The organism is Bacillus sp. FSL W8-1143, from assembly GCF_037965155.1.
In the GTDB taxonomy this organism is placed as follows: domain Bacteria; phylum Bacillota; class Bacilli; order Bacillales; family Bacillaceae; genus Bacillus; species Bacillus pumilus.
In genome coordinates this window covers 1,960,567-2,075,346 of sequence record NZ_CP150182.1, presented here as the reverse complement: position 1 = coordinate 2,075,346, position 114,780 = coordinate 1,960,567, and the positions used below count along the sequence as shown (strand labels likewise).

Annotated in this window: 126 protein-coding genes, 1 other RNA gene, 1 pseudogene and 1 riboswitch (1 of these 129 only partly in view); of the genes and pseudogenes, 104 read left to right on the top strand and 24 right to left on the bottom strand. The window is 40.9% G+C overall.

What is annotated here, in order from left to right; translation table 11 throughout:
• The first annotated feature begins 244 nt into the window (after positions 1 to 244).
• The 31 genes from NSQ36_RS10325 (at position 245) to ypjB (ending at position 27,527) form a co-directional block, all read left to right on the top strand.
• On the top strand, positions 245 to 448 hold the full coding sequence (locus NSQ36_RS10325) for a DUF2768 domain-containing protein (RefSeq protein ID WP_034318888.1): 204 nt from the start codon (positions 245 to 247) through the stop codon (positions 446 to 448).
• An 18-nt stretch (positions 449 to 466) separates the two neighbouring features.
• Complete coding sequence (locus NSQ36_RS10320; RefSeq protein WP_003215852.1) at positions 467 to 1,192, top strand: hypothetical protein; 726 nt, start codon at positions 467 to 469, stop codon at positions 1,190 to 1,192.
• Positions 1,193 to 1,397: 205 nt separating this feature from the next.
• Positions 1,398 to 2,876 carry a stage IV sporulation protein A gene (gene spoIVA / locus NSQ36_RS10315; protein ID WP_003215616.1) on the top strand — a complete coding sequence of 493 codons (1,479 nt, stop codon included), beginning with the start codon at positions 1,398 to 1,400 and terminating at the stop codon, positions 2,874 to 2,876.
• A 374-nt stretch (positions 2,877 to 3,250) separates the two neighbouring features.
• The gene (gene hbs / locus NSQ36_RS10310) at positions 3,251 to 3,529 is read left to right on the top strand and encodes a non-specific DNA-binding protein Hbs (RefSeq protein ID WP_003215863.1); all 279 of its coding nucleotides are present in this window, start codon (positions 3,251 to 3,253) and stop codon (positions 3,527 to 3,529) included.
• Positions 3,530 to 3,719: 190 nt separating this feature from the next.
• Entirely contained in the window at positions 3,720 to 4,289 is a 570-nt protein-coding gene (folE, locus tag NSQ36_RS10305; RefSeq protein ID WP_003215789.1) for a GTP cyclohydrolase I FolE, read from the top strand.
• A 28-nt stretch (positions 4,290 to 4,317) separates the two neighbouring features.
• Complete coding sequence (mtrB, locus tag NSQ36_RS10300) at positions 4,318 to 4,548, top strand: trp RNA-binding attenuation protein MtrB (protein WP_003216082.1); 231 nt, start codon at positions 4,318 to 4,320, stop codon at positions 4,546 to 4,548.
• A 114-nt stretch (positions 4,549 to 4,662) separates the two neighbouring features.
• Positions 4,663 to 5,430: a heptaprenyl diphosphate synthase component 1 gene (locus tag NSQ36_RS10295; protein ID WP_003215666.1), complete on the top strand. Its 768-nt coding sequence runs from the start codon at positions 4,663 to 4,665 to the stop codon at positions 5,428 to 5,430.
• A 3-nt stretch (positions 5,431 to 5,433) separates the two neighbouring features.
• Positions 5,434 to 6,138 carry a demethylmenaquinone methyltransferase gene (locus NSQ36_RS10290; RefSeq protein ID WP_003215527.1) on the top strand — a complete coding sequence of 235 codons (705 nt, stop codon included), beginning with the start codon at positions 5,434 to 5,436 and terminating at the stop codon, positions 6,136 to 6,138.
• A 24-nt stretch (positions 6,139 to 6,162) separates the two neighbouring features.
• Positions 6,163 to 7,125, top strand: a complete 963-nt coding sequence (gene hepT, locus NSQ36_RS10285) for a heptaprenyl diphosphate synthase component II (protein WP_003215649.1) — start codon at positions 6,163 to 6,165, stop codon at positions 7,123 to 7,125.
• A 130-nt stretch (positions 7,126 to 7,255) separates the two neighbouring features.
• On the top strand, positions 7,256 to 7,702 hold the full coding sequence (gene ndk / locus NSQ36_RS10280; protein ID WP_003216015.1) for a nucleoside-diphosphate kinase: 447 nt from the start codon (positions 7,256 to 7,258) through the stop codon (positions 7,700 to 7,702).
• Positions 7,703 to 7,846: 144 nt separating this feature from the next.
• Positions 7,847 to 8,626: a protein-glutamate O-methyltransferase CheR gene (locus NSQ36_RS10275; protein WP_050943841.1), complete on the top strand. Its 780-nt coding sequence runs from the start codon at positions 7,847 to 7,849 to the stop codon at positions 8,624 to 8,626.
• 73 nt (positions 8,627 to 8,699) lie between these two features.
• Complete coding sequence (gene aroC, locus NSQ36_RS10270) at positions 8,700 to 9,872, top strand: chorismate synthase (RefSeq protein ID WP_050943842.1); 1,173 nt, start codon at positions 8,700 to 8,702, stop codon at positions 9,870 to 9,872.
• Positions 9,872 to 10,963, top strand: coding sequence for a 3-dehydroquinate synthase (gene aroB, locus NSQ36_RS10265; protein WP_284907132.1), 1,092 nt, complete (start codon positions 9,872 to 9,874; stop codon positions 10,961 to 10,963). The genes aroC and aroB overlap by 1 nt, the downstream gene beginning before the upstream one ends.
• Positions 10,960 to 11,343, top strand: a complete 384-nt coding sequence (aroH, locus tag NSQ36_RS10260) for a chorismate mutase (protein ID WP_339205639.1) — start codon at positions 10,960 to 10,962, stop codon at positions 11,341 to 11,343. Before aroB ends, aroH begins: the two co-directional genes overlap by 4 nt.
• Positions 11,344 to 11,574: 231 nt before the next feature.
• A complete protein-coding gene (gene trpE / locus NSQ36_RS10255; RefSeq protein WP_137055037.1) occupies positions 11,575 to 13,122 on the top strand; it encodes an anthranilate synthase component I in 1,548 nt (515 codons plus the stop codon).
• Positions 13,094 to 14,116 (top strand): anthranilate phosphoribosyltransferase, encoded by a 1,023-nt coding sequence (trpD, locus tag NSQ36_RS10250; RefSeq protein ID WP_003215742.1) that lies wholly within the window; start codon positions 13,094 to 13,096, stop codon positions 14,114 to 14,116. The genes trpE and trpD overlap by 29 nt, the downstream gene beginning before the upstream one ends.
• Complete coding sequence (gene trpC / locus NSQ36_RS10245; protein ID WP_050943846.1) at positions 14,109 to 14,861, top strand: indole-3-glycerol phosphate synthase TrpC; 753 nt, start codon at positions 14,109 to 14,111, stop codon at positions 14,859 to 14,861. Before trpD ends, trpC begins: the two co-directional genes overlap by 8 nt.
• Before the next feature lie 5 nt (positions 14,862 to 14,866).
• Complete coding sequence (locus NSQ36_RS10240; protein WP_226803634.1) at positions 14,867 to 15,526, top strand: phosphoribosylanthranilate isomerase; 660 nt, start codon at positions 14,867 to 14,869, stop codon at positions 15,524 to 15,526.
• Entirely contained in the window at positions 15,507 to 16,706 is a 1,200-nt protein-coding gene (gene trpB / locus NSQ36_RS10235) for a tryptophan synthase subunit beta (protein ID WP_226803633.1), read from the top strand. Before NSQ36_RS10240 ends, trpB begins: the two co-directional genes overlap by 20 nt.
• Positions 16,703 to 17,506 carry a tryptophan synthase subunit alpha gene (gene trpA / locus NSQ36_RS10230; RefSeq protein WP_050943849.1) on the top strand — a complete coding sequence of 268 codons (804 nt, stop codon included), beginning with the start codon at positions 16,703 to 16,705 and terminating at the stop codon, positions 17,504 to 17,506. Before trpB ends, trpA begins: the two co-directional genes overlap by 4 nt.
• A gap of 10 nt (positions 17,507 to 17,516) precedes the next feature.
• Positions 17,517 to 18,614, top strand: a complete 1,098-nt coding sequence (gene hisC, locus NSQ36_RS10225; RefSeq protein ID WP_003215818.1) for a histidinol-phosphate transaminase — start codon at positions 17,517 to 17,519, stop codon at positions 18,612 to 18,614.
• Positions 18,615 to 18,727: 113 nt separating this feature from the next.
• Positions 18,728 to 19,843 (top strand): prephenate dehydrogenase, encoded by a 1,116-nt coding sequence (locus NSQ36_RS10220; protein WP_137055041.1) that lies wholly within the window; start codon positions 18,728 to 18,730, stop codon positions 19,841 to 19,843.
• A 10-nt stretch (positions 19,844 to 19,853) separates the two neighbouring features.
• Entirely contained in the window at positions 19,854 to 21,140 is a 1,287-nt protein-coding gene (aroA, locus tag NSQ36_RS10215; RefSeq protein ID WP_050943850.1) for a 3-phosphoshikimate 1-carboxyvinyltransferase, read from the top strand.
• A gap of 291 nt (positions 21,141 to 21,431) precedes the next feature.
• On the top strand, positions 21,432 to 22,703 hold the full coding sequence (locus NSQ36_RS10210; RefSeq protein ID WP_034620428.1) for a tetratricopeptide repeat protein: 1,272 nt from the start codon (positions 21,432 to 21,434) through the stop codon (positions 22,701 to 22,703).
• Between the two features lie 75 nt (positions 22,704 to 22,778).
• Entirely contained in the window at positions 22,779 to 23,318 is a 540-nt protein-coding gene (locus NSQ36_RS10205; protein ID WP_003215573.1) for a ReoY family proteolytic degradation factor, read from the top strand.
• A gap of 61 nt (positions 23,319 to 23,379) precedes the next feature.
• On the top strand, positions 23,380 to 23,826 hold the full coding sequence (locus tag NSQ36_RS10200) for a YpiF family protein (protein WP_050943852.1): 447 nt from the start codon (positions 23,380 to 23,382) through the stop codon (positions 23,824 to 23,826).
• 144 nt (positions 23,827 to 23,970) lie between these two features.
• Positions 23,971 to 24,477: a ubiquinol-cytochrome c reductase iron-sulfur subunit gene (locus NSQ36_RS10195; protein WP_007500911.1), complete on the top strand. Its 507-nt coding sequence runs from the start codon at positions 23,971 to 23,973 to the stop codon at positions 24,475 to 24,477.
• Positions 24,478 to 24,479: 2 nt separating this feature from the next.
• Positions 24,480 to 25,154 carry a menaquinol-cytochrome c reductase cytochrome b subunit gene (gene qcrB / locus NSQ36_RS10190; protein ID WP_003215804.1) on the top strand — a complete coding sequence of 225 codons (675 nt, stop codon included), beginning with the start codon at positions 24,480 to 24,482 and terminating at the stop codon, positions 25,152 to 25,154.
• A 42-nt stretch (positions 25,155 to 25,196) separates the two neighbouring features.
• The gene (locus tag NSQ36_RS10185) at positions 25,197 to 25,964 is read left to right on the top strand and encodes a menaquinol-cytochrome c reductase cytochrome b/c subunit (RefSeq protein WP_003215888.1); all 768 of its coding nucleotides are present in this window, start codon (positions 25,197 to 25,199) and stop codon (positions 25,962 to 25,964) included.
• Between the two features lie 100 nt (positions 25,965 to 26,064).
• Complete coding sequence (locus NSQ36_RS10180) at positions 26,065 to 26,658, top strand: DUF1405 domain-containing protein (protein WP_003215758.1); 594 nt, start codon at positions 26,065 to 26,067, stop codon at positions 26,656 to 26,658.
• A 65-nt stretch (positions 26,659 to 26,723) separates the two neighbouring features.
• Entirely contained in the window at positions 26,724 to 27,527 is an 804-nt protein-coding gene (ypjB, locus tag NSQ36_RS10175) for a sporulation protein YpjB (protein WP_044141118.1), read from the top strand.
• 31 nt (positions 27,528 to 27,558) lie between these two features.
• Here ypjB and NSQ36_RS10170 read toward each other — a convergent pair whose 3' ends face one another.
• On the bottom strand, positions 27,559 to 28,431 hold the full coding sequence (locus NSQ36_RS10170; RefSeq protein WP_003215598.1) for a YitT family protein: 873 nt from the start codon (positions 28,429 to 28,431) through the stop codon (positions 27,559 to 27,561).
• Positions 28,432 to 28,568: 137 nt separating this feature from the next.
• Here NSQ36_RS10170 and NSQ36_RS10165 point away from each other — a divergent pair, with 137 nt between their 5' ends.
• From NSQ36_RS10165 to NSQ36_RS10085, 17 genes are all read left to right on the top strand, one after another.
• On the top strand, positions 28,569 to 28,904 hold the full coding sequence (locus NSQ36_RS10165) for a nucleotide pyrophosphohydrolase (protein ID WP_024422788.1): 336 nt from the start codon (positions 28,569 to 28,571) through the stop codon (positions 28,902 to 28,904).
• A 5-nt stretch (positions 28,905 to 28,909) separates the two neighbouring features.
• Positions 28,910 to 29,713 carry a 4-hydroxy-tetrahydrodipicolinate reductase gene (gene dapB, locus NSQ36_RS10160; RefSeq protein ID WP_050943854.1) on the top strand — a complete coding sequence of 268 codons (804 nt, stop codon included), beginning with the start codon at positions 28,910 to 28,912 and terminating at the stop codon, positions 29,711 to 29,713.
• Positions 29,714 to 29,730: 17 nt separating this feature from the next.
• Positions 29,731 to 30,150 (top strand): methylglyoxal synthase, encoded by a 420-nt coding sequence (mgsA, locus tag NSQ36_RS10155; RefSeq protein ID WP_050943855.1) that lies wholly within the window; start codon positions 29,731 to 29,733, stop codon positions 30,148 to 30,150.
• On the top strand, positions 30,137 to 30,847 hold the full coding sequence (gene bshB1, locus NSQ36_RS10150; RefSeq protein ID WP_137055047.1) for a bacillithiol biosynthesis deacetylase BshB1: 711 nt from the start codon (positions 30,137 to 30,139) through the stop codon (positions 30,845 to 30,847). The genes mgsA and bshB1 overlap by 14 nt, the downstream gene beginning before the upstream one ends.
• On the top strand, positions 30,844 to 31,989 hold the full coding sequence (gene bshA / locus NSQ36_RS10145; protein ID WP_050943857.1) for an N-acetyl-alpha-D-glucosaminyl L-malate synthase BshA: 1,146 nt from the start codon (positions 30,844 to 30,846) through the stop codon (positions 31,987 to 31,989). Before bshB1 ends, bshA begins: the two co-directional genes overlap by 4 nt.
• A complete protein-coding gene (locus tag NSQ36_RS10140; protein WP_339205631.1) occupies positions 31,982 to 33,184 on the top strand; it encodes a CCA tRNA nucleotidyltransferase in 1,203 nt (400 codons plus the stop codon). Before bshA ends, NSQ36_RS10140 begins: the two co-directional genes overlap by 8 nt.
• Positions 33,157 to 34,140 carry a biotin--[acetyl-CoA-carboxylase] ligase gene (locus tag NSQ36_RS10135; RefSeq protein WP_253622471.1) on the top strand — a complete coding sequence of 328 codons (984 nt, stop codon included), beginning with the start codon at positions 33,157 to 33,159 and terminating at the stop codon, positions 34,138 to 34,140. The genes NSQ36_RS10140 and NSQ36_RS10135 overlap by 28 nt, the downstream gene beginning before the upstream one ends.
• 197 nt (positions 34,141 to 34,337) lie before the next feature.
• Positions 34,338 to 35,177 carry a 3-methyl-2-oxobutanoate hydroxymethyltransferase gene (gene panB / locus NSQ36_RS10130; protein WP_058014831.1) on the top strand — a complete coding sequence of 280 codons (840 nt, stop codon included), beginning with the start codon at positions 34,338 to 34,340 and terminating at the stop codon, positions 35,175 to 35,177.
• Positions 35,174 to 36,040 carry a pantoate--beta-alanine ligase gene (panC, locus tag NSQ36_RS10125; protein WP_226803628.1) on the top strand — a complete coding sequence of 289 codons (867 nt, stop codon included), beginning with the start codon at positions 35,174 to 35,176 and terminating at the stop codon, positions 36,038 to 36,040. Before panB ends, panC begins: the two co-directional genes overlap by 4 nt.
• Complete coding sequence (gene panD / locus NSQ36_RS10120; RefSeq protein ID WP_034620444.1) at positions 36,033 to 36,416, top strand: aspartate 1-decarboxylase; 384 nt, start codon at positions 36,033 to 36,035, stop codon at positions 36,414 to 36,416. Before panC ends, panD begins: the two co-directional genes overlap by 8 nt.
• A gap of 113 nt (positions 36,417 to 36,529) precedes the next feature.
• Positions 36,530 to 39,322: an ATP-dependent DNA helicase DinG gene (dinG, locus tag NSQ36_RS10115; RefSeq protein WP_339205628.1), complete on the top strand. Its 2,793-nt coding sequence runs from the start codon at positions 36,530 to 36,532 to the stop codon at positions 39,320 to 39,322.
• Between the two features lie 132 nt (positions 39,323 to 39,454).
• Complete coding sequence (locus NSQ36_RS10110) at positions 39,455 to 39,625, top strand: YpmA family protein (RefSeq protein WP_003215469.1); 171 nt, start codon at positions 39,455 to 39,457, stop codon at positions 39,623 to 39,625.
• Positions 39,626 to 39,637: 12 nt separating this feature from the next.
• The gene (gene tseB, locus NSQ36_RS10105; RefSeq protein WP_050943862.1) at positions 39,638 to 40,123 is read left to right on the top strand and encodes a cell wall elongation/penicillin-binding protein regulator TseB; all 486 of its coding nucleotides are present in this window, start codon (positions 39,638 to 39,640) and stop codon (positions 40,121 to 40,123) included.
• Positions 40,124 to 40,238: 115 nt separating this feature from the next.
• A complete protein-coding gene (gene asnS / locus NSQ36_RS10100; protein WP_088001079.1) occupies positions 40,239 to 41,531 on the top strand; it encodes an asparagine--tRNA ligase in 1,293 nt (430 codons plus the stop codon).
• A 98-nt stretch (positions 41,532 to 41,629) separates the two neighbouring features.
• Complete coding sequence (locus NSQ36_RS10095; protein ID WP_034661036.1) at positions 41,630 to 42,334, top strand: DnaD domain-containing protein; 705 nt, start codon at positions 41,630 to 41,632, stop codon at positions 42,332 to 42,334.
• A gap of 17 nt (positions 42,335 to 42,351) precedes the next feature.
• The gene (gene nth / locus NSQ36_RS10090) at positions 42,352 to 43,014 is read left to right on the top strand and encodes an endonuclease III (protein WP_012010351.1); all 663 of its coding nucleotides are present in this window, start codon (positions 42,352 to 42,354) and stop codon (positions 43,012 to 43,014) included.
• Positions 43,011 to 43,520, top strand: a complete 510-nt coding sequence (locus NSQ36_RS10085; RefSeq protein WP_003215857.1) for a YpoC family protein — start codon at positions 43,011 to 43,013, stop codon at positions 43,518 to 43,520. Before nth ends, NSQ36_RS10085 begins: the two co-directional genes overlap by 4 nt.
• Positions 43,521 to 43,754: 234 nt before the next feature.
• Here NSQ36_RS10085 and NSQ36_RS10080 read toward each other — a convergent pair whose 3' ends face one another.
• The gene (locus tag NSQ36_RS10080; RefSeq protein WP_050943863.1) at positions 43,755 to 46,469 is read right to left on the bottom strand and encodes a PBP1A family penicillin-binding protein; all 2,715 of its coding nucleotides are present in this window, start codon (positions 46,467 to 46,469) and stop codon (positions 43,755 to 43,757) included.
• Between the two features lie 43 nt (positions 46,470 to 46,512).
• Positions 46,513 to 47,124, bottom strand: a complete 612-nt coding sequence (gene recU, locus NSQ36_RS10075) for a Holliday junction resolvase RecU (protein ID WP_050943864.1) — start codon at positions 47,122 to 47,124, stop codon at positions 46,513 to 46,515.
• Between the two features lie 46 nt (positions 47,125 to 47,170).
• Between recU and NSQ36_RS10070 the strand changes: the two genes are divergently transcribed.
• Complete coding sequence (locus NSQ36_RS10070) at positions 47,171 to 48,127, top strand: DUF2515 domain-containing protein (RefSeq protein ID WP_251190383.1); 957 nt, start codon at positions 47,171 to 47,173, stop codon at positions 48,125 to 48,127.
• 23 nt (positions 48,128 to 48,150) lie between these two features.
• On the opposite strand, the gene sspM is transcribed toward NSQ36_RS10070, so the two are convergent.
• Complete coding sequence (gene sspM / locus NSQ36_RS10065; RefSeq protein WP_012010346.1) at positions 48,151 to 48,255, bottom strand: acid-soluble spore protein SspM; 105 nt, start codon at positions 48,253 to 48,255, stop codon at positions 48,151 to 48,153.
• Between the two features lie 196 nt (positions 48,256 to 48,451).
• On the opposite strand from sspM, the gene NSQ36_RS10060 reads away from it, so the two are divergent.
• The 3 genes from NSQ36_RS10060 to NSQ36_RS10050 all read left to right on the top strand — a co-directional run bounded on the left by NSQ36_RS10060 (position 48,452) and on the right by NSQ36_RS10050 (position 49,673).
• Positions 48,452 to 48,685: a DUF5446 family protein gene (locus NSQ36_RS10060; RefSeq protein WP_223251159.1), complete on the top strand. Its 234-nt coding sequence runs from the start codon at positions 48,452 to 48,454 to the stop codon at positions 48,683 to 48,685.
• Positions 48,686 to 48,742: 57 nt separating this feature from the next.
• Positions 48,743 to 49,114 (top strand): YppE family protein, encoded by a 372-nt coding sequence (locus NSQ36_RS10055; protein ID WP_137055055.1) that lies wholly within the window; start codon positions 48,743 to 48,745, stop codon positions 49,112 to 49,114.
• A gap of 106 nt (positions 49,115 to 49,220) precedes the next feature.
• Positions 49,221 to 49,673 (top strand): YppG family protein, encoded by a 453-nt coding sequence (locus NSQ36_RS10050; RefSeq protein WP_050943868.1) that lies wholly within the window; start codon positions 49,221 to 49,223, stop codon positions 49,671 to 49,673.
• A 20-nt stretch (positions 49,674 to 49,693) separates the two neighbouring features.
• Here the strand turns inward: NSQ36_RS10050 and NSQ36_RS10045 are convergent, their stop codons facing one another.
• Positions 49,694 to 50,113: an Hsp20/alpha crystallin family protein gene (locus tag NSQ36_RS10045; protein ID WP_339205624.1), complete on the bottom strand. Its 420-nt coding sequence runs from the start codon at positions 50,111 to 50,113 to the stop codon at positions 49,694 to 49,696.
• 167 nt (positions 50,114 to 50,280) lie between these two features.
• On the opposite strand from NSQ36_RS10045, the gene NSQ36_RS10040 reads away from it, so the two are divergent.
• Positions 50,281 to 50,787: a PTS glucose transporter subunit IIA gene (locus tag NSQ36_RS10040; RefSeq protein ID WP_339205622.1), complete on the top strand. Its 507-nt coding sequence runs from the start codon at positions 50,281 to 50,283 to the stop codon at positions 50,785 to 50,787.
• Between the two features lie 52 nt (positions 50,788 to 50,839).
• Here NSQ36_RS10040 and NSQ36_RS10035 read toward each other — a convergent pair whose 3' ends face one another.
• The 4 genes from NSQ36_RS10035 to NSQ36_RS10020 all read right to left on the bottom strand — a co-directional run bounded on the left by NSQ36_RS10035 (position 50,840) and on the right by NSQ36_RS10020 (position 56,012).
• A complete protein-coding gene (locus tag NSQ36_RS10035) occupies positions 50,840 to 51,958 on the bottom strand; it encodes an NADH-dependent flavin oxidoreductase (RefSeq protein ID WP_309216843.1) in 1,119 nt (372 codons plus the stop codon).
• Between the two features lie 607 nt (positions 51,959 to 52,565).
• Positions 52,566 to 53,870: a (Fe-S)-binding protein gene (locus tag NSQ36_RS10030; RefSeq protein ID WP_050943870.1), complete on the bottom strand. Its 1,305-nt coding sequence runs from the start codon at positions 53,868 to 53,870 to the stop codon at positions 52,566 to 52,568.
• A gap of 1 nt (position 53,871) precedes the next feature.
• On the bottom strand, positions 53,872 to 55,281 hold the full coding sequence (locus NSQ36_RS10025; protein WP_050943871.1) for an FAD-linked oxidase C-terminal domain-containing protein: 1,410 nt from the start codon (positions 55,279 to 55,281) through the stop codon (positions 53,872 to 53,874).
• Between the two features lie 23 nt (positions 55,282 to 55,304).
• Positions 55,305 to 56,012 carry a FadR/GntR family transcriptional regulator gene (locus tag NSQ36_RS10020; protein ID WP_050943872.1) on the bottom strand — a complete coding sequence of 236 codons (708 nt, stop codon included), beginning with the start codon at positions 56,010 to 56,012 and terminating at the stop codon, positions 55,305 to 55,307.
• Between the two features lie 287 nt (positions 56,013 to 56,299).
• Here NSQ36_RS10020 and NSQ36_RS10015 point away from each other — a divergent pair, with 287 nt between their 5' ends.
• The 14 genes from NSQ36_RS10015 to pbuX all read left to right on the top strand — a co-directional run bounded on the left by NSQ36_RS10015 (position 56,300) and on the right by pbuX (position 70,800).
• On the top strand, positions 56,300 to 57,631 hold the full coding sequence (locus NSQ36_RS10015) for an MFS transporter (protein ID WP_050943873.1): 1,332 nt from the start codon (positions 56,300 to 56,302) through the stop codon (positions 57,629 to 57,631).
• An 84-nt stretch (positions 57,632 to 57,715) separates the two neighbouring features.
• A complete protein-coding gene (locus NSQ36_RS10010) occupies positions 57,716 to 58,894 on the top strand; it encodes an iron-containing alcohol dehydrogenase (protein ID WP_050943874.1) in 1,179 nt (392 codons plus the stop codon).
• Positions 58,895 to 59,031: 137 nt separating this feature from the next.
• Positions 59,032 to 60,456: an NAD-dependent succinate-semialdehyde dehydrogenase gene (locus NSQ36_RS10005; RefSeq protein ID WP_339207348.1), complete on the top strand. Its 1,425-nt coding sequence runs from the start codon at positions 59,032 to 59,034 to the stop codon at positions 60,454 to 60,456.
• Between the two features lie 72 nt (positions 60,457 to 60,528).
• A complete protein-coding gene (locus NSQ36_RS10000; protein ID WP_050943875.1) occupies positions 60,529 to 60,720 on the top strand; it encodes a hypothetical protein in 192 nt (63 codons plus the stop codon).
• Positions 60,721 to 61,672: 952 nt separating this feature from the next.
• A complete protein-coding gene (gene cotD, locus NSQ36_RS09995; RefSeq protein ID WP_034661015.1) occupies positions 61,673 to 61,912 on the top strand; it encodes a spore coat protein CotD in 240 nt (79 codons plus the stop codon).
• 49 nt (positions 61,913 to 61,961) lie between these two features.
• The gene (locus NSQ36_RS09990) at positions 61,962 to 62,504 is read left to right on the top strand and encodes a DUF1273 domain-containing protein (RefSeq protein WP_199800961.1); all 543 of its coding nucleotides are present in this window, start codon (positions 61,962 to 61,964) and stop codon (positions 62,502 to 62,504) included.
• Positions 62,505 to 62,579: 75 nt separating this feature from the next.
• Positions 62,580 to 62,885, top strand: coding sequence for a cell division regulator GpsB (gene gpsB / locus NSQ36_RS09985; protein WP_003215578.1), 306 nt, complete (start codon positions 62,580 to 62,582; stop codon positions 62,883 to 62,885).
• Positions 62,886 to 62,946: 61 nt separating this feature from the next.
• Positions 62,947 to 63,330: RNase P RNA component class B (gene rnpB / locus NSQ36_RS09980), an RNA gene on the top strand.
• A 110-nt stretch (positions 63,331 to 63,440) separates the two neighbouring features.
• The gene (locus NSQ36_RS09975) at positions 63,441 to 64,595 is read left to right on the top strand and encodes a class I SAM-dependent RNA methyltransferase (RefSeq protein WP_113387103.1); all 1,155 of its coding nucleotides are present in this window, start codon (positions 63,441 to 63,443) and stop codon (positions 64,593 to 64,595) included.
• A gap of 106 nt (positions 64,596 to 64,701) precedes the next feature.
• The gene (locus NSQ36_RS09970; protein WP_050943878.1) at positions 64,702 to 64,899 is read left to right on the top strand and encodes a hypothetical protein; all 198 of its coding nucleotides are present in this window, start codon (positions 64,702 to 64,704) and stop codon (positions 64,897 to 64,899) included.
• Positions 64,900 to 64,973: 74 nt separating this feature from the next.
• Positions 64,974 to 66,911 carry an ATP-dependent DNA helicase gene (locus tag NSQ36_RS09965; protein WP_113387102.1) on the top strand — a complete coding sequence of 646 codons (1,938 nt, stop codon included), beginning with the start codon at positions 64,974 to 64,976 and terminating at the stop codon, positions 66,909 to 66,911.
• Positions 66,912 to 67,039: 128 nt separating this feature from the next.
• Positions 67,040 to 68,545 (top strand): carboxypeptidase M32, encoded by a 1,506-nt coding sequence (locus NSQ36_RS09960; protein ID WP_003216050.1) that lies wholly within the window; start codon positions 67,040 to 67,042, stop codon positions 68,543 to 68,545.
• A 136-nt stretch (positions 68,546 to 68,681) separates the two neighbouring features.
• Positions 68,682 to 68,781, top strand: a riboswitch (purine riboswitch).
• 118 nt (positions 68,782 to 68,899) lie between these two features.
• Positions 68,900 to 69,484, top strand: a complete 585-nt coding sequence (xpt, locus tag NSQ36_RS09955; protein WP_003215672.1) for a xanthine phosphoribosyltransferase — start codon at positions 68,900 to 68,902, stop codon at positions 69,482 to 69,484.
• Positions 69,481 to 70,800, top strand: a complete 1,320-nt coding sequence (pbuX, locus tag NSQ36_RS09950) for a xanthine permease PbuX (RefSeq protein ID WP_003215893.1) — start codon at positions 69,481 to 69,483, stop codon at positions 70,798 to 70,800. Before xpt ends, pbuX begins: the two co-directional genes overlap by 4 nt.
• Before the next feature lie 50 nt (positions 70,801 to 70,850).
• On the opposite strand, the gene NSQ36_RS09945 is transcribed toward pbuX, so the two are convergent.
• On the bottom strand, positions 70,851 to 71,705 hold the full coding sequence (locus NSQ36_RS09945) for a polysaccharide deacetylase family protein (protein ID WP_050943880.1): 855 nt from the start codon (positions 71,703 to 71,705) through the stop codon (positions 70,851 to 70,853).
• 363 nt (positions 71,706 to 72,068) lie between these two features.
• On the opposite strand from NSQ36_RS09945, the pseudogene NSQ36_RS09940 reads away from it, so the two are divergent.
• The 7 genes and pseudogenes from NSQ36_RS09940 to NSQ36_RS09910 form a co-directional block, all read left to right on the top strand.
• Positions 72,069 to 72,699 (top strand): annotated as a pseudogene (locus NSQ36_RS09940) (IS5/IS1182 family transposase); the annotation flags it as partial.
• Positions 72,700 to 72,971: 272 nt separating this feature from the next.
• Positions 72,972 to 74,072 (top strand): 3-oxoacyl-[acyl-carrier-protein] synthase III C-terminal domain-containing protein, encoded by a 1,101-nt coding sequence (locus NSQ36_RS09935; RefSeq protein WP_339205619.1) that lies wholly within the window; start codon positions 72,972 to 72,974, stop codon positions 74,070 to 74,072.
• Complete coding sequence (locus NSQ36_RS09930; RefSeq protein ID WP_003216065.1) at positions 74,069 to 74,578, top strand: isoprenylcysteine carboxyl methyltransferase family protein; 510 nt, start codon at positions 74,069 to 74,071, stop codon at positions 74,576 to 74,578. Before NSQ36_RS09935 ends, NSQ36_RS09930 begins: the two co-directional genes overlap by 4 nt.
• 64 nt (positions 74,579 to 74,642) lie before the next feature.
• Positions 74,643 to 74,750: a Fur-regulated basic protein FbpC gene (fbpC, locus tag NSQ36_RS09925; protein ID WP_306172627.1), complete on the top strand. Its 108-nt coding sequence runs from the start codon at positions 74,643 to 74,645 to the stop codon at positions 74,748 to 74,750.
• A 133-nt stretch (positions 74,751 to 74,883) separates the two neighbouring features.
• Positions 74,884 to 78,483 (top strand): dynamin family protein, encoded by a 3,600-nt coding sequence (locus NSQ36_RS09920; protein ID WP_339205617.1) that lies wholly within the window; start codon positions 74,884 to 74,886, stop codon positions 78,481 to 78,483.
• Between the two features lie 41 nt (positions 78,484 to 78,524).
• Positions 78,525 to 78,788, top strand: coding sequence for a YpbS family protein (locus tag NSQ36_RS09915; protein WP_050943884.1), 264 nt, complete (start codon positions 78,525 to 78,527; stop codon positions 78,786 to 78,788).
• 274 nt (positions 78,789 to 79,062) lie between these two features.
• Positions 79,063 to 79,950 carry a 5'-3' exonuclease gene (locus NSQ36_RS09910; protein ID WP_212045978.1) on the top strand — a complete coding sequence of 296 codons (888 nt, stop codon included), beginning with the start codon at positions 79,063 to 79,065 and terminating at the stop codon, positions 79,948 to 79,950.
• Between the two features lie 16 nt (positions 79,951 to 79,966).
• Here NSQ36_RS09910 and NSQ36_RS09905 read toward each other — a convergent pair whose 3' ends face one another.
• Genes NSQ36_RS09905 through NSQ36_RS09895 form a run of 3 tightly spaced genes read right to left on the bottom strand, consistent with a single transcriptional unit; the run spans position 79,967 to position 81,223 of the window.
• Positions 79,967 to 80,092, bottom strand: coding sequence for a hypothetical protein (locus NSQ36_RS09905; RefSeq protein ID WP_003215584.1), 126 nt, complete (start codon positions 80,090 to 80,092; stop codon positions 79,967 to 79,969).
• A gap of 44 nt (positions 80,093 to 80,136) precedes the next feature.
• Positions 80,137 to 80,532: a reverse transcriptase-like protein gene (locus NSQ36_RS09900; RefSeq protein WP_003215503.1), complete on the bottom strand. Its 396-nt coding sequence runs from the start codon at positions 80,530 to 80,532 to the stop codon at positions 80,137 to 80,139.
• A 1-nt stretch (position 80,533) separates the two neighbouring features.
• A complete protein-coding gene (locus NSQ36_RS09895; protein ID WP_003215661.1) occupies positions 80,534 to 81,223 on the bottom strand; it encodes a queuosine precursor transporter in 690 nt (229 codons plus the stop codon).
• Positions 81,224 to 81,316: 93 nt separating this feature from the next.
• Between NSQ36_RS09895 and NSQ36_RS09890 the strand changes: the two genes are divergently transcribed.
• The 3 genes from NSQ36_RS09890 (at position 81,317) to NSQ36_RS09880 (ending at position 82,524) form a co-directional block, all read left to right on the top strand.
• Positions 81,317 to 81,988 (top strand): ribonuclease H family protein, encoded by a 672-nt coding sequence (locus tag NSQ36_RS09890; protein WP_050943886.1) that lies wholly within the window; start codon positions 81,317 to 81,319, stop codon positions 81,986 to 81,988.
• 1 nt (position 81,989) lies between these two features.
• Positions 81,990 to 82,172, top strand: coding sequence for a zinc-finger domain-containing protein (locus NSQ36_RS09885; protein WP_003215998.1), 183 nt, complete (start codon positions 81,990 to 81,992; stop codon positions 82,170 to 82,172).
• A 169-nt stretch (positions 82,173 to 82,341) separates the two neighbouring features.
• A complete protein-coding gene (locus tag NSQ36_RS09880) occupies positions 82,342 to 82,524 on the top strand; it encodes a hypothetical protein (RefSeq protein ID WP_003215507.1) in 183 nt (60 codons plus the stop codon).
• Between the two features lie 45 nt (positions 82,525 to 82,569).
• Here the strand turns inward: NSQ36_RS09880 and cspD are convergent, their stop codons facing one another.
• Positions 82,570 to 82,770: a cold-shock protein CspD gene (gene cspD / locus NSQ36_RS09875; RefSeq protein WP_003215784.1), complete on the bottom strand. Its 201-nt coding sequence runs from the start codon at positions 82,768 to 82,770 to the stop codon at positions 82,570 to 82,572.
• A 259-nt stretch (positions 82,771 to 83,029) separates the two neighbouring features.
• Between cspD and NSQ36_RS09870 the strand changes: the two genes are divergently transcribed.
• On the top strand, positions 83,030 to 83,731 hold the full coding sequence (locus NSQ36_RS09870; RefSeq protein ID WP_050943887.1) for an AIM24 family protein: 702 nt from the start codon (positions 83,030 to 83,032) through the stop codon (positions 83,729 to 83,731).
• Between the two features lie 33 nt (positions 83,732 to 83,764).
• On the opposite strand, the gene NSQ36_RS09865 is transcribed toward NSQ36_RS09870, so the two are convergent.
• A complete protein-coding gene (locus tag NSQ36_RS09865) occupies positions 83,765 to 84,916 on the bottom strand; it encodes a diglucosyl diacylglycerol synthase (RefSeq protein WP_003215454.1) in 1,152 nt (383 codons plus the stop codon).
• Positions 84,917 to 85,144: 228 nt separating this feature from the next.
• Positions 85,145 to 86,053 (bottom strand): homoserine O-succinyltransferase, encoded by a 909-nt coding sequence (metA, locus tag NSQ36_RS09860; RefSeq protein WP_003215782.1) that lies wholly within the window; start codon positions 86,051 to 86,053, stop codon positions 85,145 to 85,147.
• 138 nt (positions 86,054 to 86,191) lie between these two features.
• Here metA and NSQ36_RS09855 point away from each other — a divergent pair, with 138 nt between their 5' ends.
• The 12 genes from NSQ36_RS09855 (at position 86,192) to NSQ36_RS09800 (ending at position 97,191) form a co-directional block, all read left to right on the top strand.
• Positions 86,192 to 87,874, top strand: coding sequence for a formate--tetrahydrofolate ligase (locus tag NSQ36_RS09855; protein WP_050943888.1), 1,683 nt, complete (start codon positions 86,192 to 86,194; stop codon positions 87,872 to 87,874).
• A gap of 74 nt (positions 87,875 to 87,948) precedes the next feature.
• A complete protein-coding gene (locus NSQ36_RS09850) occupies positions 87,949 to 88,431 on the top strand; it encodes a glutathione peroxidase (protein ID WP_003216059.1) in 483 nt (160 codons plus the stop codon).
• Positions 88,432 to 88,444: 13 nt separating this feature from the next.
• Positions 88,445 to 89,056: an HD domain-containing protein gene (locus tag NSQ36_RS09845; RefSeq protein WP_050943889.1), complete on the top strand. Its 612-nt coding sequence runs from the start codon at positions 88,445 to 88,447 to the stop codon at positions 89,054 to 89,056.
• Between the two features lie 30 nt (positions 89,057 to 89,086).
• Entirely contained in the window at positions 89,087 to 90,223 is a 1,137-nt protein-coding gene (locus NSQ36_RS09840; protein ID WP_003215956.1) for a conserved virulence factor C family protein, read from the top strand.
• 306 nt (positions 90,224 to 90,529) lie between these two features.
• Complete coding sequence (gene ilvD, locus NSQ36_RS09835; protein WP_050943890.1) at positions 90,530 to 92,206, top strand: dihydroxy-acid dehydratase; 1,677 nt, start codon at positions 90,530 to 90,532, stop codon at positions 92,204 to 92,206.
• 81 nt (positions 92,207 to 92,287) lie between these two features.
• Positions 92,288 to 92,722: a BrxA/BrxB family bacilliredoxin gene (locus tag NSQ36_RS09830; protein WP_113387095.1), complete on the top strand. Its 435-nt coding sequence runs from the start codon at positions 92,288 to 92,290 to the stop codon at positions 92,720 to 92,722.
• A gap of 66 nt (positions 92,723 to 92,788) precedes the next feature.
• The gene (locus tag NSQ36_RS09825) at positions 92,789 to 93,577 is read left to right on the top strand and encodes a class I SAM-dependent methyltransferase (protein WP_310024886.1); all 789 of its coding nucleotides are present in this window, start codon (positions 92,789 to 92,791) and stop codon (positions 93,575 to 93,577) included.
• A 435-nt stretch (positions 93,578 to 94,012) separates the two neighbouring features.
• Complete coding sequence (locus NSQ36_RS09820; protein WP_003215665.1) at positions 94,013 to 94,618, top strand: YpjP family protein; 606 nt, start codon at positions 94,013 to 94,015, stop codon at positions 94,616 to 94,618.
• A gap of 18 nt (positions 94,619 to 94,636) precedes the next feature.
• Entirely contained in the window at positions 94,637 to 95,164 is a 528-nt protein-coding gene (locus NSQ36_RS09815; protein WP_003215861.1) for a phosphatidylglycerophosphatase A, read from the top strand.
• A 107-nt stretch (positions 95,165 to 95,271) separates the two neighbouring features.
• On the top strand, positions 95,272 to 96,066 hold the full coding sequence (locus NSQ36_RS09810; RefSeq protein WP_050943892.1) for a thymidylate synthase: 795 nt from the start codon (positions 95,272 to 95,274) through the stop codon (positions 96,064 to 96,066).
• Positions 96,063 to 96,548: a type 3 dihydrofolate reductase gene (gene folA, locus NSQ36_RS09805; RefSeq protein WP_044141173.1), complete on the top strand. Its 486-nt coding sequence runs from the start codon at positions 96,063 to 96,065 to the stop codon at positions 96,546 to 96,548. Before NSQ36_RS09810 ends, folA begins: the two co-directional genes overlap by 4 nt.
• Positions 96,549 to 96,567: 19 nt before the next feature.
• Positions 96,568 to 97,191 (top strand): 1-acyl-sn-glycerol-3-phosphate acyltransferase, encoded by a 624-nt coding sequence (locus tag NSQ36_RS09800; RefSeq protein ID WP_339205610.1) that lies wholly within the window; start codon positions 96,568 to 96,570, stop codon positions 97,189 to 97,191.
• 35 nt (positions 97,192 to 97,226) lie between these two features.
• Here the strand turns inward: NSQ36_RS09800 and NSQ36_RS09795 are convergent, their stop codons facing one another.
• Together NSQ36_RS09795 and NSQ36_RS09790 are read right to left on the bottom strand one after the other, a co-directional pair.
• Positions 97,227 to 97,865, bottom strand: a complete 639-nt coding sequence (locus tag NSQ36_RS09795; RefSeq protein WP_268458287.1) for a hemolysin III family protein — start codon at positions 97,863 to 97,865, stop codon at positions 97,227 to 97,229.
• Positions 97,866 to 97,879: 14 nt separating this feature from the next.
• A complete protein-coding gene (locus NSQ36_RS09790; RefSeq protein WP_322000532.1) occupies positions 97,880 to 98,848 on the bottom strand; it encodes a sigma 54-interacting transcriptional regulator in 969 nt (322 codons plus the stop codon).
• A 181-nt stretch (positions 98,849 to 99,029) separates the two neighbouring features.
• On the opposite strand from NSQ36_RS09790, the gene ilvA reads away from it, so the two are divergent.
• The 7 genes from ilvA (at position 99,030) to ypmT (ending at position 103,858) form a co-directional block, all read left to right on the top strand.
• Positions 99,030 to 100,298, top strand: coding sequence for a threonine ammonia-lyase IlvA (gene ilvA, locus NSQ36_RS09785; protein WP_003215464.1), 1,269 nt, complete (start codon positions 99,030 to 99,032; stop codon positions 100,296 to 100,298).
• 36 nt (positions 100,299 to 100,334) lie between these two features.
• Positions 100,335 to 100,586 carry a YpmP family protein gene (locus NSQ36_RS09780; RefSeq protein WP_003215729.1) on the top strand — a complete coding sequence of 84 codons (252 nt, stop codon included), beginning with the start codon at positions 100,335 to 100,337 and terminating at the stop codon, positions 100,584 to 100,586.
• A 187-nt stretch (positions 100,587 to 100,773) separates the two neighbouring features.
• Positions 100,774 to 101,616: a DegV family protein gene (locus tag NSQ36_RS09775; RefSeq protein WP_003215944.1), complete on the top strand. Its 843-nt coding sequence runs from the start codon at positions 100,774 to 100,776 to the stop codon at positions 101,614 to 101,616.
• 24 nt (positions 101,617 to 101,640) lie between these two features.
• The gene (locus NSQ36_RS09770; RefSeq protein ID WP_322000530.1) at positions 101,641 to 102,231 is read left to right on the top strand and encodes an SCO family protein; all 591 of its coding nucleotides are present in this window, start codon (positions 101,641 to 101,643) and stop codon (positions 102,229 to 102,231) included.
• 69 nt (positions 102,232 to 102,300) lie between these two features.
• A complete protein-coding gene (locus tag NSQ36_RS09765) occupies positions 102,301 to 103,062 on the top strand; it encodes an SGNH/GDSL hydrolase family protein (RefSeq protein WP_339205606.1) in 762 nt (253 codons plus the stop codon).
• Between the two features lie 9 nt (positions 103,063 to 103,071).
• Positions 103,072 to 103,638 (top strand): YpmS family protein, encoded by a 567-nt coding sequence (locus tag NSQ36_RS09760; RefSeq protein ID WP_044141181.1) that lies wholly within the window; start codon positions 103,072 to 103,074, stop codon positions 103,636 to 103,638.
• A 22-nt stretch (positions 103,639 to 103,660) separates the two neighbouring features.
• Positions 103,661 to 103,858 (top strand): protein YpmT, encoded by a 198-nt coding sequence (gene ypmT / locus NSQ36_RS09755; protein WP_144486325.1) that lies wholly within the window; start codon positions 103,661 to 103,663, stop codon positions 103,856 to 103,858.
• 31 nt (positions 103,859 to 103,889) lie between these two features.
• On the opposite strand, the gene NSQ36_RS09750 is transcribed toward ypmT, so the two are convergent.
• The 3 genes from NSQ36_RS09750 to NSQ36_RS09740 form a co-directional block, all read right to left on the bottom strand.
• Positions 103,890 to 104,555 carry a DUF4397 domain-containing protein gene (locus NSQ36_RS09750; RefSeq protein WP_212045990.1) on the bottom strand — a complete coding sequence of 222 codons (666 nt, stop codon included), beginning with the start codon at positions 104,553 to 104,555 and terminating at the stop codon, positions 103,890 to 103,892.
• A gap of 119 nt (positions 104,556 to 104,674) precedes the next feature.
• Positions 104,675 to 104,935: a hypothetical protein gene (locus tag NSQ36_RS09745; RefSeq protein WP_012010293.1), complete on the bottom strand. Its 261-nt coding sequence runs from the start codon at positions 104,933 to 104,935 to the stop codon at positions 104,675 to 104,677.
• A 48-nt stretch (positions 104,936 to 104,983) separates the two neighbouring features.
• The gene (locus tag NSQ36_RS09740) at positions 104,984 to 105,421 is read right to left on the bottom strand and encodes a MarR family transcriptional regulator (RefSeq protein WP_050943899.1); all 438 of its coding nucleotides are present in this window, start codon (positions 105,419 to 105,421) and stop codon (positions 104,984 to 104,986) included.
• 137 nt (positions 105,422 to 105,558) lie between these two features.
• On the opposite strand from NSQ36_RS09740, the gene msrA reads away from it, so the two are divergent.
• Positions 105,559 to 106,095, top strand: coding sequence for a peptide-methionine (S)-S-oxide reductase MsrA (gene msrA, locus NSQ36_RS09735; protein ID WP_050943900.1), 537 nt, complete (start codon positions 105,559 to 105,561; stop codon positions 106,093 to 106,095).
• Entirely contained in the window at positions 106,092 to 106,523 is a 432-nt protein-coding gene (gene msrB / locus NSQ36_RS09730) for a peptide-methionine (R)-S-oxide reductase MsrB (RefSeq protein WP_012010290.1), read from the top strand. The genes msrA and msrB overlap by 4 nt, the downstream gene beginning before the upstream one ends.
• Positions 106,524 to 106,574: 51 nt before the next feature.
• Here the strand turns inward: msrB and NSQ36_RS09725 are convergent, their stop codons facing one another.
• A complete protein-coding gene (locus NSQ36_RS09725) occupies positions 106,575 to 107,603 on the bottom strand; it encodes an SDR family NAD(P)-dependent oxidoreductase (RefSeq protein WP_050943901.1) in 1,029 nt (342 codons plus the stop codon).
• A gap of 243 nt (positions 107,604 to 107,846) precedes the next feature.
• Here NSQ36_RS09725 and NSQ36_RS09720 point away from each other — a divergent pair, with 243 nt between their 5' ends.
• Complete coding sequence (locus tag NSQ36_RS09720) at positions 107,847 to 108,563, top strand: acylneuraminate cytidylyltransferase (protein WP_253622493.1); 717 nt, start codon at positions 107,847 to 107,849, stop codon at positions 108,561 to 108,563.
• 34 nt (positions 108,564 to 108,597) lie between these two features.
• On the opposite strand, the gene NSQ36_RS09715 is transcribed toward NSQ36_RS09720, so the two are convergent.
• Positions 108,598 to 109,560 (bottom strand): DUF3880 domain-containing protein, encoded by a 963-nt coding sequence (locus tag NSQ36_RS09715; protein ID WP_339205604.1) that lies wholly within the window; start codon positions 109,558 to 109,560, stop codon positions 108,598 to 108,600.
• 15 nt (positions 109,561 to 109,575) lie between these two features.
• Complete coding sequence (locus NSQ36_RS09710) at positions 109,576 to 109,977, bottom strand: hypothetical protein (RefSeq protein ID WP_065098203.1); 402 nt, start codon at positions 109,975 to 109,977, stop codon at positions 109,576 to 109,578.
• A gap of 206 nt (positions 109,978 to 110,183) precedes the next feature.
• On the opposite strand from NSQ36_RS09710, the gene cgeC reads away from it, so the two are divergent.
• From cgeC to ablA, 4 genes are all read left to right on the top strand, one after another.
• A complete protein-coding gene (cgeC, locus tag NSQ36_RS09705; protein ID WP_050943905.1) occupies positions 110,184 to 110,504 on the top strand; it encodes a spore maturation protein CgeC in 321 nt (106 codons plus the stop codon).
• A 17-nt stretch (positions 110,505 to 110,521) separates the two neighbouring features.
• Complete coding sequence (locus NSQ36_RS09700; RefSeq protein ID WP_310024907.1) at positions 110,522 to 111,817, top strand: glycosyltransferase family A protein; 1,296 nt, start codon at positions 110,522 to 110,524, stop codon at positions 111,815 to 111,817.
• Between the two features lie 158 nt (positions 111,818 to 111,975).
• Entirely contained in the window at positions 111,976 to 113,352 is a 1,377-nt protein-coding gene (locus NSQ36_RS09695; RefSeq protein WP_339205601.1) for a sigma 54-interacting transcriptional regulator, read from the top strand.
• A gap of 117 nt (positions 113,353 to 113,469) precedes the next feature.
• On the top strand, positions 113,470 to 114,780 hold the 5' portion of the coding sequence (gene ablA, locus NSQ36_RS09690) for a lysine 2,3-aminomutase (protein ID WP_003215473.1). The gene runs 90 nt beyond the window's last position; only the first 1,311 of its 1,401 coding nucleotides appear in the window; it begins with the start codon at positions 113,470 to 113,472; its stop codon lies beyond the right edge, outside the window.

The following is a 114,780-nucleotide window of genomic DNA, read 5'->3' as shown; positions in this document are numbered from 1 at the left end:
GTAGAGGATGCAAGAAGGGGAAGACTTGCATAACATAGCAATGAAGTTTGAATAGAGCTTTGCCTCTACAGAATGAGGAAAAATAGTCGACCTAATGACTGAAGCGGAGTCCCCCTCTTTGCTTCAGTTTTTTTATGCGCTTTTTTCTGAATGATTGGAAAAATGATTGATATTTACCTTATTTTTGGTTTAGAATGAAATATAAACGCTTACAATTTGTTCGTTTTAAAGGGGGACAGGCACGATGAGTTTTGCTTTAATCAAGATGTGGTTTGCACTTGGTTCAATGGGGCTCATGTTTTTAGCTGTAGTAACCATTTATTTCAGTCGATTTAAGCTGAAGAGCCGGTTTCTTAAAATAACAGCCTCGACAGTCGCATACAGCTTGATGCTGATATCAGGTATCATTGTGTTTTTAGTTGTATTTAGCGGGCCGGTCAATGAATAAAGAAAAAGGAAGAATGTGATGATCAAAGCAAAAGTCAGTGTCACGTTGTTAGCACTTATTTTACTAACAGGATGTCTGTATCCAGAAAATCGCAAAACTGAAAACCGTGTGCCGTACGAAGAGCAACTGCAAAGCGTTCAGACAGCGATTGAGGAATTTCAAAAAGCAACAAATGGTCTTTTGCCGATTGAAACGAAAGAAGCAGACACGCCGGTTTATCAAAAGTACGTCATCGACTTTAAGCGCTTGTCACCAAGATATTTACACGATGTACCGTCTACATCCTTTGAAGGCGGAGGGGAATATATGTATGTCCTCACAGACGTCGAAAAAAACCCAACTGTGAAACTGCTTGATGTCAAAATGACGCAAACCATCAGTGAATTACGGCTTAGAATCAAAATATATCAAGATGAACATACATATCCGCCATACGGCAAAGTAGTATCAAACAATTTATATACGTTAAATGAAAAAAAGCTAGGCTTAAAATCGCCGCCTACGGTCATGAGCCCGGTGACAGGGAATTCCCTCCCATTACTGATTTCATCAAATGGCGAAATCTATGTGGATTACCGCAGTGATTTTGCTCATATTTTGAAGAATACGAAACGAAAGCTGAAACCAGGTGAAAACATTCAAGATGTCTATTGGCAGGAAACCCCGTTTGTACCCGCGTTTTCTGTCCCATATACCATCAACAAAAAAGGTGAGCCTGACTTTTTAGAAAAAAAGACGTCATAAACAAGAATGAACCTTTTTCCTCTGCATATAAATGAGGAGAAAGGTTTTTTTATGGCTAAACATACTCTCAAAACAAAAAAAGGTGTCATATTCAAATAGGACAACGTCATACACATATATTGTCCAGACACCTTTCAAGCAAGTTTGATTGAAGAATAGAGTATTTTATTTGAAAACGAGGATAGCAAGTCCGGGAGGGGATCACTTGGAAAAAGTCGATATTTTCAAGGATATCGCTGAACGAACAGGAGGCGATATATATTTAGGAGTCGTTGGCGCTGTTCGTACAGGGAAATCTACGTTTATTAAAAAGTTTATGGAGCTCGTGGTGCTCCCGAATATCAATAATGAGGCAGATCGTGCAAGAGCACAGGATGAATTGCCGCAAAGCGCAGCAGGAAAAACCATTATGACCACTGAGCCAAAATTTGTACCGAATCAAGCGGCATCGATTCATGTGAGTGACGGTCTTGATGTCAACATCAGGCTTGTCGATTGTGTAGGATACACAGTCCCTGGTGCGCGCGGGTATGAAGATGAAAATGGTCCAAGAATGATCAACACGCCGTGGTATGAAGAGCCAATTCCGTTCCATGAAGCAGCGGAAATTGGCACACGCAAGGTCATTCAAGAGCATTCAACCATCGGTGTTGTGATTACAACGGATGGTTCTATTGGAGAAATTCCAAGACATGATTATATTGAATCTGAAGAACGTGTGATTGATGAACTCAAAGAGGTAGGAAAGCCGTTTATTATGGTGATCAACTCTGTGAGACCCTATCATCCTGAAACAGAAGCGCTGCGGCAGGAACTGAGCCAAAAATATGATATTCCAGTACTCTCCATGAGTGTAGAAAGTATGAGAGAGCAAGACGTCCTTAGTGTGCTTCGTGAAGCATTATATGAATTCCCAGTCCTAGAGGTGAATGTGAACCTGCCAAGCTGGGTCATGGTGCTGAAAGAAGATCATTGGCTGAGAGAAAGCTATCAGGACTCAGTGAAGGAAACCGTAAAGGATATTAAAAGATTAAGAGATGTTGACCGTGTTGTTGGCCAGTTCAGTGAATTTGACTTTATTGAAAGAGCGGGCTTAGCAGGGATTGAAATGGGTCAAGGGATTGCGGAGATTGACCTGTACGCCCCAGATGATCTATATGATCATATTCTAAAAGAAGTGGTTGGTGTAGAAATTAGAGGGAAAGACCATCTTCTAGAGCTCATGCAAGATTTTGCGCATGCGAAGACAGAATATGATCAAGTATCAGATGCCTTAAAAATGGTGAAGCAGACGGGATACGGAATTGCGGCCCCGGCCTTGTCAGATATGAGTTTAGATGAGCCAGAAATCATTAGGCAGGGCTCGAGATTTGGCGTAAGACTAAAGGCGGTTGCGCCATCTATTCATATGATTAAGGTAGATGTAGAAAGTGAATTTGCACCGATTATCGGAACAGAGAAACAAAGTGAAGAGCTCGTCCGCTACTTAATGCAAGACTTTGAAGATGATCCGCTTTCGATTTGGAATTCAGATATATTTGGGCGCTCACTCAGCTCCCTTGTCAGAGAAGGCATTCAAGCAAAGCTGTCACTGATGCCAGAAAATGCAAGATATAAACTGAAAGAAACACTTGAAAGAATCATCAACGAAGGATCAGGCGGTTTGATCGCGATTATTCTATAGCATGTGAGACCTCTCATTGACAGGGGTCTTTTTTTGCGTAAGGAATGAGTCATAAAAAGACAATTGTATAAAGATTAGTCAGATTCAGGCTGAAATTAGGAATATTCGTTCGTAAAAGTGCCCTTAATCCTTGACGAATAAGGATTCTTCCCTTTAAAATGCTTGATATGGTATTTCATATGTGTTAATCTACTTACAGAAAATCTTCACTTTGTTGGACAAACATTCCTTCAAAGAGTTGTTTTCTAATGAAAAGCCATGTATACCGCTTTCTAGACGCTCTTTTTTTCGAAAAAAGTGTATAGAAAGAAGATGAATTGTGAAGAAATGATAACAATCTACTGAATGCATATTTTTGGGAGGAGGTGAAAGGCATGAACAAGACAGAACTTATTAACGCGGTTGCTGAAGCAAGCGAGTTATCTAAAAAAGACGCGACAAAAGCAGTTGATTCTGTTTTTGATACAATTTTAGATGCACTTAAAAATGGTGACAAAATCCAACTTATCGGTTTTGGTAACTTTGAAGTACGTGAGCGTTCAGCTCGTAAAGGACGTAACCCACAAACTGGTGCAGAGATCGAAATCCCTGCAAGCAAAGTACCTGCTTTCAAACCAGGTAAAGCACTTAAAGACGCGGTGGCAGGTAAATAATCGTTATGTGTAATGATCCTATTGCAGGAGTTATACATATACAGTTTCACACTGGTCTAGAAAAGCCCCTTTCATAAGGGGCTTTTCCTTTTGAATCAAAAGGTTCGTTTAGAACGCTCTCCTTTGCTTTTAGGATCTGAAGTGTGCTAGAATCTGATTGAAATGTAATCGCCTTTGGAGGATATAATACATGAGTGAAATAAATAAAGAACTAATCGAACACGCAGTACGCGATATATTAAAAGCCATCGGAGAAGATCCAGATCGTGAAGGACTTCTTGATACCCCTAAACGAGTAGCAAAAATGTATGAAGAAGTGTTCTCGGGATTAAATGAAGATCCAAAAGAACATTTTAAAACCATTTTTGGTGAAGACCACGAAGAACTCGTTCTTGTAAAAGATATTGCTTTCCATTCAATGTGTGAACACCACCTTGTACCTTTTTACGGAAAAGCGCATGTCGCTTATATTCCGCGCGGCGGAAAAGTGACAGGACTTAGCAAACTTGCAAGAGCTGTAGAGGCTGTTGCCAAACGCCCGCAGCTTCAGGAACGCATCACATCAACCATTGCAGATAGTATGGTGGAAACACTCAATCCGCATGGCGTGATGATTGTCGTTGAAGCAGAGCATATGTGTATGACGATGCGCGGAGTGAAAAAGCCAGGCGCAAAAACAGTGACTTCAGCAGTACGCGGTACATTTGCAAATGATGCAGCGGCAAGAGCAGAAGTACTTTCCTTTATTAAAAACGACTAATTCAATAGATAGATGGAAGGTGAACAGATTGAGTGAAAATAAAGCATCTGATTTTGTAGTGATTAAAGCCAATGAAAATGGTGTAAATGTCATCGGCCTAACTAGAGGCTCTGATACAAGATTTCACCATTCCGAAAAGCTCGATAAAGGTGAAGTCATCATTGCACAATTTACTGAGCATACGTCAGCGATCAAAGTAAGAGGCGATGCTGTCATTCAAACAAGCTTCGGGGAAATTCAAAGCGAAGCAAAGAAATAAATACTTGAGTGCACTTGATAGCATAAAAGTGAGAGCTGATATGGTATAATAAATCTCTATACAATGTGCAGGGCTACATATGAAACTGTAATTTTTGGGACAAGGGTGATATCTTTGCAAGACATCTACGGAATTTTATCTAATCTAAATATAAAATTAAATAAAAAGCTTTCTCATCCTTATTTGGCGAAACATTTACGTGCGCCACTCATCGATGAAGATAAGCTCCTTCTTTTTCATGCAATGTTTGATGAAGCTCAAATTGATGCAGAGAAAAAAGAAAATTATATTTTAACGGCGATGCTTGTGCAAATTGCCCTTGATACCCATGACGAAGTCACAACTGCTGCAGCGATCAAACAAGACGAATTCAAAAATCGTCAGCTGACGATCCTGGCAGGAGACTATTTCAGCGGTCTCTATTATTCTCTTCTCTCTGACATGAAAGACATCTACATGATTCGCACGCTCGCAACGGCGATCAAAGAAATCAATGAACATAAAATTAGACTGTATGATCGATCCATTCAAGATGCAGCGCACTTTTACAAAAGTGTAGCAACGGTTGAGTCTGCGTTATTCCAAAGGGTTTCTGAGCATTTTCAATTAACGCATTGGAATGAGATTGCAAGTCGTTTCCTTGTTTATAAGCGTTTCATGAAACAAGCAGAAGATGACAAGCATTTAAAACTTTTTTTGAACGATAGCTATACGGACGCCTATACATGTTTTGACAACTTTGAGAATGAAGGCTATGAAAAGGCCAAACGATCCATCAAGGAGCATCTTGTTTCATCTCCGGTCGTTCAAAAAGAGCTATTAAATCGCCTGGATCATATGAAAAATGAACCTGCGTATCATCAGAAAGTGGAAGAAGGGTAAGTCATGCAGCAATCAAAAGAACAGCGAGTACACGGTGTATTTGAAAAAATTTATAAAAACTATGATCAAATGAACTCCGTCATCAGCTTTAAGCAGCATAAAAAGTGGCGCGATAAAACAATGAAACTGATGAATGTTCAAAAAGGAGCCAAAGCATTAGACGTATGCTGCGGAACAGCCGATTGGACCATTGCGCTTGCTGATGCTGTTGGAGACAAAGGCGAAGTCAAAGGCCTTGATTTTAGTAAAAATATGCTGAGTGTTGGAGAAACGAAGGTGAAGACTGGGGGCTATAATCAAATTGAATTGCTTCACGGCAATGCGATGGAGCTTCCTTTTGAGGACAACACATTTGATTATGTCACCATCGGTTTTGGCCTACGGAATGTCCCTGATTACTTAACAGTGCTAAAAGAAATGACAAGAGTCGTGAAGCCTGGTGGAATGGTTGTCTGTCTAGAGACATCACAACCTGAAATGATTGGGTTTAAACAAGGCTACTATGTCTATTTCAAATACATCATGCCGCTCTTTGGTAAACTGTTTGCCAAAAGCTATCAGGAGTATTCATGGCTTCAAGAATCAGCCAAAGCGTTCCCTGGCATGAAAGAACTGGCGGCTCTTTTCGAAGAGGCGGGTCTGTCTGATGTCTCGTATCATCCATTTACAGGCGGTGTAGCAGCAACACATATCGGAAAGAAGCTTTGAATAAACGATATTTGGGTGAAAATAATGAAACTAAAAGCAATGATCTCTTTTTTAAATCATGATATCGATATTATTGAAAAAGAGCTTGAACAAACAGTTCGCTCTGATTATGCATTATTAAGTGAAGCGGGTCTTCATTTGCTGCAAGCGGGCGGAAAACGAATCCGCCCCGTTTTTGTTCTCCTTTCAGGCATGTTTGGCGACTATGACATTAATAAAATTAAATATGTTGCCGTTGCGCTTGAGCTCATTCATATGGCATCGCTCGTTCACGATGATGTTATTGATGATGCAGAGCTGAGAAGAGGCAAGCCAACGATTAAGGCAAAATGGGACAATCGAATTGCCATGTACACAGGAGATTATATGTTTGCAAGATCTCTTGAGTATATGACAAAGATCAATCACCCAATGGCGCATGAAATTTTGTCAAAGATGGTCGTCGAGCTCTGTCTTGGTGAAATCGAGCAAGTGAAAGACAAATACAATATGGATCAAAACCTACGTACATATCTAAGAAGAATCAAACGAAAAACAGCCTTGCTCATTGCAGGCAGCTGTCAGTTAGGTGCGATAGCAGCAGGTACAGATGAGAAAACACATAAAGCCCTTTACTGGTTTGGCTACTATGTCGGTATGTCCTATCAGATCATTGATGATGTGCTTGATTTCACATCAACTGAGGAAGAGCTTGGTAAGCCTGTTGGAGGAGACCTTTTACAAGGAAATGTCACACTCCCGGTCTTATATGCACTGAAGAATCCTACACTCGAAGGACAATTAAAGCTGATTAATAGTGAAACAACGGAAACCCAGCTAAAACCTGTGATTGAACACCTCAAACAAACAGATGCGATCGACCGCTCGATTCGAGTGAGTGAAATGTATTTGAAAAAGGCATTCGAACAGCTAGACAAACTTCCTCGAGGACGAGCGAAAACGTCACTCGCTTCCATTGCCAAATATATTGGAAAACGAAAATTCTAATCAACATATTGTTGATTGGTTTTTTTGTGAAATTTTTTGTCAAAAATTGATTATTATATAAAAAAATGATACGATCACTTTGTAACAATGTAAGCCTATACATACATAAACGACGGGGTGGAGAACGTATATGGACAAAACATTTCTTATGGTCAAACCTGATGGTGTGGAAAGACAATTAATCGGTGAAATTGTGTCAAGATTCGAAAAAAAAGGGCTTCAGCTTGTTGGTGCAAAACTAATGAGCATTCCAAAAGAAGTAGCAGAAACACATTACGGAGAGCATAAAGAAAAACCATTCTTCGGGGAATTGGTTGACTTTATTACGTCAGGACCAGTATTTGCAATGGTATGGCAAGGTGAGCAGGTAGTAGATGTCACAAGACAGATTATCGGCAAAACAAACCCGAAGGAAGCGCTTCCGGGCACAATAAGAGGAGACTATGGATTGACGGTTGGAAAAAACATTATCCATGGCTCAGACTCACCAGAAAGTGCTGAAAGAGAAATCAACTTATTCTTCAAACAAGAAGAACTCACAAACTGGGATCAAACCATCTCAAGCTGGATTTATTAAAATTCAAGCCAAGGTGTTCATCAAATGAGCACCTTGGCTTTTTTATATGAATATTTCTACACGAAATTTCGCATGAGAAGATACAAATTTTCGATAAAAACAGCTATACTAGGACAAAGATAGATGAGACAGGAGAGGACTTTGATGGATCAATATCAAGTGTTTGTCGGAAAATGGAAAAAGCTAACCGGGGTGGATCTGAATTTATATAAAGAAGCACAAATGAAACGAAGATTAACGTCACTATATGATAAAAAAGGATATAGAGATTTTGAAGCGTTCGCGTCTGCCCTTGAAAAGGATAGAGCACTATTAGACGAGACGATGGATCGAATGACGATCAATGTGTCAGAATTTTACCGAAACTATCAACGCTGGGAAGTGCTTGATCAAAAAATTCTTCCGCTGCTTTTGAAAAACAGCGGGACCCTAAAAATATGGAGTGCAGCATGTTCGACAGGAGAGGAGCCGTATACACTCTCAATGCTGCTATCAAGCCATCCGCTTGTGAAGGACTTCCAAATTATTGCAACTGATATTGATGATAAAGTGCTGCAATCAGCTCAAAAAGGAAAATATCATGAACGATCACTGCAAGAGGTACCAGATCAAATCAAGCAAAAATATTTCACAAAAGAAGATTCATCATTTTACACTGTGAAGGATGAGGTGCGAAAGCACATTCAATTTAAAAAACACAACCTTTTAGCAGACCCTTATGAAAAACAGCTTGATCTTATCGTGTGCCGAAATGTCCTTATCTACTTTACAGAAGAGGCAAAAGAAGAGATTTACAGGAAAATGAGCAGCAGTTTAAAACCAAATGGCGTATTATTTGTTGGTTCAACTGAACAAATTTTTCATCCAGAAAAGTTTGGACTCACATCAGCTGATACTTTCTTTTATCAAAAGAAGGGGTTGTAGCTGACTTTTTAGTAGTAAGTGTGTTATCATAGTTTTACTTAAAAGCGTTAATGCGATGAAGGGAGATCAAGTCATGAGATACTTAACAGCAGGTGAATCACATGGTCCACAATTGACCACAATTATTGAAGGCGTTCCAGCGGGACTTTACATAGAGCAGGATGACATCAACTATGAATTGGCTAGAAGACAAAAAGGTCACGGCCGCGGCAGAAGAATGCAGATTGAAAAAGACCAAGCGAAAGTGTTAAGTGGTGTTCGTCACGGGAAAACATTAGGTTCTCCTATTGCACTTGTCGTTGAAAACAACGACTGGAAGCATTGGACAAAAGTGATGGGGGCAGAGCCAATCACAGAAGAGGAAGAGAGTGAAATGAAGCGTCAAATTTCACGCCCTAGACCAGGACATGCGGATTTAAATGGTGCGATTAAATATGGACATCGTGATATGCGAAATGTATTAGAGCGTTCATCAGCCCGTGAGACAACCGTGCGCGTAGCAGCAGGCGCAGTCGCTAAACAAATCTTGGCTCATTTAGGAATCAAGGTAGCTGGCCACGTTCTTGAAATTGGCGGAGTGAAAGCAGCTCAAACGGCATATGAATCAATTGAAGATTTGCAAAAGGTAACGGAAGAGTCACCTGTTCGCTGCTACGACAGTGAAGCAGGTCAAAAAATGATGGATGCCATTGATGAAGCGAAGAAAAACGGTGATTCAATTGGCGGAATTGTGGAAGTCATCGTTGAAGGAATGCCGGTTGGAGTCGGAAGCTATGTTCACTATGACCGCAAATTAGACAGCAAGCTTGCAGGTGCTGTTCTGAGTATCAATGCTTTTAAAGGGGTCGAATTTGGTATCGGCTTCGAGGCGGCTTCTAAAAATGGTAGTGAGGTCCATGATGAAATCATCTGGGATGAAGAAAAGGGCTATACGAGAAAAACAAATCGCTTAGGTGGTCTTGAAGGCGGAATGTCAACTGGTATGCCAATTGTCGTAAGAGGGGTCATGAAACCAATCCCAACGCTTTACAAACCGCTTCAAAGCGTTGACATTGAAACAAAAGAACCTTTCTCTGCAAGCATTGAGCGTTCTGACAGCTGTGCTGTTCCTGCCGCAAGTGTTGTCGCAGAAGCAGTCGTGGCTTGGGAAATCGCCAATGCTGTAGTGGAGCAGTTTGGCCTTGATCAAATTGACCGCATTAAAGAAAATGTTGACAAAATGCGCCAGCTTCAGAGGGAATTTTAATGAAAACACTGGAAGTTAAGACGTCTTCAGCCACTTATCCTGTATACATCGGTGATGGGATTAAACGCAATATCGTCGACTTGATGACTTCCACGGGGCATTCCTATACGAAGCTCTTAATCGTGACTGATACAGCGGTTGATGCCATTTACGGTGATGAAATGGTTCGATTACTTAAGCAGAAGTGGTCTGTGCATAAAGTGGTTGTGCCAAGCGGAGAGCAGTCGAAATCTTTTGCTGAGTTTGAGCATATTCATACGAAGGCCATTCAGTTTCAGCTGGATCGCTCCTCGTGCATCATTGCGCTTGGAGGCGGCGTAATTGGCGATTTGGCTGGCTTTGTTGCTGCTAGTTATATGAGAGGCATTGATTTTATTCAAGTTCCGACGACACTACTGGCACATGACAGTGCAGTTGGCGGGAAAACGGGGATTAACCACCCGCTCGGTAAAAATTTAATTGGTGCCTTTCATCAGCCGAAAGCCGTGATCTATGATACAAGCATGCTTGAGACACTATCTCAAACTGAAATGAGGTCAGGCTTTGCTGAGGTCATCAAACATGCCCTCATTTCAAGTGAAGACTTTTTATCAGAGCTGATGTCTATTCGTTCTTTGGCGGAATGTTCAAAGAGCGAGCTGGCACATATACTGTATCAAGGGATTAAGGTCAAAACGTCGATTGTTCAAAAAGACGAAAGAGAACAAGGCGTGCGTGCATTTTTGAATTTAGGTCATACACTTGGGCATGCCATTGAAGCAGAGTATGGATACGGCGTTATTACGCACGGAGATGCTATTGCAATCGGCATGCAGTTTGCGCTATATGTGAGCGAAAAGAAGCTGGGACTCAGTCTCAATCGTACGAAACTAAAAGAGTGGATGAAAGAACTCGGATTTCCGGTACAAGTCACTCAAGATATTTCCACGAAAACATTTGTTGACCGGATGATTGGTGATAAAAAGGCAAGAGGTGGAACCGTTCAATTTGTTTTATTAAAACAGGTTGGAGATGCTGTCTTGCAGTCTTTCACAAAAGATGATCTGCATCAATGGCTCGAAGAATGGAAACGGGAGGAGGGATGTCTATGATGTTTCGCGGGATACGTGGGGCTACAACTGTGACAGAAGATACAGAAACAGAAGTGTTAAACAAAACGAAACAGCTGCTAGAAGCGATTATTTCAAGAAATCAAGTAGATCCAGAACGTGTCGTGCAGATCTTAATTTCAGCTACACAAGATATTCACTCCGTTTTTCCGGCAAAAGCCCTTCGTCAGTTTGAAGGGTGGACGTATGTGCCTGTTACTTGTATGCAGGAGCTGGACATTCAAGGCGGTTTAGAACATTGTATTCGTGTGTTAATGACGGTCCAAACAGACACAAAGCAGGAAGATGTGCAGCATGTGTACTTGGAAGAAGCTGTGACGCTTCGCCCTGATTTACAGTTGACAAAAAACAAGGAATTATAATACGATATGAACAGCCGAAGTTTACACACAGGTGTAAACGGCATTGCAAGTTTAGAGAAGATGAGAATGAGACTAGGGTAGTTGAGATGAGTAGAGTTGAGCAGAGATACGATACGTCTATTTCATCATACTGCCTAAAAGAGCACCCCTCTTTTAGGCTTATTTCGTATACTCATACAAACCCTCTATATGTCCCCTCATTCTCCTTAATCCCATTTAAGGAGTGTGCTTATGAATTCCCAATCAAATTTGACCCGATTTTTAAGGGACAGCGAGTCCCACAAAACGATCCCGATTGTTGAAACCATTACAGTTGATACGCTCTCACCGATTCAAATTGTCGAAAAACTCAAGGCAGATATTGTGTATCTACTAGAAAGCAAAGATGAGTCTTCTAGCTGGTCGAGATATTCCTTCATCGGATTACATCCTTTTTTAACCTTACATGATGATCAAAACGAATATATTGCACGTGACGCGGCAGGGCAGGAGGTCATGAAAAAACAAGAACTGAAAGACTTATTAGACTGGATGAAAGAGCAATATCAAATCAAGACACCAGACGTTGACATCCCGTTTACAGGCGGGGCAGTTGGGTACTTAAGTTACGATCTTATTCCAAGCATTGAACCATCTGTCAGGCCGCATCTAAGCGCACCAACGACAGACAATTGTACACTATTTGTCTGCCAAACGATGATTGCCTTTGATCATGAAACGAATCATGTTCATTTTATCCAATACACCCAGCTAACCGGAAATGAAACAGAAGACGAAAAAATACGAGCTTACAAAGAAAATCAAAAGCGGCTTGAACAGATGATTCACAAGCTCCATACAAAGGTCGATATGAAAGAACTGATTTTATCAGGGAATATGAACGAATCACCGTCCTTTGAACATGTGACATCAACCTATGAAAAAACACAATTTCTAAAGGACGTAGAAAAAATCAAAGAATACATTCGAGCGGGTGATATTTTTCAAGGCGTACTCTCACAGCGCTTTGATATCCCAGTGTCAGTGAGTTCATTTGAATTATACCGTGTGCTTCGCATTGTGAATCCATCTCCATACATGTATTTTATGAAATTAAAAGACCGTGATTTAGTCGGAAGCTCACCAGAACGATTAATTCATGCCAAAAATAGGCACCTAGAAATTCATCCTATTGCAGGCACTAGAAAAAGAGGAGCAACAAAAGAAGAGGATGCCGCACTGGCAAGAGAGCTGCTAGAAGATGAGAAAGAAAAAGCAGAACATTACATGTTAGTAGATCTAGCCAGAAATGATGTTGGCCGCGTAGCAGAATACGGCAGCGTGTCCGTACCGACCTTTACAAAAGTTGTGAACTTTTCACATGTCATGCACATCATCTCCATTGTGACAGGGAAGCTAAAGCAGGATACACACCCAGTTGATGCACTCATGTCCGCATTTCCAGCAGGCACATTAACAGGGGCACCGAAAATAAGAGCGATGCAATTATTAAATGAAATGGAGCCTGAGCCAAGGGAAACGTATGGCGGCTGTATTGCCTATATTGGGTTCGACGGTAATATCGATTCTTGTATTACCATTCGTACCATGAGCGTCAAAAATCAGATCGCTTCCATACAAGCAGGCGCTGGCATTGTCGCAGATTCTGTGCCAGAAAATGAATGGGAAGAGACTTGTAACAAGGCAGGAGCGCTTCTGAGGGCCATTCAGCTTGCTGAACATATTTTCTCAGAAAAGGAGAGTGTGCAGGATGAATCAGCGACTATCAGCTCTTGTTAACGGAGGCTTCCTATCAGAAAATGAAGCACATAGACTAATGCATGATATGATGAGCGGCTCTTTAACAGATGCTGAAGTCGCTGCAAGTCTATCGATTTTAGCGCATAGAGGAGAAACCGCTGAAGAAATGACAGGCTTCGTGAGGGCCATGCGGCAAAAAGCAGAACCAGCGGAAAGATCGCTTGATGTCGTTGACACATGCGGCACAGGAGGAGATGGACTCTCCACATTTAATATATCAACTGCAGCTGCTATTGTAGCTTCCGCCGCTGGTGCTAAAATCGCAAAACACGGAAATCGTTCAGTCTCTTCAAAAAGCGGAAGTGCCGACGTGCTAGAGTGTCTTGGGATTCACATTCAATCTACTCCAGAAGAAACAAGAAGGCAAATACAAGAGAAAAACATGGGCTTTTTATTTGCACCACTGTACCATTCATCTATGAAACAAGTAGCAGCAGTCCGCAAGCAGCTTGGCTTCCGGACGGTATTTAATCTATTAGGACCGCTTTGCCACCCGATGCAAGCCAAAAAGCAAATCATCGGTGTGTATGCAAAGGAAAAGGCAAAATTAATGGCAGAAGCCCTTGCCCCATTAGAGCCAGAGCATGTCCTGTTTGTATGCGGGGAAGACGGGCTGGATGAATTAACGATTACAGCAAATTCATATGTGATTGAACTCAAAAAAGGTGCCATGACAGAATATACGCTAAACCCAGAAGACTTTGGACTGGAAAAAGGATACTTATCAGATATTCAGGTCCAATCACCGGAAGAGAGCGCGAAATTGATTCAGAATATATTGAATCATCAAACAGGAGGGGCGCCGCTTCATATTACAGCTCTGAATGCCGGGGCGGCTTTATATGTCGCGGGCAAGTCAGAAAGCCTCATGGCAGGAACATTAAAAGCATTAGAAACGATTAAAAACGGAGCAGCCAAAGAACAATTGGCTCGTTTAAAACAAAAAACGAAAGAGGAAGAGATCTATGCTTAATCAAATCATTGCACGCAAAAAAGAACATATCCAAACGTTGCAGTTACCTGTGGATGGACACTTTGAAAGACGATCATTTAAAGAAGCACTCATGAACCCTCACCGCTCGATTGGGCTGATTGCTGAGGTGAAAAAGGCTTCTCCTTCCAAAGGAATCATTCAGCCAAATTTTGATCCTCTGCAAACAGCAAAAGCCTACGAAAAATCGAATGCTGATTGCTTATCAGTCTTAACAGATGAACCATTTTTTCAAGGGAAGAACGAGTATCTTTCCTTAATTAAAGAACACGTCGCACGTCCAATTTTAAGAAAAGACTTTATCATCGATTCCATACAAATAGAAGAGTCAAGACGTATCGGTGCAGATGCCATTTTATTAATTGGGGAAGTACTTGAACCGCAACAGCTGCATGAATTCTATGCTGAAGCGAAGGAAAAAGGACTAGATATTCTTGTCGAAGTTCATGCAGCAGATACACTGGAACATATCTTAAACCTATTCACCCCCGAAATCATTGGCGTGAATAACCGAAATTTAAAGACATTTAAAACAACAGTTGAGCAAACAAAAGAGATTGCACCACTTGTTCCAAAGGATGTCTTGCTAGTAAGTGAAAGCGGTATTCAAACATTTGATGATCTGACCTTTGTCAAAAAACATGGAGCGAGTGCTGTCCTTGTAGGTGAATCATTAATGAGAGAACCCTCACAAGAAAAAGCCGTTCAGACGTTATTTGGAGAATGACCACGATGAAGCCTTTTTTAAAATATTGCGGGGCGGTCTCACTAGAAGATGTAGAATGCATTGCGCAATCTCAAGCAGATGCGATCGGATTTATTTTTGCTCCAAGTAAAAGGCAAGTCGATCCAGATCAAGTGAAACAATGGCTCACCGATTCGCAGTGCAGGAAAAAGATTACTGGTGTATTTGTAAATGAAAAAATCCAAAAAGTGTGTGACATCACAAAGCATATTCCTTTAGATATCGTGCAGCTGCATGGAGATGAAACAAGAGAGGATGCAAAAGAAATAAAACAACAAACAGGGGCGGTAGTGTGGAAAGTCTTTCATCACGATCCCGATATAAAAGAAACACTTGATCAAATGACGGCATTTGCGCCGTTTGTCGATGGTTTTCTCATTGATGCGAAAGTAAAAGGGATGAGAGGCGGTTCTGGCAAAGCTTTTACATGGGACGCGGTACCTGTATACAATCAGCAAGCAAAACGACTGAAGAAAGCATGCATCATTGCCGGCGGAATAACACCAGAAACACTGCCAGAGCTTCTTGCCTATAGCCCAAAAGCGATCGATCTTTCAAGCGGCATAGAAGAAAACGGGAAGAAAAGCAGCGCTAAGATCAAAGCGCTCGAAGAAAGGATGTTAAACGATGTACGCATATCCAAATGAGCTTGGCAGATATGGAGAATTCGGAGGGAAATTTGTTCCCGAGACGCTCATGCAGCCACTCAAAGAAATCGAACAAGCATTTAACGAATTAAAAGAAGACCCAGCCTTTAAGCAAGAATATCTTTCTCTACTGCAAAACTATTCAGGCAGACCGACTGCGCTGACATATGCTGATCAATTATCTGCATACCTCGGCGGCGCAAAAATCTATTTAAAAAGAGAAGATTTAAACCATACAGGTGCTCATAAGATCAACAATGCACTTGGTCAGGCACTGCTTGCAAAAAAAATGGGGAAATCAAACATCATCGCAGAAACAGGCGCTGGACAGCACGGAGTAGCAGCTGCAACGGTGGCCGCCAAGTTTGGATTATCGTGCACGGTATTTATGGGAAAAGAGGATGTGGAGAGACAATCTCTCAATGTATTCCGAATGAAGCTCCTTGGCGCTGAAGTCATACCTGTCACAAGCGGAAACGGCACATTAAAAGATGCAACGAACGAAGCGATTCGTTACTGGGTCCAGCACTGTAGTGATCATTTCTATATGATCGGTTCAGTTGTAGGACCTCATCCCTATCCCAAAATCGTCAGTGAGTTCCAGCGGATGATTGGTGATGAAGCAAAAGAGCAGATGCTGAAAAAAGAAGGCAGGCTCCCTCATAAAGTCATTGCTTGTGTCGGCGGCGGAAGTAATGCTATTGGAATGTACCGAGCGTTTTTGGATGATGAGATTGATTTGATTGGTGTAGAAGCGGCTGGAAAAGGAATCGATACGCCGCTTCATGCAGCAACCATTACGAAGGGGACAAAAGGGGTCATTCATGGATCTTTGACCTATTTAATCCAAGACGAATTTGGCCAGATTATTGAGCCCTATTCCATTTCAGCTGGTCTAGATTATCCCGGGATCGGACCAGAGCACGCATATTTACATGCGAGCGGACGCGTTCAATATGTGAGTGCTACAGATCAAGAAGCACTGGATGCACTAAAGCTGCTGACAGAAAAGGAAGGAATCCTGCCAGCGATTGAATCAGCACACGCTTTAGCCAAGGCGTTTGAGATGAGCAGGACAATGAGTGAAGATGAAATCATCCTTGTCTGCCTATCAGGAAGAGGAGATAAGGATGTGCATACATTAATGAATGTGCTTGAAAGTGAGGGCAAAACCAAATGATCACATTTCGATTAGAGCAAGACGAGAAATTATTCATCCCATTTATTACAGCAGGGGATCCGTCAGAAGAAATCACGATCGATTTAGCTGTGTCCCTTCAAGCAGCCGGTGCACATGCGATTGAGCTAGGTGTTCCTTATTCCGATCCGCTAGCAGACGGTCCTGTCATTCAAAGAGCCTCCAAAAGAGCTCTAAATCATGGCATGAATATCGTAAAAGCGATAGAATTAGCAGGGAAGATGAAAAAAAACGGTGTAAAAATTCCTGTAATTCTATTTACGTATTATAATCCTGTGTTACAATTAGACACAGAATACTTTTTCGCTTTACTGCGCAAAAATCATATTTCGGGACTCTTAACACCCGACTTGCCTTTTGAAGAAAGCAGTGAGCTGCAAAAGAACTGTCAAACATATGACATTTCATATATTTCGCTCGTTGCACCAACCAGTAAGGAACGATTAGTAAATATAGTAGAGCAGGCAGAAGGTTTTGTGTATTGTGTTTCATCTCTTGGTGTAACAGGTGTCAGACAAACCTTTGACGAATCGATTACTGATTTTATTCAACAAGTGAAACAGCTGAGTCACATACCGGTTGCGGTCGGTTTTGGTATCTCAACAAGAGAGCAGGTAGACGCAATGAATAAACTGAGTGACGGCGTCGTTGTAGGCAGTGCACTTGTAAAAAAAATTGAAGAACTTCAGGATCAATTGTTAGCAAGTGATACTCGTCAAGACGCTTTAAGAGAGTTTGAAACCTATGCAAAAACATTTAGTCCCCTCTATTCATTCAAATGAGGTGAAACTTTTGCAAATCAAAGATCAATTAAAACAACTAAAACCGTATCAACCTGGGAAACCAATTGAAGAGGTCAAAAAAGAATATCAATTAGACAAAATTGTGAAATTGGCTTCAAATGAAAACCCTTTTGGATGTTCCGCTCATGCAAGAGAGGCGATACAAGCTGAGCTTGAACATTTAGCGATCTATCCAGATGGATACAGCGCAAGTTTAAGAACAGAGCTCGCTGAGTTTCTTCAAGTAAATGAAAAACAATTAATATTCGGGAATGGCTCAGATGAACTTGTGCAAATTATTGCTAGGGCATTCCTTGACCAACATACAAATACCGTCATCCCAGCTCCGTCTTTTCCGCAATATCGTCACAATGCGATCATTGAGCGGGCAGAGATTCGAGAGGTGCCGCTTTTAGACGGAGGAGCTCACGATCTGAAGGGCATGCTGGATGCGATTGATGAGAACACGAAGGTCGTCTGGGTATGCAACCCGAATAACCCGACGGGAAATCATTTGTCAGAATCTGAGCTTGTGGCGTTTTTAGATCAAGTACCAGCTCATGTGCTTGTAGTACTAGATGAAGCATATGTCGAATACGTTCGTGCGGAAGACTTTCCGAACAGCTTATCTTTATTACACAACTATCAAAATGTTATCGTACTCCGTACGTTTTCTAAAGCGTATGGACTGGCCGCGCTTCGAGTAGGCTATGGCATTGCATCAGAAGAGTTGATTACTGCGATTGAACCAGCGAGAGAGCCGTTTAATACGAGTCGTATCGCTCAGGCAGCAGCTCGTGCAGCGATAAAAGATCAGGACTTCATTCAATCATGCAGACAAAAAAATGAAGCAGGTCTCAAGCAATATCAAGAATTTGCTGACCGTTTTGGACTATTTATTTATCCGTCTCAAACAAACTTCGTGCTGATTGATTTTAAAAGAGATGCAGATGAATTATTCAATGCATTATTGAAAAAAGGCTACATTGTTCGTTCTGGTAAAGCACTTGGTTTTCCAACGTCTTTACGTATTACGGTCGGAACAATGGAGCAAAATGCAGAAATTCTAAGTACACTTGCTGATTTAATGCAAGGCATTCGAGCGTAGCATAACCATAAAGTCATATCCTTTTACAGGATATGGCTTTCATTGTACCAACCTCATACATATAAGCTGTTGAAATGGCTTTTTTAATTTTCGCGAAAAAACAGGTGATGAACATGAATGATGCAAATGAAACAATATTAATCGCTGGACTTGGTTTAATTGGAGGTTCCATCGCACTGTCGATTAAAAAAGAGTATCCTCATAAAAAAATTGTTGGATACGATGTGTCCAAAGAACAAATGGTTGCAGCAACAAAGCTGGGTATCATTGATTTAGCAGCTGATTCATTTGCGGCAGGTTTGGCTGAATCTGCGACTATTATTTTGGCAACACCAGTTCAGCAAACAGTTAATATGCTTCGTGATATTGCAAACTCTGGAATTGAGAGAGAGCTCACAATTACCGATGTTGGCAGCACAAAGCAAAAGGTTGTCCATTTTGCTGAAAAAACGCTTCCTAAGCACTATCAATTTATTGGTGGACATCCAATGGCAGGCTCTCACAAGTCAGGTGTTATAGCAGCGAAAGACTTTTTATTTGAAAATGCGTTCTACATTTTAACGCCGGCAAAGGAAACAAACCGCGAGGCTGTTGATCGTTTGAAGGACTTGTTAAAAGGTACAAATGCTCATTTTATTGAGATGACCCCAGAAGAACATGATGGTGTAACAAGTGTGATTAGTCATTTCCCTCATATTGTTGCAGCCAGCCTTGTGCATCAAGCACATCATTTTGAAGAACAATTCCCACTTGTCAAACGGTTTGCTGCTGGAGGCTTTCGTGACATTACACGTATTGCGTCAAGCAACCCTGCAATGTGGCGAGATATCCTTCTGCACAACAAAAACAAGATTTTAGACCGGTTCCATGAATGGAAAAAAGAGATCGATCGCATTGAGACCTTTGTACAGCAAGAAGACGCTGAAGGCTTGTTCTCTTATTTTCAAGAGGCAAAGGAATATCGTGATGGACTTCCTCTGAGGAAAAAAGGTGCCATTCCTGCTTTTTATGACCTTTATGTGGATGTTCCAGATCACCCTGGAGTCATTTCGGAGATTACAGGACATTTAGCAAATGAGAGCATCAGTATTACGAATATCCGTATTATTGAAACGCGGGAAGACATTAATGGGATTTTACGCATTAGTTTTCAAACAGAAGACGACCGTAAACGTGCAGAGATCTGTATAAAAAATAGAGCGAATTACGATACATTTTATGCTGACTGAGGTGACAAATATGAAAATTCATAAACATGCTCCTATGAATGGAGTCATTCATATTCCAGGTGATAAATCCATTTCTCATAGATCAGTGATGTTTGGTGCAATTGCTGATGGGACGACAGTGGTGAAAAACTTTCTCCCTGGAGCCGATTGTTTAAGTACGATTGATTGTTTTAGAAAAATGGGCGTTGAAATTGAACAAAAAGGGACAGATGTTGTGATCCGTGGGAAGGGACTGAAAGAGCTCAAGGAGCCGTCTGACGTCCTCGATGTCGGGAATTCTGGTACAACCATTCGATTAATGATGGGAATATTAGCTGGTTGTGAGTTTCACAGTACACTGATCGGTGATGAGAGTATTGCTAAAAGACCAATGCAGCGAGTAACAGGTCCACTTAAACAACTAGGAGCGAAAATAGATGGCAGAGCAAACGGCGAGTATACGCCGCTTTCTATTCGTGGCGGCCATTTAAAAGGTGTCTCATATGAGTCTCCGGTGGCAAGCGCCCAAATTAAGTCCGCTGTCCTTTTAGCAGGTCTTCAAGCAGAAGGAACAACAACATTAACTGAACCGCATAAATCAAGAGATCATACAGAAAGAATGCTCTCTATGTTTGGTGTGAAACTAGACGAAGATGAACAAAGTGTTTCTATTGAAGGTGGTCAAACATTAAAAGCAACAGATATATTTGTTCCTGGAGACATCTCCTCAGCTGCATTTTTCCTTGTTGCTGGATCTATTGTTCCTAACAGCCAAATTGTTTTAAAAAATGTCGGGCTAAACAAAACAAGAACGGGTATTATTGATGTTCTGAAACAAATGGGTGCGAATCTCGAGATCAATGAAGTAGATGCAAAAGGCGGAGAGCCATATGGAGATTTAACGATCTCTACCTCTTCATTAAAAGGCATCGAAATTTCTGGTGATATGATTTCAAGACTTATCGACGAGATTCCAATTATAGCGCTTCTAGCGACACAAGCAGAGGGAACAACGATCATTAAAGATGCTGCTGAGTTAAAAGTAAAAGAGACCAATCGAATTGATACAGTCGTGTCAGAACTTAAAAAACTCGGTGCTGATATTGAAGCAACAGATGATGGTATGAAGATTCATGGTAAAACCACACTTCAAGGCGGCGCAGCCGTGTCAAGCTACGGAGATCACCGAATCGGTATGATGCTGGGGATTGCTGCTTGCATCACAAAGCAAGCGGTTGAGATTGAAGATACAGATGCTGTACGCGTCTCATACCCGAATTTCTTTGAACACATTGAATACTTAACCAAAACAGTCTGAGGATGTCCTCAGGCTTTTTCTTTCCTTATGCATATTTGTAAGGAATATAGCATAGCTTGTCTCAAGATGAAACCTGGAAAAAAATCATTTTATCTGATCAAAAAATGAATTTCAGGTGTTTTCAGTTTACAAAACTTCCGTTTCGTAAAGGATGAAATGAAAACCAGTCTTTAAAACACAAAAATGGGTTCATTTTAAAAGTGCAACATATTTGCTGGATGAGTACCTGTCGATTATGATATGAAGTAACAATAGTTTAGGTTTTTGGAAAACAGAAAGGAACGGTTTGATTTGAATAGTTCATTACAAGAAGCCATAAAATTAGTTGAGGCGGGTGAGACTGAAAAAGGACTTCAAACACTTGCTCAGGCAGAAAAGCATTTGCATGATGAAGAAAAGGCGCAGGCAGCTCAGTTATATTATGATTGGGGAGATATCGATAAAGCGAGAAATCTCATCAGTGATTTACATGATTTATATCCAGAGGAAACGGGGTTAACATGTTTTTATGCAGAACTGCTGATTGACTCTGATGAAGAAGAAAAGGCGATTTCGGTATTAGAGACGATTCCTGAAGATGATGATGCCTATCCAGAGAGCCTACTGTTAATGGCAGATTTGTATCAAATGCAAGGACTATTTGAAGTCAGTGAACAAAAGCTCTTAAAAGCAAAAGAGCTGCTTCCAAATGAAGCCATTATTGATTTTGCGTTAGGTGAATTGTATTTTTCGCAAGGTCTTTCAAAGAAAGCGGCCGACTATTTCTACAAGGTCGCAGATCAACAACATGAGGTTGGCGGCGTCAATGTTTATCAGAGGCTCGCTGAATCACTCAGCACAGCTGGAGAATTCGAAGATGCGCTTGAATGGTACGAAAAGGCAGTGAAAGATCAAACAGATCCGAATACACTTTTTGGCTACGGATTTACAGCGATGAGGGCTGGACGAACGAAAACAGCCATTCAGCAGCTTTCAGAACTAAAAGATATTGATCCATCTTATTCGTCTCTATATATGCCTTTAGCGAAAAGTTATGAGGAAGAAGGACTATATCACGAGGCTTTAGAGGTAGTAAAAGAGGGTATTAAAATTGATGAGTATAACAAAGAGTTATATTTATATGGTGCAAAGATTGACTTGAAAAATGGGGATTCAGAAGATGCGAAAAAGCTGCTTCAAGAAGCACTTGCTCTTGATCCGGGATATATTGAAGCGGTCCAAACATTGCTCGCGATCTATTTAAATGAAGAGCTTTTTGATGAAATTCTGGATGTCATAAAAGAGGTTAAAAGCTTTGGGGAAGATGATCCAAAATGGAATTGGTATGCTGCATCTGCATCTGTTGGACGAGAAGAATACAAAGAAGCAGCTGAGTACTTCAAGCTGGCTCTGCCTGATTTTGATGAGGAACGTGACTTTTTATATGAATACGCATCGTTCCTTTTAGAAGAAGGCAGACAAAAAGAAGCATTGCCGCTATTACGCAAAGTTCTTCAGAAAGATGGCACGAATGAAGAAATCGAAGAAACGATTTTAAGAATTGAAGACGAAATTTCCTTATAGTTTGCAGGAATGAAGAACTGGTTTGTTGAATAATTCATGTATAGCAATTTAATTTACGATAGAGGAGGGAATAACATGCAGACCCCTGTTTCTGTCAATGAAAAGAAGGAATTCATCCGGTGGTTTTTAAACCATTATCAGTTAAAGCGAAGAGAGTGCGTTTGGATATTAAATTATTTAATGAGTCACGACTCTTTGATGGAAAAGGTTCATTTTGTAGAGCAAGCAGAATTTTGCCCAAGGGGAATCATTATGTCAACACACTGTGTGGATGAAGTTCCCTTTAGATTTTATAAAGAGAATATCATGACGACAGATGCTGAAAAGTCATTTCATGATATTCGTTTGAATAAACAGCAAGATTTGTTTATTCAATTGAATTTCCGTTCTGCTTATCGTTCGCCGGAATATGCAGCTGTGCTTGAAACAAATCCTCATATTCCAAAGGATCTTTATGAGAATGAAAAAGATAAGGATCTTGCGGAGAAAGTGCTTGAACACTCAATCGCAACTTTCCAAAAAGAACGGCTTATGAAAGAGATAGATGAAGCACTTGACCGTCATGATCAAGAAACATTTAATAAGTTAGCAAGAGAATTAAGCCTATTGTCATAAACTGAACGAATAAGCCTTGCCCTATCCAGGCAGGGCTTATGTCATGAAAGAGGGGAAATTGATGAAGTTTCAAGCGGAGGATGCAGATCGCTTTTTGCAATCTAGAGATTACATTGATACCGCTATCATTCCATTAGTTGGAATAGATGTGAATCAAATCAAACAAACCGTATCTTTAGGGGAGTTTACCATTCTTGTAACAGAGGAACTTGAAAGACAGCTGAAAGGGCGGGTCTTTCTTTTTCCACCACATACATATGTAGAAGCCAATGACCGAAAACTAGAAGACATCTTCACGATGAAGCAGTCGCTAGAAGATCATTTTCAGCATGTTGTGTTGATCTCATCTGATCACCAATGGAAAGAGCATGCGGTGGTTAGTGAATCACTATTTTTGTTAAAGCCGGTTCCGCTCGAGCATTTAAAGGTAGAATTAAAGCAAAAAATTGTTCAAGACAGTGTAGAACAAATTTTGAACTTTTTGTTACAAAAGTGGAACCCTTCATAAAAACCCTTACATTTGCATTGTACATAGCTTTTTAGGATGTTGACCTTGTGAATAGATTGATATATTATGAGGGTGTCCTAGTTTTATGAAATTTTTTCTAATTCAGTTATAAAGTAGCTGACGACCTGAGGGGGGGAGAAAAAAATGAGCGAGAAGAGACATGGAGTGTCCAGGCGTCAATTTTTGAATTACACGTTGACCGGCGTGGGGGGATTTATGGCCGCTGGAATGCTCATGCCTATGGTTCGCTTTGCGCTTGACCCTGTGCTAAAAGGAACAGAGGATCAGGATATGGTTCAAGTTGTCAGTGTAGATGAACTGACGAAGGAACCGAAGCGCTTTGACTTTAAAATTGATCAAGTAGATGCATGGTATGAGTCAAAGGAATCTAGGTCAGCATGGGTGTACAAAGAAGGGGATGAAATTGTCGCTTTATCGCCTATCTGTAAACATTTAGGCTGTACAGTGAACTGGAACAGTGATCCGAAAAATCCAAACAAATTTTTCTGTCCATGCCACTATGGGCTGTACGACAAGGATGGTACAAACGTACCCGGAACTCCGCCACTTGCACCGCTTGATCATTATAAGCAGCAAGTGAAGGACGGATACCTCTATCTTGGAAAAGCTGTGCCGAAAGGGGAAGGGTAACGATGCTTAACAAGATTTATGATTGGGTAGATGAGCGGCTAGACATTACACCAATATGGAGAGATATTGCGGATCATGAGGTGCCAGAGCATGTCAATCCAGCACATCATTTCTCCGCTTTTGTGTACTGTTTTGGCGGTTTAACGTTTTTTGTGACAGTCATTCAAGTCCTTTCGGGCATGTTTTTAACGATGTATTACGTGCCGGATATTAAAAACGCCTGGGAATCTGTCTATTATTTACAAAATGAAGTGGCATTTGGTCAGATTGTCAGAGGGATGCACCACTGGGGTGCGAGTTTAGTTATTGTCATGATGTTTTTACATACGCTAAGGGTCTTTTTCCAAGGGGCGTATAAAAAGCCTAGAGAGCTCAACTGGATTGTTGGTGTGCTCATTTTCTTTGTGATGCTTGGACTTGGTTTTACAGGTTATCTCTTGCCATGGGATATGAAGGCGCTATTTGCAACGAAGGTTGGTCTTCAAATTGCAGAAGCGACGCCTTTCATTGGTAAAGAGATCAAAACGCTGCTTGCAGGTCATCCTGACATTGTAGGGGCACAAACGCTGACGAGATTTTTCGCTATCCATGTCTTTTTCTTGCCAGCGGCATTATTTGGGCTGATGGCTGCCCACTTTATTATGATTCGTAAGCAAGGAATTTCTGGACCGCTATAAAAAATTTGCGTTTGATGAATGTTCAATGAGGAGGGGATGACTTTGCATAGGGGAAAAGGGATGAAGTTTGTCGGAGACTCTAGAATTCCGGCAGAAAGAAAACCTAACATACCTAAAGACTATTCCGAATATCCGGGAAAAACAGAAGCCTTTTGGCCGAACTTTCTTTTAAAGGAATGGCTTGTAGGTGCCGTTTTTTTAATTGGATTTCTTGTCCTAACTGTGGTTCATGCACCTCCGCTTGAGCGGATGGCTGATCCAACAGATACCGGCTATATTCCGCTGCCAGACTGGTATTTCTTATTCTTGTACCAGTTATTAAAATATGAATTTGCTGCAGGTGGCTATACGGTAGTTGGTGCGATGATTATGCCCGGGATTGCGTTTGGTGCACTGTTGCTCGCACCATTTCTTGATTCTGGTCCTGAACGCAGACCGTATAGAAGACCGGTTGCAGTGGGGATGATGATCCTTGCAGTCGGCGCAGCAACATATTTAACGTGGGAGTCTGTTGCTACTCATGATTGGGAAGCAGCGGCAAAGCAAGGTGAAATTAAGAAAGAAGCAGAGATTGATACCTCAGCGGAAGAGTATAAAATTTATCAGGAGCAGACATGTATCTCCTGTCACGGGGATAACATGCAGGGCGGAGCAGCCGGACCGTCACTTGTTGACAATGGTCTTGCACCTGAGGAGATTGCTAAAATCGCTGTTGAAGGTAAAGGCAACATGCCTAAGGGTATCTTTAAAGGCAGCGATGAAGAACTTGAAAAGCTGTCTAAATATTTATCTGAGGTCAAATCTAAATAATTCAGTTGTTTAAATGCAAGTACAAGGATATACTCAAAAGAGAAAAAGCTGGCGCTGTCAGCTTTTTTCTGATTTTAATAGATCGTGAGTGAAGAGACGTATGAGATGGATTCAATATCTGCTAGCCACGCGCTATATGCTTGTGCTAGTCTTGATAATCAATTTCCTTGGCACTGTGTACGGCTACTATTGGTATATTCCACAGCTTGTAGAGACGCCGGCTATCTTTTTAGCTTTTGTTCCAGACAGTCCAACGGCAAGCTTTTTCTTTTTATTTGTTCTACTTGCTTTTTTGATGAAACGAAACGCTCCTTATTTTGAAGCACTTGCCCTCGTGACCTTAATGAAGTACGGGTTATGGGCTGTAGGAATGAATATCTTTGTCCTTTTATCTGTGGATGATTTTCCGTGGGAAGGGTACATGCTGATTGGGTCCCACTTTGCGATGGCGGTTCAAGCCGTATTGTTTGCACCGTATTATCGTTTTAAAATGCGTCATTTGGTGGTAGCTGGCATATGGATTTTACATAATGATGTGATTGATTATGTATTTGGTATGATGCCGCGTTATTCTATGCTGTCTGCCTATACAAACGAGATCGGCTACGTCACGTTTTGGTTAAGCATTGCCGTTCTTCTTGTTTCGTATTATTTCGTCCTATCGAAAAAATCGGTCAAGCTCGAACTCCCTTAACAATATTGGTCTAACCTTGTCCTTTCCTTCATACGCTGTATGGAGAAGGGCTAGGAGGGACTTGCATGAAACGAAAGCCAATCGCGATGATTCTATTATTTTTTCTCGTATTACAGCCATCTGTTGCCAAAGGCGAGGAAACAGCCGCTAGTGTGCTGCAAGAATTAACGGAACTATCAGATTCAATCTTTCAATTAACGAGACAAGCTAAATATGATGAGGCGTTACAGGTCGCATTGTATGTTGAAAAGACATTTAAAGCTGAGAATTGGCGCGGAACGCTGACAAATACGCAGATTCGGCAAATTACAGTTGGCTATCAAGATATCATAAAAGGGCTGCCGCAGGAAGAATTGAATGAGCGCGAAAAGCTTCGTTATGCCTCTCAGTTTAGAATGCTGCTCGATGCGATCCAGTCAGACTCTGAGCCACTTTGGGGTTCGCTGGAGAAGCCCATTATGGGGTCTTTTCCTACGTTGAAAAAAGAAGTGAAGGATCCGGAATCAACAACGTTTTATGAAACTTGGAATGAGCTGGTTTCTTTATACGATATGATCTATCCGAGTTTAACCATTGATGTTTCGCCTGAAAAGCTGCAAACGATTAAGCAGCATATGGAAGTGATTGAGCAAGGTGAATTTTTAAAAGCATCAAGTGGGACAAAGCTTGAGCGCCTCACGAAGCTTGAAGAGGATTTATCGAGTGTATTTGCCCACGTTGATCAAGATGAGGCTGACCCATCGCTTTTATGGGTCATTTTAACAACGGGAAGCATCATTTTATTAACGTTAACGTATGTTGGATTTCGGAAATACCGTGCTGAAAAAGAGAAGAAGCAAAAGCGACAAGCTGATTATCCGAAATCATAAAAAAAGAAGCACCATTTTTGGGCTTCTTTTTTTAATGCGGATTGAGCGGCTTTTTGTGTTCATCTAATGTGAAGCCTTCACCAAGCACATCATGCACGTCACTGACGGATACAAACGCATGAGGATCGACTGAGGTCACGACGCTTTTGAGATGGACAAGCTCGTTTTTTGGGACGACGCAATAAAGAACGTTGCGCTCCTGTTTTGTATAGGAACCGACCCCTTTTAAAATGGTCACACCCCGCTCCATTTCCTCTGTGATTTTCTTTTGAATGATGTCATCTTTTTCAGATATGATCATGGCACCTTTGGCTGCGTAAGCGCCTTCTTGCATGAAGTCAATGACCTTCGCAGCAACAAATACTGCGACGAGTGTATACATGGCTTCTTTGTAATTTAAATAAGTAAGAGAAATCGTAATGACGCAAGCGTCGAAGATGAACATTGTTCGTCCCATAGCTACCTGATAATGCTTGTTGATGAGTCTTGCGATGATATCCACACCGCCGGTAGTACCGCCGAACTTAAAGATGATCCCGAGGCCTGTTCCGATAAACACACCTGCAAAGAGTGCGGCTAGGGCCAAATCGTGCTGGAGAGGCATATGTATTTGAAAGCGCTGGAAGATGGCAAGAAAGACAGAAAGACTGACAGTACCTACAATTGTATAAGTAAACATCGTTCTGCCGAGCATTTTCCAGCCGATAAAAAAGATCGGAATGTTTAAGACAAGGTTTGAAATGGATGGATCAATGTGGAATAGAAAATATAAAAGCAGTGTAATACCTGTAAATCCGCCTTCCGCCAAATTGTTCTGCATATTAAAATGAACAAGACCGAAAGAAAAAATCGCAGATCCTATTAAAATAAAGACGATATTTTTAAGACGAATTTCTTTTAGCAAGAGACCACTCCTTTTTTTGCTTAGACAGCGATAATATTATATGGTATGGGAGAGAAACAAGCAAACTGAGTTTTAAACATTTGTCAAATATTTATGATTTCGCTAACATGTAAGAGATGGATAGGAGGATGAGCTTGATGACGAAAGAAAAAACGCTGCGTCACGTGCAGCAAGAAGTAGATGATTACATAGGACAATTTAAAGAAGGCTATTTCAGCCCGCTTGCCATGATGGCCCGTCTGACAGAAGAATTAGGCGAGCTGGCAAGAGAGGTTAACCATTACTATGGAGAAAAGCCGAAAAAAACAACGGAAACAGAAAAAAGCATGGAAGAAGAAATTGGCGATGTTTTGTTTGTGTTAACATGTCTCGCTAATTCACTAGATATATCACTAGAGGAAGCACATGATCGTGTGATGCATAAATTCAATACAAGAGACAAAGACCGCTGGACGAAAAAAGAAGGGAAGTAGAGACGATGACGAACCAAACCATCAAAGTAGTAATCGCTGGAGCAAGAGGAAGAATGGGGATAGAAGCTGTGAAGCTGGCAGAAGAAACGAGCCATTTTGAGCTTGTGGCAGCCCTTGATCACGCGCACGAAGGAAAAAAATTATCTGATGTGATTCATACGACATCTGAGGCGCCGATTTATACAGATATTGATGTGTGTCTTTCAGAGACAACACCTGATGTATTAATTGATTTGACGACACCAGAAATCGGGAAAGTACATACAAAAAAGGCGCTTGAACATGGCGTGCGTCCAGTCGTCGGAACCACTGGTTTTTCTGAAGCTGACCTGAAAGAGCTCCAGCAATTAACAGAAGAAAAGGGCATAGGCTGTATTATTGCGCCAAACTTTGCTGTCGGTGCAGTCTTAATGATGAAGTTTGCCAAAATGGCAGCGAATTACTTTCCTGACGTTGAAATCATTGAGCTTCATCATGATAAAAAACTTGATGCTCCGAGCGGTACTGGGCTTAAAACAGCTGAAATGATTGCAGAAGTCAGAGAAAGCAAAAAGCAAGGACATCCAGAAGAGAAAGAATTAATCGAAGGTGCACGAGGCGCAGATTATGACGGTATCCGTCTGCACAGCGTAAGACTTCCGGGTATGATCGCACATCAAGAAGTACTGTTTGGAATGGACGGACAGACGCTCACCATTCGTCATGATTCTTATAACCGTGCCTCATTTATGTCAGGTGTAAAGCTTTCAGTTGAACAGGTTATGCACATTGATCAGCTTGTCTATGGTTTAGAAAATATCATCGACTAATAAGGAGTGGATTCCTGATGAACATTGCTTTAATCGCTCACGATAAGAAAAAAAGTGACATGATCCAATTTGCCATTGCGTACCGTGATATATTGGCAAATCATACACTTTACGCAACAGGGACAACAGGTTTGAGAGTGAAAGAAGCGACGGGGCTTCCCATTCATCGTTTTCAGTCAGGACCACTTGGAGGAGATCAGCAGATTGGTGCTTTAATTGCTGATAATGCAATGGATCTTGTGCTCTTTTTTAGAGACCCGCTTACCGCGCAGCCGCATGAACCGGATGTATCTGCACTTATTCGGCTATGCGATGTGTATACCATTCCACTTGCCACCAATATGGGGACCGCAGAGATTTTAGTCAGGAATTTAAATAAAGGTACGTTTGATTTTCGAGATGTAGCAAAAAACGGAGGAACAAATGAAACGACTTGATATCCTTGCATTCGGAGCCCATAGCGATGATGTAGAGATCGGTATGGGCGGAACGATTGCAAAATACGTAAAAAAAGGGGCGCGTGTCGGAATTTGCGACTTGACCCAGGCTGAATTATCCTCGAATGGAACGGTAGAGAGCCGTAAAGAGGAAGCGAAAGCGGCTGCCGCCATTTTAGGCGTGTCAACGCGAATCCAGCTCACGCTGCCAGACAGAGGTCTTTATTTAAATGACGAAGCAATGAAGGACATTGCGGGCGTGATTCGTACATACAAACCGAAGCTAATTTTTGCTCCGCATCACCAAGATCGGCATCCAGATCATGGTCATGCGGGTTCACTTGTAGAAGAGGCTGCTTTTTCGGCAGGTATACATAAATTTGAAGATTCATACAAGCAGCCAGCGCATAAAATAAGTCAGATGTATTATTACATGATTAACGGCCATCATCGTCCAGATTTTGTGATTGATATTTCTGAGGAAATGCACCAAAAGATTGATAGCTTGCATGCGTATCAAAGCCAATTTGTAAAATCGGCGCATTCAGTGGAGACACCTCTTGTGAACGGGTATATTGATTTTGTGAAAATGAGAGAGTCTATGTATGGAAGAGAAGTCAATAAAGCTTATGCAGAAGGGTTTATCACAAAGAAACCACTTTTGATCGATGACGACTTACTTGGGGGGGAATTATGAAAAAACTAAAGGTCGGAATCACTTGTTATCCAAGTGTCGGCGGATCGGGCATTATTGCGACGGAACTTGGAAAACGTTTAGCTGAAAAAGGGCACGATGTTCATTTCATTACCTCAAGTATTCCGTTTAGGCTCAATAAAGTGTATCCGAATATTTATTTTCATGAGGTGGATGTCAATCAATATGCTGTTTTTCAATATCCACCTTATGACCTTGCACTAGCTAGTAAATTGGCGGAAGTCGCAAAACGAGAGAAGCTCGATATTATTCACGCGCATTATGCGGTCCCTCACGCCGTCTGTGCGTTCTTAGCGAAGCAAATGACGGGACACACAGTGAAAGTCGTTACCACGCTTCACGGGACGGATATTACGGTTTTAGGCTATGATCCATCTTTAAAGGAAGTGATTCGGTTTGCCATCGAATCATCAGACCGGGTAACAGCTGTGTCGCATTCATTAGCTGCACAGACGTATGATCTGATTAAACCGGATAAAAAAATCGATACGATCCATAATTTCGTCGATGAGCGTGTGTATTTGCGTGAAGATCATGAAGTGCTGAAGAAACATTATGGTCTCATGCAGGACGAAAAGGTCATCATCCATGTATCGAACTTCCGAAAGGTAAAGCGCGTGCATGACGTGATTCATGTCTTTAAAAAGATTTCTGACCAGGTGCATGCAAAGCTGCTGCTGATTGGTGATGGTCCTGAAAAGTCGGTTGTATGCGATCTTGTGAAAAAGCTGGAACTAACTGATCGTGTGTTGTTTTTAGGAAAGCAAGAGAAGGTAGAGGAGCTTTATTCAATTAGTGATTTGAAGCTGCTGCTTTCTGAGAAGGAGAGCTTTGGGCTTGTACTTCTTGAAGCAATGGCCTGCGGTGTCCCTTGTATTGCAACAGATGTTGGCGGAATACCAGAGGTCATTGAACATGGAGAGACAGGTTTCCTTGTCCCGCTCGGCGATATAGAAGCGGCAGCTAAACACGCAGTCTCAATACTCAAAAACAAAGCGCTTCATGAGCAAGTGTCAGCGGCGGCCCAGTCTAGCGTTCAAGCCCATTTCTCTTCTGAAAAAATAGTGAGTGAATATGAAGAGCTTTACCTAGAATTGATCGAAGGTGATGATGAAGATGAATGAACCATTCACACATGCGATCCCTATTTTACATACACTGCACGAACATGGGCATCAGGCTTACTTTGTCGGCGGAGCAGTGAGAGATGTCCTGTTAGGCAGGGAAATCGGTGATATTGATATAGCAACCGATGCAACGCCTGATACGGTCGAGTCTTTATTTGAAAAAACAGTTGATGTTGGCAAGGAGCATGGCACTGTCATTGTGTTACATGATGGGGTCAGCTATGAGGTGACGACGTTTCGAACTGAATCAGAATATGAAGATTTTCGCAGACCGAAAGAAGTGGCGTTTATCACATCCTTGAAGGAAGATCTTTTAAGAAGAGATTTAACAATCAATGCGATGGCCATGGATATAAATGGGGAGATTATTGACCATGTAGAGGGAAAAAAGGATATTGAGCGGAAACGAATTCAAACCGTAGGAGATCCTGCGTGCCGCTTTCAGGAAGATGCGCTTCGTATGATGAGAGCGGTCCGTTTTTTAAGCCAGCTTGGCTTTGAGCTCGCTCCTGAGACGGCTGAAGCGATGAAAAAAGATAAGCGCCTGCTTGCCAACATATCCGTTGAACGCAAAAAGATTGAAATGGAAAAGCTTTTAAAAGGTCGTTATTGTGAGCGGGCGATCAAGGTGCTCATTTCTACCAAATTGTATGAAGAATTGCCGGGTCTCAAAAAGGATCGTCTGCAAGAATCCTTTCAGTCATTTCCGTATTACTTACTGGATGGACTGGAAGAGGTATGGGGGGCTTTTATCCATTTGCTTGGCTTAGATGAAGCGGAGGCTGTGCTCTTCTTAAAAGAATGGAAGCTGTCAACAAAGCTTTTGAAAGACGCTGTGGCTATTAGTCAATACGTCGATTGTGACTGGGATGCGGAGAAGATGTTTGAGGCTGGTGAACACGTGCTCTTATCTAGCTTGAAGATCTCACAGCTAAAACACGAGCGCCGCATTTTCTTTGACGAGCTGGAGGCAGCGAAGCGTTCTTATGATGCACTGCCGATTAAAACGCTTCAAGACCTCGCTGTTTCAGGAAAAGATTTAATGGCCTTTCGGCAAAAGACATCAGGAAAATGGATCGCAGAAGAGCTTGATTTGGTGAAAAAGGCCGTTCTGCACAATCATTTAGAAAACCGAAAAGAAGCCATAGAGGAGTGGCTTACAGCATGCGATCAGCAATTAGAAAACGATTAATCGAACTATTTACAGCATCTAGCCAGGATTTTGTCTCAAGTCAGCAAATTTGTGATGAGCTTGGCTGTTCTCGAACGGCTGTCTGGAAGCATATAGAGGACCTCAGAAAAGAGGGCTATGAGGTAGAAGCCGTCAGAAGAAAAGGATATCGCCTGCTGCGTAAACCGGACAAAATTAGTGAGGACGAAATTCTGTTTGGTCTCGACACAGAGAGCTTTGGCAGGCACATTTATTTTCAGAAAGAAGTCGCCTCCACACAGCTGATTGCCCATGATCTTGTAAATGAAGGTGCGCCCCACGGCACGCTCGTTGTCAGTGATCATCAGACAAACGGGAAAGGCCGCCTTCAAAGAATGTGGCATTCACCAAATGGGACAGGCATCTGGATGAGTCTCATTCTACGGCCTGAAATTCCGCTGCACAAAGCGCCGCAGATGACGCTTTTAGCATCTGTAGCCATCGCAGAAGCCATTGCAGAGCAAACAGGACTCAGTCCATCCATTAAATGGCCAAATGATATTTTGTTAAACGGGAAAAAAGTCGTTGGCATTCTGACTGAATTAAAAGCAGAGGCGGACCAGGTTCATGCAGTGATTATTGGCCCGGGCATTAATGTGAACCAAACGGCTGATGACTTTCCGGAGGAACTAAAGGATGTCGCCACGAGCCTGCGAATGGAATTGAATGAAAAAGTGGACCGTGCTGCGCTCATCCAACAGATCATGTCCACCTTTGAAAAAAGGTATGCTGATTATATGAAGCAAGGATTTGCGCCCATTAAACAATTATGGGAATCGTTTGCGATGACGATCGGGCAGCATATTGTGGCCCGCACCGTCAATGGGCAATACACTGGAAAAGCGCTCGGAATCAATGAAGAAGGTGTTTTATTGCTTGAAACGGAGGAAGGGATCCAAAAAATCTACTCCGCAGACATCGAGATCAAGTCAACTTAAGTGGAACACCCGGCACATTTTTGATATACTTCGTGTGGGCAGTATCTGAAAAGAGCTGTACCTGTTAGAAACAAAAATTTGATAAATTTCTGCCTTGATCCTAAGGGACTTGGACAGAGGGATGATTCGCCGCGCATGAGAGATCAAAACATGTGATGTGAGGCAAGCCATCTCCTCTCCAGAATGAGGAGGAACAAATGAAGACAAAGCTAGATTTTTTCAAAATGAAAGAACAAAATGAACCAATTGTAATGCTGACAGCATACGACTATCCATCTGCAAAGCAAGCAGAAAAAGCGGAAGTCGACATGATCTTAGTCGGTGATTCACTTGGGATGGTTGTACTTGGACTCGATTCGACAGTACAAGTCACGATCGATGACATGATTCATCACACAAAAGCAGTGAAAAGAGGCGCAAAAGACACATTTATTGTGACGGATATGCCATTTATGTCTTACCATTATTCATTAGCAGAAACATTGAAAAACGCAGCACGCATCATGCAAGAAAGCGGTGCGGATGCCTTAAAGCTAGAAGGCGGAGATGGCGTATTTGAATCCATTCAAGCTCTCACAAGAGGCGGGATTCCTGTCGTCAGTCATTTAGGCCTCACACCTCAGTCAGTTGGAGTACTTGGCGGGTATAAAGTGCAAGGAAAAGACCACGAAAGTGCGCAGAAATTGATTGAAGACAGCTTAAAATGTGAGGAAGCTGGTGCGATTGCACTTGTGCTTGAATGCGTACCTGGCGAACTGACAAAACGAATTACCGACATGCTGAAAATTCCTGTGATCGGGATTGGTGCAGGGGCTGAGGCAGACGGACAAGTTCTCGTTTACCATGATGTGGTAGGATACGGAGTGTCTAGAACACCTAAGTTTGTGAAACAATACGCGCAAATTGATACTGTATTAGAAGAAGCGCTTATTCAATATACGAAAGAAGTAAAAGCACACACATTTCCAGAAGACAAGCATACATTTCATATCAAAGAAGAAGTCCTTGATGGTTTATATGGGGGGATCAAAAAATGAACGTTGTCACCCATATTCACGAGTTGAAGGAATTGATCAAGCTGCATCAAGAAAAACAGCATTCCATCGGCTTTGTTCCAACGATGGGCTTTCTTCATGAAGGACATCTGACGCTTGCGAAAGAAGCAAGGGATCAAAATGACATTGTGGTAATGAGCATCTTTGTCAATCCTTTGCAGTTTGGACCGAACGAAGACTTTGAATCCTATCCAAGGGATATGGAAAGAGATCAGCGTCTTGCAGAAGAAGCAGGGGTAGATATTTTATTTACACCTGATGTGAAAGAAATGTATCCAAATGAACCATCGATCACGATGACGGTTCAAAAGCGGACTGATGTCTTATGTGGGAAAAAACGCCCAAGACATTTCGACGGCGTTGTGACTGTGCTGACAAAGCTATTTCATCTTGTAGCACCAACAAATGTATACTTTGGTTTAAAGGATGCACAGCAAGTCGCTGTGATCGATGCGATGATCAAGGATTTCTTCTTTGATCTTCATCTTGTCTCAGTGCCGACAGTTAGGGAAGAAGACGGTTTAGCGAAAAGTTCAAGAAATGTGTACTTGTCTGATAAAGAAAGACAAGAAGCTCCTGCTTTGTACCGCGCATTGAAAAAAGGACAGTCAGCGGTTGAAAAAGGTGAACGTGACGTCAGTCGCATTTATCAGTTGGTAGAAGAAGAAATTCTTCAAACGAGCGGGGAAATTGATTATATTGAGATTTACTCCTATCCAGAGCTTGAGCCGCTTCAGCAGTTAGCAGGTCAGGTCATCATTGCGATTGCGGTGAAATTCTCACGGGCAAGACTGATTGATAATGTGATATTCCATGTTCCTGAAAGCGGTGAAAAGCATGTATAGAACCTTTATGACTTCTAAACTTCATAAAGCGACAGTAACAGAAGCAAACTTACATTATGTAGGAAGCATCACCATTGACGAAGATTTACTTGATGCGGCAGGTATGATGGCAAATGAGAAAGTACAGATTGTCAATAATCATAATGGCGCGAGACTTGAAACATATATTATTCCCGGTGAAAGAAAGAGCGGTGTCATTTGTCTAAATGGCGCAGCAGCAAGATTGGTTCAGCCGGGTGATGAAGTGATTATTATTGCTTATGGGATGCTTTCAGAAGAAGAAGCAAAGACACATACACCAAAAGTGGTCGTGTTAAATAAAGAAAATCAAATTGAACAAATGATTGGGCAAGAGCCTGCGAGAACGATTTTATAACGCATGCTGCAATGAAACAGAACAGTTTAAGAAAAGGAGCTGTTCTGTTTCAGCTATTTTTGCCCAGAGCGTGTTTCACTTCGAGTGGAACGAGGAATTGAGGTGTCCATTTTATGGCCGATCAAAGGTTTGTTGTCGTTGATATTGAAACCACCGGAAATTCACCTAAAAAGGGTGATAAAATCATTCAAATTGCTGCGGTGGTCATTGAAAATGGACAAATTGTCGAACGGTATTCAAAATATGTGAACCCGGGAAAAGTGATCCCTGGATTTATTGAACAGCTGACAGGCATTCAGCAGCATATGGTAGACGATGCAGTGTTTTTTGAGGACATTGCCCAAGAGGTGTATGATCTCATTCAAGGCGCTTATTTTGTTGCGCACAATGTTCATTTTGACTTGAATTTTTTAAATGATGAACTAAAAGCATGCGGGAAAAATGAGCTGGATGTGCTAGCGATTGATACAGTTGAAATTTCTAGAATTCTTTATCCAGAGCTTGAAGGCTATAAGCTCACTGAATTAAGCGAAGAGCTCATGCTTCCACATGACCACCCGCACAGGGCGGATAGTGATGCGGAAGTTACTGCCATGTTATTTTTAACCTTACTCCATCAATTAACACATACACCGCCAAATGTGCTAAAGCAGCTGCGCAGATTATCCTCTTATCTCTTAAGTGATATAGGACTTTTAATCCAGCAGCTTGAAACGAGTGATGCTAGCCGCGAAGATTCTTTGGTAGAAGTCGGCTCTTTTGCTGTTAAAGATGTCACCAATTCTGAAAAGGATACGACAGATTCAGTAGGGGAAGACGATGAACAGCTATTTGAGGAGATCAAAAAGAAGCTTCCCCACACAGTGGAAGGCTATGAAGTAAGAGAAGGCCAGCTCAAGATGATGAATAAAGTGAGAGATGTGTTTCATGAAAGAGCTTATGCTTTAATTGAAGCGGCACCAGGTATTGGAAAAACGCTCGCATACCTCATACCAGCTGCATTAGAAGCAAAGAAATCAGGAAAACCTGTCATTATTAGTACATATTCCATTCTTTTGCAGCAGCAAATGCTTCAGCGTGATGTGCCGATTTTAAATCAATTGCTTCCATTTGAGCCAGCAGCCTGTGTATTCAAAGGTCGGGCGCATTATATTTGCTTAGATAAGTTTGAGCATGTGCTGCATGAGGAAGATGATAATTATGATGTGGTCTTAACGAAGGCGCAAATATTAATGTGGCTCCTTGTGACAGAAACGGGTGATTTATCTGAACTAAATTTACCGTCGGGAGCTGCCAATATAAAAGACCGGATTTCGTGTGTGCACATGCCGTTTACATCGAAAAAGCGCCGCTTTAAAGAATACTGCTTTTATGAGCGTGCGAAAAGAAGGGCCAAAACAGCTGATTTAATTTTAACGAATCATCGCCTGCTCTTATCACAAACGGAAGCATCATCTATCTTTCAGCATGCTGACGTATATGTGATTGACGAGGCTCACCAATTTGAGAAAACAGCCAATGAAACGCTAGGGGATAGTGCGTCGTATATTCAGCTTCATGCGAAATTAACGCAGCTTGGCTCCATGCAGGGCGGTCTGTTAAAGAAGCTCAAAAAGAGATTTCACGGTGCCGGCTTACAGACGGACACCTTTATCGAAATGGATGAGTATCTTCATCAGCTTCAAATGGAAAGTGACGCCTTTTTTAGTACCGTTCATTCTTTTGTCAAAAGGACAAAACCAAAAGCAGACATCAATCGTCTCATTCATAGAGTCCGTCATCATTCGAAGCATGCGCAGTGGAAACGGATTAAAGAGACGGCAAGTAAGCTTTGTTCTTTGTTAATTGCTTGTGAAAAGCTGTATGAGCAGCAAAAAAGCGAGCTTCTTCAAAAAAGTGATCAGTTGACAGAGCACTTTGCGTTTGAAGCAGAGGAATACGATCAAGTGATGTCGTTTATGCATACATTTTGCAGTACGCTGTACCGATTCATTTTTGAACCGAAAAACGATGAAACGGTTTGGATTGAGATTGATGCAAAAGGTGCCAAAAATGCTGTCTTTATGCATGCACAGCCGCTAGATACTGGAGAGCTTTTAGCGGATCGATTTTTTATGAACAAAAAAAGTGTTGTCCTCACATCGGGGACACTCACAATCAATGGGCGCTTTGATTATTGCTTAGAACGATTTGGTCTGCAGGATTTTTATCCGCATCTTGTACAGATTGAGTCACCGTTTGAACTTGAAAAACAGCTCAAGGTTATCGTACCAGCTGATATGCCGCCGATTACGAACCGTGATGAGCGCGACTATGTAAAGCAATCAGTACGGTACATTAAGATGATGGAAAAGCAGCATCAAGCGAAAATATTGGTGTTATTTAATTCACATGAGATGTTAAAAGCAGTGTATGATGAACTGAAAACAGAAGGGATGCAAGCCGCCCTTTTTGCTCAAGGTCTGACGGGCGGTAGCCCTGTTAAATTAACGAAGATGTTCAAATTAGCAAAACATGCGATTTTACTTGGTACGGGTAGTTTTTGGGAAGGTGTCGATTTTCCAGGATCAGAGCTGACAACAGTCATTATGGCACGCCTCCCGTTTCGGCCGCCTGATTCACCGCTCATTGAAGCAAAATGTGATGCCGCTAAAAAACAGGGAAAGAACCCGTTTAAAGCCGTTGCACTCCCAGAAGCTGTGTTAACCTTTAAACAAGGTGCAGGACGCTTGCTGCGCTCTGAAAAAGACATAGGGACATTGCTCATTTTAGACCGCCGAGTGAAAACCGCGTCATATGGAAAGCTATTTTTAGAATCACTCCCTCTTGCGCCAGTCCACGAGATGTCAAAAGAATCACTTGAGGCGTATATAGAGAAACTCAACAACGAAAAGCCGCTGTCATAAGCGGCCTTTAGCTGGTGTGGGTTTGGAGTTAATTTATCGTAACGGCTTTTTGTGTTCCGTTGTAAAAATAGTATCGGTTCCCGCGCCGAAAAGTATGACTAACAATATTTACGTACCGAGGAGGAATTAGAAGTGGAAAGTAAAATAGAGGTACTTTCAACTGTTCACATTAAGCATTCAGAGGACCTGTATAAAATTGTTGACTTATTGAACAGAACGCTTAAAAGAGAAGATCTCATGTTTGGATTGGCATTAGATCAAGAAGATCAAAATCAAGCGATATTTACAATATATCGCACATAGGGGAAGCTTGACATGAAAAAAATAGTTTGGATCATTTCATCCGTTGTGGCTCTCGTTTTGCTCATTGGCATCATCAGCTTTACGTGGATTTATCAGATTGCCATGGGGCAAAAGGAACAAGGTCATGAGGCGGCGATTGAACGAGCAAAAAAACAAGCAAACATCGTACAAGTGGAGCAAGTAGAAACCTTTGTCGGAAAAGAAAAACAATTTATTGTTGAAGGGAAAAACAAACAAAATGAAACAACCTATGTTTGGGTACCTGCCAGCAAAAAAGAAAAAGTGATTGCAAAAAAAGCAAAAGACGGTATTACCTCAAATCAAGCAGTACAAGCTGTTCAAAAGGAGAACACAGTCTCTAAGCTAAAGGACGTTCAATTAGCAAGAGAAGGTGACGTACTCCTTTGGGAAGTGACGTACTTAAATGAAAACAATCAATACAGCTTTAGCTATGTCGACTTCTCAACAGGACATGTGGAAAAAAATGTAACACCATAGTTTCTCCTGTCTTGCGTTGACCATGCTGATTTAGAACGGTTATAATAAAATGTATGAAAAAAGAATCACACCTATCGAAAAGGTGAGTTTCTTTCTGGCTTTGGAGGGAATTATGTTGAAAACAACGATTAATCAAGTGTTCAAACATGTCGATGAAGATGTAACCATCGGCGCATGGATTGCCAATAAACGTTCAAGCGGTAAAATTGCATTCTTGCAGCTGCGTGACGGGACAGGCTTTATTCAAGGAGTCGTAGTAAAAGCAGAAGTGGAAGAGGAAGTCTTTAAGCTTGCGAAATCAGTCACTCAAGAAACATCTGTCTATGTGACAGGACAAGTAACAAAAGACGAGCGTTCACCTCTTGGTTTTGAATTGCAAGTGAAATCCATTGAAGTGATTCACGAAGCAACTGACTACCCGATTACACCAAAAGAGCATGGAACAGAATTCTTAATGGATCACCGTCATTTATGGCTTCGTTCTAAAAAGCAGCATGCCATTATGAAAATTCGTAACGAAATCATTCGTGCTACATATGAGTTCTTCCATCAAGAAGGCTTCGTGAAAGTAGACCCGCCAATTTTAACTGGAAGTGCACCTGAGGGTACAACGGAGCTGTTTGCGACGAAATATTTTGATGAAGATGCGTACCTTTCTCAAAGTGGACAGCTTTACATGGAAGCTGCGGCAATGGCACTCGGAAAAGTATTCTCATTCGGTCCAACATTTAGAGCTGAAAAATCTAAAACTAAACGTCATTTAATTGAGTTTTGGATGATCGAGCCTGAGATGGCTTTTGTCGAATTTAATGAAAACCTTGAGTACCAAGAAAATTATGTGACTCATGTGGTTCAAAGTGTACTTGAAAACTGTAAAGTGGAACTGCATACACTTGGCCGTGATACAGCAAAATTAGAAAATATCAAAGCACCATTCCCGCGCATCACTTACGATGAAGCAATTAAATTCTTGCAAGAAAAAGGCTTTGACGATATTGAATGGGGAGATGACTTCGGCGCACCTCACGAAACAGCGATCGCTGAAAGCTACGATAAACCAGTGTTTATCACTCATTATCCAACATCATTAAAACCATTTTACATGCAGCCTGCACCAGATCGTGATGATGTCGTTCTTTGTGCAGACTTGATTGCACCAGAAGGCTACGGAGAGATCATTGGCGGATCTGAGCGTGTCCATGATCTAGAGCTGCTTGAAGCAAGATTGAAAGAACATGGGCTAGATCAAGAAACATACAAATGGTACACAGAATTAAGACAATATGGTTCTGTACCGCATTCAGGTTTTGGTCTTGGACTTGAACGTACTGTTGCTTGGATTAGTGGAGCGCCGCATGTGCGTGAAACCATTCCTTTCCCAAGATTATTAAACCGTTTATATCCTTAAGACGTGAAAGCCTCCAACATATGGAGGCTTTTTCAAACGTTTTTTGAAGGGGCACGTGAAATAAAACGTGATATACTTAAAGTGAAGAGGTGTATCCGATGAATAGGCAGCAATTTATTAATATGCAGCAAATGGGTTCGACCAGTTTGCCTAATTTGCTGATTGCTCATTATGAGCAGTTAGGACTGAATGAATCACAAATGATGGTGATGCTTAAGATTAAAATGAATGAAGAACAAGGTGTGTTCTTTCAAACATTTGAAGAGCTATCCCATGGCATGACCATTTCAGCTGAAGAGTGTGCGTATATGGTTCAGCATTTAATTCAAAAAGGATTTATTTCGATTCAGCCGTTTGAAGACGGGTCTGGTATTCAGCATGACCGTTACTCAGTTGAGCCTTTATGGGGCGTGCTGTATGACTTTTTAGAGGCAAAACAAGCGAAGGAAGGTCAAAAACTTCACGTACAGGCTGAAAAGTCTTTATATGCTTTATTTGAAGATGAATTTGGCAGACCGCTCTCTCCTCTTGAAGGAGAAACACTCTCGATATGGATGGATCAAGACCATCATGATGCTGAAATGATTCGCCTAGCATTAAGAGAAGCGGTTTTATCAGGAAAATTAAATTTCCGTTATATCGACCGAATTCTGTTTGAGTGGAAAAAGAAAGGGCTAAAAACAGCGGAAGAAGCAAAAGAGCATAGCCAGCATTTCCGTTCTCAGCAAAAAGCGCCACCATCAAAAGAAGAGACGTCAACATATAAGCGACAAGTTCCTTTTTATAATTGGCTGGAACAATAACCAATGAAGGAGAAGTCATGTTATCAAAAAAACAAATCAATGAATGTTTAGATATTATAGGAGATATGTTTCCAGAGGCCGAGTGTGAGCTTGTTCATTCGAATCCATTTGAACTTGTGATCGCTGTAGCACTCTCTGCGCAGTGTACAGACGTGCTTGTCAACAAAGTGACCAAAACGTTATTTCAAAAATATAAAACACCAGAAGACTATTTAAGTGTACCGCTTGAAGAATTGCAGCAAGATATTCGTTCGATTGGCCTTTATCGAAATAAAGCCAAAAACATTCAAAAGTTGAGCAAAATGCTGATTGAAGAATATGGCGGCGAAGTGCCAAAGGATCGGGACGAGCTTGTGAAGCTTCCTGGGGTGGGCCGGAAAACAGCAAATGTCGTTGTTTCGGTCGCTTTTGGGGTGCCGGCAATTGCAGTGGATACACATGTAGAACGTGTTAGCAAGAGACTGGGAATCTGCCGCTGGAAGGATTCTGTTCTCGAAGTAGAACAAACCTTAATGAAAAAAGTGCCAGAAGAAGATTGGTCTGTGACGCATCACCGCCTGATCTTTTTTGGCAGATATCACTGCAAAGCGCAACGTCCGCAGTGCGAATCTTGTCCGCTTCTTGATATGTGTAGAGAAGGGCAGAAGAGGCTGAAAAAAGGATTGGTGAAGCTGGCATGAGCGGGGCAGTTGTTTTTTCCTCATATGTCGAAAAACTAAAAGGGAAAAAGGTAGAGATGAAAGGCGATCGAGTAGACATCCTTAGAGAGCATCCACTCGCATATGATCTATCTTCAGAACCTTTAAGAGATGAACTTCCATGGCAGAAAACAGAAGAATTTGTTCCTGTGATGTTCGAACTGTGGAATGAATTAAAAGAAAAAATGCTTCCTCGTTTTCAAACAAGAAAGTCCCGGTGTGAAGAAGATGATATGCTTCAAGGGATTGTCAGTATGATTGCGATGTTTTACTGGATCAAAGGGGAGAGACTGCAAACGCTTGATTGGGAACATATTAAGCAAGAGACATTTCCTGTTGCTCCTATTAATTGGACAGAACGTTTAGAGTTCATATTGGTAAAACCGACTCAATATCACTGCTTCATTCAACTAGACGAGCTATACACAGAACTAAAAAAGCAGTATGGAAAATATGAAGCACTTAAAAAAATCAGACAAAACCGTTAAAAAAGCACTTGCCATATAGGCAAGTGCTCAGCGTGTAGACAAACCCTCGCATTCGTTGTCAGGTCTGCGCGCTAGTGCTCACGAATGTTCAATTCGCTCCGCGCCAGTGCTCGCCCTTCCTAGACTTCAAAGGTTTTCTATCACGCTGAAAAGAAGACAAAGTGCTAAAATAAACATCATTTTAGCACTTTGTCAACAATAAAAGCACTTGCCATATAGGCAAGTGCTTTTTCATTATTCATTTTCTTTTCGATTAGGAGAAGTTGATTGCGAACTTGAGTTTTGAGAGTTCGTTTTTGCATCATCTTTCTTTTTATCTTTATTGTCAGTTTGTGAATTGCCGTTCCCATTTGTACTGTCTGAGCCATCATCGGAAGAACCATTATTTCCGTTTTCCGTATTTCCGCCTTGATCCTGATCCTTATCTTTGTCTGGATCTTTTTTATCATCTGGCTTTTGCTCATCAGTGCCTGGGGGTTGATTTTTGTTATCGTCAGTCTGGTCTGTCTGCTCGTCGTCAGGCTGCTGCGGTTCTTCTTCTTCTTTGTTCTCATCATCTGCTTTTTCTTCCTTATCTTCATCATCTTTGATGGTGAGGAAGGTAGAAGCTGCTTTACTTGTGACATCCTCTACAGTGGCTGTCACTTGGAATTTATAAGTAGAGCCAGGCTTTACATCAGAGATGACCGCTTCTTTAGCAGAACTGTTTTGAATCTCTTTATAGCCGCCGTTATCTACCGCTTGTTTTACATTAAATGTAGCATCTGCGTCGTTATCATAGCCCCAAGTCAGTGTGATGGATTTTTTCTCTTCATCATACACTGCTTTTAAATCAGAAGGCTTATCAGCTTCTTTTTTCTCATATGTGTCAGACACTTTTGTCGGAACCGTACCTTTTACAAAGTATTCTGTTGTCTTCTTCTCACTAGGTGTATTTGGTCCGGCCAATTTCGCTGGATCCGATCCTTTTTCAACCGTAGCTTCTACGACACTGTCTGGTTTTTCAAATGAGCCGCTTCCATCATCAATTTGAGAAATTAATCGCTGGAAGACGAGTTTGGCAACACGCTGCTCATAATCTGTGAGCCACATTTTGCCGTCCGCATCTTTTGAGTTACCGATTCCAGTCCAAACGGCTGCTGTATATTGCGGCGTATAACCAACAAACCACGAATCTTTCGCACCGCCAGAAGGAATATTGTATTTATTGATATCATCTTGTGTAAAGTTCGTTGTACCTGTTTTACCAGCTACTTGAACGTTCGGTACTTGTGCAAGTGTCCCAGTTCCAGATTGGACAGCAGTTTTCAGCATATCTGTGACCATAAAGGCTGTGTAATCACTCATAGCCGCTTTGGAATCTGGCGTTAGGTCAAGCTTTGTACCGTCATTAAATTCAACAGACTTGACAGCATGCGGTTCGTTATAATATCCATTATTACCGAATGCACTAAAGGCCCCAGCCATTTTTAGAGAGGACACGCCATCGTCAAATCCACCGATTGAGTAAGACTCAGGAATGTCAGACGGTAAGTCCATACCTAAATTATTGGCGAATTGAACGGCATTGTCTGTGCCAGCTTCTTGGAAAGCTTTTAGGGCAGGGATGTTTCGTGATTGTGCCAAAGCACTTCTCATCGACATTTTCCCTAAATGTCTTCTGTCAAAGTTATTAATTGGTGTACCGTTTGAGTACGTATACGGCGCATCATCAATTTGCTGGTACGTTGACCATTTTTTGTTTTCAATGACTGGACCGTAATCTAAAATTGGTTTGATTGTTGAACCTGGCTGACGTTTTGCATCAGTCGCATAGTTAAAGCCGCCGGCTGGTACATCACGTCCACCGCCAATAGCGCGAATTTCACCATTTTTCGTATCAAGCAGAGTAACACCTGCCTGCATACCTTTCGTAAATCCAACTGAATCTCCATTGATAATATCATCTAGGTGATCCTGAGCTTTTCGATCAAGTGATGTATAGATTTTTAGTCCATCAGTTGATACATCCACTTTGGCTTTTTTCTGTACTTCTTCCATGACTTCTTCAATATAAGCAGAATACTTACTTGAGTTCTGGCTCTTATATTTATCAGCAGGGATGACAGTTTTGCTGACAGGGGTTGCTTTTGCAACTTCATAGTCTTTCTCTGAAATGTAGCCTTGTTTTTTCATGAGCCCTAGCACGATATTGCGGCGTTTTTCCGCTGCCTCAGGATTTTTCACTGGGTTATAAGCAGAAGGACTCTGCGGCATACCTGCAAGTGTGGCAGCCTGTGCAACCGTTAGTTTATTTAAATCTGTCACGCCGAAAAATTGTTCAGCCGCTTTCCCAACACCGTAAGCATAAGGTGAGAAGAAAATGCGGTTTAAATACATTTCTAAAATTTCATCTTTAGAGTACTTTTGCTCAAGCTGAATCGAGAGCCATACTTCCTGTACTTTACGTTTTAACGTTTTTTGATTGTTAAGTAGAGTGTTTTTCACAACTTGCTGTGTAATTGTACTTCCACCTTCAGCTCCAAAGCCGTCCTCGACGTTTGCGACAAGGGCACCGCCAATACGGATTGGGTCTATCCCGTGGTGTTTATAAAAACGTGCATCTTCCGTTGCGATAAATGCTTCTTTTACCACATCGGGTATATCTTTAATCGAGACATACGTTCTTTTTTCCGCACCGACTTCTGCAAACACTTTCTTGTCTATGTCATAAAGCTTTGAAGAATACGGTGTTTTGAGCTTACTATCATCAATTGAAGGAGCGCTCGATGCAAAAACGGCAAAAGTTGTGATTCCGGCCACTACACAAAGAAGACCGATCACGAGTAAAGATAAAAATATTTTTTTAAATAGACCTGCTTTCTTTTTGCCTTTTTTGTTCTTTTGCTTCTTATTGTTTTCTTGACTTGCTTTACGTCGCTGTTCACGACTTGTAAATTGATCAGACATCACATCTCAACCTTTCGTGTTAAACCTTTTTCGAACGTCATTGCTACTCACTTTCATCCGAAAAATGAAGTGTCTCCACTACTTTAATATAATCAATTCTTGGCGAATATCCAAGTGTCATTAAGTGGCCGGCTTCCATTAATTCATCTTTACTAATGGATTTTCGGCCGTTTAGCTTCTGCCGCTCCCAGAAGAAAAAGAGATCTGAAGCGGGCAAATAATAAACGGAGCCAAATGCGGATATAATAACGAAACAAATGCCGCCTAGCTTTTCAACCTGTTTCATATGCTCAATTTGATGGTCGTGGAAATTTTTGAGCGGAAACGAGGTGGTGCTTTTGGTCTCCTTTGCTTCAAAATCGATATAGCGCCCTTTGTACACTCCATTATAGTCTGTTGTGGATGATTGCTTAAAATAGGCTTCTTTGATCACAGCAGCGCTTCTTTTTGGATAATCCACATTCACAATCTGAACGGGGGTAGGCTTTTTATGAATGACTGCGATCCCATTGACCAAATAGTACTGGTTGGTTTCATTTAAGTCAGCCTCAAGCGTCATCCCACGGTTACTATAAGAGGATTCGCCGCTGATTCTTTTTTTTGTCCCAATTGGTTGAATGGGCTGATACGATTTTCCGTTTGGATACCGAATCATCAAGTTTCAGCCTCCTTTTAATGCATTTTGTATTGGAGAGATACCTATGTTGTCACAAGAAGAGTACATCATCACTCAGCATATATTGCGTGAAACGAAAGTGAAAAATAAAGACAACCTGACGAGGACAAATGCTTACAAGCGCTTTTATGATCGTCATCCAGAGATGAAATGGTCGCTGCTTGCTTCCTTTGTCTCGAGAAATGCTGGATGGTCTATGACGGATCTAAAGGGCGAGCTCTTCCATCCAGGTTTAACAGATCAAGAGGGGCACCTTTTTTTCACAGCATATGAAAGAGCGAATTGGCTGATCTTTTCGGATGCTTACCCTCAGCTTCTTTTGTATGAATGGTCTAAGCGGTGCGGCAAACCCTTGTTCCATCTGCTTCCGTATTTTTCTGTATCTCGTTTTATGAGCACTGAGTGGGAACGTTTTTGGCTAAAGCGTGACACAGAGCGCCTGCTTTATGCACTCATCATAAATGAACAATATACTATACAATCTCCTATTATACAAAATCCTCTACTGAAAAAGAATGTTTTTCACTCGATTCAATATCTGTTTAGTGAGTGGGGACATTTTCAAACCGTTGTTTTTCCAACGGTGGACGGGCATTTGTACGGGTTAACCATACGGAAGTTTTCCCACGTAAAGGAGCGTATTTCATTAGGGAAAAAACTAGCGAAACTATTATTTCGGGCCGATTTATTTTCGGGTTTTTATCATTTTTTGCATACTGTTCCGCATACCGGATCACGGTTTGATTTTGAGCCGTTTTTAGGGATCGCTAGAAGGTCAACACCTTTTCTTCGAACTGTTTATCCAGTGATGACACATTCATTAGACGATCAAAGAGAAGATTGGTTTCAAAAGAAATTGAGCTCATCTTTGTTTGATGCAGAGACATTGCCAAAACAAATTGAGCTGACCGACTGGTATTTTCATAAAAAAAGACAGCTTCGTTTTCTTTTCTCATTAGAGCACTATTTTTTGCATAAATAAAAAGCAGGGGGTACCTGCTTTTTTTACGTGGATGGTCGATTAGGACCGCCGAGCTTTTTATCAAGCTGGTCTGTACTGTTTTCTTTCCCTTTTGGCTTTTGCTCTTTTGGTGCTGGCTGCTTTTTCATGAAATCTACCTCCTTTGTCCTTAGAATTTACACAATCGGACGCAATCATACAAAGAAGGACAAGCATATGTCGAAAAGGAAGAAATAGCGCTCATCTACACTTAGATTGGCGATTTGCTTCTAGTTTTGTCATGTGTGAAGGAGGGTGTGAAAGAAAAGAGAATGTAACGAGAGACGATAAAGGAGGAATCTGATGATGAGCGAATTTGTATCAAAAGAATCCATTTTGCAGTTATTAGAGGAAATCGAGCGAAAAATTGATGCGGTGGAAGAAGAGCTGTCTCTTGCTGTGAACGAAACAACACGTGCAGCCATAGAGGAGCAAGAACAAATGATAGACAGGCTTGAATCAGAAGTAAAGGACTGTGAAGTGAAGATTCACGCAGCTGAGTATCAACTGGCGGCAAGACCGGCATACCACGCAGGGTAGCTTTCTATTTGAGCAATAAGTAAACGTTTGATAGGATGGTTCATAGAGGTGAACACTTTGGATAATCAAACATTACTTGAACATACACAAGAGCTGAGAATATGGATCGAAGAGGCGTATGAGCAGTACCAAAAGGGAAAGGCTGAAGAGGAATACCCCGTATATGATTTTCACACAGAAATTCAGCCGGCCGTTGAGTCATTTGATCAGAAAATGGAAGAGTGGCTCACTGCTGCGATCTCGTTTATTCATCTGGCGAAGCCTAGATATTTACACGAAGAACAGCTTGAAGCCGTCAAAGAAAATGGGAAAGAGGTTGTCCTGCAATCTTATTTTGGCAAACAGCATGCACCCCGTGTGAAAAATTTAGTTGAGTCAGTGATTTACACACTGAACCTTTTAATAGAAGAAATCAACAAGCGCAGCTGAAGACATCGCTGCGTTTTTCTTATGGCTGCTTTAGGCACATCTTCTGCTTTTCGTCATAATATGTGAGTGACAAGACTATGCGCTGAGAGCGAGAGGAGCGAGATATATGATCCCTTATTCAAACCAGCAGCCGTATGAATTCAATCCATTCAATCAAGGGCCATTTCCGTATCCAGAAATGCAGCAGCAGCCTCCGCAGCCTCCAGAATATTTTATGCCGCCACATCAAGGTGGAATGAGCCAGGCATCACCTGCTGTCTATCCGCCGCCTTATGGATATCAAGAAAATGTGCCGCCTTTTCAGCCGCCCGAAGCGATCAATCAACCCCAGATGCAGCCACCAGGCATGATGCCCATGCAGCAGCCTATGAACCCTTATCCTTTGCCAAGACCGCAAAAACAGCAATCATCTCAATTTAAAAGTGTGCTATCGCAATTCAAAAAAACGAATGGACAATTCGACTTTAACAAAATGTTTGATACAGCTGGGCAAATGATGAGTACGATGAATCAAGTAGGCTCATTAGCGAAAGGATTTACGAGCATTTTTAAAGCATAGTTAAAACCCAATAGAAGGATCTATTGGGCTCTTTGCTTTGGTGCCGTCACACGAAGCGTTTGATCTTTCCACACGCTTTTCATGTTCGTTTCATCTATTTTTGCCGGCATTAAAATGGTTTTTGTAAAGCTCGAATACGTGGAAGTTGTATCCGTTTTAATTGTTTCCTGTACGGATAAGTGTAAATATTGGGCTTTTACTTCTAGTGCGATATCGCCTTCGACAAAATGGTCGGGAAATTGGATTGCGATATACACAAACTGCTCATCCTCTGTCACATCGGTCGTAATCGATGCAAGTGAATGCGATGTGGTCATGAGTGCCTCCGCACTATTTAATATCTCATGAAACGGGGAGGATGCGAAAAATTGTTCAATCGCTTCATAGAGAATATCTTCATTTGCCAGCAATTCATGTTTCTTTTCGCCTTCATGTTCCATTTGAATCACCTCTCATCTACAGCCTATGCAGAAAGGACTCAGGCGGTTATCAATTGATGAGAGGAAAAAATTATGATTAAATAGTGTTGAATGAAGCAAGGTGTATGAGCGCAGCGTTTCATACACGGAATAGATATAGAAGCAAAGCTTGAAGGGAGCAATTGACATTGCTGAAAAAATTATTCGGTTTCGGGAAAAACCAAGATGATGTAAAAGAAGAAATCATTTATTCTCCAGCTGATGGAGAGTTAATGGATATGACGGATGTACCAGACCCTGTTTTTTCTCAAAAGATGATGGGAGACGGCGTAGCAGTCAAACCAAATAGTGGCACGATTGTGTCACCAGTAGAGGGTGAACTCATCCAGCTCTTCCATACAAAACATGCAATTGGCATTCGAACACTCTCAGGGCTTGAGCTTCTGATTCATATCGGACTTGAAACAGTGGGATTAAATGGTGAAGGATTTGAAGCGCACATCAAAGAGGGCGATAAAGTGAAGATCGGCGACCCTCTCATTACGTGTGATTTAGAACTGATTGAAGAGAAAGCGGCAAGTACAGTGACACCGATTGTCATTATGAATGGTGACTTGATCGAGCATCTCGATAAAGAGCCAAAGGGATCTGTTGAAAAACAGACATCTAAGCTTTTTACCGTTAAATTAAAATAATCAGGACACAAAAAAACTACCCAATCGCATGAGGGTAGTTTTTTTGATGACATTAATCTTCCATCGGAACCCAGCCTTGACTTGCTTCCATAACAGACCACAATCCTTCTGGAATCAAATATTGATCTTTTTGGCTGCGTTTAATAACAGTTTCAATCTCGCTTTCTCTGCCTTCTTTAATCTTCTTTGCCCAATCTGGGTCGACGATTAGCTCACGTGCGACAGCGATAAGCGGAATTCCTTGGTTATAGGCACTTAGTGCATCTTCGGCTGTAATGACGCTGCCTACACCGATGAGCGGAAGGTTATCGCCGCAGCGATCTTTTAGCAGCTCCATACGCGTCTTATCCGTATCTGCACCGCGTCTTGCTTTAGAGTCAATCTCCATTAAAGAGATATGCAAATAATCAAGGTTTTTAGTTTTAAGAACATCGACTAAGGTAAACGTCTCTGTCATCGTTAAACCAGGCGTTTCTGGTTCTTCAGGGGATAATCGATATCCAAAGATAAACGGTTTTTTCGCATGCTTTTCGATTGCTTCTTTCACTGCATCCACAACAGCGATAGGGAAAGCTAGACGCTTTTCTTCATTTCCTCCCCACTGATCTGTCCGCTGGTTGCTATGTGGAGAGTAAAATTGCTGTAATAGATAACCGTTTGCACCGTGGATTTCCACGCCGTCAAATCCTGCTTTGACCGCTCGTCTTGCCGCTTCTTTAAAAGAGTCAATGATATGAACAATTTCCTCTTCTTTTAAAGCGCGTGCAATCTGCTTTCCATCTTTAAACACGTCACTTGGCGCAACCACATCACCATTTGGAACTAAGTGAGGGAGAGCCTGAGAGCCGCCGTGATGAATTTGAATGATGGCTTTTGTTCCCTTTGCCTGAATCGCAGAAGCTAGTTTTTTCAGGCCGGGTATATCTTCATCTCTTGCGATAGAAGGCTGTCCTTCAAATGCCTTACCATCTGGAGTCACGTTCGCACATGCTGTGATCACCATGCCCATATCACTAGATCTAGCTGTAATGAAATCAATTTCCTCTTTAGAAATAGTGCCATCCTCGTGAGAACCGAAGTGTGTCATTGGCGCAACGACTAACCGGCCATTAATAGACGCACCTCCTGGAAACGTAAATGGTTCAAATAATGGCTCAAAATCTTTTTTCATACGATTTCCTTCTTTCTTGAAATGTTTTCTCTTCTGAAGTGTAATTGATATGGTTACATGCAAACAAATAATTTGCTCAGAAAAACATTTCAAAAATTGTCGTCTGCTCATGCAAACAAATAATCGGTGCACTAGAATTAAGAGATGGAACGTAATGGAAAGGAAAATAATGACTGATCTTATTGATGAATTAAAAGCAGATGAACAAGTTGTACATTGGCATGAAATAAATGAGAACACCGCAAAGACATCGATAATTTCGCAGCAGGTCGTTGAAAGATAAAAGTCGTGTTAGAAAAAAGGACGTGAGTGAGCTCTATATACATCAAAAAGAAGCCAATGAGCGTGTCATGGCAGGGTGGGGATGATCGGAAATCAATTAGGAGATGAAGATGCCCATAGCATGCAGGGAGAACTTTCCTATGTTTGTTGATTCGTCATGGCTTTATTCTGAAATGAAACCCACAAAAAGTGGGTTTCATACAGTAAGAAATAGAGAGAGGTTCATTCTTTAAAAAAGAAAGAACTTAGAAGGGGCTTGGGATGAAATCATTTCAATCTTCTTTTGTTTTTGGAATTGATCATGATCAAATAGTGAGAGAGAAGCTCATGAGATCCCAGAGGCTTCCGCTAAATATTCAATTAGATGCAGGGCACGCATAGAATGAGAGAGACCTTCACGTTCTATACCAAGTTTCATCTGCAATAGGCAACCTGGATTGGTTGTGATGACAACGGTTGCGTTTGTAGCTTTCGTATGCTTCATTTTTTCATCAAGAATCTGCATGGAAGCATCATAATTTACGATATTATAAATGCCTGCTGATCCGCAGCACATATTTGCTTGCTCCATTTCGATAAATTGTATTCCAGGGATACTTTTCAATAATTCCAAAGGTTCTTGATTTACTTTCTGAACATTGGTCATATGACAAGAGTGCTGATAGGTCACCCTTTCGCCATGACGGGGCTGTAAGTCTGGCAAACCACCGCAAGCGACAAGTACCTGGCTTATATCTCTTGATTTAGCAGAGAAAGCAGCAGCTTTTTCGGCCCACTCTTCGTCATTCGAAAGTAAATGTCCGTACTCATAAAGCTGGGCGCCGCAACCTCCTGCATTATTTACTATAAAATCGGCATTTATTTGTTCGAATGCGAGAATATTTTGCTTTGCTAGGTGACGTGCTTCGTCCATTTCTCCAGTATGAGCTTGTAGTGCTCCGCAACAGGTTTGTTTCGGAACCACCACAACATCACAGCCTACTTCTGAAAGTAACTTTATAGATAGTTGATTTATAGTGTGGAACATAGAGTCCATAATACAGCCAGTAAAAAATGCAACAGTATATTTTGCTTTTAGCTTTGCCTTCACTTCGGTTGATGCTCGACTACGCTCTATAGGGGAAGTAGGAGTAGGAATAATCGACTCAAATTCGCCTAAGTTATATGGGGTATTTTTCATAATGCCAGACGCCCGGGCAGCTTTTTGTAATCCGCTTGTTTTATATAGCCAGATAGAATGACCAGCTACATTCATCATCTTTTTGTTCGGAATGACTTTTTTCAGCATCACTTTTCGTAATAGACGTACTGGTAAGGAAAATTTTTTGCGTTTTACAATTGCTGCACGTGCTGCTTCTAGGATCGAACCATATTCTACACCTGTGGGACAAGCTGTCTCACACGCCCGGCAGCCCAAACACAAATTGAGTGGTTCTTCAAGAACGGATAAATCTGTAATCTTTCCTTCACCAACCATCTTTACTAGATTAATCCGACCACGAGGTGAGTGAGTTTCTGTACCGAAAGTTACATATGTTGGGCATACAGGTAAACAATAGCCACACTGAACACAATTTTTTGTTTTGTCATACTGAAGTTCTTCTCTTAATTCATTAAGTGGTACCGTCATGTTATCTCAACTCCAATTTTTGTCCTGGCTCAGGGAATATCTTACCAGGATTCATAATATTGTTCGGGTCCCATGCTTTTTTTATACGTTTCATCATATCAAGTCCAACTGCACCTAGTTCCATTTCCATAAACGGTGCTTTCATCGTTCCAATCCCATGCTCACCTGAAAGTGTCCCACCAAGCTCAACAGCAGCCGTAAAAATTTCTGCAACAGCTTGTTCAACACGAATCATTTCTTCCTGATCTGTTTTATCACAAATAATATTCGGATGAAGATTACCATCACCAGCATGACCAAACACAACAAGGTGAATACCGTATTTATCACGTATGTTCAGTAATCTTTCACACATTTCAGGTATTTTACTTCGAGGGACGGTAGCATCCTCAGAGATTTTAGTTGGCTTAATCCGCGCGATGGCCGGTGATACAAGCTTACGAGCTTTCCAAAGCTCTGTTTCCTCGGCTTTATTCTTTGGAATTGTTACTTCTCTCGCCCCTACAGTACGACATAATACAGCCGCTTGTTCCATTTCTTCTTTCAGAGAGAGGGGGTGGCCGTCAAGTTCAATTAATATAAGCGCTGCTGCGTCAGTGGGTAAACCAAGAGGTTCAAAATTCTCGACTGCTACAATAGAAGACTGATCCATTAGCTCCATTTTAGATGGCAAAATACCGGAAGAAAGAATTTTGGAAATGGCACTTCCAGCATCAACAAGGTTATCAAAAATGGCCATGATGGTCCCACTGGCCTGTGGTTTAGGAATGAGTCTCAATATTGCTTTTGTTATAATACCAAGTGTTCCTTCTGAACCCACAATGAGTTTCGTTAAATCGTAACCGGTAACATTCTTTACTGTTTTACCGCCGGTTTTGATGATTTCTCCTTCCGGGGTAATGATTTCAAGACCAATGACATAATCTTTTGTCACGCCATACTTCAGTCCTCTTGGGCCACCTGAGTTTTCTGCTAAATTACCAGCAATCGTAGAAACGTGAGAACTGCTTGGATCCGGTGGATACATGAGTCCTTTTTGTTCGGCAGCTTTATGAATGTCTGATGTCAATACACCTGGAGAAACAATTGCAATAAGATCTTCTTCATGAATTTCAAGCAAATCGTTCATAATAGATAAATCTATGACAATCCCTCCTTTAACAGGAAGAGGACCTCCACTTAGGCTCGTTGCCTGACCTCGTGGGCAAACAGGTATTTTTTCGCAATTAGCAAACTTCACAAGGGAGGCTAATTCGTCTACGCTTTTAGTCTGAATGACGATATCGGGTAAATAGGTTCCAAAAGAACCATCGAATGAATAACTAAAACGATCACTTTCATCTATGAGTATTCTCCCCGTTTTTATGATTGCTTCGATGTTCTCTATATGATAATCGGTCACTACTTTCATTTAATCCTCATCCTCTCGTTTTGCTATAAAGTGTAATCTTTTATAAACAAGCTTATTTTCTCTTCTGCATTTTTCAAATGAATCATAGACAGAACTTTGGCTAACTCAGGCTCTTCTGCTTCGATTGCAAGCAAAATATCTCGATGTTCTTTGTAGACAGCTTCTCTTTTAAGTTTTAACTCTGTATTTGGGCGAAGAGTAATTTGTAATGTTTTTTCATAAAGGGAAGCTAGGTTATTTTGTGTTTGAATCATAATAGGATTTTGTGTAGCTAAAGTAATAGAGTTATGAAAATCTATATCTTCCTTTCTAGCAGTTGTAGTATTCTCGATTGATTTTTTCTCCCATTCGTCTAATATTCTTTTCATGTTTTCAAGTTGTTTTGGCGTGCGACGGAGGGCAGCTAAGTAAGCAACTTCAGGCTCTAGCACTTTTCTCATTTCAAAGAGATATTTAATATTGTCAATATCATCAGTTTCGATATGAATTCTTTGAAGTAATGTTGAATTGGCAGAATCTTCTACGTAACTTCCCCCACCTTGACGTGAATAAATGACACCTGCAGCACGAAGCATGCTTAATGCTTCTCGAATTGGAACTCTGCTTACTCCAAATTGTTCAGTTAGTTCCATTTCGGTTGGCAGCTTTGAACCTGGAGGAAACTCTCCATTTTCAATCATAGTTAATAATTTACGAGCAATTATCTGCGAAACTTTTTCTTTTTGAGACACGATACCATCCTCCATAAAATTTTAATTTGTATGATGAATTTTAAATTTTAAATTTACAAAACGTTCATTTATGTATAAAATGATAAACAAACTTACTAGGTTTTGCAATAGTTGTAATACAAATTTTCAAATTGCGACAATTTAACCATTGCTTTCAATGTTTTTGAACTGAAATGAAAGCACTTACAAATCTGAATATTTTAAAGTTCGTGGCTTACTCCACTTTATATATATTGAAGTTCATCATTTCAATACTTTCACGCTTTTATACATTAGGAGGAATGGGTATGAACAATGCAGTTTCATTAGAAAAGCAAACAACTCGAAAAGTCACTAGACGACTCGTACCATTTTTAATTATTCTCTATATTGTTGCGTTCCTTGATAGGGCAAATTTAGGTTATGCTGCTTTAGAAATGAATCAAGCATTAGGACTAACGAGTCAGATGTTTGGAATTGCTTCTGGTATCTTCTTTATAAGTTATTTTTTGTGTGAAGTGCCGAGTAATATCATGTTAGAGAAATTCGGAGCAAAAAAATGGATTGCACGAATTCTTATAACTTGGGGGATTGTAGTTGTTTTAACTGGATTCGTTCAAAATGCTACACATTTGTATATCTTACGTTTTGTACTCGGTGCATTAGAAGCGGGATTCTTTCCGGGAGTTATTTTGTATTTAACTTATTGGTTTAGAGCAAAAGAGAGAGCAAAAACAATTGCTATGTTTATGACAGCTATTGCTATTTCGTACATTATTGGAGCTCCACTTTCTACATGGATTATGGATAACATCCAATGGATGGGGCTTGATGGATGGCGTTGGATGTTCGTTCTTGAAGGTGTACCAGCTGTTATTTTAGGGATTGTGACGTTATTTTATTTAACGAATAGACCAGACCAAGCAAAATGGCTTTCGAGCGAGGAGAAACAATGGTTAATAGCTGAATTGGAGAAAGAAAGAGTAGAAAAAGCAAAGGTAGATGCTGACAAAAAACTAGTTGGACACAAACAAACCTTAACTAATCCACGAGTATGGTATCTAGCAATAATTTACTTTATGTTTAACATTGGTATATATGGTGTAGGCTTTTGGCTACCTCAAATTATTAAATCTCTTTCGGAAGTCCTAACTAATGTGCAAATTGGATTACTTACAATGATTCCTTATATCGCAGGAGCCATTGTAATGAATATCTGGTCTCGTCGTTCTGACCGTTCAGGAGAGAGACGTATTCATGCGGCTATTCCGTTGATTGTGGGCTCATTAGGACTGTTTGCATCTGGAATGACCTCAAATCCGTTTCTTTCAATTGCATTTATGGTTATAGCTGTATCAGGCATGTACAGTTTCTATGGGCCTTTTTGGTCTTTGGCAACTCAATTTTTAAGTACTTCAGCTGCTGCTGTAGGAATTGCTGTTATTAATTCAATTGGAAATTTAAGTGGATTCGTTGGACCTTATGGTATTGGGATGATTCAAGATGCCACAGGAAATGTAAGTGTTGCATTGTTCTTCTTAAGTGGATCTTTGCTAGTAGCTAGCGCTCTGTTGTTTGCAATGCGAAAAAGCCAATTAAAAGTTTCACAAGATAATTCACATATCTCAACAAATCAATAATCTTTTCGTTTGATTCAAGTTCAATAGATTTGAAGAATGAGTTTTACTAAACTCAAAATGATTACTTATGGGGAGTTGTTAACAATGTCTTTAATGCCATACACATATTTTATGCCCACGCGAGTAGAATGTGGCAACGGAATTTCAAATAAAACAGGAGAAATGATTAGTGAATTAGGGATTAAGAGAGTACTGATCGTTACAGATAAAGGTATACGTTCAGCTAATCTTTTAGAAGGGATTGAGAAGTCACTTCAGGCTGTTCATTTGGAATATGAAATATATGATGAGATAGAGCCAAATCCATCAGATGATACGATTCATAAAGGAACAAACTGTCTTAAACAGCATAAAAGCGAGGCTGTATTAGCTGTCGGTGGTGGTAGTAGCATCGATACAGCGAAGGGGATAGCCGCAATGGCTACTAACCCTGGTCATATCTTTGATTATGAAGGGGTAGGAAAAATCACCATACCGCCTCTACCTATCATAGCCATTCCCACTACAGCAGGAACAGGAAGCGAAGTAACAGCCTCGACCGTTGTTACGAATAAAGATACATTATTTAAATTGGCAGTGATTAGTCCGAAGTTATTTCCAATTTTAGCTATATTAGACCCTGCTCTTACATTGCATCTCCCACAAGGGATTACAGCAGCAACAGGGATGGATGCGCTAACACACGCGATAGAATCATATACATCTAAATCTGCTAGTCCTGTTAGTCAAGGATTTGCTATACAGGCTATAAAAATGATTGGTGAAAATTTAACTAAGACTTATTTTGTTGGAACAGATATAGAAAGCAGGGAGAAAATGCTTGTTGGCTCAATGATAGCAGGGGTGGCATTTTCTCAATCACTTTTGGGAAATGTCCATGCCATATCTCATACGTTTGGTGGAGTTTTTAATATTCCTCATGGTATTGCAAATGCTGCATTATTGCCGTTCGTAATGAAATATAATTTACCAGCGTGTGCAGAACAGTATAAAGATATCGCAATTGCTTTAGGAGTAGATGTTAGCGGATTATCTACTCGATTGGCAGCAGAAAAAGCAATTGAAATTGTTATCCAAATGAATCAGTCGATGAATATCCCTCTTAATATAAAAGATTTGGGTGTTTCACTTGATTATTTACCAAAATTAGTAACCGATTCGATGAGAAGTGGTAATGTATTAAGAAACCCTAGACTGACAAAGGCTGAAGATATTCACTTGATTATTGAAAAAGCATATTATGGTGCGTTAGATGAGATGTAATCTACAAAAGATTGCAAGTGTAATGACAAACTAGACGCCTAAAATTTAGATTTTATATCAGTGATTGAAGATAATTTATTTAAGGGGGAATTTTTTTGTTAAAAGTCAATTCTTTAGTTGAATTAGAGAAATTAAAAATGTATGTCAATGGTGAATGGACAGCTGCATTAGATGGAAAAACATTTTCAATAACAAACCCATCAACTGGTCAAATTATTGCTCAAGCTCCAAAAGGGGGGCATCAAGAGACAAAGCTGGCGATTGAAGCTGCAGATCATGCTTTTAAATCCTGGTCCAAATTAACGGCAAACGAACGTGCTCACTATTTACTGAAGTTGTATGATCTTATGCATGAATATCAAGATCAATTAGCAGAAATCATCAGTTTGGAAATGGGAAAACCATTTACGGAGGCAAAAGGAGAAGTAGCTTTTGCAGCTAGTTATTTACAATGGTTTGCTGAAGAAGGAAGAAGGATTTATGGAGAAACGATTCCTGCTTCTGCTGTTAAAAAAAGGTTAATGGTTATCCGCCAGCCAATTGGTGTCGTTGCAGCAATTACTCCATGGAATTTCCCTTTAGCCATGATGACTAGAAAAGTAGGTCCTGCGATGGCAGCTGGGTGTACATCTGTTGTGAAACCAGCTGGACAATCTCCTATTAGTGCGATTGCGTTTGGAAAATTGGTAGAAATGGCAGGAGTGCCAAAAGGAGTTGTAAACATCGTAACAGGTGCTTCAGGCCCAATTTCTGATGAAATTTTTGAAAACCCAACAGTTAGAAAGATTTCATTTACAGGATCTACTGAGGTTGGGAAATTATTAGTGACCAAGTCTGCTGCACAATTGAAGCGGTTGTCATTGGAACTTGGTGGACATGCACCATTTATTGTTTTTGAAGATGCTGATTTAGAAGCTGCTGTTACAGGTGCGGTTGAAAGTAAATTTAGAAATACAGGGCAAACGTGCGTATGTGCAAATCGAATCTATGTCCAAAGCTCTGTTATAGATAAGTTTTCAGAACTTTTTGTAGAAAAAGTGAAAGCTCTTAAAGTTGGGAATAGTATTGATCCAAGTGTACAAGTTGGACCCTTGGTAAGTCCCGAAAGTTTAGAGAAAGTGGAAGAGCATGTAAATGATGCTGTTTCTAAAGGAGCTCGCCTTCTTTATGGCGGACAACGCCTTAAAGGTGAATTGTCTGAGGGGTTGTTTTATGAACCTACCATTTTGGGTGAAGTAAATTCAAACATGCTTATTACGAGTGAGGAAACATTTGGGCCAGTTGCTCCAATTATTCCATTCGAGACAGAAGAAGAAGTCGTTCGATATGCAAATTCGACAGAATATGGTTTAGCTGCGTATTTCTATACAGAAAATTTTAGTCGATCCGTCAGAGTTTCTGAAGCTCTAGAATTCGGGATTATTGGTATGAACGATGCAGTTCCTGCAGTTGCTCAAGCTCCATTTGGAGGAATTAAAGAGAGTGGAATGGGGCGTGAAGGCGGACATCAAGGGCTGGACGAATACTTAGAAGAAAAATATATTTCCATGGGTATTAAATAAAAAATGGTGTAATGACGAATAATAAAAAAACATTGTAACGATCAATATTCAAGATACTTCTGAGAAATTCTTATGAATGATAGTGAAAATGTTAGCAAAATAAATGAGGAAATTGCAATAGGAACTGAGCAGGCTGCTGCGCGTGTGAAGCAGACGGTGGTTTCAGCAGATCAATCGAGTAATGCGCTACAAACAGTTACAAAGAGTACGGATCAGTTGGCAGTAACCTCTAATAAATTAGAGGAAAGAAGTCAAACTCTTTAATGGATGATATCCGAAAGAGTTCTCCTGTTTTCGGATAATAAAGTTCTTTGATTGTAACCGTATTTAAGATCATAATAATCTTAAATACGGTTTTTTATTGTGAACATGGCAAAAAGAACGAGTAGGCAAACAGAAGAGGAATTACACGATAAGTGTAGCTTTGAAATTTAGGATAAGGGGCGCAACTTAATTATCCTTATACACATACATGGAATATCAGTTCGTAGACTCTGCCAAAATTGTCTCACCCGTTCAAACTTTTAGAAACAACTGTTCAGCTGGTTGCAATTGTTTATTTGCTTCATACCGTTCTCGGACCAGATGTTTTTAACAACGAGTGTTCCAGTTTTTCTCTCCCCGATAATATCGGCTCGTCCAATGAAATTCTCGCCATATAATAGAGGCAGTACAGCGTACAACAGCAACAATACGAGCTTCGTGTCATAGCTGGCGGAGAACCTCTTTGAGTTGTGCTACATGATCTCTGCCTCATCGGGATCAAGAAAGCGCAACAAGGCATTTAAAAGAGCTCAGAACGGTTGATTTTGAACATACCAGTTAAAAAAAGTATTGAGCTCTCGAAATATGCTGAGCTCGAAAAAAGAATAATTCGTCTACTTCGGAAAGCTGGACAATGAAATTATTGCCCGGGAAAGCGCAAAACATGACAACGTTCGGCTCTCGGCCGAAAATAAAAATTGTTTAGCACTTTTATTGTAGAAAAGTCATGAATCCTGTAAAATAACGTTAGATATTGAATGAGGAGCGTAGAGCATGTATAAAGGTCTTTTCTACTTGTTTTTTCTTGTTGTCATTTTGGTCGCATTTGTGTTTTCAAACTATAAGGATGTTTTCCTTGCAAACTTTTAAAATAGGTTAATGCATTAGTACATGTACACCTCTTAATTCATACATTGTTAATGTAAGAAAATTAAGGAGAGGGGAATGCTACATGTACCATCATCATCATCATTGCCAACCGAATGTTACACAGCCAATTGTTCATCCGACGAATCATTGCTGTACACACAGTGATTCAACAACAATTGTGCCGCATATCCATCCGCAACATGTGACAAATGTACACCATCAAAATTTCAAACATGTTCACTACTTCCCGCATACGTTTTCTCAGGTGGACCCAGCAACACATCAACACTTTAACTGCGGTGGACCTTGCTGTAACAGATAAAGTGAACTGGGACTTTTATAAGTCCCTTTTTTTAAAAGCAGGTGAAAAAATGAAAATTATTGCTGTCACAGGGTACAAGCCATTTGAACTTGGGATATTCAAACAAGACGAGCCTGCACTTCAATACATAAAAGCGGAGCTTCAAAAAAGGCTGACAGCTTTAATTGAAGATGGCCTCGAGTGGGTTCTCATATCAGGCCAGCTAGGGGCAGAAATCTGGACAGCTGAAGTGGTATTTGAGCTTCAAGAGGAGTATCCAGCGTTAAAACTTGCCGTCATTACGCCATTTTATGAACAGGAAGAGCGCTGGAATGAACAAAACAAAGAGTTGTATGAAGGAATTCTTGCACAGGCTGATTTTGTAGAAAGTGTCACGCATAGACCGTATGAAAGTCCGGCACAATTTAAACAAAAGAACCGTTTTTTTATTGAAAAAACAGATGGACTCCTCGCCCTTTATGATCCGGAGCATGATGGCTCGCCAAAGTACATGATCAAAGAAGCGGAAAACTATACCGATTACCCCATTATGTACATCACAATGGATGATTTGAGAGCGCAAGTTGAGGCGGAAGATCCGTTTTTTGACTAAAAGCAAGAGAAAATTTGACAACGTCACGTATTTCTGAAAAAATATACTATGAATTCACGATATGAGGTGAAAAAGATGCTTGCTGATAAAGTAAAGCTTTCTGCAAAAGAAATTTTAGAAAAAGAATTTAAAACAGGTGTCAGAGGATACAAACAAGAAGAAGTCGATAAATTTTTAGATATGGTCATTAAAGACTATGAGTCCTTCAACCAAGAAATCGAAAAGCTTCAACAAGAAAACCTCCATTTGTCTAAACAGCTTGAGGAAGCCGTTGAGCAAGGGAAAAGACAGCCTGCACAGTCTAATACAACAAACTCTGATATTTTAAAAAGACTATCTAACCTTGAGAAACATGTTTTCGGCAGCAAACTTTATGATTGAGCCTTACTGAAAAAAGCTTGTGCCTGATGTCATTGTCGTTTATAATAACGCTTGTTGATTAACGTTCGGGTAATCGCTGCAATGCTTTTAGACATTGCAGAGGAAAGTCCATGCTCGCACGGTGCTGAGATGCCCGTAGTGTTCGTGCCTGGCGAAAAAATAAGCCAGGGCAGCCTGGGAAAGGCTGACGGCAGGAAAAATGCCTACGTCCTTTTAGGATATGGCAAAGTATCCTTGAAAGTGCCACAGTGACGAAGTCTCACTAGAAATGGTGAGAGTGGAACGCGGTAAACCCCTCGAGCGAGAAACCCAAACTTGGTAGGGGAACTTTCTCAAAGGAACCAAACGGAGAGAAGGACAGAGAATTCTGTAGATAGATGATTACCACCTGAGTACGAGGCATTTGCCGTTTGCAGTACAATGGAACAAAACATGGCTTACAGAACGTTATATCCGTTATGATAAACATGATGAAAACAAAGCTCTCCTATTTCAACATATGGAGAGCTTTTATCTTGGAATACATAAAAGGACGAGAAAACAGGTGATAAATCAATGAAAACCTATACACTTATCGCAACGGCTCCAATGGGAATTGAAGCGATTGTTGCAAAAGAAGTAAGAGACCTTGGCTATGACTGCACAGTAGACAACGGAAAAGTGATTTTCGAAGGAGACGCTCTTGCGATTTGCCGTGCGAACCTTTGGCTGCGTACAGCAGACCGCATAAAGGTACAAGTTGCTGAATTTTCGGCAAAAACCTTCGATGAGCTGTTTGAACGCACAAAGGCGATTGACTGGGCCGCTTTTTTACCGAAAAACAGCACGTTCCCAGTCATCGGTAAATCTGTGAAATCACAGCTTGCCAGTGTGCCGGATTGCCAGCGTATCGTCAAAAAGGCAATTGCGCAAAAGCTCATATCCTCTTACAACATACAGTCTGAATGGCTTGAAGAAACAGGACCTGAGTATAAAATTGAGGTTGCCCTTTTAAAAGATAAAGCTGTGCTCACGCTTGATACATCTGGTGTAGGTCTTCATAAACGGGGGTACCGCATGGATCAAGGCGGAGCACCTATTAAAGAAACCCTTGCGGCTGCACTCGTGCTATTAACGAACTGGACACCTGACCGTCCGTTTGTTGATCCTTTCTGCGGATCAGGAACAATCGCCATTGAAGCGGCCATGATTGGGCAAAACATTGCCCCAGGATTTAACCGGGAATTTGCGTCTGAGTCATGGGAATGGATTGGTGAAGATGTATGGAACAAAGCGCGTCACGAAGTGGAAGAAAAAGCAAACTATGATCAGCCGCTCCACATTATTGCAAGTGATATCGACCACCGGATGATAGACATTGCAAAAATGAATGCAGAAGAAGCGGGACTAAGTGAATTGATTGAGTTTAAACAAATGCAAGTGAAAGACTTTCAAACAAAAGAAGATTACGGTGTGATTGTCGGAAATCCGCCTTACGGAGAACGACTCAGTGATAAACCAGCGGTTGAAAAAATGTATCAAGGAATGGGCGAAGCATTTAAAAGCCTAGACACATGGTCCATTTACATCTTAACGTCACATGAAAAGTTCGAAGAGTGCTTTGGTAGAAAAGCAACGAAAAAGAGAAAACTGTTTAATGGTTTTATTAAAACAGACTATTACCAATATTGGGGAAAACGCCCGCCTAGAAAACAGACAACTGAATCATAAAAAAATGTCACACCTACAGAAGGTGTGGCTTTTTTTATCCCAGAAAGGTATAAACCTTCACGGGACGGAATAAACTGAACTTGATTTTAAAAAAAGAGGTGTCTCCATGATACAATATGATCAATTTCAGTTAATCCAAAAAGCACTCGCTTCGACTGCTCAACAAATTGAAGGGCAAGAAGGTGGACAATCTGCTCAGCTGACTGCAGCCATCGAAGATTTAGCGCTTGCTCAGGCTTACATAGAGCGTTCTGAGCACGCATTTTTAATGAAGGAAACCTATCAACATCGTTTGCGGTCATAAAAAAGATTGTCATTCCCCAGCATAAATGTTACTATAGAATGTCTGAATGATTCAAAAGTTGGGGGTTGAAGCAGGTGACAGCATCTCGTTTGCCTTTTTCATTATCAAAAGAACATAATTTTTACGAAGAACTGGGCAACTGGATTGGTGATGTGTTCTATGACATTTTGCCAGAAAAGGGCTTTGATCTTCGAGATGAACAAATATTCATGGCTTTTCAACTAGAAAGAGCCTTTAAAGAAAAAAGTGTGATGTTTGCCGAAGCTGGGGTAGGCACAGGCAAAACCATCGTTTATCTATTATTTGCGGTCACATATGCAAGGTATACAGGGAAACCTGCGATTATTGCATGTGCAGACGAAACGTTAATTGAACAGCTAGTGAAACAAGAGGGTGATATCTATAAAATTGCCAATCACCTTGATATTCAAATAGATGCGAGATTAAGTAAATCGCATGATCAATATTTATGCTTAAAGAAATTAGAGAAAACCATGCAGCGTGAAGATGATGAGAAGTGGCTCGATATTTATGAATCGCTTCCTTCATTTGTTCATGAATCACATGGCATGCAAAACTTTTATCCGTATGGTGATCGAAAAGAGTACCCAGAGCTATCCAATGATGAATGGTCACGCATTGGCTATGACTCGTTTCAGGACTGCTTGACGTGCGATATGCGTCATCGCTGTGGTCTGAATTTATCAAGAGATCATTACCGGAAAGCAACAGACCTCATCATCTGTTCTCATGATTTTTATATGGAGCATGTGTGGACGAAGGAATCACGCAAACGTGAGGGTCAGCTTCCGCTGCTTCCAGAACATAGCTCCGTTGTATTTGATGAAGGCCATCTTCTTGAATTTGCTGCACAAAAAGCACTGACATACCGCGTGAAGCAATCAATGCTCGAAACCTTTTTAGAGCGCCTGCTACAAAACGATATACGCGAAGAGTTTGCCGAGCTCGTTGAAGATGCACTTGCTACAAACGATGAGTTCTTTTATCTCTTAAAAACACATGCCAAAGAAATCAAGGGCTCACATCGACTTGAAATTGGACGTGTGGATGAGGTGAAGCGTTCAGCAAGTGAATTGTGTGATTTACTTGAAAAAATCGGAGAAGCACTCGTATTTGAATCAGAGATGTATACAATCGATCAATACGAATTGTCTGTTGTGGAAGAGTACATTGAACAAATGGCGTATTCTCTGTCGCTTTATCAAAAAAATGCGATTAGCTGGCTTGAAAAGCAGGAATTAGATACGACATTTGTTGTGATGCCAAAGACTGTCGCAGAGGTGCTTGGTGAAAAGGTATTCTCGCAAAAAAGACCATACATTTTCTCTTCTGCTACATTGTCTGAAAATCAATCCTTTGATTATTTAGCTGAAAGTCTTGGGATTAAAGATTACTTATCAATGAGTGTCGCTTCGCCGTATGATTACGATGAACAAATGAAGATTTATTTCCACGGGATTCAGCAGCTTCAAGAGCAAGAAGTAAAAGGACAGCAAGTGATCACTCAGCTGAAAGATAATGGAGGACGGTCTCTCATTTTGTTCCCTTCATTTGATGAACTTCATTTCTTTAGAAAGCAGCTTGAGGCATCGAATGAATCACTGCCTTTCGACGTGTACTTTGAGGGAGACGAGGAAATCAGTACAATTGTTCAAAAGTTCCAAGCAGATGAGACGTCTGTGTTATGCTCTGTTCACCTTTGGGAAGGATTAGATATTCCAGGTCAATCATTAACAAATGTGATCATCTGGGGACTTCCTTATCCGCCTCATGATCCGGTATTTGAGGCGAAACGGAATGAAGCAAAGGATGCTCGTGCTGAAGTCGATCTTCCGTATATGCTGCTGCGCTTACGACAAGGAATTGGGAGACTGATTCGGACAAGCCAAGATGCAGGAACCATTCATATTTACTTTGACCGTAAGGAAGATACAGAGCTTCAAAGTAAAATTGAATCCGTTCTGCCTGTAAAGCCAATCATCACATCTTAAATAACATATGAACGAGAAAAGAGAGGAGGATACCATATGCGTATCCTCCTTTTTGATTGACAAAAGAACATTCCTTGAAGTAGCCTTGAAACGTACATACATATTTTATCGATTGGGGGAACAAACGTATGAGTCTTGAAGCAAAAGAGAAAGCGTTTTATCAATTACTAGGAAAAATCGCCCACTATACGGAGGCGCTCCATTTACTTTATTGGGACTCTAGAACACAGGCGCCTAAAAAAAGCGCCGATTTCAGAGCTGAAACGATCGGTCAATTATCAAGTGATATTTTTAATATGAAGACTTCTGATGAAATGAGAGATCTTCTCCACGCATTAAATAAACACCGAGATGAGCTGTCAAAAGATACACAAAAGGCGCTCGAATTATCACAAAAAGAGTATGATGAAAACAGCAAAATTCCGAAAGAAGAATTTAAAGAATACTCGATTTTACAATCAAAAGCAGAGCATGTCTGGGTAGAAGCAAGGGAGAAATCAGACTTTTCACTCTTTGCACCATACTTAAAACAGCTCATTGATTTTAACAAGCGTTTTATTCAATATTGGGGCGTGAAACAAACGCCATATGATGTGCTGCTCAATAATTATGAACCAGATATGACGGTTGAACAGCTAGATCAAAAGTTTGGTGCACTTCGTGATGCCATTGTTCCTCTCGTGAAAAAAATCGAAGCCTCTCCTCATAAACCGGATACTTCATTTTTATCGAAAAGCTTTCCGATCGACAAACAAAAGGAACTGAGTCTTTTCTTCTTAAAAGAATTAGGGTATGACTTTGACGCAGGACGTCTGGATACAACAGTTCATCCGTTTGCTGTGACATTGAGCAGAGGGGACGTTCGTGTGACGACCCGTTATGATGAGCATGATTTTCGGATGGCGATCTTTGGCACGATTCATGAGTGTGGTCATGCCATCTATGAACAAAACATTGATGAGGCGCTGAGCGGAACGTTATTATGTGATGGCACATCAATGGGGATCCATGAATCACAGTCTCTTTTCTTTGAGAACTTTATTGGCAGACATGAAGACTTCTGGAAAACGTATTATCAAAAGCTTCAAGAAGCGTCTCCTGAGCAGTTTAAAGATGTCTCTTTAGAAGACTTTGTGCATGCAGTGAATGAATCGAAGCCAACTTATATTCGAATTGAAGCAGATGAGCTTACATATCCGCTTCACATTATCATCCGCTATGAAATTGAAAAAGCGATATTTAATGAAGAAGTGGCAGTCGAAGACCTGCCTGCACTGTGGAATGAAAAATATAAAGCATATCTTGGCATTACGCCTCCTAATGATGCACTCGGCATCTTGCAGGATGTTCACTGGTCTGATGGTAGCTTTGGATATTTCCCTTCATATGCCCTTGGTTATATGTATGCAGCGCAACTAAAGCACCAAATGATCAAAGATTTACCGAATTTTGATGAGCTGATTCAAAATGGGTCTTTTGCACCGATAAAAGAATGGCTCACAACACATGTTCACCAGCATGGAAAACGCAAAAAGCCTTCTGAAATCATTCAAGATGCGACTGGTGAGGAATTAAATGTACAATATTTAATCGATTATTTAACGGATAAATATACGAAACTGTATTTATCTTAAATAAAAGGCACCCTTTGCTTAGAAGGGTGCTTTTTTGATGCTTGAATATTCTAAAAACGAACATTTTGATCTGATCTATTATTTAAGTTCGGTATTTTTCTAGAAAAGTGCTTTCCAAGCGTCTGAAATCTTGTTATAATTTGAACACTATAACACTCATATAATCGCGTGATGATGGCACGCAAGTTTCTACCGGACACCGATACCGTCCGACTATGAGTGAGCAAATGAAACAGCTCTTGTTTGAGCTGAAGATCCGTGGATCGTTTTCGCATTGCTTGCTCCTCATGGACAGCAATGCTTTTTTTATGCAAAAAAATGAAAATGTTTGCCAATATGCTAGGAGGAAGAATGATGGAATTGTTACGTCAAAAAATTGAGAACGAAGGAATCGTTCTGTCAAATCAAGTGTTAAAGGTAGATGCCTTTTTAAATCATCAAATTGATCCTGTGTTAATGCATGAGATCGGGCAAGAGTTTGCTAGATTATTCAAGCATGATGGCATTACAAAAATTATCACAATCGAATCTTCGGGCATTGCACCTGCTGTGATGGCAGGACTAGCTCTTCAAGTACCCGTTGTTTTTGCTCGAAAACGTCAATCACTAACACTAACAGAAAACCTATTAACAGCGAGTGTGTACTCTTTTACAAAAAAAGTAGAAAGCACGATCGCTGTCTCAAATACGCATCTCGGTGAAAAGGATTGTGTATTAATCATTGATGACTTTTTGGCGAACGGTGAAGCCGCTAAAGGACTTGCCGCAATCGCAAAGCAGGCGAAGGCAAAAGTAGCCGGATTTGGCATTGTCATTGAAAAGTCATTCCAGCCGGGAAGAGATGCACTTGTTCAAATGGGCTACCGCGTCGAATCCCTTGCACGGATTGAATCACTTGAGGAAGGGAAAGTCACGTTTGTACGAGAGGTACAATCATGAGTGCAGCTAAAAAAGCCAAAACGCTCTCGCTAGGGATTCAGCATGTGCTGGCGATGTATGCAGGGGCCGTTCTTGTGCCGCTCATTGTGGGAGATGCACTCGGCCTCACACCTGCACAACTGACTTACTTAATCTCGGCAGATATTTTCATGTGCGGTGCTGCCACGCTCCTTCAAGTTTGGAAAAACCGTTTCTTTGGTATCGGTTTGCCTGTTGTATTAGGCTGTACATTTACTGCGGTTTCTCCTATGATTGCGATTGGCTCTAAATACGGGATTTCGTCTATCTATGGAAGTATTATCGCTTCGGGGTGTATCATCATTCTGCTTTCCTTTTTCTTTGGGAAGCTGGTGAAATTTTTCCCGCCTGTCGTGACAGGTTCTGTCGTCACCATTATTGGCATTACCCTTATTCCAGTAGCGATGAACAATATGGCAGGGGGAGAAGGAAGTGCTGATTATGGTTCTTTTGAAAATCTAGGCCTCGCTTTCCTTGTGCTGTTTATCATTGTGCTTCTCTATCGATTCACAAAAGGCTTTATGAAGGCGATCGCCATTTTAATCGGTATTCTCCTTGGGACAGCCGTTGCTGCATTTATGGGGAAAGTGGAAACAGCTGAGGTGGCGAACGCACAAGTTTTCCGTATGATTGAACCATTTTATTTTGGCATGCCTACCTTTGAATTTGCACCCATTATGACGATGACGTTAGTTGCCATTGTGTCACTAGTCGAATCAACAGGTGTTTATTTCGCATTAGGTGATTTAACAAACCGCTCATTAAAAGAGAAGGACTTAGCGAAAGGCTATCGCGCAGAAGGGATTGCTGTGTTATTAGGTGGTATCTTTAATGCTTTTCCTTACACAGCCTACTCGCAAAACGTTGGGTTGATCCAGTTGACAGGGGTCAAGAAAAATCAAGTCATCGTTGTGACAGGCGCATTGCTCATGTTATTTGGACTTTTTCCTAAAATTGCTGCATTTACGACGATTATTCCAAAGTCAGTTCTTGGCGGCGCAATGGTTGCCATGTTTGGGATGGTCATTGCCTACGGTATTAAAATGCTCTCGCGTGTGGATTTTGCCAAACAGGAAAACCTACTGATTGTTGCTTGCTCAGTGGGGATTGGCTTAGGTGTCACCGTCGTGCCGCAAATGTTTGAGCATCTGCCAGAATCAATCAAATTATTAACAAGTAATGGCATCGTGGCCGGTAGCTTTACCGCTATTTTGCTTCATATTATTTATCACATGATTCCTTTTAAAAAAGAAACCGGGCAGGACCTGATGGAAGAGCCTAAGAAATCTGTTGTGTAAACACTGAAAGCCCGCATCTTTTGGATACGGGCTTGTTGTGATTAGCGCTATTAATGTTGTACCGGCTGCATTGTTTCGTTAATGACTGCAAATGTATAGCCCCTTGCTTTTAGCTGTGTAATCAGGCTATCTAAATAGTTTGTGGTAGAGGGTTGATCATGCATTAAAATAACTTTTGGTTCCCATGGTTTAGTTTTCTCAAACAATTGCAGTTGATTCAATACCTCTGGAACATATTGTGAGTTTTTATATCTCCAGTCAAGGCTATCAATCGTCCAATCCCAGTAAATAAAGCCATTTTGGTTTAAACGTACTTTTTGATGATATGTTAAATTTGGAACACTGCCATATGGTGTTCTCACAAGACGGGTGTAAACGCCTGTAACAGAAGCAAGAATGCGCTGAGCTTCTCTCATTTCATTTGCGGGAGACTCACTGTTCTGATAAAAGCGGTTTATATCATGCGTCATGCCATGAAGCCCTAATTGATGTCCTTCTTGATAAAGTCTTTTCACAGCTGCTTGGTGTGCTTGGATTTGCGGTCCAAGCATGAAAAATGTCGCCTTCACGTGATGTGCTTTTAATACATTTAACAGTTGATTTGATGTAGCAGTGGGACCATCATCAAATGTTAAAAAGACCGTTTTATTCGTTGTCTGTTGGTTTGGATTGGTCTTAAAATGTGTATCCAATGTTCTTGTAGAATGATCTTTTGCTTTCAGACTGATGCTTGTGTCTCGGAAGTCACTGCTGGCAACAATTTTTGCTTGCCCATTTGTCGCCTGCAAATGGGGTTTAGACATATCCCAGATAAAAAAGAGAAACAGTGTAAGAAGCACTAAACCAATTATCTTCGAGAGAAGTATCGTGTTGTAGGGTGTCTGTTTTTTGGACACCTTTTTCATTACAATCACTCCAGTCAATTAAATTTTGTGCCGAATCATGTAGTAGATTCTATCTTTTTTCACTGTTTTTCATGGTGTTCATATTGATTAAGTATACAGGAAAAAAACACCTTTTTATATATAATTATCAAATAAATTAGCATTTCATGGTTATTGCTTTGTATTGATCAGAAAAAAAGGTGATCCATTCATGTTAAATGAAATCATTCTGAATAATGATCGAAACGTTGATATTTATACGCTAAGATAGCATCAGATTTAACCATTAATGCAAAGCGAAAGGGAGATTCCGTATGAAAGTGTTGTATAATGACGATTTCATTGAAAAAAAGGATGCTCATGTGGATATTGGAGATAGAGGCGATCAATCGCGAAATACATAGAGAAAAGCTCTTACCCCTACAAAATAAAGAAGAAACAAAAGAAATCAAAGTCAGTACAACTGAATCAGAGATTGGCTACTATGTAAAAGGTGAACGTGAAAAGTCATTTACTTATTCCTTTCATACAGCTTGTGATTCAAAAGGATTTATTTTTGGATCACTGGTCACAGGTGGCAATGTTCATGATACTCGTATGTTAAATTCACTCGTATAACAGGTGACAGAGAAAATCGGAAAACGAAATGTAGACACGGTAGATGCTGTATATAAAACACCATATATCGCTAAGTTTTTAATGGATCAAGAGATAAGACCTGTCAAGCCTTACACTCGTCCGAGAACAGAAGCTGGTTATTTTAAAAAAGAATGAATGCGTGTATGGACGCATATTTTGATTGTTACATGTGCCTAAACCGGCAAACTCTCTCTTACCGTACAACGACTAGAGAAGGATATAAGCAATATGTGTCCGATTCAGAGGTATGTAAAACTTGTTCTTTTCAAGATAACTGTACACAAAGTCAAAATCATACCAAACAAATTCATCGGCATATTTGGCAAGACTAAATGAACCAAACTACCTAAGACTCACTGAAATGAATAAGAACATCTAAGCAAAGCGGTGAGGGTGGGGGTTGTCTACGGTCTGCACTTCTCTTTTAGAGGTGTTTTTTTGCATAAAAAAAGCAGGTTCGCTTGGCTTGGAACGAACCTGTGAAGGAGGAAAACTACATCATGTTTTCAACTATATTATCCAATATTTATCAATTGTCGTCAAGACAAAAAGTTAGACGGAGGAAAATGTTTTGACTGAATTGTGACGGTTCGGCATGTATATCCTTTTTTCGATAGGGGATATTAACCGAAAAAAGAGGTGAAGCCGATGGCGTACATTCTTTCAGTTGGAACGAGTCACCCGAAGCATCACGTGGATCAGAAAACAGCTGCTGATTTTGCTAGGTCTCAATTTAAACGATCGTTTAAAGATATTGACCGGCTGCTGAGAGCTTTTCAAAATGGAGAAATTCAGAGCAGGCAGTTTGTGCAGCCCATTGAATGGTATCAGACGCACCACTCTTTTGAAGAGAAAAACAATATCTATTTGGAAAAGACACTGGCTCATGCAAAGGAAGCGATCATACATTGTCTTCAAGAGAAGGAGTTTCTAAAAAAACCAGTCCCGGTTGAAGAGATCGATGCATTGTTTTTTATTTCAAGTACCGGCTTATCGACCCCAAGTCTTGACGCAAAGCTCATGAACGTCCTTCCTTTTTCTCCTTATACGAAACGAGTACCGATCTGGGGCCTAGGGTGTGGGGGCGGTGCGGCAGGGCTGTCGCGAGCTTATGAATACATAAGGGCATTTCCAGAAGCAAAGGTACTTGTCGTTGCCTGTGAGCTGTGCAGTTTAACCTTTCAGCCGCAAGATCAATCAAAAAGCAATTTAATCGGCACCTCCTTGTTTGGAGACGGGACGGCAGCGGTTCTTTTAGCTGGGGAAAAAGCTGCGCTTGAGTATGCCCATTTAAAAACGGTCCCTAAAGTACTAAGCACGCAATCTGTCACAATGAAAGATTCTGAGGATGTGATGGGCTGGGAATTTACAAGTGACGGCTTTCGGGTTATTTTCTCCCGTGACATTCCGAGTTTGATTTCCGGCTGGTTAAAAGAGCAGGTGGAGCAATTTTTAGAGGAGCAAGGATATTCAACTAATGACTTATCCGTATTTCTAGCCCATCCTGGAGGAAAAAAAGTGATTGATGCCTATGTTGAAAGTCTATCTTTACGAGAGAATCAGCTGTTTTCTTCAAAAGAAGTACTCAAACAACACGGAAATATGTCCTCTGCCACAGTTTTGTATGTCATCAAGCATTTCCTGGAACATCAATCAGCTGAAGCGGGGGAGATGGGACTTTGCGGGGCGCTTGGTCCGGGCTTTTCCTCAGAGCTGCTGCTTATGAAGTGGGAGGAGGTCTTGTCATGATCATTTGGCTTGTCATCGGTTTCTTCGTTTGTCAGCGGCTCATTGAAATGCTTGTGGCCAAAAGAAATGAAAAGAAAGTAAAAGCACTAGGTGCCATTGAATTTGGTGCTAGTCATTATCCCTATATGGTCGCTATGCATACGGCTTTTTTTCTCTCACTTATAGTTGAGATAGGGCTTTTACATAAGGGGCCGTCCCGTTATTTTCTTGTGCTGCTCCTTTTTCTCATGGCTACACAGGTCATTCGATACTGGGCATTATGCTCCCTTGGGACGTACTGGAATACGAAAATTTTAGTCGTACCAAACGCGATGATTGTAAAAAAAGGACCGTATCGCTGGTTGAAACATCCTAACTATGTAGTCGTGGCGATTGAGCTTTTACTGATCCCGCTATTGTTTGATGCGTATGTCACTGCCATTTTGTTTACATGTTTAAATGCATGGATGATGGCTGTACGAATTCAAACAGAGGAGAAAGCATTAAATCAGTATTTGCTAAATTAATATTGAAAATCATTATCAATTGTGCTACACTTTCATTAATGATAAGCATTCTCAATCATGAAGGATGGACGGTGATCACATGACAATGATTTTCTTACTCGGTACGGTGTGTGTGTACAGCCTATTAATTGGCTTCGTATTAAAAGGTGTCTCCAAAAAATCTGCTTCCTGATTCCAGTCAACTGCGACTGATCGGGCAGCAGATTTTTTTTATTTCCTCAGATCAGAAGAAAAATCTCTTTATTTTGTGTAAAATGGTATCACATACATAACTGACTTTTCTAAAAACAAAGGGGTTTATCGTCATGAAAGACTTGTCTATTCGAGATTCGCTCGTTCAAACTACAGGAGCTTTATATCAAAGCTTTCTCAAAAGGGATGATCATGAGCGCGCTGCCAAACTTGCATCGATTATCAAAAAGGAAGCAGAAGAAGAAGTATATATCGCATTTACCGGCCACTATTCTGCTGGAAAGTCATCACTTGTGAATCATCTGCTTCATGATCACATTTTGCCAACGAGTCCAATCCCAACAAGTGCAAACTTGGTCGTCGTGAGGAAAGGGGAAAGTGAAGTGCAGCTTCACACCTCTGATGGCCGTTTTGCAAAAATGAGCGGCTCCTATGATAAAGAAGCAGTACAGCGTTTCTGTAAGGATGGAGAACAGATTGAGATGGTGGAAATTAGCGGTGACTATATAGGCCTTGAAGAAAAAGTGGCACTGATTGATACGCCAGGAATTGATTCCACGGATCATGCCCACTTTATGTCTGCTGCGTCTATTCTTCATCAAGCAGATGCTCTTTTTTATGTCGTTCACTATAACCATGTTCATTCTGAAGAAAACATTCGTTTCATTCGCTCCATCAAAGAAAAAGTGCCAAATCTCTATTTCATCGTGAATCAAGTGGACCGGCATGATGAGCATGAGACAGCATTTGAAGACTACAAAAATCAAGTGGTTGACATGCTCCTTAAAGAAGGCATTGAAGAAGATCATCTATACTTTACATCTGTAACCGATGAGACGCATCCAAGAAATGAAATGATTCGTTTAATCAAAAAACTGCAAGAATTACAGACGTTGCCGAAAGCCTCACTTCGGGCTTATACGGAGCAGAAAATTGAGCATGTCTTAAAAGAACACATTGACTCGATAAAAGAAGAGCTGCAAGGTGAAGAGCTTGAGTCACAGCTCCAAGAAAAAAGAAAAGAAGTAAAGGATTTGGAAGCGAAAAATCACTTCATTGAAAATGGAGCCAAACAGTTAGAAGAAGAAGTATCTACTGAAGTCGAGAGCATTTTGAAAAATGCCAACCTAACTCCATTTAAAATGAGAGAACTCGCAAGCGACTATATTGAATCAAAAGCACCTGGCTTTAAAGTGGGACTGCTTTTTGCTAAAAATAAAACTGAGCAGGAAAAAGAAAAACGGGCAACTGACTTCTTAACAGATGTCAAAGCGAGAATGAAGGCAGAAGTGGACTGGCATATTGCTGAGCTACTAAAAAAAGAAGTCAAGAAGCATCAGCTTGGTGAAGAGTTATTAAATCAAGTGATGGCGTTTGAAACACCTGTACAAGAATCACTTCTTGAAAGTGTGATTCATCATGGAGCAACGTTCTCCAATGAATACGTACTGCAATATGCAAAAGATGCTGGCGAAGCCTTGAGAAGACAGGCTAAGCAGCAAGCGATGCCACTGATTGAACAAATGGTGGAGTCGCTGAAAGCCAAGCTTATGGAAGATCAAGCAGAGCAGCAAGAAAAATGGGCTCAGTCTGCAAAAGAGCTCCAAACACTCGAGCAATGCACCAGAAAAAATGAACAAATGAAGCGAGATATTCAGCATGTATGGGATATATGGCAAAATGGAACGGATGAACAGATCGAAGAAGATTGGTTTTATGCGAAAAAGAGACAAATGCAACATGATCTGCTAAAGCAGGAGCAAGCGACCATTCATCCTGAAGAGAGCGACCAAGAAAGACCGAACAAGCAGATAGAGCAGCCTCAAATGCGTCAGTCACAGCATGTCACGACGGCACAGTCGATTGCCCAGTTTGAGCAGCTTTCTCAGATTTTATTGCCATTAGATGCGCTCCAATCTCAAAGAAAGTCCTTTGAAAAACGAACAAAACGGCTGCAAGCGAAAGAATTCACACTCGCTTTATTTGGGGCTTTTAGTTCGGGGAAATCTTCCTTTGCAAATGCACTCGTCGGGAGAAAGGTGCTGCCATCCTCTCCCACACCAACAACGGCAACCATTAACAAGCTAACGCGGCCGACGGAAGATCACCCGCATGAAAGTGTCAAAGTGGTGTTCAAAACAGAACAGGATATATTAGAGGAGCTCAATCAGATCCTAGGATTTCCGATCTCAGAAGAAAAAGGGGAGGCGTTTACATCCAAGCTCAAACGAACGCTTAAAAAAAGACAGCTTGAACAAGATCACCGCGTCATTGTTGAACATTTTTTACAAGCACATACCCGTTTCGTTGATCACATTACTAAGCAAACGCCGCTTCATGTCACCCTTCAAGAACTGAGACCATATGTGGCGGAAGAAGCTGTTTCTTGTGTGGTGAAGGAAGTAACGGTTTATTTGAGTACACCTCTAACAGATAAAGGGCTGACTATTGTTGATACGCCAGGCGCTAGCAGTATGAATAAGCGTCATACAGAGATCGCCTTTCAATATATGAAGGACGCAGATGCGCTTCTTTATTTAACTTACTACCAGCACTCTTTTTCGAAGGCAGATCGGTCATTTTTACGTAAGCTTGGGCTTGTAAAAGATTCATTTAGCATGGATAAAATGTTCTTTATTATCAATGCAACTGATCTCGCAAAGGATCAAGCAGAGCTCGACACCGTCTTTGACTATGTGAAAAATGAGCTCACAAAAGAAGGGATAAGAAACCCAAACCTTCATCATGTATCCAGTAAGGAAGAGATCGAAGGAAAGGGAGAGACAGCTTATAATCAATACGCAAAGCTTAGAAAGCAGCTCGACTATTTTATAGAGGAAGAATTAACGAAAGATGCGATCGAGCTGTTATATTTTGAAGCACATACGTTATGTAGAACGGTCGACAAACTGCATGCGACGCTGCATCAGTCAGAAGATGAGAAGCAAGCAGAAAAGAAAAAGATAGACGCATCCTATGAAGCGATTCTTGATCAAATGAGTCATATCAAACAATCTAAGCTAGTGACAGAAAGCGTGAAAAAGGACTTACATGAACAGCTCTATCATATTGTGCAGCGCCTCTCATTATTTGCGAATGATCTCTTTAAGACAGCCTTTTATCCTGGAATATCTCAAGGGAATTTTGGACAGCAATTGAAAAAAGCACTTGAGAAGGCACTAAAGGATTATGAATTTGAATTTGTACAGGAGTTAAAGGCGCTTGATATCCGAATGGAATCGTTTATTCATCAATACTTCCAAGAGGAGTGGGAGAAAGGATTGCAAGCGGCATGTGCAGAAGACCCTTACTTTTCTCTCTCACTGTCGCCGCCTGAAGAGAAAAATGCTGAGCTGAAACAAATTGAAATCGAAGCTGAACTAACGCCATTCGAACCGCTCTTAAAGAAACAAAAATCACCGAAAGTTTTCTTTGAACAGAATGGAAAGGCTGCGTTTATTGAAGCGATTCGAGACATTCTTCATCAGTTAACCACGAAATGGGCTGATAAAGAAAAAGAAGAATTACTGAGCAGGTACGACATGATGGTGAAGACGTTTACGGAAAGATATGAAACAGAAGCGCTCGAGCAGCTAAGTGAACAAAACCAAACATTTATCACGAGCCTAACGACAGATGCCAAAGAGCAGGCCGTCATTGAACAAGTTTATGAACAAACAGACGAATGGAAGAACCAGTTGAAAACCATTTGATTCATGGTAGACTAAATAAAAAAGAAAGCAGTTGATACAAAATGACGAGCGTACACGAAGAGATTTCAGCACACTCACAAAAGCAGCATGCTCATATTCAGTCTTTTCTTGAGCTTGAACAGAAAAGAGAACAAGCAATAGAGATGGCTGTTGTCAAATGTGAGCAAAACGAGCCATTTACAACAGACGAGATCAACGCCATTACGTCGAAGATGAATGAGCTTGCACGAGGCGGTATTGTTCCGCTTCGTAAGCTTGTGACGAATGATATGGTCAGAGAGTATGTCGAGCAGAAACAGAAGTAAAGAGTAACTTTCTCTTTTTTGGTCATCTTAATGAATGTACCGAGAAAGGGGAATGATCATGAAAAAAAAGCAACAGACAAAGCAGCAGGATGAGCGTGACCCTAAACAAAAAGACATGCCGTCCTATGCAGAAGCAGAAACGAAAAAAATGCAATACGGTCAAAAGTAAACGGGCTGCCTCTTCTTTTGTAAAAGAAGAAGGCGCCTTTTTCATGTCTAGTTTTGTGTTCTGTGATAGAATGGGAGTATTGTTTTGAAAAGGGAGTTTAAGAGAATGAATAAACACGTACTGCTTGTAGATGGAATGGCGCTTTTGTTCAGATCGTTTTATGCGACGGCTGTCCATCGCAATTTTATGATAAATGACCACGGTGTACCAACAAATGGAGTTAATGGCTATTTGAAGCACTTATTAACAGCTGTACAGACATTTGAGCCAACTCATATTGTGTGCTGCTGGGATATGGGAAGCCAAACCTATCGAAACGAATTGTTTCAAGAGTATAAAGCAAATCGAGGAGAGGCGCCTGTCGAGCTCATTCCGCAATTCGATTTAGCAAAAGAAGCTACAGAAGAACTAGGAATTGTGAACATTGGTTTAAAGGGCTTTGAAGCAGACGATTGTATTGGTACACTTGCTACGCTTTACCAAAAAGAAGCACGCGTGACTGTCCTAACTGGTGACAAAGATTTGCTGCAAATTTTGAATGAACAAGTGACTGTTGCCCTGATGCAAAAAGGAATTGGCAATTATAAGCATTATACAAAAGCCTTATTTGAAGAGGAAATGGGAATCTCGCCAAAGGCACTCATTGATATGAAAGCACTCATGGGTGATGCAAGTGATAATTATCCAGGTGTCAAAGGAATCGGAGAAAAAACTGCTTTAAAATTTATTCAAACATATGAAACGATTGACGGTTTGTTAGAAAATGTCCATGAACTAACGGCTGCGCAGCAAAAGAAAATGCAAGCAGGATTAGAAGATTTGAAGCTTTCTCGTCTATTGGCAGAGATTAAATGTGATGTCCCGCTCAGCTGTCCAATGGATGAGACGAAAATGAACATCAATCAAGAACGTGCTGCTGCTATGCTGAGGCACCATCAAATCAAAGGAATCGAACCGATGATGAATCGTTTAAGTACAATAGAGATCAGCTAAAGCCGATCTCTAAGGTTCATCTTTTTGTATTGCTTTTCTTTGCTCTATTTTCCAGCTGAGATAGTGGCTGTTTATCTTTTGTTTGCGCATCACCTTGTGGGGTTGTCCCATTTGTGACACGACCTTTATTTTCTTTATCCAATCAGTATCACCTCACACACATTAGCATAACCGAAAAAAAGCGATTCATCCTTTAGATAGGTGAATCGCTTTTCTGGCGAGCTGATCTGCTATTTGGTTTTCCTTACTCGGAATCCATTTAATAAAAAATAAATCAAACTGGCTTTGAAGCTCGATCATCTCTTTGATAAAGTGCTGAAAGGCTGGATTTTTAGCAAATCCTGCATTGGCTGCGCGGTCAACTACTTGTGAATCTGTTCGAAATGAAACGGTACGCAATCCTTTTTCTGCGCATATTTTCATCCCCTCGATCAGAGCAGAAAATTCTGCTTCGTGATTGCTCATGGGTTCAAGAGGAATGGAGAAGGACTCAGCCTTTCCATTATATTTGATGAAAATGCCGATGCCAGAGGGACCCGGATTCCCTGCACTCGCACCGTCAATGTATATTTCTGCTGGCACATCATTTCACCCTTTCATCAAGCGGAACCATTTTTTTCGCTGCATACGCGTAAGGTGTTGCAATCGCAGCGACGATAAATTTAATGACATATGTCGTGATGAAGATTTCTATCCATACATGAAATGGATACGTGCCAAGAAAGGCAATGGTCGTGAAAATCAATGTATCAAGAAGCTGGCTAATCATCGTACTTCCGGCATTGCGCACCCAGAGCGCGCCATCGGAAGGAAATATGCGGCGAATAAACGAATATACATAAACATCTAGCATTTGACTGATGATATAAGCAGCGAGACTGCCAAGTGCAACCCTTGGCATAAAGCCAAATATGGTTTCCAGCGATGATTGTGAGATATCAGATGGAGCGGGATGGAAAAGCAAAGCTTCCTGCATGACAACAGTTAGTGTTAAAAGGGTAGCAAAACCAATCCAGACAGCTTTTCTCGCTTCATTTTGTCCATATTTTTCATTCAATACGTCCGTTGCAAAGAACACACTGCCATATAAAATATTTCCAAGTGTTGCCGTTAGGCCGAATAATTCAACGGTTTTGACAACTTGTAAATTTGCGGCAACCGTCGCAAAGCCAATCCAGACAAAAAGGCCCATCTTGCCAAATCCTTTATAAAATAGAAGAACAATGATAAAATTAATGATCGCAAATAAGATCCAAATACCTTCATTAAACAAGTGACATGAACTTCCTTTCTCATTGTAAATGTAACTTTTTGATTATAGCATAACGTATGTTTACCTTAAAAGCACGGGAAGGCGATGTGATCAATGAAACTAAGAGCACACTACACAATGAAAGTGAAATCAATTGGGTCCATTGCTTTTTACCAAGAAGATTGGTTGGAGCTAAAAGAGGCCTTGAGGTTAGCAAAACATATTGACAAAAAAGAACCACAGTCACTTCTGTCATTTGAAGATGAAAAAGGGGCTATGTGGTCTATAAAAGAGCTTGAAAAGCTAAATGAAGAATTAAAGCTTGAACCTGATCAGCTTCAAGTCTATTTTGATGCAAGTTTTCACAAAGAAACCGGTGACTCTGGTCTTGGTGTTGTCGTCTACTATAAGCTAGGAAAAGACGCTTATCGATTGAGAAAAAATCAGCCTTTCCAAGGGAGTACCAATAATGAAGCAGAGTATGCGGCTTTATTTGAGGCAGTAAAAGCTTTAAAAAACCTGGGGGCAAGCAGAAATTCTGTCACGATTAGAGGAGATTCACTTGTTGTCATGAATCAGTTAAAAGGAGAATGGCCTTGTTATGATGATGTACATAACAAATGGCTTGACCGAATTGAAGCGGCTTTAAAAGAGCTGAAGCTGACGCCAACCTATGAAGCCATCGATCGGAAACAAAATGCAGAAGCGGATCAGCTTGCAAGACAGATTCTTGCAGACGTCCCAATCGAAAGTACATTGAAATTAGAAGCAGACGGAGCTGAATAATGTGGATAAAAAAACAGCAGTACAAGAATTGACCGATCTTCAAGACACGTATTGTTCAGATTGTTTGATTAAGAAGCATTTTCGAAAAGAATTTGGCAAAAAATATGCCCATTCCTTTTGCATACAGCAATGCACTGTTGGAGAGAAAATAAAAGAATATGGCCAAACGCTGCTCAAAAAATAAACGAACGGACCGGTTTTCCCTGCTCAAACATTCGCTCTTGAAAAAAAACGGATAGAATGTGTAAAAAAAGAACATATTCCGAAAAATGAGCCGATATAACTATAGAAAGTTTTGGTTGAGTTACTTTTTGACTAAGTGACGGATATTAGAGGAAAAGGGGAAGGCCGGTATGAATAATAAGGAGTTCGAAACGGTATTACATCGAACATTTCAAGAGGTGTACAGCGATCTAGAGCAACTTGTAGATGTAGCAAAGAAGGGAAGACCTTTTCTCGAAAAAGATATCTCTGAAATTGAACAACGACTGAAGCAAAATATTTTAGCAATTGAAATTCAGCTGAAAATCAAATAAGAGAGGCATAAGCCTCTCTTTATTTTGCATCATTGATTTAGTTGATTAGATTTTTGTTACGTTTGCAGCTTGAGGTCCACGATTACCTTCAACGATTTCAAAAGAAACTTCTTGTCCTTCTTCTAAAGACTTGTAACCGTCACCTTCGATAGCTGTGAAGTGAACGAATACATCGTCTCCGCCTTCAACTTCAATGAAGCCGAAACCTTTTTCATTATTGAACCATTTTACTTTACCGTTTTGCATATTGCTTTTTCCTCCTAGTACTGTAGCATACCTTTTGGCATACTAAAAAAAATTTTCATCACCTAACGACTTTGCAGTTGTTAAATGATGGTTCCACTATACACCATCAAAAGTAAAGCGTCAAGCGGGAGAGCCAAATTTTGAGCAGAATGTTTGATTTTTTTTGACAAATAACAATAATAGCTAAACCGTCCCCATTTTCTGAAACTTTATGCACAGTTTGTCCGTATATAAAAAAAATACAGAAAGAGGTGCTATCATGAATCGTTATACACTCGAAGAATTTGTTCAGAATACGCAGCAGGAAGATAAGGGAGAAGGGGTCTTCGAACTTGAAACATCAAGACTTTTAGAAATTAATTTGACTGATACCATTTGGGCAAAAACAGGTTCCATGGTTTCGTACCGAGGCAAAATCAAGTTTGAACGTGAGGGCGTGTTTGAACATGGCGTCTCAAAGATGTTTAAAAAAATGCTGTCAGGAGAAGGCACTTCACTCATGAAGGCAACAGGTGATGGGAAATTATATGTAGCAGATCAAGGCAAAAAAATCTCAATTCTTCGTTTGGCTGAAGGCGAATCCATTTTTGTGAATGGGAATGATTTGCTCGCATTTGAACCTTCAGTCCGCTGGGATATCAAATTGATGAAAAAAGTGTCGGGGATGCTTGCAGGCGGATTATTTAATGTCAAATTAGAAGGACCAGGCCTTGCTGCGATTACGAGTCATTATGAGCCGCTCACATTGATTGTTCAGCCGGGTGACTCTGTCTATACAGATCCAAATGCGACAGTTGCATGGTCAGGGGATTTAAAAACTGAATTTGTGACAGATGTTTCATTCAAAACCTTTATTGGCAGAGGAAGCGGAGAGTCTATTCAAATGAAATTTAGCGGAAGCGGCTTTGTTGTCGTGCAGCCGTTTGAAGAAGTGTACACAACAAATGGAAATCAAGGATAAAGAAAAAAGGTGTCCGTCATTGACGGACACCTTTTATGATAATGCGCGAGCATACGTTTTGTTATTCGTGATGATATCTGATTGCTCAACGATATCTTCCAAAATGGTTTGAGAAGAATGCTTTAAGTGAAGATTTTTCATGTTTTGTTTCATGGTTTCTAACTTTTCTTCATCTTGAAGCAAGTTGGTCACAGATTCTAAAATGTCTTCATGTCTGTTGATGACGATGGCTGCCCCATAATCTTCAAAGAAATGAGCATTTTCCTTTTCTTGTCCAGGGACAGGCTTGTAAAGAATGACTGGGACGCCGATTGCAGTTGCTTCTGTTAAAGTAATGCCACCTGGTTTTGTGATCATACAATCTGTTACTCTGAACAATTCATCAATTTGTTCCACATATCCAAGCGCCTTCAATTGATCTGGATGTGCTTGTTCAAGATCGCTTAGTGATTGTTTAAGCGCTGCGTTCTTTCCGCATACAACAACAATTTGTACTTCACTGTCTAGAAGCAATGCTTCACATAATTCCTTGACATTTTTCAGTACACCATGAGCACCGGCCATAATCAGAAGAACTTTTTTGTTTGATGATAATCCATATTTTTTATAAATCTTCGATTTTGGCACGTCTGCTTCAAATTGTGGTCTAATAGGAATGCCTGTCACTTTGACATCGCTTGGATGTGTGCCGATTTCCACTAATTTTTGTTTCACATAATCGGTTGCAACATAGTACCGGTCGATGTTTTCATGTACCCAAATCTTATGAAGACAGAAATCTGTCATGACATTAAATGTCGGGATGACTTTTCCTGTTTTGTTCCGGTATTCAGGAACAACAATCATCGGGAATGTAATAATAATCATATCCGGATTGTGTAATTGAATAAGTTCATCAAGACGCTTATTTCCCATTTTTAAATAAATGTTAAATTTGCGTTTATTGTAAATTTTATCTACACCGTAATAAAACAAGCGATAAAATTGTTTCCCAATGGAAAAGCTCTTCAAGTATAAATATTGAGTCACTTCCGACACAATGGGGTTTGATTCTTGATACAAATTAGAAACTACAACATGCTCAAAGCCTTGAGATTTGCACTCATCATACAGTGTTTTAGCCACCTGCATATGTCCATTTCCATAATTTGCGGTCAAGATTAATATTTTTTTATTGGTATTCAAGAATATTCACCTCAAATGTAATCAACAACAACAAAACTTCGTACGAAAACTATTAATCTCATAGGTCTACATATACATAAAGATAACATATAAACAGTCAGAGCATATCATTCGTTACGAAAGAATTAAACTAATTTTAAAAAACAACAAGACTAAATTGATAATGGAAGACAGAGCCATTTGTATTTTAACACATTTTGGCCATTTATCATCAGACTACAGTCTATTTTATTCCCAAACGTATGGTGTTTCTTGATAAACATAATAATTGAGCCAGTTCATAAACAGTAAAGTGGCATGGGCTTTCCATCGATTCACTGGGACTAATGTGTCACCATCTTCTATAAAATAGTGGACAGGTTTTTGGACTGTATCATCCTTCAACAAATCTCTTTCATATTCCTGCTTCAATGTGTCCGTATCATATTCAGGATGTCCAGTTAAAAATACTTGTTTATCATCATCTGAAACAATTAAACAAACACCCGCTTCTTCAGAGACACTCAATACTTTCAAATTCGGCGTGTTTTTTAATTGTTCTGTATTAATATCTGTATGCCTCGAATGTGGGACATAGTATACTTCATCGAAACCTCTGACTAATCTTTCTTTTTTCTCTTTCACAAGATGCTCAAATACACCAAATTTTTTCTCAGCAAGCTTGATTTTCTCAATACCATAATGGTGATATAGGCCTGCCTGTGCACCCCAGCAAATGTGAAGAGTAGACGTCACATTCGTTTTACTCCAGTCCAAAATGTCCTGCAGCTCTTTCCAATAGGATACTTCTTCAAAAGCTAAATGCTCAATTGGTGCGCCGGTGATGATCATTCCATCAAATTTCTTATGGCGAATCGATTCAAAGGTCGTATAAAATTCATCTAGATGCTCTCTCGACGTATTCTTCGGTGTATGCGTACTTGGAATCAAAAACGTAAAGTACACTTGCAAAGGAGAATTTCCGAGCATTCTTAGCAGCTGCGTTTCAGTTTGTATTTTTTTTGGCATTAAATTTAAGATCACGATATTCAAAGGACGGATATCTTGCTTGAATGCCCTTGTCTCATCCATGACGAAAATGTTTTCGCTCTCTAGTATTTGTTTTGCCGGCAGATGAACTGGTATGTTAATAGGCAACTCGCCACCCCCTGAACCAAAGATAATTTCATTTCATTATAGGAACTTTCTGGCGATATTTCAATGTTTCAATTATGTTACAATGAAAAACAGAGCAAAAACAAAGCTGTTTCTCGAAAAAAAGGAGGCCGTTTATTTATGATCACAAAGCATTTGTCAGATATTGACATCGCCCAAAAGGCAAAGCTGAGACCTATTCAAGACATCGCAGCAAAGCTGCAAATACATGACGAAGAATTAGAATGCTATGGTTTCACAAAAGCGAAAATATCTTTGACTATTTTTGACCGTTTAAAAGAACAAAAAGAAGGACATGTGATCCTTGTCACATCGATCAATCCAACGCCAGCAGGTGAAGGGAAGTCTACCGTCACAGTCGGGCTCGGTCAAGCCTTCGAAAAAATAGGGAAAAAAGCAATCATAGCAATGCGAGAGCCTTCATTAGGTCCTACAATGGGTATAAAAGGCGGTGCAGCAGGTGGAGGATATTCACAGGTGCTACCAATGGAAGAAATCAATCTTCATTTTACAGGAGATTTTCATGCCATTACTTCTGCACATAATGCCTTATCTGCGTTCATTGATAACCATATCCATCACGGAAATGAACTTGGCATCGATGCGCGCCGCATTGTATGGAAGCGAGTGCTTGATTTAAACGATCGTGCTTTAAGACAGGTCGTTGTCGGACTTGGTGGACAGGTAAATGGGTATCCTAGAGAAGACGGGTTTGACATCACGGTTGCCTCCGAAATGATGGCCATCCTTTGTTTAGCAGAAGACTTAACCGACTTGAAAAAACGCCTTTCTTCTATTGTTGTTGCCTATAATCAAGACGGGGAGCCAGTCACTGTTGGTGCACTTGGATATGAAGGTGTTCTGACGTTACTTTTAAAAGACGCACTCAAACCGAATCTTGTACAAACGATTGAAGGAACTCCGGCCCTCGTTCATGGCGGTCCTTTTGCCAATATTGCGCATGGATGTAATAGTTTAATTGCAACTAAAATGGCGGCGAAATTAGCCGATTATGTCGTAACAGAAGCTGGATTTGGAGCAGATCTTGGAGCAGAAAAGTTCCTGCACATTAAAACAAGAGCTGGTGATTTCAAGCCTGGTGCAGTTGTCATTGTGGCGACTGTCAGAGCATTAAAGATGCATGGCGGAATGAAGAAAACAGAACTCAAAGAAGAGAATGCACAAGCTGTATTAAAAGGTATACATAATTTAGAAAAGCATATTGAAACCGTCCAAGCCTTCGGTCTTCCGTACATTGTCGCAGTTAACAGATTTATCACTGATACAAAAGAAGAGATTCAAGCGATAGAAGATTGGTGCCACGCACATGGCCACCCAGTCCAAGCTGTGAATGTATGGGAAGAAGGAGGAGAAGGCGGGACAGCACTTGCCGAAGAACTCGCTACACTTATTGAAAAGAAGAAGAACAGCTTTTCCTATTTGTATGAAGAGCATGATTCCATCGAAGAAAAATTATCTAAAGTTGCCAAAGTGGTTTACGGAGCAGACGGGGTCACACTCACTTCAAAAGCAAGAAAACAGCTGGCAGCCATCGAGGAAAACGGCTGGGGGCATTTACCGGTTTGTATGGCAAAAACGCAATATTCACTTTCAGATGATCCAGCTTTAATTGGGAGGCCTAAGGGCTTTACCATTACGATTCGTGAGTTAAAACCATCTGTAGGAGCAGGATTTATTGTTGCTTTAACTGGAAGCATTTTGACAATGCCTGGATTACCTAAAAAACCAGCGGCGCTCGAGATGGATTTATTAGAAGACGGCAGTGTGACAGGACTCTTTTAACCGGAAGCATAAAAAGCGATTTTATAAAAGAAGCATGTTACGATAGGAAAAAGTGAATCCTAGGAGGCTATGAGATGTCAATTTATGATATTCAGGTCAAGACCATTAACGGTCAAGAAAAATCAATGGCAGATTACAAAGGAAAAGTACTCATTATTGTCAACACAGCAAGCAAATGTGGACTGACTCCTCAATTTAAACAACTGCAGGAGCTATATGATCAATATCATGAAAAGGGCCTTGAAATTTTAGGATTTCCATGTAACCAATTTATGAACCAAGAACCAGAAGGAGAAGAAGCCATTCAAGAATTCTGTTCTTTGAATTATGGGGTGACCTTCCCTATGTTTGCGAAAGTAGATGTCAATGGTGACAACGCGCACCCGCTCTTCAAACATTTAACAAGTCATGCAAAAGGTGTACTTGGCACAAAAACAGTGAAATGGAATTTCACAAAATTTATCGTGGATCAAAACGGAGAAGTCACTGAGCGGTTCTCTCCGAAAACATCACCAAAAGAATTAGAAAGCTCCATCATCGCTCTTTTGGACAAATAAGGTGCTCACCGTCATGCAGAAAAAACAATTGGAGGCAGCTGCCTCCTTTGTTTCAGATCGGCTGAAATATGAACCGACTGGACACGATGCGGCTCATATTGATCGTGTGCGGCAGCTTGCCTGCCAGATTTCTAATCAGGAAGGCGGCTCTCTGTTTGTGATCGAAATGGCAGCGATTGTTCATGATGTCATAGATGAAAAGCTGCCGGGTGAATGGAAGCTTTCACCAAAGCAGCTTGAGCTTCAGCTCCTTTCTTGGGAAGTTCATACGCGAGATATTCGTTATATCATGGACATCATTACAACGATGTCTTTTCGTCATCGACATAAGCAGAATAGACCAATAACGTTAGAAGGGGCCATTGTTCAAGACGCAGATCGGCTCGATGCGATAGGAGCAACCGGTATTGCGAGGGTGTTTACTTATGCAGGCGCAAAAGGGGAACCCCACTATACAAAGGACACGCAGCAGGGCTCTGTGCTAAAACATATGGAAGAAAAACTGCTCAAATTAAAAGACTTAATGAACACTCGTTCTGGAAAGCAGCTTGCTGAGGAGCGGCATGATTTGATGAGCCTATTTATCAAGACATGGAAAGAAGAATGCGGCCTTACAGATGAGTAGGGTCTTTATGTGTGTAAGGAGGATGTATAGATGAAAATAACAGCGATAGAACCGACGCCAAGTCCAAATACGATGAAGGTCATTTTGACAGAAGCACTTGCCGGCGGGAAAAGCAACAACTACAAAAAGGATCAAAAAGACGAAGCGCCAGAGATGATTAAGCGTATTTTGAACATTGAAGGTGTAAAAGGTGTTTATCATGTCGCAGATTTCTTAGCGGTTGAGCGTAATGCAAAGTTTGACTGGCAGGGCATTTTGCAGCAGGTCAGAGAAGCCTTTGGTCAAGAAACAGAAGGCCTTCAGGAAGGGTCGCAGTCTGGCGGTGACACATTTGGCGAAGTCAAAGTGTTCATCCAAATGTTTAATGGGATTCCGATGCAAGTCAAATTAACGGACGGTGAAAGAGAAGAGCGGTTTGGCATGCCTGAACGCTTCCAAGCAGCCATTTTAAAGCTCAGAAGCAGTTCAGACAATGTCGTATTTGAACGTGTGTGGAAAGAACATGGCGTTCGTTTTGGTGACTTTGCAGATATCGGCCAGGAAGTGACAGAAGAGCTCCAAGCAGCCTATGATGACGAACGTTTAGCCCGCTTAACAGAGGCAGTCAAAGAAGGACAAGAAGCTGTAGATCGACAGGTGAACCGAAAGGCATATGATGTGACAGAAGAAATGCTGCGCGAGGAAGATTGGAAAAAGCGTTTTGCCCATTTAGAGCAAATGCAGCCAGAGCAAAAGGATATACCTGTTTTAATGAAAGCAATGGAGGACCCTAAAACATCGATTCGCAGACAAGCCGTTGTGAATGCTGGAATGATTGAAGATCCTGCTATTCTGCCTATTTTATATAAAGGGCTTAAAGATAAAACAGTGACGGTCCGCAGAACCGCTGGAGACTGCATTTCAGACCTTGGTGACCCGAGTGCTATAGAAGCAATGATCGAATCATTAAAGGATCCAAGTAAACTTGTTCGCTGGCGTGCAGCGATGTTTCTTTATGAAGAAGGTGACGAAACAGCACTTGACGCATTAAAAGAAGCTGAGCAAGACCCTGAATTTGAAGTCAGCCTTCAAGTGAAAATGGCGATTGAGCGCATTGAGCACGGAGAAGAAGCGAAAGGCTCAGTATGGAAGCAAATGACAGAAAGTAGAAAAAATGCATCAGAATGATGAGACTTATGAGCAAGCTGCCAATGATAGGTAGCTTGTTTTTCTAAAATCATAGACAGAAAAATTTTTTTAGAAAAATTATTTTGAATATTGTTGAAATATACGAAAAAACTCTATATAGTAGTACCAATATAGAATATTGGAGGTCAGATTTTATGACACGAACCATGCTGAACACTAGCTTCAGCAGCCATGCTGGTCATCGGTCATTCATCGGTGGCTAAATAAACAGAAAATTTGTAAAATAAAATCAACTCAAAATCATACAGTCAACAAGACTTGTAGTATAGGAGGCTTTTTAAACAGATGGCAGAACTTCGTAGTAATATGATTAAACAAGGAATTGACAGAGCACCTCACCGAAGCTTACTAAGAGCAGCGGGAGTAAAGGATGAGGACTTCGGCAAGCCATTTATTGCTGTTTGTAATTCCTATATTGATATTGTCCCAGGACATGTCCATCTTCAGGAATTCGGAAAGATTGTGAAAGAAGCCATTCGTGAAGCTGGCGGCGTCCCATTTGAATTTAATACGATTGGGGTCGATGATGGAATTGCGATGGGCCATATCGGGATGAGATATTCACTACCAAGCCGTGAAATCATTGCTGACTCTGTCGAAACCGTTGTATCTGCTCACTGGTTTGATGGAATGGTTTGTATTCCTAACTGCGATAAAATTACACCGGGGATGATGATGGCAGCAATGCGTGTCAATATTCCGACGGTCTTTGTCAGCGGTGGACCGATGGAAGCGGGTAGAACAAGTGATGGCAGAAAGATTTCCCTTTCTTCTGTATTTGAAGGCGTCGGTGCTTACCAGTCAGGTAAAATTAACGAAGAGGAATTAAATGAATTAGAACAGTTTGGCTGTCCGACCTGCGGATCTTGTTCAGGTATGTTTACAGCAAACTCAATGAACTGTTTAGCAGAGGCACTTGGAATTGCTCTTCCTGGAAATGGAACGATTTTGGCGACATCACCAGAGCGAAGAGAATTTGCGAAAAAGTCAGCAAAACAACTAATGGAGCTCATTAAAAAGGATATTAAACCACGTGATATTGTGACTGAGAAAGCAATTGATAACGCATTTGCATTAGATATGGCACTTGGTGGTTCAACGAATACAGTTCTTCACACACTGGCGATCGCAAATGAAGCAGGTGTTGAATATTCACTTGAACGCATCAATGAAGTAGCAGAGCGTGTGCCTCATTTATCAAAACTTGCTCCAGCTTCGGATGTTTATATTGAGGATTTACATGAAGCAGGCGGTGTCACAGCTGCGCTAAATGAATTGTCCAAAAAAGAAGGCGCCCTTCATTTAGATACAATGACCGTCACAGCGAAAACGATGGGTGAGAACATTGCAGGTCACGAGGTTAAAGACTATAACGTTATTTATCCAATCGACAAGCCATTTACTGAAAAGGGCGGCTTAGCGGTTTTATTTGGAAACCTTGCGCCAGATGGAGCCATCATTAAAACGGGCGGAGTACAAGATGGGATCACACGTCACGAAGGACCTGCGATCGTATTTGAATCCCAAGAAGAAGCTCTTGAAGGCATCATTAATAGAAAAGTAGAAGCAGGACATGTTGTCATCATTCGCTATGAAGGACCTAAAGGCGGACCTGGTATGCCAGAAATGCTTGCTCCTACTTCACAAATTGTCGGGATGGGTCTTGGACCAAAGGTTGCTTTAATTACGGACGGACGTTTTTCCGGCGCTTCTCGCGGCTTGTCTATCGGACACGTCTCTCCTGAAGCAGCTGAAGGCGGCCCGCTTGCCTTTGTTGAAAATGGTGACCATGTCGTGGTTGATATTGAGCAGCGCATTTTAAGCGTAGAGGTTCCAGAGGAAGAATGGGAAAAACGAAAAGCGAACTGGAAAGGCTTTGAGCCAAAAGTGAAAACGGGCTATCTTGCCAGATATTCAAAACTTGTGACATCAGCCAACACAGGCGGAATTATGAAAATTTAATCTGAAATAGAACATTTGAAAATTGGCTCTCTCTATAGTATCCTTTATTCACAACATAAGGATTTTAGAGGGGGCTTTTTTATGTCAATGGCATATGAAGAATATATGCGCCAGCTCGTTGTGCCAATGCGCCAAGAGCTGACAAGTGCAGGATTCCAAGAACTGACGACGGAAGAAGAAGTAGAACAAACGATGCAAGAGGCTGAAGGAACAACATTTGTTGTTGTTAATTCTGTATGCGGCTGTGCTGCCGGCTTAGCACGCCCAGCAGCGACTCAAGCTGTGATGAAGGCAGCAAAAGCGCCAGACAAAATCGTCACAGTATTTGCTGGGCAGGACCGGGAAGCAACAGCAAAAATGAGAGAATATTTCACAGGTGAAGAGCCATCATCTCCTTCTATGGCCCTTTTAAAAGGAAATGAACTCGTTCATTTTATCCCGCGTGACGAAATTGAAGGTCGTGAAATGGAAGATATCATGAAAAATGTCTTAACTGCATTTGAAAAACATTGCTAATACACGTGTTGAAATGCCCTGTAACTAGATCAGGGCATTTTTTCTTGATCATGATGGAGGAACAGTATGCTCATTACAACAAGCTTTAGAGCAAATGAACAAACGATTGAAACAGCGAAGGCTCTTGCAGAGGATTTACATGGTGAGTATGTAGAAAGACGCAAACAATCTGTCAAGCAGCTTGCGATGAAACGAGGAGATGTCCTTGTTGTCGGAAAAGAAAGATTTGAATGGTATCAGCCAAATGGTGAAAAGTTCTTCTTTCATCCAAGCTCAGCGATGTTCAGGGTGAAGCGGCTCTTGCGCGAAGAAAAGGATCCTTTAATTGAAGCAGCACAGCTAAAGCCGGGAGATTCCTTTTTAGATTGCACACTTGGCTTAGGGTCTGATGCGATTACTGCAAGCTGTGCGACAGGCAGGAATGGACAGGTCGTCGGTATTGAAAAGAATCCCATTACGGCGTTACTAGTGAAAGAAGGACTGAATACATGGGAGACGGGGATAGAGGAAGCTGATGAAGCGATGAAACGGATTTCTGTTATCAGTGGAGACAGTATCGAGCAGCTAAAGAAGTATCCTGACTGTTCATTTGATATCGTCTATTTTGATCCGATGTTTGAGGAAACGATCCAAGAATCTACAAGTATAGCGCCGCTACGTCATGCGGCAGAGCACGACTTTGATCACGAAGCAGCCGTGCAAGAAGCATTAAGGGTGGCAAGAAAAAGAGTGGTGTTAAAAGATCATTGGAAAAGCACACGATTTAAAGCGGACTCTTACCAATTTCACGTCATCAAACGAAAAACAGCCCAATTTCATTATGGGTATATCGAGAAAGAAAAAAGCCCTCTCTAAGGGCTTTTACAGCATGTAGACAAACCCTCGCATTCGGTGTCAGGTCTGCGCGCCGGTGCTCACGAATGTCAAATTCGCTCCGCTCCGGTACTCGTCCTTCCTAGGACTGCAAAGGCTTTCTATCACGCTGTAAAGAAGACAAAAGGCTAAATTCAAGATCATTTTAGCCCTTTGTCAACAATTTGAAAAAGCCCTCTCTAAGGGCTTTTAATCTGTAATCTCCATATAGACAAAATAAAACAGTGTCAGCAAGGAAGCTGTGACGAAAAAGCCTTCAAGCATACCCATTCCTCCCAAATTTTAGTTGTCATTACTGTCATTGTAAACGTTTTATTATGAAAAAGAAAGTCTCAAATCAGTGACCAAATTGAATGACTGAAAATTCATTATATGCTAGAATAGCAGTATGATAACTTATGGAAGGAATTAGATATCATGAAGATGTGGATGAGAAAAACGCTTGTTGCGCTCTTTACCATTGCAACTTTTGGTTTGGTTTCTCCTCCGTCGGCTTTGATGACAGACAAGCCATCTGAACTTTCTTCACCTGATAAAACGCCTTATACAGCGGTTTATGATACATCAGGCTGGGAACGATCGCAAGAGGCAAGCAAAGAGCAGGTAGACCCCTTTGAGCAATATAAGGAAGAGGTTCTATCAAGTGCAGAAAATCAGTCATTTCTCAAATTCGGCCGTAAAATCACACCTGTCATTGAAGACGAGTACAGAGAAGAGATTCAACCGAAAATTGAACAAGTGTTAACCGATGTTTTAACAAATTTCAAAGATGACGAAAAATTTCAAGATGTTGTGTTAACTGATCAGCCTTCAAGCGGAAATGGCGAAAAAATCTTTCACATCTACAACCGGAAGACTGGAGAAGATTTGCTCCGTTTTCATGTGAGAAGAGATCAGCCGCCACACAGCGGATATTGGTTTAACTTTCACTACCATACAGCAGAAGATGGATTCCAGACGCATCATGAACTCGGTAATATTTACTGGGACAAAAACACCCCGCCGAGCTGGATGAGCCACTAGAAGGAGATGTCATGCCAATTGAAAAAGTATACAATGAACGAAATGGTGCAGATTACAAAACGAATGTTAAACGAACGCGGAGTGAAAATTGAAGATATTGCACACATTGTGCTAAAGCTTCAAGAAAAATATCATCCAAACCTTCCACTTAGTGTCTGTATTGAAAATGTTGAAAAAGTGTTGAATAAAAGGGAAATTGTCCATGCGGTTTTAACAGGACTTGCCCTTGATCAGCTGGCAGAAAAAAAGCTGTTGCCAGAACCTTTGCAGCACTTAGTTGAAACAGATGAGCCGCTATATGGAATTGATGAGATTATTCCGCTTTCCATTGTCAATGTATATGGATCAATCGGCTTGACCAACTTCGGTTATTTAGATAAAGAGAAATTTGGTATTATCAAGGAATTAGATGAAGGGCGTCCAGGTGAAGTGCATACCTTCCTTGATGATCTTGTCGCCGCGCTTGCCGCAGCAGCAGCTAGCCGTATTGCTCACTCACACCAAGATATTAAGGACGAAGAGCAGGATCGAGTGAATCAAGTATAAAAGAAAAACATGTCTGCTCATGATTATGCAGGCATGTTTTTTTGGTGTTTAAACAAAAGCGGAAATAAGGTAAACTACAACAAGAACATAAATAAAGGATGAAAAAAATGAAACAATACAAAGAGTTATGCCGTCATGTATTACAGCACGGGGATGAAAAAGGTGACAGAACGGGAACAGGTACAATCAGCACGTTCGGTTACCAGATGAGATTTGATTTGCAGGAAGGATTTCCGCTGTTAACAACAAAGAAATTGCACCTGAAATCAATTATTCATGAGTTACTGTGGTTTTTAAAAGGTGATACAAATGTCAAATATCTTCAGGAAAATGGTGTCCGTATTTGGAACGAATGGGCAGATGAAAATGGCGAACTGGGCCGTGTATACGGAGCGCAGTGGCGATCTTGGGCTAGTGGGGACGGTGAGACAGTGGATCAGATCACAAAGCTGATCCACGATATCGAGCATAATCCGAATTCAAGAAGACTGATCGTCAGCGCTTGGAACCCGGCTGAAATTGATCAAATGGCACTGCCACCATGTCATTGTCTGTTTCAATTTTACGTATCAAACGGGAAGCTTTCTTGCCAGCTTTATCAAAGATCGGCAGATATCTTTTTAGGCGTGCCATTTAATATTGCTTCATATGCTCTTCTCACGATGATGATTGCCAAAGTCACAAATCTTGAGCCAGGAGAGTTTGTTCATACGCTAGGAGATGCACATATTTATCAGAATCATCTTCCGCAGGTGAAAATGCAGCTAGAGCGCGAGGAACGCACGCTTCCGCAGCTTCGCATCACAAGAGATGTGAAGAGCATTTTCGATTTCACGTTCGATGATTTTGTACTTGAGAACTATGATCCGCATCCGCATATTAAAGGAGAAGTCAGTGTATGATTTCGATGATTGTGGCGACAGGAAAAGACAGAGTCATTGGTCAAGATAATCAAATGCCTTGGCATTTACCAGCTGATTTAGCGTATTTTAAGAAGGTCACAGGCGGCCATACGATTGTCATGGGCAGAAAAACGTTTGAATCCATTGGACGAGCGCTGCCTAACCGCCGAAATATCGTGCTCACAACAAGTTCTTCTTTTGAAGCAGAAGGATGCGAGGTTGTCCATTCCATTGCCGATATTTTGGCAATTGGGGAAAGCGAGACTGAGTTATTTATCATCGGCGGGTCTAAGCTGTATGAAGAAATGATGCCATATGCGGATCGTCTATATATCACGCATATTCACCATGCGTTTGAAGGAGACCGCTACTTTCCTGATTACAATGAAAACGAATGGACGGTTGTATCACGCGAAAAAGGCCATCGTGACGAAAAGAACCCCTACAATTATGAATTTGTCGTATATGACAAAAAAGGATAAATGAGTAGGAGGAGTACGGTTGTTTCGTTATTGGTTTTTAACGCTTTATGTTGTTGTATCCTTTTTTAAAAGTATGAGGCATTTGCATGCTCATGAATTAACTGATCCACGCATTTCCTATACGAAACGAATGCATCTCAATCATGAGCATGCAAAAAGGTTTGCCCGGGGATGTATTGACCAGTCAGGATCAGTCATGACCATTCACCAGCAAAAGAAGCTGCCAGATGGACCCGTTATTTATATCACACAGGCACTGAATCCAGTCACAACGACATTATTGATTGGTCACCTTGAAAAACCATTTGCTTTCATGGCAAAGCCGAATCTTTTTCGATATCCCATTTTAAAACAATGGCTGAAGAAGATGGCGGTTATTCATCAGAATCAATCTGATGATGCCTTATTAGAAGAAGTAAAGGAAAGAATCTTATCGGGGCAGAGTGTATTGCTTTCAGAATCATATCGTTACATGGCAGAGGCACTTGCTGAAGATTGTGATTGTCTGCTTGTACCGGTTGAAACAAGTGGAACGGATCGTCTATTAACTGGGAAAGTCGTGAAAAGGCTGCGCCCTGTTAATGTTGATATTCATATTAAAGCACCTGTCATGATGAACGATTACGCCCAAAAGCGAGCATAGAAAAACCAGCATCCACTTTCGGATGCTGGTTTTTTTCATGCAGCAGGAATGTTCACACAGTAGAAGAGAATGCAGAAGAACATGGATGCACTGCCGCCGAGAACAAAGCTGTGCCAAATGGCATGATGATAGGGGATTTTCCGCCAAATATAAAAGATGGTTCCGACCGAATACAATAGACCGCCTAACAGCAAGAGGCCAAATCCTGCGCCCGTTAATCCAATGTAAAGTGGTTTGATGGCAATGATAATCATCCAGCCCATTAATAAATAAACGAGGGTGGACACAATGATAAACCGTTTGACGAAAAAGATTTTAAAGACAATTCCGCCAGCAGCAAGAGCCCATACAATTGCAAGAAGCGTATAGCCGAGTGCGCCTTTTAATGGTCCGAGTAAAAAGGGCGTATAGGTACCAGCAATCAATACATAAATAGCCGAGTGGTCGAGGATTTCAAATACATCTTTTGTTTTTTTGTGCCGAATGCTATGAAGCAAGGTCGAGCTTAAATAGAGCAGCAGCATGGATGCCCCAAATATTGAAAAGCTCACGATCTCTGTGACAGTGCCGTATTGAACAGCGAATAACACGAGAAAAACAATGGCTGGTATGGATAAAATAACGCCAATGCCATGTGTAATGGCGTTTGCAATTTCTTCTTTTACAGTAAACAATGGATGTCCTCCTTTTATTGAACCGGTATATAACCATCAAGTGACTTCAGGAATGAAAGACCTTCAAGTGTAATCTTTGTGCCGGCCCTGCCTTTTCCTTTCGTCACGTATGCTTTTTTCTCAAGGTCATCTAATCGGCTCCTCACCTGCTGAGGGGTCAGCGGGATGTCGCCTTGCTTGCTTAATTCAGACAAGATGCGTCTGCTGGCTGCTTCACCTTTCTCATTGAGAGATTTAATGGCTTCTAGCAGGAAAACAAACTCTTGTTTTTCCATTAGTGTGAGCTGATGATCTTCCTTTTTTCCTTTTACCTCCGGCGAAAGAGGGGTTAACACAAAAGGCGGCAGGTGGTGTAAAAATACCGTTTGCCCCTCGAGAATGACTGCAGCATAATGAACGATATTTTTGAGTTCCTGTACGTTTCCTTCAAACGGATACTCCTGCAAGGTTTCCCAAACACTTGGATCAATATCAGGCGCCATGCTCAGCTCCTGAAAGAAAGCAGTTGTTAACACAGGAATGTCAGTTTTTCGATCTGCTAATGACGGTAAGGGCAAATGGAAAACATTTAAGCGATAAAACAGCTCAGGTAAAAAGGTAGATGAAACCCTCAATGCCTCTATTGATAAAGACGAAGTGGCAATGATTTTTGTTGCAGGAGATGTTTCTAGAAAACGAACAACCTGATGCTGCATAGGAATACTTAATGCGGCGATTTCGTCTAAATAAAGGATTTGACGGGTCTTTTCCGTGAAGGCTTTCTGCAAGGTATCTTCATCTAAGATGGGGCAATATAGATGTGTCAGTGAAGCGTTTGGAGCCGATGCATGAGCAATTTCATGGGCAAATCGTGTTTTGCCTGTGCCAATGTCTCCTGTGATCAAGACAGGCTGCGCGTGCTTTGTGAATTGCTTTGCCAGGTGAATGGCACGCTTCATTTCTTGATGCTCTCCATATATAGACGTAAACGAATGTGTGGTCATCGGGTGATTCCTTTCTTTATGGTTCTAATTGGTTCTATTTTAACACCCAATAAAACCAAATGTACAGAGAAACGAAAAAGTTTATGAAATTTATGCTTGATCTATGATCTATTGGTTTATTTTTTGAATATTCATGTTATAATGACAAATTAAATAAGGTTAAAGAGAAAGGATCTTGTACATGAAACCGTTGCTCAAAGAAAACACGCTAATTCAAGTGAAAGACATTTTAAAGGCCCATCAAAATTTGAAGGATGTAGTCATTCATACACCTCTTCAAAAAAATGAGCGACTTTCTGAACGATATGAATGTAATGTCTACTTAAAAAGAGAGGATCTGCAAGTAGTTCGTTCCTTTAAATTAAGAGGCGCTTTTAATAAAATGAGCCAGCTTCCAAAAGATAAACTAAAAAACGGCATTGTCTGCGCAAGTGCAGGAAATCACGCACAAGGTGTTGCCTATTCTTGTAAATATCTAGGTATCCACGGAAAAATCTTTATGCCTGCTACGACACCAAGGCAAAAAGTATCTCAAGTAGAGCTTTTCGGAAAAGAATATGTTGAAATTATCTTAACCGGAGATACGTTTGATGATTCATATCATGAAGCAGTTAAATGCGGAGATGAAGAAAAGCGTGAGTTTATCCATCCGTTTGATGATCTAGATGTGATGGCAGGACAAGGAACGACTGCTGTAGAAATATTAAATGATATCGAAGTGGAGCCTCACTTTTTATTTGCAAGTGTTGGAGGTGGAGGTCTGTTATCTGGAGTTGGTACATATATCAAAAATATCGCCCCAGAAACCGAAATCATTGCCGTCGAACCACTTGGCGCAGCTTCACTCCATGCCTCTCATGAAAAGGGCAAGGTTGTGACACTTGATTCCATTGATAAGTTTGTAGACGGAGCAGCGGTTCAGCGGATTGGCGAAAAGACGTTTACATCGTTACAGTCTGTTGTCGATAAAATTAGTCTTGTACCTGAAGGAAAAGTATGTACAACCATTTTAGAGCTTTATAATCAATGTGCGATTGTAGCAGAGCCGGCAGGCGCACTTCCGATCGCAGCGCTGGATGCCCATCGCGAGGAGATTAAAGGGAAAAATGTAGTCTGTATTGTCAGTGGAGGAAATAATGATATTGGCAGAATGCAGGAAATCAAAGAACGGTCGATGATCTATGAAGGGCTGCAACATTATTTCATTGTCAATTTTCCGCAAAGAGCAGGTGCGCTTCGGGAATTTTTAGATGAAGTATTAGGGCCAAATGATGATATCTCCCGCTTTGAATATACGAAAAAGAATAACCGAAGCAAAGGACCCGCGCTTGTTGGCATCGAATTGAAAGAAAGAGATGACTATGCGGCGCTCATTGAACGGATGAATAAAAAAGGATTCCATTATGTTGAAGTGAATAAAGATCAAGATTTATTCCACCTATTTATTTAGGCGTAACAGAACATTGGAAAAGAGGATTGATCGTTTGTGCTGCTCAAAACAATATGTTTTAGACGGATGGATGGAGCTCAGATCAAGGTAACAGAAGTTCCTGTACTAAAGGGAGATGAGCCGTATCGTTTCATGCTCACCTTTAGACTTGAAGCTTTCTTGAAAAAAGTCTATGTATCTAAAGGAAAGAGAGCTGTGTACTCTTTCAGAGAGGATGTGAAACGTAACGTCAAGTGGAGCACATATGAGCAGATCTATCAGGAGCCTACACTGAAACACAATGCGTAAAAAGGAATCTTTGTCAAAGGGAGTGAGCGGCTGTTTTAAAATGGCTGCTGCTCAGCTTGGCAAGGATTTTTTTCATGATAAGAAGAAAATGTGACAATTTCAAAAACGTCATGACAGTTGTTTTCAAGTTTGCACGAAATAAGGTAATATCATAAGTAAAGACTAAGACAGCAAGGATGAGACGATAGTGAAACAAATTAAAATTGTAACAGATTCAACAGTGGACCTTCCGCAAGAAAAAATCAATGATCTTTCCATTCACGTAATTCCGCTCAATATCTCCATTTCTGGGGTTGATTATATTGACCGAGTGAATATACAGCCAGATGAATTTATTGAAAAAATGGAGGCCGCTGAGGAATTGCCGAAAACGTCTCAACCTGCGATCGGTCAATTCGTCGAATTATATGAAAGGCTGACGGCAGATGGAAGCGAAGTCATTAGTATCCATTTAACGGGTGGGATGAGTGGTACGGTTCAAACTGCTGAAAGCGCTTCGAAAATGGTAGACGGAAACATCACGGTGATTGATTCAAACTTTATTTCATATGGATTAGGGTTTCAAGTCACCAAAGCAGCCGAACTTGCACAAAATGGTGCAAGCCGTGAAGACATCATCAAAGAAATGGATAAAATCCGTCTTGGAACAAAGCTATTTGTCACAATCGATACATTAGAAAATCTCGTGAAAGGTGGAAGAATTGGAAGAGGGAAGGCGCTGATCGGCTCACTTCTTCACATCAAACCAATTGCGAGCTTAACAGACGGGGTTTACACGCCAGAAGCGAATGTGAGAAGCTATTCTGCTCTTGTCCGCTATTTAACCAAACAGTATGTACAGGCGGTGAAAGGAAAAACAGTTCAAGCCATTGGGATAGCGCATGCAGATGCATTAGAACTCGCTGAAAAGCTCAAATCAGCGCTGCTTGACCATACACCTGAAGCACCTGTTGACATCGCCTACACAACACCGATTATTTCGTGTCACACTGGAAAAGGTGCAATAGGCTTTACTTTTTATACCGATTGACTTGAAAAAGGGGATGGACGTACCATGCTTAAAAAAAGGGGAGCCTCACTTGGTGCGCTTATGATCATAAGCGTGCTTCTTTTAGTCTCATGTTCAAATGGACAAATCAAAGATGCGTTAAATTATCAAATACAGCCGTTTGAATATGAAAATCAGGATGGACAAAAGGTGTCATTGGATGATTTGAAGGGGAAAGTATGGGTGGCAGATTTTATTTTCACAAGCTGTGAAACGATCTGTCCGCCGATGACTGCGCATATGACAGAGCTGCAAAAACGGTTAAAAGAAGAAAAATTGGATGCGCATATCATTTCCTTTAGCGTGGACCCGGAGGTAGATTCACCGAAAAAGCTAAAAGAATTTGCAAAAGCATATCCTTTATCCTTTAAAAATTGGGATTTCCTCACTGGTTACTCGCAGTCAGCAATTGAAAAATTCGCAATGAAAAGCTTTAAAACCATTGTGAAGAAACCTGAAGATGAAGACCAAGTGATCCATCAGTCATTGTTTTTCCTAGTTGATCAAGAAGGAAAAGTGATGAAAAATTATGATGGTGTACAAAACACGCCATATGAAGACATCATCAAGGACATCAAAACGCTGATCCGAAGCTAGCATAAAGATGTTCAAATGAGCAAAAACATGATACACTTTTTTAATCAGAAAAAGGAGGGACATCATCGTTTGAAGGCTCGTTTGATTTTGATTGTGATGTCTCTAGCTTTTGTTCTTTCTGCATGTTCCGCGCAAGAGGCTGGCATAAAGGATAAACTAGAAGACACACAAGACGTAAAAGAACATATTACCATCGCAGCGGTTGGAGATTCCTTAACAGAAGGAATCGGAGATCAACAAAAAAAAGGATATGCAGGCATGACCCGTGACAAGTTAGAAGCAGTGGGCGGCGTGCAATCTGTCACATTAAAAAACTATGCCATTAAAGGCAGTAGAACGGTAGATTTATTAAAAAGATTAAAAGAAAAAAAGGTGCAAGACGGTCTGAAAGATGCTGACTATATTTTCTTTACGATCGGCGGCAATGACTTAATGCATGTCGTTCGTCAAAATGTACTCAATTTGACGTTTGCTCCTTTTCAAAAAGAGCAGGGGCCTTTTGAGGAGCGCTTTAAAACCATTCTTGCTCAACTGAGAGAACATAATGACCATGCGAAGATCATGTATGTAAGCATGTATAATCCCTTTAAATTCAGTCTCACTGAGCTGAAAGACATTGATGAAGTTGTCAAAGACTGGAATGCCGTCGCCAAAAAAGAACTAAAAAAAGATGGCAACGCTGATATGATCAATGTAGCAGATTTATTTGAGGAAGATTCTGATGAAAAATTACTGGCAGATGATGATTTCCACCCAAACCAAAAGGGGTACTCTCTTATGGCAAATCGTTTATTCTCCAAAGTGAAAAAAGAAGGACTGCCGAAGGAATAGGGTGAACGTATGAAAAAGTGGAAAAGCTTATTTTTTATTTTACTTGCAATCAATCTATTGATTGTACTTGCCTGCGGTATTTTGATGTTGCTGCCAGGCGGTCAATCCGCTTCAACTAAAGAATTGAAAAGCGAGTATTCTTTTAATATATCTAGCTCAAAGGAATCACTCACCAGCTTTATCAATGATTACTTGAAAAATCAAGGGTCAAGCGATATGCCAGACTTTCATGTGGCGATCGATCAAGATGTAAAAGTAACAGGCGCTATTAAAGCTTTCTCTTCGACGATTGATGCAAACGTCTCATTTACGCCAACTGTCGAAGATAATGGTGATGTGCTTTTGAAAGTGGATGGCCTTTCAATTGGACAATTGAGCATTCCGATTAGTTTTGTTCTAAGCTACATGGGCCAGTTCTATGAACTGCCAGAATTCGTTCATGTGAAACCGGATCAAAAAACGGTTGAAGTGCGCCTTTCAGAAATGCCGTTGACGAATGATATGTATGTGAAAGCAAACAAAATTGATCTAGAGAACGATGAAATTGAGTTCTCATATTATCATCCAAAGCAATAGAAAGTGAGTCAGGAGTGAAATCATGAAGCGAGTCTATCAATATTTTAGTTTACTGTCGTTTTTATTTGCTGCGTACTTTGGCATCACAGCTGCCACTGATTTAAGAGCAGAAAATATCGATCAGTTTTACTTAAATATTGCCTATTGTGCATTATTTCTAGGTATCATGATTCTTGCTTTTGATTTTCAAAAGCAAGAAAAAGCTGAAAATGTCTCGTAAAGAGCCTTTCCTTTATGGAAAAGGCTCTTTTTTATATTTGCTGAGACAAGACTACCTTCGCCATAAGCTCTGGCTCTCCGTTAGCAAATCCATGAAGCAGAATGAGGTATGCGCGATTTGCTTGCAGATGAACTTTTGGGATATCAAGCAGTATACTTTGAGTGCCGGCGGCTTTCAATTCAAAATGATATTTATTCGGGGAGAAATGATGAATGTGAGTGCTGTTTACATAGTGAAGCTCCTTAGCTAACACCCCTTGATCACGTTCATATATATCAATGGAAGGAAGGTCTGGAGAAAGGTGGACAAATGTAAGGGCTGACAGGTCCTTATGTTGAATCAGAGGGTCTTGCCGCTCTGTCAGCAGCGCAAAACCTGCATGTGCACCCGTGATACATAGGGTGTAAATCTCGTCACGTTTAATTTTCATACGAGAATGAAGAACTCTTTGTTTTGTAGCTAACTTGAACACTTCTATCTCATACATTCCCTCATCCCACTCCATATAGGCTGTTAACTGGCTGTAAGGCATTTTTTTCAAAACCTCATTCCGGTTCACATAAACAGCGAGCTCACTAAGATCTGGGGCAGCGTGAAAAAGCCGAATAAAGGCTTTGGATGAAGGGCTGCTTTGAGGGTGCTCGAAGCCCGCAGCGAGTGGACGGTATGGATAGTTATGATAAAAGAGCTGCTGCATGTATCAATCCCTACTTTCTTATGCGATGGTGTTTTTTGTAGCGTATGCATGAAAAAGGCGATCTGTATAGGCAAACGAAGCATAGAAAAAAGCCTGACGTTTTCCGTCAGGCCCGCATGTTAAGAAGGAGAAGAATATTGATGATATTCAGCTAGCTTAATGAACGTTTTTTCATCCTCAATGAGACCACAAACACCGCACTGGACTTTTATTTGAGGACCTTGATAGCTCATGTGAAAAGGAGAAAGCTGCTCTCCTTCGTATCTTTCGACAACTGCTCCGGTCGCAGGGTCCAGCTTCACAGGTTCTGAAAGCTGCTCAATCAGATTAAAGCGCGTTCTGTTCGTTTTACAGTTTGGACAAAGATAAGGGCTTGTCATGGTTCATTCCACCTCTTTTTATCCGTAGCATGTCCATTGCGCTAAATTCTATGCTTCATCCTTTTGACTTTTATCCAGCTTTTTAAATAATTTGATCATTGTTTTTAGTTCCTCATCGTCGAATGACTCAAATCGCTCCATAAAGTATTCTGTTTTCTTTTTCTCAAAATGCTCAGTAATTTCCTTACCCTTATCGGTTAAGTGGATTTTGATGATGCGGCGATCCTCTTTAGAACGGATACGGGTGATCCAGCCCTTTTCTACAAGTGTGTCGGTCACAGCTGTGATATGGCTTGCTGACACTCCTAGAATGGACGCAAATTCCGTTACTTTTTTTGCACCTTGCTCACGAAGCAGATTTAAAATGAGAAATTCATTCCGAGATAATTCGTTTTCGAGCAGGCTGTTAATCTCATAACGGATCTGCTTAAATACGGTTCTCAGTAAAGTATCCATTTCATACATCATTTTTTTTCTTTGTTCCAATCATTAAACCCCCATTATATTTTAAAATACGACAAAATGCTTTTTTATCATTTAGGTAGACAAGTCGTATCATTTTCATTATTTTTCATCATGTTATAATATGATGATACCATTTTTTAAATGAAGGGGGCACTAATATGTCTGAAAAACAAGAATTAGCCACATTTGCAGGAGGCTGCTTCTGGTGTATGGTTAAACCTTTTGATGAACAGCCGGGCATTATCAAAGTTGAATCAGGGTATACTGGCGGACATACAGTGAATCCGACCTATGAAGAAGTATGTACAAATACAACGGGGCATAGAGAAGCGGTTCAAATCACGTTTGATCCAGACGTATTCCCGTATGAAAAGCTATTAGAACTGTATTGGCAGCAAATAGACCCAACAGATGATGGCGGGCAATTTGGTGATAGAGGAGAGTCCTACCGCACAGGTATTTATGTTCATCATGATGAGCAGAGAAAGCTTGCAGAGGCATCGAAAGAGAAGCTGAACGAAAGCGGCATCTTTCAAAAGCCAATTGTGACAGAAATTTTAGATGCTGCTCCTTTTTATCCCGCAGAGGAGTATCATCAGCACTATTATAAAAAGAACAAAATGCACTACGAACGATATCATGTCGGTTCTGGCAGAGCGGGTTTTATTGAGTCCCATTGGAGTGATAAATCATGACAAACGATAAAGAAAAACGACTAAAAGAATTAAACCGAATGCAGTATGAAGTCACACAAAATAATGGCACTGAGCCGCCATTTCAAAATGAATTCTGGGATCATAAAGAAGAAGGCATTTATGTAGATATTATTTCAGGCAAGCCGCTTTTTTCTTCTTTAGATAAGTTTGATGCCCATTGCGGCTGGCCGAGTTTCACAAAGCCGCTTGAAGATGAGGAAGTAGCCGAGAAGGTGGATAAGAGCCATGGGATGGTGCGGACAGAGGTGCGCAGCAAGACAGCTGATTCTCATCTAGGTCATGTCTTTCCTGATGGACCAGGACCAAATGGTCTTCGGTATTGTATTAATTCAGCCGCTTTGAAGTTTATCCCAAAAGATGATCTTGAAAAAGAAGGCTATGGGGATTTGAAACATCTATTTGATTGATCTATTGAAAAATCGTCACATGGAAGGCATCTGCTTCCGTGTGACGATTTTTTATTTTTTATGATGCGTGTGATGTAATTGTTCAATGATGCGGAATAGCTTTTCTTTTGTAATGAGAGGCGCTTCATTGGATGTGTAATTGGTTAAGTCGACTTTTTGAAAGGAAGCATGCAGTTTTGGTCTTGGTAAAATGGCATAAAATTGTTCATGCTCAAATAGTGCATCTGCTTCGTGCGGAAATGTAAGCTCTTCGTGAAGCTTTTCTCCAGGTCTTTTCCCGACAACGAGAATTTCCGGAGATGAGACATTGATTTGAGCAGCATATTCATGAAACGCTTTTAAGAGATCAGCAAGCTGTAATGACTCCATCTTGAGAATGAACGTTTCGCCTCCTTTCATCATGATGGCTGCTTGAAGTGTGAGGGAGACAGCCTCTTCGATGGACATAAAAAAACGTGTCATATGAGGATCAGTTACGGTCAAAGGTTTTTCATTTAACAGCTGCTGGAGCATGATGGGAATGACGGAACCTCTTGATCCAAGCACATTGCCAAAACGCACAGAGCAAAACAATGTTTTTTGGTTCAGAATACTTTCGTTTGCTTGGAAAAATAGTTTTTCTGAAATTAATTTTGTTGCACCCATGGCATTTGTCGGAGAAACTGCTTTGTCTGTGGAGATGTTGACAACATGACTGACTTCATGTTCGATTGCAGCCTCAATGATGTGCTGCCCGCCGATAATATTTGTTTGCACGGCTTCAAACGGATTGTCTTCACAAGTAGGTACTTGTTTTAAGGCGGCTGCATGAAAGATGATATCAACGCCTTTGACGAGCTGTCTCACGCGGCTTGCATCTCGTACATCGCCTAAAGCGAAGGCGACTTCTGGGTGATCCGCATACTCATTTTTCATCATGTATTGTTTGCTGTCATCTTTGCTGAAGACGATAATCTTTTTTGGAGAGCATGATGTTAATTTTTTCACAATTTGACGTCCGATTGAACCTGTACCGCCTGTAACTAATATCGTTTTGTCACGAAAAAAAGCCTTCAAACTCGTTTCTATCTTTTTGGACATATCTAATCCCCCAACTCTCATTTCTCTACTTTGCATCATATGTGAAAGAGTGGTATCCGTTTGAGGAAAAGAACCACTTTCTATATAAATTAGGTGAACACATTATAACCATCTGCATGACGTTTTAATAGAATATGGAGAGATAAGAGAATAAGTAGAAAAATGAGAGACCTGAACACTTCAGTACTGCGATCAGCTCGGAAGAATATGTAGAGAGCTTTGCGCGAGGGGAGAAGGGAATACATGTATAGGGGAAATCGTATTTTAGCCTTGATACCAGCTTTTAGAAGCAGGCGCGATCAGCATGATGAACACATTCGCGTATTGGCGGAGCGGCCGCTCATCTATTGGACCATTCAGCCGTTACTGCAAATGATTGAGTTAGACGAAATCATCGTCTCTACAGAGGATGTCAATACACAAATCATTTCTTCTCACTACGGAGCCCGTGTGATAGAACTGCCAGACAGTCATGTAACAGAACAAACACCGTCACTCATAGCGGTGAAGCATGCGCTTGCTTACTTAGAGCGTGAGGGGAAGACCTTTGATATTGTTCTATATTTGCATCCATCGTTTCCTTTAAGACAGCCGGAAGATATTGAGAAGTGCTTGCAGCTTCTAGTAGAAGGGAGCTATGACTGCGTGGCATCTTTTACAGAGGCGCTAGAAAACCCAAATGAGACATGGACACTGCATGAGAATAATGAAGCCACTTTATATAAGGACAATCATTACTTTTTCATGCCAAAGCATGAGCAGCCATATACGTATGGCCGTTTAAATGGAGCAGTGTATGCTTTTCATGTTCCATATGCAAAAGAATGCATTCATTCCTTTTTAGAAGGATCTGTTGGAGCGTATATCATGGATTCCCAAAAATCACTTGTGGTGAAACAGGAAGAAGATCTTGAGAAAGCGGAGAAAGTCTTATTGGCTCGCAGAGATGCGGAGGGTTAGGTATAAGAAGAATTTCAACGAGAAAAGCGCCCGGTCATAGGGCGCTTTTTACGATCTCATAAAGTCTGTGTGGAAATGACTCAAATGTATTCCAAGAAACGACTTGTTCGTAATTGTTTCGTGCGATTGCTTTTCTTTTCTCGGCATTTGATCCATAATATTCAACCTGTTCCAGCAAATCGTCCTCATCTTTATAAAAAGCGAAGCTTGAAAAAGCTTGAGGCGGTTGTAGATCCGTCAATTGAAAGCTTCCAGCTGCAGCGATATCAAACGCTCTGTTGTTCAGGCTTACATTTTGAACCATGGCTTTGTTTTTGTTATAAGCAAATTGAGCCGGTCTGTGCGGGTTAAGAACAATCGCTGATTGCTGATAGATGTCCGCCAATTGCTGAGGGCTCAGCCAATTGGTCACTAATGTGAGATAGCGATCATGCCTTCGTGACTTATTTAAATGACGATGCCATTCCTTACCTGCAACGAGAATTCGCCATTTTTTCTGTTGTAAGAGTGTATCAATGGCTTTCATGCGGTTGGGATAAGGGTAGCCAACGAGTGCAATGTCGTAGATGCACATCTTTTCAGGCGATTCGTTTTTTTGAAAAATACGTGTATTTGCCGGAATGGGAAAGTAGTAGGCGTCAACTATGCCCAATTGCTTGTAAAAAGGCAAAGCTCCTTCATCAATTGTTAATATGAGCCGCGCATCACGCGTGCAAGCAGCTGACACATCTGTATAAAAAGGATCTTCTGTCATCCACAAAACGATCGGGATCTTTTCTTGTTTGAATTGATGAAGCACTTCGCTCGGAACATGATCACCGATCATCATCAAAACAAAATCCGGAGAAAATGTCCGGATTTTGTGCATGTGAGCGGGTAGAGATTCTCTGTCAATCTTTACACATGAAAAGGGGGAATCAATGAAGCTCTCTTCTACCCATTGATCAAACATATGATAGATTCCGCCGTAGCCAGAGCTGATATAAAGAAGCTTCATGATGGCCCTCTCACATTAAGATGTGAACGTAACACTTTCAACTTTATCTACATCTAATAAAGTCGTTGCAGAGCCTGTTGGTGTAACTGAGCTTTCTTGTGTAACAAATACAACACCCGTTAAAGCATTGAATGCTACGAATTGAACTGGCCCGATTAAATCACCTGAGTCAGTGACAATGCTAATGACGGTTCCTGGTGCAAGTCTTGCAAAAATCCATCTTGCTGGCTGAGATACATCGAGTGTTGTAGCAGAATCTGAAGGTGATGCCTCGGCTGCCACTTCACTTAATAAATCATTCAATTTTTCTTCCATTTGTACTCCTCCTTCTTCAAGATTAACTGTTAATGTACGAGTAAGCGGTTTGAAAAACACTTTCAATAGTTCTTTTTTTAATTCGGCACGCTTGTCGCTCATTTTTTCCCATCCTTTCTTCATCAATTCAAACTCACCCCTATGTATATGCCGTTCATTTTTTTTGGTATAAGCAGAACGCTGATTCCTTGCTCTTTTTATCAATTAATCACTTCACACATTTTTAAAAATGTTTTCAAATGCTGAGGCTAAATGAAGTGAATCTCATACTCTAGTAAAGATTAAATGCGAAGAGAGAGGGATTATGAATGGAATTTGATCAATTATTAAATGGTTGGAACGAAGAATTACTAGAAGCAGAAGGAGTACTTGAAGTCATCTTGATTTTACTTCTTCTTCGTCTTTTAGAAGAAAGTGAGGAAGAGAGTGTGTCAGATATTAAAGAATTACTTCGTCCGTGGCTTGAACTTGGCATTCCAGTGCCACGCGTTCATTTAGTCAATGGAGATGTCCTTCAAAACGTAGTTGTTGTGCAGCTCTTTGATACAGTAGCGGTCTTTAAAAACGCGACAAATCAGCTAAGAGTGAATGTTCCTTACGTGAACATCGTCAGCTGGGGGGCTTTTTAATCTAACTAAAAAGGATAATGATCATGAAAGTATCGGTGATTTTAACAAGCTACAATAAACCTGATTTCATTGATCGTGTGCTAAAGAGTATGGTGGAACAAACGTATTCAAATTGGGAGCTTCTCATTATGGATGATGGCTCAGAACAAGGCACCATCCAAAAGATCCAGCCCTATTTAGAAGATGAGCGCATTCATCTGTATTCACGCACGGTTCATCCTGCAAAACGGCTGTTAACCGTACGGTATGCGACACTAATTAATGAAGCGCTAGCTCGTATAACAGGTGAGCTCATTTGTTATTTAACCGATGATACCGTGTATCATCAAGATCGTTTGCAGAAAATGGTGGATGTTTTTCAGTCGAAGCCTCATATCGATATTGTGTATTCCTCGCAGCGGGTCGTGCATGTTGATAAGCAATTAGTTGAGACGATGAACTTTGTGCGTGAAGCAGACCAAATATTGGAGCATGCGTCCTTTCAAGTGGACCATTGTTCGGTCATGCACAGAAGGCGTTTGCTTCCGCTAATTCATGAAAAATACGGACAATATTGGGCTGATGAGCCGAAACACTGGCATCATGCAGATTCTGTTTTTTGGATGAGGCTGAATGATTTTGCTGCTTTTTTTCCATTAAGAGATGTACTTGATACAACGTATAAAACGCCTCATTCCTTTCATCATTTGTTTTCGAGTATGCCGTATGATCTCATTGACGGAACGGTGATTGAAAAGGAAGGGGATTACTACCAAATCGCAGACGGGAATCTTCATCAAATTGAAAGGTGCTGGGTGAACGAAAAAAACAGACGCGCCATTCGGGTTCCGTCGTTATGTGCGATGAAATATGAGATGAAAGACATGCTGGCAGTACCTAATTATACAGTTGTCACGGCAGATCATGGGAAAACATTCTATTATATTGAAGGTCAGAAAAGAAGGCGGTTTGCTTCAAAGCGTGACGTGCAATATTTTCAGTTTCACCCTAAAGATATCTATACGATTTCAAATGAACGGCTTCAGATGTATGAAGAGTGCGGCATGATTCAAGTGTCACCAGTATTTAATCCGCCAAACAGGCGGCTCTTTAAATGGAAACAAGATGTCTATTTACTGATGCATCATACTTTTTGTCGTATTGACCCTGAGGTTGTAAAGCGATTTGCTTTTTATCATCAGCCAATTAATTTATACCCTTCCCAATTTACATTATTTCAAGAAGGAAAGCCGATAATGCCGCTGTATATGGAATCGCTGCAAGAATTCGATATGTCTCTTTATCAAACATCAGGGCGAAAGCACTCCTCATAAGAGGGGTGCTTTTTTGACGCTATTGACAAAAAAAGCAGGAAGTTGCAAGGAAAAAGCGAAACATGAAAGGACAGGAGAACGTGTGATGAAGATGATCAAGCCGCTGAAAATCCGGCAATAGATGCCGGTTTTTCGGCACTGAAAGTGAGGGGGAAAGAATGGGGAAGGTTGTCGAAAGAGCGGACTGGTTTGAATTAATTTTAGAAGCCATTGATGAAGCCATCCATGTTGTAGATGATCAAGGAATGACGATCTTTTACAATCATAATGCCGCTAAGTTTGACTGTTTACAAAAAGAAGAGGTGATTGGCAAGTACATCCTTGATGTGTATCCCTCTTTAACAGAAAAAACAAGTACGCTCATGCATGTTTTGAGAACAGGGAAGCCCATTTATCATTCGCTGCAAACCTATTTGAATAAAAACGGCGAAAGAATTGAGACCGTCAATACGACATTGCCTATTATTGAAGACAGCCAGTTAATAGGTGCGGTCGAAGTCGCAAAAGATGTATCGAAGCTGTCAGCCCTTTCGAATCGTTTAGATCAAAAAAAACGAATACACGATGCGGCTGGGGCAGAACAAATGCATGATTTTTCTTCATTTTTAACAAATGATCCGCTCTTAAATGAAATGCTTGAAAAGGCAAAAAAAGCTGCTGCTTATCCGTCATCAGTTGTTGTCTACGGGGAAACAGGGACAGGGAAAGAAGTGCTCGTTCAAGCCATCGTTCATGAATCTGATCGGAAAAACCAAGTGTTCATTCCGCAAAACTGTGCGGCACTCCCAGAATCGCTACTTGAAAGCCTATTGTTCGGATCTGCCAAAGGGAGCTATACAGGCGCAATTGATCGCAAGGGGCTCTTTGAATTAGCTGATGGAGGCACGCTTTTTCTTGATGAACTGCAAGCGATGCCGCTCACGCTGCAGACGAAATTATTACGTGTGTTAGAGGATGGCGTGGTGCGCCGCATTGGAGATGCAAAAGCGATTCAAGTAGATGTAAGACTCATTACTGCACTCAATATGGACCCATTTGAAGCGGTGAAAAAGCAAATTTTAAGAGAAGACTTATTTTATAGACTGCATGTGTCATCTTTTCATATCCCGCCGCTTCGTGAGAGAAAGCAAGACATCCCGCTGCTTTCCCGCCATTTCATTCAAACCTATCATCAGCAGTTTTCAAAAAACGTCAAACGCCTTTCTGAAGAAACAAAGCAATTGTTTATGGCTCACCACTGGCCGGGGAACGTTCGAGAATTAAAACATACCATTGAGCATGCCGTATTGATGATGCCAAAGGAAGCGGAAGACATCACACCTTCATACCTTCCTGCTCATTTACGTACGCAGAAGCTTGAGGAAGGAACACTTAATGTCTCCTTAAAAAGTCAGGTTTCTTCATTTGAACAAACACTCATTCAAGAAGCTTTAAACAAGCATCATGGCAATATAAAAAAAACCGCTGCTGCTTTAAAAATCCCTCGACAAACACTGCAATATAAACTGAAGAAATATGCAGATGCCGAAATATAGGCATCACCATCCATTGAATATCACGGGTAAAGCTCCTTCTATAAAGAATAGGGGCATTTTCCCATGTTGGCACATAACTTGCATAGTATAAGGTGAATGCTGATAGGGGGAATGGATATGAATCAAAAACTATATGAACCGGCGCGTCATTGGAAGGACATTGAGCTTTGGAAAGATGTACCTGAGGAAAAGTGGAACGACTGGATTTGGCAGCTGACGCATACCGTGAAAACGCTTGAAGATTTAGAGAAAGTCGTAAACTTAACAGAAGAGGAAAGAGAAGGGGTGAAGATTTCCACCAAAACCATTCCACTTAACATTACACCCTACTATGCCTCATTGATGAATCCAGACGATCCAAGATGTCCAGTACGTATGCAATCTGTGCCAATTGCTGAGGAGCTTCATAAAACAAAATATGACCTGGAAGACCCGCTGCATGAAGATGAAGACTCACCTGTCCCGGGGTTAACGCATCGGTACCCAGATCGTGTGCTCTTTCTTGTAACAAATCAGTGCTCCATGTATTGCCGCTATTGTACGAGAAGACGTTTTTCCGGTCAGATCGGTATGGGCGTGCCAAAAAAGCAGTTAGATGCTGCCATTGGATATATTAGAGAAACACCTGAGGTGCGGGATGTGTTAATTTCCGGCGGAGATGGGCTCTTAATCAATGATCAAGTGCTTGAATACATTTTGAAAAACTTACGAGACATTCCGCATGTTGAAATCATTCGCATAGGAACCCGCGCGCCGGTCGTCTTTCCGCAGCGCATTACAGATGAGCTGTGCGAGATTTTGAAAAAATATCATCCAGTTTGGCTGAATACCCATTTCAATACAAGCATTGAAATTACGAAAGAAGCAAAAGAAGCGTGCGAACGTCTTGTAAATGCCGGCGTGCCTGTAGGTAATCAGGCCGTCATCCTTGCAGGAATTAACGACAGTGTGCCGATTATGAAGAAGCTGATGCACGATCTCGTGATGATACGGGTCAGACCATATTATATTTATCAGTGTGACTTATCTGAGGGCATTGGCCACTTTAGAACACCAGTATCAAAAGGTCTTGAAATCATAGAAGGCTTAAGAGGGCATACGAGCGGCTATGCCGTGCCAAGCTTTGTTGTGGATGCACCAGGAGGCGGAGGAAAGATCGCCTTGCAGCCAAATTATTTATTATCGCAAAGCCCTGACAAAGTCGTCCTTCGTAACTTTGAAGGTGTCATCACCTCTTACCCTGAACCAGAGCATTACGTCGCAGGCCAGGCAGATGCGTATTTTAATGAAATTTATGAAGAGAAACAAGACCCGGCAATTGGTATTACCGCACTATTTGAGGATGAGGCGAAATCGTTTACGCCAGAGAATTTAAGCCGGATGAAACGAAGAGAAGCATATGAGACAAATCCTGAGCATGACACACTC

Bases quoted from the DNA above. Each gene is read 5' to 3' on its own strand.
- NSQ36_RS10010 (WP_050943874.1), top strand. From the start codon at position 57,716: ATGTCTTTAATGCCATACACATATTTTATGCCCACGCGAGTAGAATGT.
- ypjB (WP_044141118.1), top strand. From the start codon at position 26,724: ATGAAACGAAAGCCAATCGCGATGATTCTATTATTTTTTCTCGTATTA.
- ndk (WP_003216015.1), top strand. From the start codon at position 7,256: ATGGACAAAACATTTCTTATGGTCAAACCTGATGGTGTGGAAAGACAA.
- msrB (WP_012010290.1), top strand. From the start codon at position 106,092: ATGACAAACGATAAAGAAAAACGACTAAAAGAATTAAACCGAATGCAG.
- aroH (WP_339205639.1), top strand. From the start codon at position 10,960: ATGATGTTTCGCGGGATACGTGGGGCTACAACTGTGACAGAAGATACA.
- NSQ36_RS09855 (WP_050943888.1), top strand. From the start codon at position 86,192: ATGATCACAAAGCATTTGTCAGATATTGACATCGCCCAAAAGGCAAAG.
- NSQ36_RS09840 (WP_003215956.1), top strand. From the start codon at position 89,087: ATGAAAATAACAGCGATAGAACCGACGCCAAGTCCAAATACGATGAAG.
- NSQ36_RS10015 (WP_050943873.1), top strand. From the start codon at position 56,300: ATGAACAATGCAGTTTCATTAGAAAAGCAAACAACTCGAAAAGTCACT.
- NSQ36_RS09695 (WP_339205601.1), top strand. From the start codon at position 111,976: ATGGGGAAGGTTGTCGAAAGAGCGGACTGGTTTGAATTAATTTTAGAA.
- panD (WP_034620444.1), top strand. From the start codon at position 36,033: ATGTATAGAACCTTTATGACTTCTAAACTTCATAAAGCGACAGTAACA.
- fbpC (WP_306172627.1), top strand. From the start codon at position 74,643: ATGGACGGTGATCACATGACAATGATTTTCTTACTCGGTACGGTGTGT.
- trpB (WP_226803633.1), top strand. From the start codon at position 15,507: ATGTACGCATATCCAAATGAGCTTGGCAGATATGGAGAATTCGGAGGG.
- nth (WP_012010351.1), top strand. From the start codon at position 42,352: ATGTTATCAAAAAAACAAATCAATGAATGTTTAGATATTATAGGAGAT.
- NSQ36_RS10140 (WP_339205631.1), top strand. From the start codon at position 31,982: ATGAATGAACCATTCACACATGCGATCCCTATTTTACATACACTGCAC.
- NSQ36_RS09850 (WP_003216059.1), top strand. From the start codon at position 87,949: ATGTCAATTTATGATATTCAGGTCAAGACCATTAACGGTCAAGAAAAA.
- mgsA (WP_050943855.1), top strand. From the start codon at position 29,731: ATGAACATTGCTTTAATCGCTCACGATAAGAAAAAAAGTGACATGATC.
- NSQ36_RS09990 (WP_199800961.1), top strand. From the start codon at position 61,962: ATGAAAATTATTGCTGTCACAGGGTACAAGCCATTTGAACTTGGGATA.
- bshB1 (WP_137055047.1), top strand. From the start codon at position 30,137: ATGAAACGACTTGATATCCTTGCATTCGGAGCCCATAGCGATGATGTA.
- NSQ36_RS09725 (WP_050943901.1), bottom strand. From the start codon at position 107,603: ATGTCCAAAAAGATAGAAACGAGTTTGAAGGCTTTTTTTCGTGACAAA.
- ilvD (WP_050943890.1), top strand. From the start codon at position 90,530: ATGGCAGAACTTCGTAGTAATATGATTAAACAAGGAATTGACAGAGCA.
- cotD (WP_034661015.1), top strand. From the start codon at position 61,673: ATGTACCATCATCATCATCATTGCCAACCGAATGTTACACAGCCAATT.
- NSQ36_RS10220 (WP_137055041.1), top strand. From the start codon at position 18,728: ATGAATGATGCAAATGAAACAATATTAATCGCTGGACTTGGTTTAATT.
- dapB (WP_050943854.1), top strand. From the start codon at position 28,910: ATGACGAACCAAACCATCAAAGTAGTAATCGCTGGAGCAAGAGGAAGA.
- NSQ36_RS09870 (WP_050943887.1), top strand. From the start codon at position 83,030: ATGAATCGTTATACACTCGAAGAATTTGTTCAGAATACGCAGCAGGAA.
- sspM (WP_012010346.1), bottom strand. From the start codon at position 48,255: ATGAAAAAGCAGCCAGCACCAAAAGAGCAAAAGCCAAAAGGGAAAGAA.
- NSQ36_RS09700 (WP_310024907.1), top strand. From the start codon at position 110,522: ATGATCATGAAAGTATCGGTGATTTTAACAAGCTACAATAAACCTGAT.
- pbuX (WP_003215893.1), top strand. From the start codon at position 69,481: ATGAGTGCAGCTAAAAAAGCCAAAACGCTCTCGCTAGGGATTCAGCAT.
- NSQ36_RS10000 (WP_050943875.1), top strand. From the start codon at position 60,529: ATGAATGATAGTGAAAATGTTAGCAAAATAAATGAGGAAATTGCAATA.
- cspD (WP_003215784.1), bottom strand. From the start codon at position 82,770: ATGCAAAACGGTAAAGTAAAATGGTTCAATAATGAAAAAGGTTTCGGC.
- ilvA (WP_003215464.1), top strand. From the start codon at position 99,030: ATGAAACCGTTGCTCAAAGAAAACACGCTAATTCAAGTGAAAGACATT.
- recU (WP_050943864.1), bottom strand. From the start codon at position 47,124: ATGATTCGGTATCCAAACGGAAAATCGTATCAGCCCATTCAACCAATT.
- trpD (WP_003215742.1), top strand. From the start codon at position 13,094: ATGAATCAGCGACTATCAGCTCTTGTTAACGGAGGCTTCCTATCAGAA.
- NSQ36_RS09710 (WP_065098203.1), bottom strand. From the start codon at position 109,977: ATGAGCGACAAGCGTGCCGAATTAAAAAAAGAACTATTGAAAGTGTTT.
- NSQ36_RS09760 (WP_044141181.1), top strand. From the start codon at position 103,072: ATGAAAAAGTGGAAAAGCTTATTTTTTATTTTACTTGCAATCAATCTA.
- NSQ36_RS09845 (WP_050943889.1), top strand. From the start codon at position 88,445: ATGCAGAAAAAACAATTGGAGGCAGCTGCCTCCTTTGTTTCAGATCGG.
- NSQ36_RS10070 (WP_251190383.1), top strand. From the start codon at position 47,171: ATGTTGTCACAAGAAGAGTACATCATCACTCAGCATATATTGCGTGAA.
- gpsB (WP_003215578.1), top strand. From the start codon at position 62,580: ATGCTTGCTGATAAAGTAAAGCTTTCTGCAAAAGAAATTTTAGAAAAA.
- NSQ36_RS10205 (WP_003215573.1), top strand. From the start codon at position 22,779: ATGCAGACCCCTGTTTCTGTCAATGAAAAGAAGGAATTCATCCGGTGG.
- NSQ36_RS10005 (WP_339207348.1), top strand. From the start codon at position 59,032: ATGTATGTCAATGGTGAATGGACAGCTGCATTAGATGGAAAAACATTT.
- bshA (WP_050943857.1), top strand. From the start codon at position 30,844: ATGAAAAAACTAAAGGTCGGAATCACTTGTTATCCAAGTGTCGGCGGA.
- NSQ36_RS10320 (WP_003215852.1), top strand. From the start codon at position 467: ATGATCAAAGCAAAAGTCAGTGTCACGTTGTTAGCACTTATTTTACTA.
- trpA (WP_050943849.1), top strand. From the start codon at position 16,703: ATGATCACATTTCGATTAGAGCAAGACGAGAAATTATTCATCCCATTT.
- xpt (WP_003215672.1), top strand. From the start codon at position 68,900: ATGGAATTGTTACGTCAAAAAATTGAGAACGAAGGAATCGTTCTGTCA.
- tseB (WP_050943862.1), top strand. From the start codon at position 39,638: ATGAAAAAAATAGTTTGGATCATTTCATCCGTTGTGGCTCTCGTTTTG.
- dinG (WP_339205628.1), top strand. From the start codon at position 36,530: ATGGCCGATCAAAGGTTTGTTGTCGTTGATATTGAAACCACCGGAAAT.
- NSQ36_RS10290 (WP_003215527.1), top strand. From the start codon at position 5,434: ATGCAGCAATCAAAAGAACAGCGAGTACACGGTGTATTTGAAAAAATT.
- NSQ36_RS10025 (WP_050943871.1), bottom strand. From the start codon at position 55,281: ATGAAAGTAGTGACCGATTATCATATAGAGAACATCGAAGCAATCATA.
- NSQ36_RS09715 (WP_339205604.1), bottom strand. From the start codon at position 109,560: ATGAAGCTTCTTTATATCAGCTCTGGCTACGGCGGAATCTATCATATG.
- NSQ36_RS09920 (WP_339205617.1), top strand. From the start codon at position 74,884: ATGAAAGACTTGTCTATTCGAGATTCGCTCGTTCAAACTACAGGAGCT.
- aroA (WP_050943850.1), top strand. From the start codon at position 19,854: ATGAAAATTCATAAACATGCTCCTATGAATGGAGTCATTCATATTCCA.
- NSQ36_RS09960 (WP_003216050.1), top strand. From the start codon at position 67,040: ATGAGTCTTGAAGCAAAAGAGAAAGCGTTTTATCAATTACTAGGAAAA.
- NSQ36_RS10030 (WP_050943870.1), bottom strand. From the start codon at position 53,870: ATGACGGTACCACTTAATGAATTAAGAGAAGAACTTCAGTATGACAAA.
- NSQ36_RS09930 (WP_003216065.1), top strand. From the start codon at position 74,069: ATGATCATTTGGCTTGTCATCGGTTTCTTCGTTTGTCAGCGGCTCATT.
- folA (WP_044141173.1), top strand. From the start codon at position 96,063: ATGATTTCGATGATTGTGGCGACAGGAAAAGACAGAGTCATTGGTCAA.
- NSQ36_RS09890 (WP_050943886.1), top strand. From the start codon at position 81,317: ATGAAACTAAGAGCACACTACACAATGAAAGTGAAATCAATTGGGTCC.
- NSQ36_RS10045 (WP_339205624.1), bottom strand. From the start codon at position 50,113: ATGGAACATGAAGGCGAAAAGAAACATGAATTGCTGGCAAATGAAGAT.
- NSQ36_RS09945 (WP_050943880.1), bottom strand. From the start codon at position 71,705: ATGAAAAAGGTGTCCAAAAAACAGACACCCTACAACACGATACTTCTC.
- NSQ36_RS10165 (WP_024422788.1), top strand. From the start codon at position 28,569: ATGACGAAAGAAAAAACGCTGCGTCACGTGCAGCAAGAAGTAGATGAT.
- NSQ36_RS10180 (WP_003215758.1), top strand. From the start codon at position 26,065: ATGAGATGGATTCAATATCTGCTAGCCACGCGCTATATGCTTGTGCTA.
- NSQ36_RS09820 (WP_003215665.1), top strand. From the start codon at position 94,013: ATGAAGATGTGGATGAGAAAAACGCTTGTTGCGCTCTTTACCATTGCA.
- hbs (WP_003215863.1), top strand. From the start codon at position 3,251: ATGAACAAGACAGAACTTATTAACGCGGTTGCTGAAGCAAGCGAGTTA.
- NSQ36_RS09915 (WP_050943884.1), top strand. From the start codon at position 78,525: ATGACGAGCGTACACGAAGAGATTTCAGCACACTCACAAAAGCAGCAT.
- NSQ36_RS09810 (WP_050943892.1), top strand. From the start codon at position 95,272: ATGAAACAATACAAAGAGTTATGCCGTCATGTATTACAGCACGGGGAT.
- NSQ36_RS10085 (WP_003215857.1), top strand. From the start codon at position 43,011: ATGAGCGGGGCAGTTGTTTTTTCCTCATATGTCGAAAAACTAAAAGGG.
- NSQ36_RS10200 (WP_050943852.1), top strand. From the start codon at position 23,380: ATGAAGTTTCAAGCGGAGGATGCAGATCGCTTTTTGCAATCTAGAGAT.
- NSQ36_RS09770 (WP_322000530.1), top strand. From the start codon at position 101,641: ATGCTTAAAAAAAGGGGAGCCTCACTTGGTGCGCTTATGATCATAAGC.
- NSQ36_RS10195 (WP_007500911.1), top strand. From the start codon at position 23,971: ATGAGCGAGAAGAGACATGGAGTGTCCAGGCGTCAATTTTTGAATTAC.
- NSQ36_RS09975 (WP_113387103.1), top strand. From the start codon at position 63,441: ATGAAAACCTATACACTTATCGCAACGGCTCCAATGGGAATTGAAGCG.
- NSQ36_RS10240 (WP_226803634.1), top strand. From the start codon at position 14,867: ATGAAGCCTTTTTTAAAATATTGCGGGGCGGTCTCACTAGAAGATGTA.
- cgeC (WP_050943905.1), top strand. From the start codon at position 110,184: ATGGAATTTGATCAATTATTAAATGGTTGGAACGAAGAATTACTAGAA.
- qcrB (WP_003215804.1), top strand. From the start codon at position 24,480: ATGCTTAACAAGATTTATGATTGGGTAGATGAGCGGCTAGACATTACA.
- hepT (WP_003215649.1), top strand. From the start codon at position 6,163: ATGAAACTAAAAGCAATGATCTCTTTTTTAAATCATGATATCGATATT.
- trpE (WP_137055037.1), top strand. From the start codon at position 11,575: ATGAATTCCCAATCAAATTTGACCCGATTTTTAAGGGACAGCGAGTCC.
- NSQ36_RS09750 (WP_212045990.1), bottom strand. From the start codon at position 104,555: ATGCAGCAGCTCTTTTATCATAACTATCCATACCGTCCACTCGCTGCG.
- NSQ36_RS10135 (WP_253622471.1), top strand. From the start codon at position 33,157: ATGCGATCAGCAATTAGAAAACGATTAATCGAACTATTTACAGCATCT.
- NSQ36_RS09880 (WP_003215507.1), top strand. From the start codon at position 82,342: ATGAATAATAAGGAGTTCGAAACGGTATTACATCGAACATTTCAAGAG.
- aroB (WP_284907132.1), top strand. From the start codon at position 9,872: ATGAAAACACTGGAAGTTAAGACGTCTTCAGCCACTTATCCTGTATAC.
- NSQ36_RS10060 (WP_223251159.1), top strand. From the start codon at position 48,452: ATGAGCGAATTTGTATCAAAAGAATCCATTTTGCAGTTATTAGAGGAA.
- NSQ36_RS10035 (WP_309216843.1), bottom strand. From the start codon at position 51,958: ATGAAAAAAGATTTTGAGCCATTATTTGAACCATTTACGTTTCCAGGA.
- NSQ36_RS09935 (WP_339205619.1), top strand. From the start codon at position 72,972: ATGGCGTACATTCTTTCAGTTGGAACGAGTCACCCGAAGCATCACGTG.
- NSQ36_RS10050 (WP_050943868.1), top strand. From the start codon at position 49,221: ATGATCCCTTATTCAAACCAGCAGCCGTATGAATTCAATCCATTCAAT.
- NSQ36_RS09910 (WP_212045978.1), top strand. From the start codon at position 79,063: ATGAATAAACACGTACTGCTTGTAGATGGAATGGCGCTTTTGTTCAGA.
- NSQ36_RS09830 (WP_113387095.1), top strand. From the start codon at position 92,288: ATGTCAATGGCATATGAAGAATATATGCGCCAGCTCGTTGTGCCAATG.
- msrA (WP_050943900.1), top strand. From the start codon at position 105,559: ATGTCTGAAAAACAAGAATTAGCCACATTTGCAGGAGGCTGCTTCTGG.
- ypmT (WP_144486325.1), top strand. From the start codon at position 103,661: ATGAAGCGAGTCTATCAATATTTTAGTTTACTGTCGTTTTTATTTGCT.
- aroC (WP_050943842.1), top strand. From the start codon at position 8,700: ATGAGATACTTAACAGCAGGTGAATCACATGGTCCACAATTGACCACA.
- NSQ36_RS09745 (WP_012010293.1), bottom strand. From the start codon at position 104,935: ATGACAAGCCCTTATCTTTGTCCAAACTGTAAAACGAACAGAACGCGC.
- NSQ36_RS09790 (WP_322000532.1), bottom strand. From the start codon at position 98,848: ATGACCACACATTCGTTTACGTCTATATATGGAGAGCATCAAGAAATG.
- trpC (WP_050943846.1), top strand. From the start codon at position 14,109: ATGCTTAATCAAATCATTGCACGCAAAAAAGAACATATCCAAACGTTG.
- NSQ36_RS10275 (WP_050943841.1), top strand. From the start codon at position 7,847: ATGGATCAATATCAAGTGTTTGTCGGAAAATGGAAAAAGCTAACCGGG.
- NSQ36_RS10095 (WP_034661036.1), top strand. From the start codon at position 41,630: ATGAATAGGCAGCAATTTATTAATATGCAGCAAATGGGTTCGACCAGT.
- NSQ36_RS09825 (WP_310024886.1), top strand. From the start codon at position 92,789: ATGCTCATTACAACAAGCTTTAGAGCAAATGAACAAACGATTGAAACA.
- panB (WP_058014831.1), top strand. From the start codon at position 34,338: ATGAAGACAAAGCTAGATTTTTTCAAAATGAAAGAACAAAATGAACCA.
- panC (WP_226803628.1), top strand. From the start codon at position 35,174: ATGAACGTTGTCACCCATATTCACGAGTTGAAGGAATTGATCAAGCTG.
- NSQ36_RS09970 (WP_050943878.1), top strand. From the start codon at position 64,702: ATGATACAATATGATCAATTTCAGTTAATCCAAAAAGCACTCGCTTCG.
- NSQ36_RS10080 (WP_050943863.1), bottom strand. From the start codon at position 46,469: ATGTCTGATCAATTTACAAGTCGTGAACAGCGACGTAAAGCAAGTCAA.
- folE (WP_003215789.1), top strand. From the start codon at position 3,720: ATGAGTGAAATAAATAAAGAACTAATCGAACACGCAGTACGCGATATA.
- NSQ36_RS09720 (WP_253622493.1), top strand. From the start codon at position 107,847: ATGTATAGGGGAAATCGTATTTTAGCCTTGATACCAGCTTTTAGAAGC.
- NSQ36_RS10325 (WP_034318888.1), top strand. From the start codon at position 245: ATGAGTTTTGCTTTAATCAAGATGTGGTTTGCACTTGGTTCAATGGGG.